Here is a 115,089-nt window from a genome sequence, read left to right as displayed (position 1 = left end):
AACATTTCTTCGCTCAACATGGGATTTCATTCGATGTGAAGCAGGTCATTGGATTAACCAATGAGGACCCTGTTTCGACCGAATATAGACCACTGAAACAAATAATTGAGAGACTTAACCGCACCTTTAAGGGCAATTATCGCTCCACTCATGGATTCGGCTCTGAACATGGTTCCATTTCATACGTCACCTTATTTACGGCCTACTTTAACTTTTTGCGTCCGCATGCCGCCTTAGAAGGAAAAGTGCCCGTAGTGAATCCAGAACTCAAGGGGCTTCCAACAATGCCAGCACGTTGGACAAAGCTCATTGGATTAGCACAACAATGGATAGTAGAGCAAAGACAAGCCTAACTTTTTGTTTAGCTGAGCCCTTAAGCTAATTCAGCAATCGGCGGAGCGAACTCTTGACAAACCGAACTTGCCAATGGTTTAAAATGGAAACAACCAAGGGCTTATTTGGTATGCCTTCTTTTGTTCCCTTCGCCCTTGTTAAACAATCCTCAAACCATTGGCGTGTTTGTCAAGAGCGATTGCGGCGCATCTCCATCCAGTAAATAGGAGAGAAACTAACCCTTTAGGTAGTTTTCATAAATCTTTTGACACTACCCACTTAGTCCCGCTTCTTTGAGATTCCCATACAGTACTTCTCCATCAAGAATTAACGTCGTGGGAATTGATGCTTCCTCAGCTTGGATGTTTAAATCATCTAAAGTGGGTGGCCTATTTGGGGATTTCGGTAAAACACTAATACTTCCATTCGTCTCAAGGATTGCATACTGAACTTCCTGCAGTGAAAAATATCCTTGTTGCCTAACTAAACTTTGCAATTGATTTATATCGAGTTTGGCCTTTTTTAGCGTTTCATATTTTATAAAACCATTATGAATAACGATATTAGGTTCACCTTCAAGTGCTTTTCTCGTCTTTTTGAATTTCTGAGTGATAATCTCGACTCCATAAATTAAACCACCCCAAACAATCGTGCTGAATACGATTTCCACCCAGGTTGTTTCATGGTCATAAACGGCATTGCCAATTAATTCACCTAGGATAAGAGCGGAAATAAAATCAAACGGTGTGATTTGTGATAGTTGAGTTTTCCCAAGCGCCTTTACTAATATAAATAGCATGAAAAAACCTAGTATTAATTCTGATGCAACAGTTAAATAATGTGTCATATCAAATAACTCCTATTCAAATAGTAGGGGATTTTCTTATTATTAATGCTCAACGTCATCGAGAAAAGGAAGGTTAACGTAATAATACATGGCCCCCATGAGGATACTCCCCCCAATAAGATTGCCAATGGTAACAGGGATGAGATTATGAATCACTCCTGCAAAAGAGATCGTTCCAGGATGGTTTAGGACAAGTGCGATTGCGAACGTACACATATTGGCAATACTGTGCTCATATCCAGAGATAAAGAAGCAAAAAACAAATAATATCATGACGAATAGCTTGGCACCATTCTCTTTCATTCCCATAGGAATAAAGAAAGCTAGACAAACAAGCCAGTTACAAAGAATAGCTCTAAAGAAAAGTTCCATTGTTGGGACATGCATTTTTTTCTCAACTACACTTAATAAAAAACTATTTACAGAAGTCTCCGCAAATAATCCTGTCACATAAATTAATAAAGAAAATGCTGTTGCACCTAGAATATTTCCTATATAACTTAACCCCCAAAGTGTCCAAACATGTTTCCAACTCATCTTTTTCCTTAGTGCTGTGTAGGTGAAATAAAAGGTATTACCTGTAAATAAATCCCCCCCACCATAGGCAATTAGGATAATAGCTGCTCCGAATGTAAAAGCTGCCATTGGATACGCAACAGGGGAATGCTCATTGTAAAAATATCCACCTGTTTTAAAAGCAACAATTACTCCAAACCCGATGAACATGCTTGCAAGCATACTACGCAAGAGATAACGAAGGATGCTTTGTTTATATGTTTTCACTTTTTTTAATGCAAGCTTTTCAACTTCTAAAAGTGGGTAATTTTCCATCAGTTCCTCCTGAATATCAAACTGCTCCAATAACAGTTATTATTTCTAATTTTTGCGTGACTATGTACTATCATAACATTCTTGAAGTTTCTGTATAACATAAAAAAGAGAAGCTCAAGGATAATTTCCCTGAGCCTCTCTTTGTTTAAGACCGTAATTGTTGCTCAGCCATTTGGATGAGGCGTTTAGTCATTTCTCCTCCAACAGAGCCGTTTGCGCGTGCGGTTGTATCTGCACCAAGTTGAACTCCAAACTCATTGGCAATTTCTTCTTTCATCTGATTCAGTGCATTTTCTGACCCAGGTACCAATAGCTTGTTTCTACTCAAGGCTATCCACTCCCAGCACAAGTTTTGAGCATGATTCATGCTCAAATTTAGTTTGAGATGAGATGTTAGAAAATATACTACAATGACAGAACATTTTCTATCTGGGAAGAATAACTGGGTAAAAGAATGGTTGCAGTTGTTCCTTTATTAGGTTCACTGTTGTAGGTAATATCTCCGCCATGTTGCTCAATGATCTTAAAGCTAACGGTTAATCCTAGACCTGTTCCATTTTCTTTTGAACTATAAAAAGGCTCACCCAGACGTTTTTTCATTTGCTCAGGTATTCCTTCTCCATTATCAACCACACGGATAACTGTCATCCCATCTAAATTTACATCAAGAAAAACGTCGACTGTACCACCGTTTCTTGACGCTTCAATAGCATTTTTAATGATATTGATGAGCAATTGTTTGATTTGATTTTCTTCACAATTGATGGCGGGAGTGTGAACTTTATAAAAATTAATAGTTACATTCACCATCTTCGCTTGCGTTTCTAATAAGGAAATAACATGTTCAATGGTATTACTAACATCAGTTTTTGAAAATTTTACTTTTTGTGGCTTTGCTAAAAGTAAAAGTTCACTAACAATATCATTAATTCTTTCTAGTTCACTGAGCATAATTTCGTAATATCTGTCGTTTTTTCGGTCAGCTGGACGGATATATTGAACAAAGCCCTTAAGTGAAGTAAGTGGGTTTCGTATTTCATGAGCAACACTAGCGGCTAGTTCTCCGATAACAGATAGTTTTTCTGAACGTACTAATCTTTCTTCAGCCAGCTTTTTTTCTGTAATATCTCGTCCAATAACTACTAGTCCTTTTCTTGAGCCATCTTCATAAAACAATGGATGTTTAATGGTGTCAAATGTTTTCGTGCCTCCATTTGGAAGAGGGATAACTTCTTCGCATCTAGTAACGGTTCGGCTTTCCCAGGCAACGCGGTCAGAATATTCTTCACAATATATGAGAGCATCACGGTAAAACTCACTATATTCAGCTAACTCTGTGTCTGTTTTTCCTTTATAATCAACATGTTCTAATTGAAAAAGTTCAAGTCCAAAGCTATTGGTTTTTAACCAACGTCCTTCTCCATCTTTAAAACATACAAAGTCTACCATTGAGTTAATCAATGTAGATAATTGCTGTTCTTCTTTTTCTACCGTTTTTAATTTAGGGCTTTTCTTAACGATTAAAAAGAAAAAGAACAAATTAAAAATAACGAATAGAATATCTTTTAAAAGGTGTGAAAACTTATTAGAAGTAACACCACCAGTTATATAAATAGAAGCTAAAATATAAATCAAACAAAAAAAGATATAGACAATAACCAAATTTTTTTTCAATGAGTGTTCTCCTGTTCATCCTACATACAAAAATAGTAAAAAAGTACTAATATAATTTCAAGATAACTCTATCAGTAAAAGTACCATGTTTTTTAAAAAAAAGGAAGAGGAATAAATAGAATCGAACTACAGATAATTTTGTTCCTACACGGTGTTAGTTTGTAACTTCAATACTCATTAAGACGACTAATAAGGGTAAAAGGATTACAAATGAGGTGTATACATGAAAAAAATCTTGGTGTTCATATTGGCCATTTTTATCTTAGATGGGTGTAGTGCTGAAAGAGAAGTAGAACCGGTAGTATCATCGGGTAGAGAGGAGGAAAATATGGATACAGTACAGGGAGACGTGGTATCAAAACTTATAGAAGCTAGTCCTCTAGAGTTTCAATACCGTGTGAAAAATGAAACAGGCAAGGAAATTACTCTTGATTTTACTTCTTCTCAAAGGTTTGATTATTCAATAGTGAACTCAAATGGGGAAGAAGTGTTCTTATTTTCTAGTGTCAGCTCCTTCCTACAAGTGATAGGAAAAGAGGTACTCTCTCCAGGGGAACAACTATCTTATGACATTTACGTAAAAGATGTTGAATTAAGTAGAGGGAAATATACGTTAAATGCTTGGATGACACCAAGGACAGGAAATGTCTATAGCTCGTCAATTCAATTCACAATTGAGTAAATATCCTTGTTTGTAAAATGCCTAACCTATAGGGTGGTTAGGCATTTTCTGTTGTAGCCGCTAGGATTGGATGAAGAAAATGGTATAATAGGTTGGGAAAGAATATTAAAGGCTCACGAGGAGGTTGAAGAGCTAGTGCGATTTACAAAAAGTATTCCTAATATGTTTACATTAGGAAATTTATTTTGCGGCTTTTTATCCATCGGTTTTGCTGCAGAAGGTGAATATAATAATGCGGCCATTTTAATACTGATTGGTATGATGTTGGATAGCATGGATGGGCGCTTGGCGAGGATGCTTAAGGCAGATAGTTCACTCGGAAAAGAGTTAGATTCACTAGCAGATATCGTTACGTTTGGAGTCGCTCCATCATTTTTAGTGTATTATACATACTTAAATCAACTTGGTAAGTTAGGGATTATGGTTGCTGGTTTATTCCCTCTGTTTGGTGCTTATCGGCTAGCCAGATTTAATATAAGTAGCACGAAATCTAGCTTGAACTATTTTATTGGTGTACCAATCACCGCAGCAGGTGGGATATTGGCCTTATTAACGCTATTTGGTAATTTTATACCGAATGTAATAACAACCGTTGTATTTACTGGATTATGTTTCTTAATGGTAAGCAGGATTAGAATTCCAAGTTTTAAGGAAATTCCTTTACCAAAATATGGGACGATTGTTACACTCTTTATCGGGTGTTTGTTATTTGTAATCTATAAAGGTACATATAAACAATTTCCATATTTAATCTACATAGCAACTCCACTTTACATTGCCTATTTAGCCTATCGCTTTGTAAAAAAGAAAAATAGCAAAGAAGAACTGGAGTAAAAAAACCCCTTCAACAATTTGAAGGGGTTTTTATTTCTTTAGTTTACTTAAAGAAAACTTTATCAATATTATATTTAGCCTGCAATGTATTGATAATATATGTTTCATAAATTTCTCTTTCCATCGCATCTTCAACAGTGATAACAGCAATTTTGTATACTTCATCTCGATGTTTCTTGATAGGAGAAACTTGGTCTTCAAAATGCTTTTTCACTCTTGGGCGAAGCTTCCGTGCCTTACCAACAAACATTAAATCATCGCTTGCATTAAAGAAAAGGATGATTCCGCCTTTATCTCTTGGAATTTTGTGATAATCGGTAAAACCATATTCGCTGCTTATTACTGCTTCAACTGGCTCTCCAACTTGTCGTTTCCTAGTAATTACGACATCTGGGTTAGGGATTTCAATTTTTATCATATGTATTCACTTCCTATTCTTCCATTGATACTACCATTATTATAGGTAAAAATCTACTTTGTAATCCTTGTGAGTAATATCACTAAAAAATCAAAAAAAGAAAATATGAACGTTTTGTGAATTGCTCAAATCCTATTCCTCAAGTTAAGTGATCCATTCTTTTACGGGCAAAGACGAAGTAAATGGTAATTTAGTATTAGGAAAAAAGTATATTATAATGATTAATTTATTTTTGTCAAATTAGCTATGTTAGGAAATGTAACATTAATTAAGGCGAATTTTTTAACTATTGAACCAACTATTGATGAGTACTAACCTGTTATGGATAATATTTCTATAAAATATCTTTGTAATAGATGAGACTGTAGGAGGAGTACTTGATGAAGATGATTGATAGTTATATCTTAACAAGTGAAACACTGTATATGAAACCTGAAATTGATTCAAACGATCATGTACGTACAATGGTTCAGGAAGGAAAGGAATCCTTTTTGGTTTCGAAATCTCCTAAGAGAATATTAGAGGAAACCATGAAATACTATGGATTTACTTTAGAAGGGGCGATAAATGGAGCCAAAGCAGTATTAGGTAACTATCACATGGTCCCAATTGTTATTAGTGCACCACTAAACATGTACTGGTTTCCAACTCAATCTCCTGCTAGTGACCACTGTATATGGATGTCGCTAGTACATATAGAAGACATTGTAAAATTTGATTATTTAAATTCAATTGTTTATTTTAAAGTCGGGAATTCAATCATTATTAATAAGAAAGCATCTAGATTAATAAACAAACAACAGCAAACGGCGATCTTGAAAGTAAGAACGGAACAGCGGCTTGCCAAGACGAATGCCCATTTTATGCGATAATAATAACGGAGTTTAAAGGCAGAAAATCCATTTGTGAATAAAAGAAAAAACACCGGTATATGTAGATATTTGCCGGTGTTTTGGTGAAGTGTATTAGTCAAAGACGATGGTTTTGTTTCCAAACGGAATGATTCTATGGCTATTATGCCATTTTACCGCCTTTAATAGTACCTTCCTTTCAACTTGACTTCCAATTTTCTTTAAGTCAGACAGTTCGTGATGATGTTTGACACGTTCGATATCTTGTTCAATAATTGGTCCTTCGTCTAGATCATCAGTTACATAATGGGCTGTTGCACCAATTAATTTAACTCCTCTTTCATAAGCACGCTTATAAGGATTCGCTCCGACAAAGGCAGGTAGGAAAGAGTGGTGAATATTAATTATTTGGCATGGATAATGCTCGATAAATGAGGGAGACAAAATTTGCATGTATCTTGCTAAAACAATGGTATCTATTTCATACTCTTTTAAGAGTTCCAATTGCTTCTTTTCAACTTCTTCTTTTGTTTCACGAGTAATTGGTAAATAGTAAAAAGGAATGTTAACATTCTCAACATATTCTTTTAAATCCTCATGGTTTCCAATAACTAATTTAATATCGCCTAGCAAATCCCCACGTTGCCATTCTAGTAATAATTCGAGGAGACAGTGATTCTCCTTTGAAACAAAAATGGCTAAGTTTTGTGATTCATTTCCATAATTAAAGGAATACTTCATGTCAAATATTTCGGATAGAAGTTGGAATGATTTTTCTATAGATGATTTTTTATGTTCTAAATCTGAACATTCGAATTCGATCCGTAAGAAAAAATGACCGGCTTCTGGGTCAGTTGAATGTTGGTTTGAATCGATAATATTGCAGTCATGGTTAAATAATGTAGTTGAAACCTTCGAAACGATGCCTGGTCTATCAGGGCAACTGATAAGTAGGATTCCACGATTGTTTCTTTTTTCTTTTATGTCGTGTTGCAAGGTAATCCCCCTCGTTGTAATTATATTGTCCAATCATACTACAGACAAAGGTAGTTTTGTACATAAATATTTTTGTTATGTGAAGTTTGTTAATTTTCAGAACACAGGAATAATCCTAGAAGTAAAACTAGGATTATTTTTATTCCTCTATTTTAGAAGGAGTTTTTTTTGTAGCTCTTATTTTGCTGTAAATATAATAAAAGATGAGAACAAGGAGGAATACTCCTCCAATTATATATTCATTAATAGAGGAGGATAAAAAACCGGCAGGAATAAGTGCTAAAACGAAAAAGTAAATAAAGTTACCAAATAGAGTTCCGAAAAAAAAGCTAGAAAACTTAATGGAACTGACCCCGGCTAAAATATTCACCAAACTAGTGGGGACAAAAGGAAATATTCTAGCCTCAAAAACATAAAGGAATCCTTTATTTTCAACTTTTTCGACTAGCTTTTCATCTACCTTGCTAAGAAGCCAGCTTTGAAATAAATTGCGAACAAGAAAGAAGATAATGATGGCAGCAAAAATACTTGTTAACCAGCTCCATAAAAAACCTAATATAAAGCCAAAAAAGGTGATATTAATGGTTATTACTACTAGTAGTGGGATGAGCGTGAACGTGTTTTGAATAAGCATGAAAAATGTTGAAAACAGCAAAATACTAATTCGATTGTTTCCAACAAATGTTTTTATCTTCTGTAAGTCACCCTCAACGATTGCTTCAAACAGTGCAGTATTTTTTAGGAAAATAAAAATTGCTAAAATAATTAAAACAAAAACCACATTTCTCCAACTTAAAAATAGCCCGTTTATAGATCGATTTTTCATATAAGTTTCATTAAGTGGGTGACACAATAATCAACCACTGCTTCCCCTTTATCTAGAGTATTTTCGCCTTGTTTATCTTATTAACTCTACGCCAATAGTGTACCACAAAGAGGGTGTCAGACACCCTAAAAAGACAAAATGGGCATTTTTGTCCGTGTGGAATGGACAGTGTAATGAAATTCTATTGTAAAATAATCTTACAAGATAAATCTAAATATTTAAAAAATTAAAAATAATCCTTTTCAATTGTGACAACTCTTATTATAATTAAAAAATAATATACTAAAGGGGGAATTTATTTGGAAGATTTCGTAAATTGGTTGAATGGGATTATATGGAGTCCAGCACTTATTTATTTATGCTTAGGAGTAGGATTGTATTTTTCACTTGCAACTAGATTTTTACAGGTTCGCCATATGGGTGATATTGGAAAGTTGATGTTCCAAAAGCATTCATCAGAAAATGGTATTACTTCATTTCAGGCTTTATCTTTAGCGCTATCTGGACGTGTAGGTACAGGTAATATCGCAGGTGTTGCTACAGCAATTGCTTACGGTGGACCTGGTGCTGTTTTTTGGATGTGGTTAATTGCGTTTTTAGGAGCTGGATCTGCGTTTGTTGAGGCTGCACTTGGTCAAGTGTACAAAGTAAAACAAAACGGTCAATATCGTGGGGGACCTGCTTTCTATATTGAAAAAGGTTTGAAAATGAAATGGTATGCCGTTTTATTCGCATTTGTTACGGTACTTGCAACGGGTGCTTTGCTTCCAGGTGTTCAAGCCAATAGCATCGCCGCGGGTATGGACAACGCTTTTGGTATTAGTCCTGCAATTACAGGAACAATTGTTGTTTTCGTCTTAGCTGTTATCATCTTTGGTGGAGTAAAGCGTATTGCACGTACAGCTGAGATTATCGTACCATTTATGGCAGTTGGGTATATTATTGTAGCATTAGCAATTATTGTATTAAATATTTCTGAGTTACCAGGAGTTATTTCATTAATTTTCTCAAGTGCTTTTGGCCAAGATGCTGCTTTTGGTGGAATACTTGGATCTGCTATTGCTTGGGGAGTAAAGCGTGGGATATATTCAAACGAAGCGGGTCAAGGTACAGCACCGCATGCGGCCTCAGCAGCAGAAGTTTCGCATCCAGCGAAGCAAGGGATTGTTCAAGCTTTCTCGGTGTATATCGATACATTATTCGTTTGTTCAGCAACAGCGTTTATGATTTTAATTACAGGTATGTACAATGTTACTCCTGAAGGGGCCGACCCAATTCGTACAAATTTAGAAGGAGTAGAACCAGGTCCTGAATATACTCAAGCTGCGGTTGAGTCTGTAATGCCAGGATTTGGTGGTCCATTTGTTGCAATTGCTTTATTGTTCTTTGCATTCACAACAATCATGGCGTACTACTATATGGCTGAAACAAATCTTGCTTACATAAATGGCAAGAAGAGCCGTAAATGGATGGACTATATATTACGTGTAGTGTTCCTATTTATGGTGTTCTACGGCAGTGTAAAGACAGCGGGTCTTGCTTGGACGCTAGGTGATATTGGGGTAGGAAGTATGGCGTGGCTTAACATTATTGCGATTGTACTCCTAACGAAGCCAGCATTGAAACTTCTTCGTGACTATGAAGAACAAAAGAAAGCTGGAAAAGACCCTGTATTCGACCCAGTTAAAGTCGGAATTGAAAATGCAGATTTCTGGGAAAAGGATTATGTGTATCTTGGAGATCACGAGGATACTAGAAAAGAATTTGAAAATAGTAAAACAATAAGTAAATAGGTTGTTCTTAAAGCTCATATTCGATTTGGGAGAGTTCATTTCACCAAATCAATATGAGCTTATTTATTTGCGAACTGTCCACCTGAGGAGGACAAAAAGGGGGAAGTGTCCACGAAGGGTGTCTGACGCCTACCTGGTGTGGTATACTTTTCGAAAAGGGCTAGAAGGGGAACGGGAATGGTAAGCAAGGAAAAGAAGCTCTACGAAGTAGATTTATATAAACCGATTCAAAAGTTTTTTTCTAAGCTTGGATATGAGGTACAGGGAGAAGTTCACCATTGCGATGTCGTGGCTCTAAAGAATGATGAGTTAATCGTTGTAGAATTGAAATTATCATTAACAGTTGACCTCCTTATGCAAGCGACTAAAAGGCAGAAGCTAACGGATCAAGTGTATATTGCAATTCCAAAACCAAAATATAAGATGAACTCTAAAAAATGGCATGATCTTTGTCACTTATTAAAAAGGCTAGAATTAGGGTTGATTGTTGTCTCTTTTTTAAAAAGCGGCCCCAAAATGGAAATCTGTTTTTCTCCACAACCATTTAACAAACAGCGAAATAAGAACTATCATGTAAGAAAACGGAAAAAGTTGATTGAGGAAATGATGGGAAGAAACGTTAATTACAATGTGGGTGGTAGTTCGAAAACAAAAATTATGACCGCATACAAGGAGAACTGTATACAAATTGCAAGTTTGTTAGAAAGAAACGGCCCGATGACTCCAAGGGCACTCCGACAACAAGGGACGGGTGAGAAGACATTATCGATTCTTTCAAAAAATTATTATGGCTGGTTTGAAAAAGTAAACAGAGGTGTATATACCATTTCTGATGTAGGAAAAAAAGAGTTGGGAAATTTCCCTGAAGTTGTTAATCATTTCCTAGTTGCTGAAGCTAAACATAATGAAAAACACTAGCTTCGAGCTAGTGTTTTTCACATTATGATGATTTTTGTTGGTCCTCTAAATGGATGAGGGAACCTTTTTTTATCCAATATTGAAAGCTATCAAGTGGAAATACACCTCTGCAACTAGAGTTTTCCATTTGAATCACGACACCATCTCTTGTTAGCTCTACAATTTTCAGTGTGTCAGATTTGCTGATATTTGGGATGAAACTTTTTGTCATTTCAAATGACATATTGTTCATTAAATCCATTGCTCATACTCCTTAATGGTAACTTTCTTTCCTTTTAATTTGTCCAAAATTAGATATTATATCCATAATTTAGTAAAGAATTTTTAAAAGAAGGTCAAATTTGAACAAACCGGTTTCAGTCAGTAAAATAAGAGTATAGACTGATACTGGAATTAGGAGAAAAAATATGAATAAGACTTATGTTACCGTTGTCTCTTTCCTGTCAATTGGAGCATTTCTGTTGCTGCTTTTGGGTTTTTCATGGACCATTCACAACCAAATGAGTAAACAAGAATCAATGGTAAGGGAACAAACACAAGTAGAGGAAATTGTAAACGAAAAGCAAGGGAAAACCATTGTTGCACTTGGCGATTCTCTAACAAGGGGTACAGGTGATGAAGAAGGAAAAGGATATATTGGTTATTTAGTTGAAGAATTAGAAGAAAAAACGGATGAAAAACTTACTCTTCATAATTATGGTGTGAAAGGGTACCGTTCAGAACAACTTCTAACTCAAGTAAAAGGGGAAACGATACAAAATCAAATCAGACATGCAGATGTTATTTTAATGACAATCGGGGGTAATGATTTGTTTCAAGGCGGACAAACCCTTGTTAGTCCGAAGCAAGACGAAATATCGGTTATAAAAGACCGATATGTAAAAAACCTGAAAGAGACCATTGATATTATTAAATCACTAAATGAAGATGCCGTCATTTTTCTTGTGGGCTTATACAATCCCTTTATTGACCTTGAGGAGGCTGTAACGACAACGGCAATTGTAAGAGATTGGAATTATTCAACCAATCAGCTTCTTGACCAATATCCGAATTCAGTTTTTGTACCAACCTTTGACTTATTTCAGCTCAAGGTGAATGACTACTTGTTTTCAGACAAGTTCCACCCAAATAGCAAAGGGTATCATTTAATTGCCGAAAGAGTTGCTTCACTAATAACATGGTAGGAGTTTTATAATGACGGAGATAACTTTATCTATTAAAGGATTACGAAAAAGAATAGGGAAAAGAGAAATTATAAAAGGACTAGACTTTGAGCTTAAAAGTGGTGAAGTATTTGGGTTTTTAGGACCTAACGGAGCAGGAAAGACAACAACCATTCGAATGTTAGTGGGCTTAATTCGTCCTACAGCAGGAAGCATATATGTTTGTGGATATGATGTAAAAAAGGATTTTGTTAAAGCTATGAGTCATTTAGGATGTATAGTAGAAAACCCGGAGCTTTATCCGTATTTAACTGGAATGGAAAATCTTCAACATTTTTCTCGTATGATACCAAACTTCGAATCCAAACATTTAGATTATGTGGTTAAATTAGTTAGACTTCAAGACAGAATTAATGATCCTGTTAAAACCTATTCACTCGGAATGAGACAAAGATTAGGAATTGCTCAGGCACTTCTAGGAAAGCCCAAGGTGTTAATTTTGGACGAGCCCACCAACGGATTAGATCCAATGGGAATACGTGAAATGAGAGAATTCATCCGGTTTTTAGCAGAAAAAGAAGGCTTAACTGTACTTGTATCAAGTCACTTACTCAGTGAAATACAATTAATGTGTGATAGGGTGGCTGTTATCTCCAAAGGAAGAGTAATTAAAGTGGATACGGTTAGCAATTTATTAAATCTTCAAGAACAATTAGTTTGGAAAGTGACTCCGTTTGAAAAGGGAATAAGCCTTCTGCAGACGGTTACATCGGTAAGTCTGGATGAAGAGAACCACTTAGTAACGCCGTTATCAGAAAAATCCTCTACGTGGAATCAAATGCTAGTAGAAAATGGAGTAGAGGTCCACGAAATCCAAAGGAAAGTGCCTACTCTTGAAGACCTATTCCTCGAATTAACAGGAGGAGAATCCGTTGAATAAGCTTATTTTTAATGAAATGCTAAAGATTATCCGGAAGAGAAAACTGGTTGTTGTTGTAGCAATTATGGCTGTTTTAATTAGTCTTTTTACATATGCACAGTTTAGGGAGGTTCAAAGGCAAATCGAAAAACTAGGAGATGTTGATTGGAGAACCACTTTACAGCAACAAATTGTTGATACACAAAACCGATTAACGAGTAGTGGTATATCGGATGAATGGAAAGCTCAGTTACAAATTCGTGTTCAGCAGCAACAATACTACCTAGATAATGATATTAATCCAGCAGAACCTGGTGCTCCTACATTTGTTCGCAGTTTTGCTCAAGAATCGATTACCCTCTTTGTTCCTTTATTAATTATGATTATTGCGGCAGACATTGTATCTTCAGAGAGGAGCGCGGGTACGGTAAAACTTTTATTAACGAGGCCGGTAAAAAGATGGAAGATTCTACTGAGCAAGTATGTTGCATTACTATTGTCCATTTCAATTATTGTAGTGCTTATGGGAGTACTAGCGTATCTGATCTCAGGAGTGGTGTTTGGATTTGGAGGTTGGGGGGCCCCAATTCTAACAGGTTTTACTAGCGTAGGAGGAGAACTTAATACTTCAAATGTTCAATTAATAGATCAGTGGCAGTATATTTTAATGGAGTTTGGCTTAGTCTGGTTCGTAGCTATTGTTGTCGGTACCATTAGTTTTATGTTGTCCGTTTTATTAAAAAGTACATCAGCTAGCATGGGAGTCATGCTTGCTGCTTTAATTGCGGGATTAATTTTGAGCAATCTTGTATCCTCCTGGCAGTCAGCGAAATATTTATTTATGATAAATCTTGATTTAACAGGATATTTAGCAGGAAGCTCTCCACCAGTACCGGGAATGACCCTTTTATTTTCTATTGGAGTATTAGTTGTTTGGGCAGTTGCTGCGTTACTTGTCTCTTTTACTGTCTTTGTACGACAAGATGTATATTAAAAAAGTACCACTTTTGTGGTACTTTTTTATATAACAGCAGAAATTTCAGCCTCCGTTAGTGGGAGAATCACTTCAAAAGTTGTTCCGATACCAACTTGGCTAGATATATGTATTTTTCCTTTGTGATTTTCAATTATTTTGAAGCAAGTTGTAAGACCTAAACCGGTTCCTTTTTCCTTGGTCGTGTAAAATGGTTGTCCGATCTTTTCAAGCGTTTCTTTTGGGATACCACATTCAGTATCAGAAAAATAAATCGATACATACTGGTTGTCATTTACAAGACTTACATGCACTTTTCCACCATTTTGCATAGCTTCAATCGCATTTTTAATGATATTTATAAACACTTGTTTAATCTGGTTTTCTTCCCCATACACCCAGATAGGCTTCTCATCTTTCTTCAGCATTATTTCAATACTATTCATATTTGCTTTTGTGCTGATAAGTGCAATTACATAGTCTAAAGTTTTAATGATGTCAAACTTTTTAAGATTGACTACTTGTGGCTTAGATAGAAGTAGCATCTCGCTTAATACAAGTTCAATCCTCTCAATCTCTGAAAATATCACATCGATATACTCTTTTTGAAGATGTCGTTGTTCTTTCAGTAACTGAATAAATCCAGAAATGGAGGTAAGCGGATTTCTTACTTCATGCGCGATAGCCGCAGACATATTTGCTACCACACTTAGCTTGTCAGAGTGTATGGCTAAGTCCTCGTTTAATTGAAGCAGTTTTAACTCTGAAAGCTTCCATTCGGTAATATCCGTTAATGTTCCAACCGTAGAAATTAGTTTTCCGTTATCGGTAAAGTTAAATTTAGAATTAACTTCTATCCAAACAAAGCCTCCATCCTTTTTACGTAAACGTACTTCTTCTTGGACAATCTGAGTGGAATGCTTTATCGTATCAATTGCTTTTTGATTCATCCATTCTTGGTCTTCATGGTACACATAAAATAAAAGGGAGCGACCAATACTCTCAAGGGGTGTATAGCCAGTTACAGTCTCCCAGGCAGGATTCAACACGGTTAAACAACCCAAGTGATCCGTTTGGTAGACTACTTGATTTAAATTGTTAAATAAATTTGTATTGGTTTCTAACAGTTTTTTGTAGTTTTCTTCGCTGTTTGAAAGCTTGTTAAATAGTACTTTTGATTTGTCAAAATACGACCCAAGGCACCAAGCGGTTATTGCGAATATAAATGTGAAAGGAAGGTCAAGCCATGGATCGTAGTCATAATTCTTTGCTACATAGAAAACCAAATTCCATGTAGTCATTCCAATCAAAAACGCAATAGTTGAGATTAATCTACCTTTGTAGCGTTCAAACATTGGGCCAACTCCATCTCATAAATACTTGTGATCATTCCTGATATTACTTAATATAACCTAATTTTGTTATCCTTGGAATAGAATTTCCTTTCTTTCTAATTTAAATTTCTAAAATTCAAACTATTTATTTCGTAATATAAAATAATAACGTGAAATGATAATAAGAAGAGGGGAAGAGATCAACAAATAGATTCTTCCCAGCATTCTATTAAAACTCCTCATCTTGAGTGGAAAATGGTATATTTAGACGTCTCTCAACTGATCTTAGTCTTTGGTTCAATCGACTTAGTCGACGAGTATGTTTTTCGTCGTTTTGGTTTAGTCGGACAATTTCCTGATTTATTCTGCCAATTTCTTTATTTACTCTTGTAAATTCTTGTATTTGACGTGTTAATTCTCGATTAAGTCGTTCAATTTCTCTTGACTGAGCTTCATTTTTTCTTTCTAAAGTGGATAATTTTCTTTCTATTCCTTGAAGTTGAGGTGGTTGTCGATAATAGTCATGAGTGGTTGTAGATGGGACTAGATATCCATTTGTAAAATAAGTAGGGTAGTGATACATTTGAGGCAGCTCTCCTTTAAGTTAGTTGGTATAATTTATGAATAACTTAAACATTTGACCGGGTAATAGCCTAGTGTAGATTTTTGTCACTCTTTACATTATTTCTCGGGAAAGCGCAAGACTTGACATTTAATGCGAAATCTGTGTCGGAAAATGTATTATGAAGACAATTATTGTCAGAAAATTATAAAAGGTAATTCGTGCAATCTGTCAGTTAGTGTAATATTATTTTTCTTAAAGGGAGAATTAAGTTGCTAACAGAATGATAGCATTTGCTATATCGGTGCTAAAGTTTTATACATAATAAAGTCGAAAAAAATAATTTTATGTTAGGAAACTTCTACTGCTTTTTTTCGTATAAACAAAGTAGTATTTTTTATGAAAATGAAAATAATAAACAGTTTAATGCGGAGGATATGTAAATGAATAATCATGAAATTGATTTTAAGATTTATGGAGATGACATGCAGTTTGTAGAAGTGGAGCTTGATCCAGGAGAAACGGTAGTGGCAGAAGCAGGGAGTTTAATGATGATGGAGGACCAAATTCACATGGAGACGATCTTTGGAGATGGTTCTTCTGGGGGCGGGGGCCTGATGGGAAAATTGCTTGGAGCCGGAAAAAGAATGATTACTGGTGAAAGCTTGTTTATGACGACATTCACGAACCAAGGTAGTGGGAAAAAGCATGTTTCCTTTGCTTCTCCATACCCAGGAAAAATAGTACCCATGGACCTAAGTGAGTTAGGGGGGAAAATTATTTGTCAAAAAGATGCATTTCTGGCTGCTGCAAAAGGGGTATCAGTGGGAATTGAATTCCAGAGAAAAATTGGGGCAGGATTTTTCGGTGGAGAAGGGTTTATCATGCAGAAGCTTGAAGGTGACGGAATGGCCTTTGTTCATGCTGGAGGGACCATTTATCAAAAAACGCTTGCACCTGGTGAAGTTCTGCGTGTCGATACAGGATGTTTAGTCGCGATGACAAAGGAAGTAGATTATAATATCGAAATGGTTAAAGGTGTCAAAACAGCTTTATTTGGTGGAGAAGGGTTGTTTTTTGCCACATTACGTGGACCCGGGACCGTTTGGATTCAATCTCTACCTTTCAGCCGTTTAGCGAGTCGAGTATTTGCTGCTGCTCCACAGGCAGGTGGAAATGGAAAAGACGAAGGTAGTCTATTGGGTGGCGTATTTAGAATGTTGGATGGAGATTAAAAAGAGACTTTTTTTACATGAGCTGCTACTGCAGCTTATTTTTTTTACTAATTGTCCACTGTCCGCCTGAGATGGACAAAAAAAGGAAAGTGTCCACGAAGGGTGTCTGTCACCGTTATTATCACCGTCATGATGTAATCGTTATTATTCTTTCGTAAATGAAGTTGTTGCGGTATAATATGTGATGTGATTAGGTATAAGCCTAGTTAGTAGGCAGATAGATACAAAGTTGAAAGAGAGTGTTCATAATGGGCCGTAAGTGGAACAATATTAAGGAAAAGAAGGCATCTAAGGATGCAAATACGAGTAGGGTCTACTCCAAATTTGCGTTAGAAATTTATGTAGCAGCAAAACAAGGTGAGCCGGATCCAGAATCAAACCAGGCACTTAAATTCGTGTTAGAACGAGCGAAAACGTATAACGTACCAAGAGTTATTATTGATCGTGCGATTGATAAGGCTAAGGGTGGAGCAGAAGAAAATTATGATGAGCTTCGTTACGAAGGCTTTGGACCTAGTGGATCAATGATCATTGTTGATGCACTTACCAATAACGTGAACCGTACAGCTTCTACCGTTCGCGCTGCTTTTGGCAAAAACGGTGGTAACATGGGAGTAAGTGGATCTGTTGCTTATATGTTTGATAATACTGCTGTATTTGGTATTGAGGGAAAAACGTCGGACGAGGTTCTTGAGTTATTAATGGAAGCAGATCTTGATGTTCGTGACATTATTGAAGAAGAGGATACTGTGATTGTTTATGCGGAACCCGATCAGTTCCACGCTGTACAGGTTGCTTTTAAAGATGCTGGAATTACAGAATTTACAGTTGCTGAGCTAACGATGCTCGCACAAAATGATATTAGCTTAGACCCAGAAGCTCAAGCGCAATTTGAAAAATTAATTGATGCATTAGAAGATTTAGAAGATGTACAACGTGTGTATCATAACGTTGATTTAGGAGAGTAAAAAAGAAACAGGTCTTTTTAATCTGGCACCCATGTCAAGGACACATGAAAAAAAGAGTTATGAAGCTAAAAGATGATTCCTATATTGAATAGGGGTCATCTTTTCTAAATTCCATTGATATCGATAATTGTTATAGTAAACCATGTAATGATTTATTTTCGCCTTCAGTTCATCTAATGTTTTACAAGACTGGTAGTCTACCTCATCCTTTAAATGCCCAAAGACTCGATTAATGCCTTTCTATGCGATAGCCAGCCGCTGATGAAACCAGTTAATTTACTCATTCATTTTCCTCCTCAATTGGATAATAACCACCTAGATAATTATATGATATGAACCTATTTCTAACAATTTTTTACTTCGTATAAATAATTTGTATTGTTTAGAAACATAATATGTCTGGATAAAAAATGGGTAAAGTAGTGAGATTTATGAAGAATCAGACACTTATTGAATTTATCAAGTTTTCAATTGTCGGAGCAATTAATACGATGGTTGATTTTGGTGTGTTTAGTTTGTTGTTTACAAATGGTTGTCCTATTTTATTGTCTCAAACTATCTCATATGGATGTGGAATGCTAAATAGTTATTTAATGAATCGTTCATGGACCTTTAAGGAGAATAAAAGAAATGAGTACTCTGAGTCCTTAAAGTATGTAGTAGCAAATGTAGCTACCTTAATTTTAGTGTCAGTGTTGATTCTTTTCTTTATCAACCTGTTTCATCTTCCAGTTTTATTAGCAAAGGTCATATGCACAGGTATTGGGATGGTATTTAACTTTATGAGTAGTAAGTTCTGGGTGTTTCAAAGGATCGAGAGAAGTAGGGGGTACGAGTGATTTGAAATAAATAGATGGAATATTGTCATTTCGAAAAAAAAGACAAAGCCAGGATCCACCCATACTTTGTCTCTCAATCGCATATTAATTTCCCCAGAGTTTCCACCAATTGCGCTTTTTTTCAGTTTTTGCTGCGGCGGCTTCACGGAAAGCTGAAACTAAATCTTGAAACCCTTCTTCGCGTTGATGAATGTGACTAGTAAATTCTTGGAGTTCGTGAATCGATTCTCGCAGCTGCTGTTGATCTTCATGCAAAGAAAAGGCAACTGTTCGAACATCATTTTTGACATCTGCTACGGTTTGAGACACTGCTGATAGAAGTTGGTCATTTTCTGCTTGAACGGTTTGATTCATATGCTCAATTTTTTGCTCAATGTTTTCGGAAGTTGCTTTCGAATGTTTCGCAATCGTTTCCGATAAGGTTCCGAATGTTTCAGAGGTATATTTCGAATTTGATTGAATTGCTTCAGTCAGAACTTGCATGTCAGCCTTTCGCTTATCATTTGATCTTTGAATAGATTTTGAAAGATCAATGACGGTTTGTAATGATGCATTTGCTAACTCGTGTTTGATTTCATCCATAAGGATGGAACGTTGCTCTAATATTTCCCGTCTAACTTCGTGAATCATGCCTTCTTTTAAAGTTTGCAGGCTAGCTTGAATATCAGTTAATTGTAATGAGTACTCGTTTGTTTTTTCCGTCTCGGCTACGTCTGTTGTAGCCAACACCATTTCGAATGATTCAGAGACAGATTCTGAAGGTGATTGTAAGTGCTTCTCTAGCAGGGTTCGAATCATTCCCTTGCCCACATTTTGAGCTCTCATAGCAGAAATTTTTTCTAATAGTTTAATTTCAACACTTGTATAATAACGCGCACCTTGCTTTGTACGCGGAATGACTAATAGTCCACTTAAATCTTTTTCCCACTGTCTAATCGTTCCAGAAGGAATTCCAAGTAGTTTTGAAACCTCTTGAATAGAATATGCTCTTGTAATTTCTTGATTTATCATAGTGACGTTCCTTTCTTATAATAATTTAGTGGTGTGCTAATATTAACAATTATTCTCTATGAAACTAGTTAGATTCCTGCCATAAGACAAAAGCTATCAAAACTAGTGTTCTTTCCCCAAAAGCTGAGGGAAAGTTTGGTTATTTGCGATTCGAGAGTCGAAATTAATAAAAAAACTCGAATGAAGAAGGTAGAAACTGTAAGTGTCAATCGCTAAACTAAAGGGAGAGTCAGAGAAAACAGGGAGGGTAAGGGATGAGAGCAATCGTATTACGTGAACTAGGAGGACCAGAGCAATTTCGACTAGAAAAAGTGGTGAAGCCCATACCGAATACTCATGAAGTGCTCGTAAAGTTAAAGGCTTCAGCATTGAACCGTCGTGATATTTATGTTCGAATGGGGCAATATCCATGTATTAAGATACCGGCAATACCAGGAGCAGATGGGGCTGGCGTGTTAGAAGATGGGTCTGAAGTTATTATCAATCCTGCAATAAATTGGGGTAAAAATGAAAACTTTTATTCGAAGGGATTTCATATTATCGGTGTTCCTTCAGATGGTACCTTTGCTGATTACATAAAAGTGCCTAAAGAAAATATATTTCAAAAGCCCACTTATCTTAGCTGGGAGGAAGCTGCAGCGCTTCCATTAGGAGGATTAACAGCCTACCGTGCGTTATTTACAAGAGGAAGACTACAAAAAGGGGAAACGGTATTAATTCCTGGGATTGGTGGTGGAGTTGCAACCTTTCTTCTACAAATGGCTACGGCTGTAAAAGCAAAGGTATTTGTTACGTCTAGTAGCGACGAGAAGATTAAAAAAGCGATAAGCATGGGAGCTTCGGGTGGTGTAAATTATAAGGAAGAAGGATGGGAGCAACTATTAAAGGAACAAATGAAAGGGTCGGCAGATCTCATTGTTGATAGTGTGGGAGGCTCTAGTTTTTCGAAATTAATTAATTTAGCTAGTAACGGGGGGAGAATTGTTAGTTTCGGAGCTACGGCTGGCCCAATTCCACAAATCGTCATGCCAAAAATATTTTTTAAGCACTTGGATATACTTGGTTCCACCATGGGTTCTCCAAAAGATTTTGCAAACATGCTGAAACTGTATGAAGAGCATCAATTACGCCCGGCTATAGATTCGGTTTATTCTTTAGAAGAGGTGCAACAAGCCCAAGATCGAATAGAGAAAGGATTTAATTTTGGAAAAGTTGTGCTGAAAATATCCAGCGAGTGATAACTATATGGCATAAAAAACACGGTCATTTTAACAGAATGACGGTGTTTTTTTATTTTTTTTTAAAAAACTCTTCTATTTTTTGGATATATAAAATATAATTCAACTGTACCATCTGTATTACGATTAATAGTACACTAGGTACAGATTGGAGGATGACCATGTTTGAGCTAGATATAAGAAGTCGAAAGCCAATATATGAGCAGCTGGTTGACAAGTTAAAAGAGCTTATCATTAGTGAAGTCATGAAAGCAGATGAACAGCTACCATCTGTTCGTGTAATGGCGCAGCAACTGACGATTAACCCGAATACGATCCAGAAAGCCTATAGAGAGCTTGAGATTCAAGGGTATATTTATTCAATCAAAGGAAAGGGGAGCTTTGTGAGTCCAGATACTCCAAAGCAAAACAGTGAAAAAATGAAGACAATTAAATCTGATCTAATAAAACTTTTGTCAGAAGCTATGTATCTTGGAATCACTAGTGATCAACTAGTCGAAATCATAAAGGAAGTGGAATCTACAATAGGGGGAGGGAGTAAGAGTGATTCAATTTAGTAAGGTAAGTAAGTCATTTGAGGGAACTGATGCGGTTGAAAATATAAACCTCCACATTCAAAAGGGTTCCATATATGGGTTGCTTGGAACAAATGGTGCGGGGAAAACTACTCTATTAAAGCTCTTAGCTGGAATTTATGTGCCTGATAACGGTTCTGTATTAGTTGATGAAAGCAAAGTATTTGAAAATAGTTACATAAAACAGCGTGTTTTCTTTATTCCTGACCAACCATTCTTCTTTTCACAATACACATTAGCTGATATGGGGAAATTTTATAAGAACATCTACGATAACTGGAATCAAGAAAGATATGTATTACTTGTGGATGCGTTTAAGATCGATGAAAAAAGAAAACTTCATAAATTCTCAAAAGGTGTCCAAAGACAGGCAGCGTTTATTCTAGCCTTGTCAACTATGCCTGAAATCCTTCTATTAGACGAGCCTATGGATGGACTGGATCCAGTTGTTCGGAAAAATATTAAAAGCTTAATTATTGAAGATGTAGCCTCAAGAGAAATGACGGTTCTTATCTCGTCCCATAATTTGCGTGAGGTTGAAGATATTTGTGATTATATAGGCATTTTGCATAAAGGAGAACTATTGATTGAGAAGGAACTTGATGACCTAAAGTCTGACACACATAAAATTCAAGTAGCATTCAAGGAAAATGTTCCGGAAAATCTATTTACCGATTTCAATCTTTTGCATCAAGAAAAAAGAGGGAGTGTCCTTATCTGTATTGTTAAAGGAAAAGAAGAGGAAATAGTAGGTAAAGTCATGGAATATCAACCTGTAATTCTCGATATTCTCCCATTAACATTAGAAGAAATCTTTATTTATGAAATGGAGGGTGTCGGATATGCCATCAAGAACATCTTTACTTAACACAGAGATATCAAAATTAATACTTAGAAGCTCAGGCTGGGTATCTATTATTTATTTTCTTGTTTTGTTGTTTGCTATTCCATTTGAAATATTAATGAGCACTACAAATGAGCGTTTGATGTTTGAACCCGCGAATGTGTTTCAATACAATCTGGAGCTTCAATATATTTTACTAATAGCTGTGCCAGTTTTATTGCCATTGTTCTTGTTTCATTTTATGCAGTCAAAACAAAGCTCAGATCTTATTCATAGTTTGCCAGTAAATAGACAAAAGTTATTCCATCAATACACCCTATCTGGTTGGTTTATGATAAACATACCTGTAGTCATTATTGCAGTGATTGTTTTCGTTCAGCGTAGTGTGCTGGATCTACAATCTATTTTAGTCATTGACTCTATTTTTTATTGGTTAGGGATGACAATTCTTTTTAATACCATCATATATATTAGTACAGTGTTTATCGGTATGGTCACAGGTATTTCTATTGTACAAGGTATTCTATCGTATGTTTTTCTGCTTTTACCAGTTGGATTATTTATATTAGGTGCATTTAACCTAAAGTTTTTTATGTTTGGTTTTCCAGATAGTTATCATCTTAACGGAAAAATACTATATTTATCTCCACTTACCATGTTAGAAGGAATACAAAAGATTTCAAATGAATTACCTTTATGGATTTATGCTGGTATATCTGTATTATTGTATTTCCTTAGTTTAGTACTTTATAAGAAGAGGAAACCGGAATCTGTATCACAAGCCGTTATTTTTCCAATATTAAAACCAATATTGAAATTAGGTATGACTGTTTGCTGTGCATTATTGGCGGCTGCCTACTTCGGTGACTATCGTGTGGTATCCGAAGGATGGCTATTCTTCGGATATCTATTTGGATCCTTTTTTGGTTATGTACTAGCTGAAATTCTACTTCATAAAACATGGAGAGTATTTGGTCATCTTAAAGGTTATTATCTATACTATGGAGGTATTCTGATAGTAATTATTGCTATTTTTCAGTTTGATCTAACTAACTATGAGAATCGAATTCCAGAGATAGAGGATATTCAAAGGGTGCATTTAAGCGATGGTCCGTATCTTTACTTGAATCCTGAGCAAAGTGGCTATTCAAAAGATACCTTCTATCTAAATGAAAACACTAACATTCAATTAGTTCACGATTTGCATAAGCAGATACTTTTCAATAAAGAAAGTAAAAGAGCATTAGGTGAACCATACGAAACCGCCTTTTTTGTGTATGAGTTAAAGAACGGAAAAAAATTGGTTCGTGAATACGAAATAAACAAAGAGGATTATTTGGCATACTACAAACCTATTCATGAATCAAAGGAATATAAAGAGGTAACCTATCCAGTGTTCAATTTAACAATGGATGAAATTAACATGATAACTATTGAGTCAATGGGTTATAAAAATGATCGTGCCGTAATTTCTGAGAAAGCGGATATTAAGGAATTTCTATCAATAATAAAGGAAGATATACTAGCCTCAACGTATGAAGAGATGTATAGCTCCAAGTCTTTTCAGTCTCATATTTCCTTTTCTTTGAATAATAGTAAGGAATACTACGGATACGCAGATCTCCCTGCCTTAGATACCTACCAAAGGCTCGAAAATTGGTTAGGTGAGAAAGAACTACTTGATAATGCCTTTATATCGGAGGAAGACATCGATTATGCTGTGGTTCTTGAAAAAGAAGACCTCGAAATTAATCCTGATGGATACTCAAATCATGAAGTTTTTACTAATATGAATAATCATCCAAACGCCAAAACCTTCAAAACGAAAGGTCAAATAAAAGAACTGATGGATATTACGGAAGATGCTTATTTACCAGATAGTAAAAAAACGTACGTAGTCGCCTATAAATTTAAAAATCAACAGGACCCTTATTTAGGAACGTTTGACAAGAGCAATACACCTGCATTTGTAACTGAACAATTTAAATAATTAATTACGGGGAAAGGGAGGAGTGATCATGAATGAGCAATTATCGAAGGAAGATATGATGACGATTTGCTATAGTCATCAAAAACTTCTATTTCATATCGCCTTCGGTATCACTAGAGATTACCATTTAGCACAGGACGTAGTACAAGAAACGTATTTCAAAGCATTTCGAAAAATAGATACCGTCATTGATGATGCGAAGCTCCGCTCATGGCTATCTTCCATTGCTTCGAGAACAGCGATTGATTTTGTGAGGAAAGAAAAAAGACGAAATGAAGTACTTGAAACGGAAATTACTTACCAAGAGGTCGCATCTCATAAAAATGTAGAAGAAGAGGTGAGTTCTTTGTTATTACATAATGAAATAACAAAAGCCTTTGGTGTACTGACTGCCAATCAACAATCTGTGCTTCATCTAAAGGTAGTTGAAGGGATGAAGGAAAAAGAAATTGCTGAAACATTACATCTTAATCAAAACAATGTCAAAACCGTGTTACACAGAGCTAGGAAAAAATTATCGATGCATTTAGCAGAAAAAAACTATGCATGACATTTTTTGAACATAAAGAAGGAACGTTACTGCTCCACAGCAGTAACGTTTTTAGTTTTTCTTTCGAGGATCCGACTCTTCAGCAAATTCTGTCCCAAATGCTAGCTTCTGAGACGGTCTTAGAGGTCTTTTTTCTTCCATAGGAGTCGCTGCGCTTACTCGACCTAAAATAAATAAATGTACAAACACTTCAGAAATTCCAATCAATGTTGCTGCTATAATACTTCCCCATGCAATCTGTTCATAGCTGTGTAAAAGTATGTTTCCAAAAATCCATACAATCGCATAGACAGTGAAAAAATCGATAACAACAGCCGCTCGGTTTCCAACCCTCGGTAAGATTATTTTATCTCCTATGAAATAGGAAACTATGGTTACCAAAATGCTGAATGACAAGACTTCAGATACCCCGGCTTCAAAGAACAGGTCAAAGGCAATAGTAAATATAATCAAACAAGCAATGAACTTAAAAAGAATGATTCTAAAATTTGTGTGCATAGCTTTCACTCCTTTTTACATATTGTAAACGTAAGTTCATTTTCCATTCACCAAAGGGAAGAGAAACATGAAAAACCATATTGTCCTCTCTAAAAATACATTTGTCCATCTAATGAGGAAAAAATGCTTGATTCTTTACTCCTTTGAAGCGATAATAAATATAAATTTTATTTATCAGGGGATGTTTACATGAAGGTAGCAAAATTCGGAGGATCATCTTTAGCAAATGGAGAGCAGTTACAAAAAGTATTTCAAATCGTCATAGCTGATCCTAGTCGAAAGGTAATTGTTGTATCAGCACCAGGAAAGAGAAAATCAGATGATATCAAAGTGACAGATTTGTTGATCCATTGCGCTGAGCAAGGATTGAATGGTGAAGATACAAGTGCTACATTAGAGGAAATAATCGATCGCTACGATAGTATTGTTAAGGAACTTAATCTCTCATCAGATATTACAGAAGAGATTAGAAATACTTTACACTCTTTATTATCCGCAGATAAATCCAATCCAGACCACTATATGGAGGCTCTTAAAGCGGCTGGTGAAGACAATAATGCAAAATTAGTTGCGAAGTTCTTTCAATCAAAAGGAGTGCAGGCAAAATACATCAATCCAAAGGAAGCTGGATTGTTTGTTACTGATGAGACAGGAAATGCACAAGTATTACAGGAATCTTATGACAATCTATATAAACTACGAGAAGAAGATGGGATTTTGATCTTCCCTGGGTTTTTCGGATATACAAAGGCGGGAAATGTTGTAACTTTTTCAAGAAGTGGTTCCGATATTACAGGCTCGATCTTAGCGAATGGAATAAAAGCAGATCTGTATGAAAATTTCACGGACGTAGATGCTGTTTATTCCGTAAATCCAAATCTGGTTCAAGACCCAAAAGAAATAAAAGAACTTACTTACCGTGAAATGAGAGAACTTTCTTACGCTGGATTTTCTGTATTTCACGATGAAGCATTAATTCCAGCTTTTAGGGCAGGAATTCCAGTACAGGTAAAAAACACGAATAACCCGCTATCACCAGGGACTTTAATTGTTCATCAGCGTAGTGTTCAAAATGGTCCTGTAACAGGAATTGCAAGTGATAAAGGGTTCTGTAGTATTTATGTTGGAAAATATTTAATGAACAGAGAAATCGGTTTTGGAAGTAGATTATTAAGAATATTAGAAGAACATGGAATGTCCTACGAGCATACTCCGTCAGGAATTGATGATATTTCTGTTATTTTACGTCAGGATCAAATGGATTACGAAACAGAACAACGTATTGTAAACCTAATTCTCACTGAATTGCATGCAGATGAAGTGAAGGTTGAGCACGATTTGGCTTTAATCATGATTGTTGGTGAAGGCATGAGACAAAATGTTGGAACAACAGCAAAAGCTGCGAAGGCTCTTGCCGATGCTGGTGTGAATATTGAGATGATTAACCAAGGTTCATCTGAAGTAAGTATGATGTTTGGTGTCAAAGAAGCGGATGAAAAGCATGCTGTAAAAGCACTTTATAATGAGTTCTTTGTCGGTGTTCCGGTATAAGATACGAGAAGCATGAATATTCATGCTTCTGTTTTTTATGGAAACGAAAACCCCGGGCTAGGCCCGGGGTTCCAAAAAGCTTTCAGCGTGGTATTAAAAAAACTTCCTCATGGTGCTAAAATATTTTTGGTTCGCCAACCAAAATACCAGCACGGAGGAAGTCCCATGTCTAAAGACAATAATAGTTTAGCACACACTACCTGGAATTGTAAGTATCACATCGTCTTTGTTTATTAATAATAATTTTGTTTTAGTCAAAAATAAAGGAAATATGATAATAAAATCAAGCAAATCGAAATTAAAAAGAAAACTCCACCATTAGTATAAAAAAAACTCCTTTGCTCAAAACAGTGGAGTTTTTACTTTACTATATCTAACCAATAATAATTCGTTCTTTAGGATAATGAAACTTTTCTTTAACTGGGTTTCCACGAATGATAAATAGGAAAGAGAAGATACCTATACGGCCAATAAACATGACCAAAATTATGACTAGCTTACTTGCGACACTTAATTCGGAAGTAATCCCCATAGATAATCCAGTGGTTCCAAATGCAGAACAGACTTCAAAAAGGATTGGCATAAGACCTATCGATGGTTCTAGCACGGCAATGGTGATCACAGCTGCTGAACAAATCATTATAGCTGTTGTTATTACAATATAGGATTTAAGAATGTCTTCCTGCAGTATTTCTTTTTTAAATACTTTAATTGTATCTTTTCCCTTGGCATAGCTGAAGATACTAAGCATCATAATTGCTAATGAAGTGGTTCGTATTCCTCCCCCAACACTGCTTGGGGATGCTCCAATAAACATAAGTATACATAAAATGAGTAACGTTGGTGTAGTGAATTCATTCACGTTCATTGTTGATAGTCCACCACTACGAGACGATACGGATTGGAAGAACGCATAGAAGAAAGATTCATGCCAAGATTTCCCTGCAAAAAATGCGTTATATTCAAAAAGGATGATGAGTATGGTTCCAATCACTACTAATAGTATAAAAGTGGTTGATGTTATTTTCGTAAATAAGCTGAAACGGAAAAGGGTATCTTCTTTCCTAAATAAGAAATGCCTAACTTCAATTAATACAGGAAATCCTATAGCCCCTAACACAATTAAAATGATATTGACTAGTTGAACAAAGTAATCACCTGCATAAGGATGAAGGGATTTACCGGTAATATCAAAGCCGCCATTGGTTGTTGCACTAACACTCATAAAAAATCCGTGTAATAATGCTTCAGGCCAGTCAGGGTAGTAACGCAGTAAATAAGCACCTAAAACCAATGAACCGATAATTTCAATTAATATAATAAGGAAAAGTATCTGTCTCATAAGCTGTACAAGTCCTGATAAGGTCGATTGATTTTGGTCTGTCATGATTAATTTTCTTTCTCTGAGTCCAATTTTTTTTCCCATTACCAACCAAATGAATGTTCCCAGAGTCATAATCCCAATTCCACCAAATTGGAGGATGAAAGTTAATATAAACATACCTGTAGTACTAAACTTCTCTGCAATAGTTATTGTTGATAATCCAGTGACACTTACCGCACTTGCCGCAGTAAATAAAGCATCAACAAAAGAGAGCTCTTCACCTGGTTTTAGTGCAACAGGGATTAGTAAAAGAAGAGTAGAAATACCTACCGCAATGATATAAAACAACACAATAATTTGAACAGATGAAAGCTTTTCCATAAAGATTTTCGAACTAATTTTCATAATAAACCTCTTTAAAAATATTCTAAACATATTGTTGTTCCCATAAGTTCCAATTATACAAAAGATAATGGTAATCGGGAAGTAGTTTATTCAATTGCTCAAACAGTCATCTAGTATTATTTTAACAGAGTGAATGAGGAAACAATTGAAAATAAATAATAATTTGTAACTTTATCCAATTTTAATCGTATAGAAATAGGTGCTATATAAAAGATGGAAAGAAGGGTGAAAATGACTCAATATGCTCTAGAAGTTAACAACCTTACAAAGAAAATAGGGAAAAAACTGATTGTTGAAAACGTAACTTTCCAAATTGAAAAAGGGGAAATCTTTGGTTTACTTGGTCCAAACGGAGCTGGAAAAACAACGATCATTCGAATGATCGTTCACTTAATTAATCGTACAGAAGGAAAAGTAGTCATAAATGGACATGATCTAGATCAATCATTTAAAGATGCAATGGGTGAAATAGGGGCCATTGTAGAAAATCCAGAATTCTATAAATATATGAGTGGAATGAAAAACCTAAAGCATTATATGAGAATGGCTACTAGAGAGGTTTCAACTGAAAGGCTTGATGAGGTAATTCGCTTGGTCGGTCTTGAACAAGCGATCCACCAGAAAGTAAGAACATATTCCCTTGGAATGAGACAAAGACTCGGAGTTGCTCAGGCTTTATTACATAGTCCAAGCATCCTCATTCTTGATGAACCGACAAACGGACTTGATCCACAAGGTATAAGGGAATTTCGTGATTATTTAAGATTATTAGTGAATCAAGGGATATCTGTATTGGTCTCTTCCCACTTGCTTTCAGAAATGGAACTGATGTGTGATCGTTTTGCGATAATAGAAAAAGGCAAATTAACACATATATCCCGAATGAATGAATCTAATAATATGAGCCATCAAACAAAACAACAGGTAATGTTTGAGGTAAACAACACAGAACAAGCCTTTAATTTATTAGTAAATCAAAATTTGGGTGAAGAAAGAAAGGTAGAGAGAGGATATTTATATGCATCTATGGATCGGGAGACAGTTGCTAGGGCAAATCAGTTGTTTGTCTCCAACGACTTACAAGTGTATGAAATTTCTTATATAAAAACATCACTTGAAGATCGCTTCCTTGAGATTACAAATAAAGAAAAGAAGGAGGAATCGATGTGATCGGACTTATTCAAAATGAAATGATAAAAATCTTTGAGAAACGGGCAAGTTGGATTTATATTGCTATACTAGTAGTTGCGATGGTGATTGGTGGATTTATTTATCAAAGAGTAAATGGAGAAGTAGATGAAAACTGGCGTGAAAATTTAGAAGCACAGAATGCTCAGTATAAACAAGAAATCGAGCAAATTCCTGCCGACCAAGATCCCACATGGCTAAAAGACCAAATCAAACAAAATGAAAGATTTCTCGAAGAAAACATAAATCCAACTGCAAAAACCAATTGGCATTTTATGAACGATGTAGTTATAGGTGTAACAACACTGGTGACCTTGTTTTCTGTGATTGTTGCTAGTGCGATTGTCGCTGCTGAGTTTTCAGATGGCACCATTAAACAGCTATTAATAAGGCCGCATAAAAGATGGAAAATCTTATTGTCAAAGTATGTGGCAGTAATAATTAACGCATTGATTTTAATGGCAGCATTATTTATCTCAGGTTTCATTGTAGGAATATTATTTTTTGGGTTTGGAGATTTTCATACACCATTTTTCGAATATACCTTAGACGGGCAAAAAGAGGCCGTACTTGGTACACAGTTTCTCTTAAAAACAGTCTATTTTCTTCCTAGCTTGCTTATGATTACTACAATCTCCTTTATGCTATCCACTCTCTTTAAAAGTCAGGCTGTAGCAGTAGGCATAGGAATTTTTGTTCTATTTGTCTCATCTACATTAGGAGGGCTTATTATCATGCTAGCTGAGGAGTATACGTGGGCAAAGTTTCTTATTTTTCCTCATCTGGACTTAACTGTGTTTGCCTTCCAAGATAAGATTTTGCAAAATATTACCTTAGCTGGTTCCCTATCAATTCTTTCAGTATATTATATTGTGTTTATGATTGCGACGTTTGTTTATTTTCAAAAACGTGATGTGAGTATATAAAACAAGGAGAGAGGTAGAAATAGCTACCTCTTTTCTTTTTGTGATAAAGTAGGTGTAGCATTTCTTAACGAAAGTGAGTGTTAGAGAAAAATGACAAACAAATTATATTATGAAAATGTGTATCAATCCACTTTTGTAGCAACTGTTACGAAAAGTGAAGAAGATTATATTGTTCTAAGTGAGACTGCCTTTTATCCTACTGGTGGAGGACAGCCATGCGATACGGGAACGATTAACGGAAAAATAGTTTCGAATGTGGAAGAAGTAAATGGGGAAATTCGTCATTATATAAATGATTCCATTCCTGTTGGTTCGAAAGTAGAGGGAATTATCGATTGGGAAAGAAGATTTGATCATATGCAGCAGCATGCAGGACAGCATATACTCACAGCCGCATTTGTAGAATTATACGGTTATGAGACAACTAGTTTTCATCTTGGGTCAGAAAAAGTCACAATCGATCTCAATGTAGAGAATATCTCTTCTCAAGAGTTGGAAAAAGTCGAGCAATTAACAAATCAGATCATTCTTGAACAAAGAAAAATTGAGACAGTATGGGTTTCAAAAGAGGAAGTAAATCAATATCCTCTACGGAAAACACTTTCAGTTGAAGAAAATATTCGCTTGGTGATCATTCCTGAATTTGATTATAACGGTTGTGGAGGTACACATCCACAAAATACAGGTGAAGTTCAAGCCCTATCTATCTTGGGTACTGAGCGGCAAAAGAAAAAGACAAGAATTGAGTTTGTTTGTGGACACCGTGTTCGAAAGCAAATACATGATAAAACAACTGTTATCTCAAAGTTAACAAGTCTCTTACACGCTCCTCAAAATGAACTAGAGACTAATGCTATTCGACTTATTGATAGAAATAAAACACTTGAAAAAGAAATTAAGTCTTTACAGGATACCATTTTTCAATATGAAGCTCTGGAGTTATTAAAAGATACAATAAAAGTAGGAAACCATAGAGTCGTTCAAACTACATTTAAAGATAAGGGCCTCCAAGAACTACAAACCATTGCCCGATATGTGTTGGCTAACGATCCTGAAGTCAATGTACTTTTCGTTTCAGAAATTAATGGGAAACTACAATTTGTTTGCCAAAGAGAACAGGCCGCTATAAATATGAAATACCTTGCTCAATCAATATTACCAGTGATCAATGGAAAGGGTGGAGGAAATGAAAAAAAGGCACAAGGAGGTGGAGAGGCTAAAACGATAACTTCTGATGCTCTACTTACAATGCTTTTGCACCAATTAAAGTAAATATTTCCAGGTGAAATTTAAGAATACGATAATATTATTATGTAAACTAAAAAACGTGAGGGATTAGCTTTGAATGAAGATTTACTCCAAAAAGCAGAAGAGTTTCTCAATCTTTGCTATTTAGAACTAGAAAAAGATTCTGTTACCTTGTTAGCAAGAGTGGAAGAAGTAAAAAGTTCGATTCGTAAGACGGGAACATATGAACATACATATGAAGAACTTTCTCATGGGGCAAAGATGGCATGGAGAAATAGTAATAAATGTATAGGACGTTTGTTTTGGGAATCTTTGATTGTTAAAGATTATCGACATTTACATGAAGCAGATGAGATCATTCATGCACTTTTCGAACATATCAAATTTGCGACAAACAATGGTCATATTAGACCTACTATATCTATTTTTAAACAAGAGACAAAGGAACATTCTGTTCGGATTTGGAACCACCAGCTTGTACGATATGCTGGATATGATTCACAGCACGGATTGATTGGAGATCCTCATTCTATTCCATTTACAAAGGTGTGTGAAGAGCTTGGGTGGGAGGGGAAGCATACAAATTATGACCTTTTACCTCTAGTGGTTCAAGTAAATAATGAAAAACCAAATTGGTGTACTATTCCTCCGAGCCTCGTTCTTGAGGTCAATCTTTCACATCCGGAATATGAGTGGTTTGAAGAACTAGGATTAAAATGGTATGGTGTACCGATGATCGCTGACATGCTTCTTGAAATTGGTGGAATTCATTACACGGCTGCCCCATTTAATGGTTGGTATATGGGAACGGAAATAGGGGCTAGAAATTTAGCGGATGAAGACAGATATAATGTGTTGCCTATAGTTGCTGATTATATGAAATTGGATATGTCTAGAAATAATAGTCTTTGGAAGGATCGAGCGCTACTTGAAGTAAACCGAGCGGTGCTATATTCCTATAAAAAAGCTGGAGTTAGTATTGTTGACCATCACACCGCAGCGGCTCAGTTTAAGTTGTTTGAAGAAAAAGAGAAAGAAAAAAGACGAAAATTAACAGGCAATTGGACTTGGTTAATACCCCCTGTTTCTCCCGCATTAACCCATATTTTTCACCAACAATATGACAACAGCACTCAATTGCCAAATTATTTTTATCAAGTAGCTCCTTATGAAAAGAAATAGATTTTGTCTATTTCTTTTCGTTTTAAATAAAACGCTTCCATTACAAAAGGACTATTGTTAATATAGGTATAAAGTATATCCTATAAATGGGGGAGCAATCATGAATATCACTGTTCGAAAAAAAATTATAGGTAGTTTTGTAATTGTTTTAATTATGTTAGTAGTTGTAGCAAGTGCTGGAATTTTTCAACTTTATTCAGTAAACAATACGTATCAATCATTCTTAAAAGAAGAAGTAGGTCAAAAGTTAGAAGTGAAAAATCTTCAAGAACAAATGATTAGAAAATCAGCAGCCGTTAGGAGCTTCCTACTCACAGGAGAAGCTGATTATCTTACAGAATACAATGAGGCAGTAAAAAGCTTTGATAACTCTATGAAAAAGTTAAAAACAACCATCACTGATAAGGAGTTATTAACTACATTAACTGCTCTTGAGGAAATGTCAAAAAATGATTCGAAGTTTGCTCAAGACCAAATACAAATGAAAAAAGACAACGATGAACTAGGGTATTTAATCCTAGCAAAATCAACTGCACAAACGTTAGGCATGCAGTTTAATGCAAAAGTAAATGAACTTCTATCTATTCAGGAAAAACATTTAGAACATGCGAGTGGTTTGACTACAAAAAAAATAGATGGAATCGTTACAATAATGATTGTTATAAGTGCTGCTGCGATTCTTGTGGCATTAGCACTAGCGATGATTATTAGCCTACAGATTGCAAAACCAATTGTTCATGCATCTAAGGCCATTGAGAAGGTAGCGAGTGGGGATCTTTCTATTGATGAAATTCAAGTGAAAAATAAAGATGAAATTGGAGCCATGATACAGTCTGTGAACTTAATGGTTTCAGGACTAAGAGAAGTAGTAGTGCAAGTGAGAGATTCATCAGCTCAAGTTGCAGCGAGTAGTGAACAACTAAGTACAAGTGCGCAGGATAGTACTCAAGCAAGTGAAACAATTTCTCATATTGTTGAACAAAACTCAGAGGGTATGGATATGCAACTGCAACATTTAACCCAAATTCACTCATTAATTGAAGAGATGTCTAGCAATATAAACTTAATTACAAAAAGTAGTGAAAAAATGCTCGTCACAGCCGATAACACGTTTAATGTTACTGATCAAGGAGCATTATCTATCGAAAAAGTTGTTAACCAAATGAACCTTATCAATGATGGAGTGTTAATGACGTTCTCCAATGTCCAGAACTTGACGGTGTTGATTGTCCTAAAACTGACGGATTCACTGTCCAAAAATGAAAGGGAAGCAGTTCACATGCTTCCCTAATGATTTACAAATCAACTTGATACGTCTCATTTTTCTTAAGGTAGAACCTAACATCATTTCGACCCGTAAGGATATACCAGTCTCTGCCCAATTCCAAGCGGCAGGAAAGAGTCTTCCCACTTCCCAGATGTAGATCAAACCATTCACCACATCTCATCTTATAACCAGAATTGTCTCCCCAAAACACGACCCAACAATCCAACTCTTCATTGTAATTCATTTCTTTCCAGCGACTTTTCATGAAAGCTCACCCTGTATGACTTGCTTGATCATATGGTCGTCAATGATCCTTCGGCCATTTTGTGAGCCATAGAGTAGACTATGTGTGCAGAGTTTATTTATCAGCCTTGCGGCACCACCAGAAAACCGATGGATTTCGTCGAGCGCCCCGTCAGAGAAAATTGGTTGATCAACTCCAGCATAACGAAGATGCCTAGAAACATATTCCTCAACCTGGGCACGATCGAGATGTCCTAACTGGAATTGGATATCGATTCTTTGGCGTATCGCTGCGTAGGATTGGAGTCGAAGACGATCCCACAATTCACTTTGACCGACGAGAATGAGTGCCATCGGACTTTGCGAATCCATTTTGAAGTTCAGTAAGAAACGAACCTCTTCAAGCATTTCCCGGTCCAGAAGATGGGCTTCGTCCACTACCACCACAGGTTGTAGCCCTCGTATGCCTTTCATTAATTCAATCTCACGATGAAGCTGCCGTTTTGCATCTCCTCGATAAAACTTCGCTTCGGAGCCTAACTGTTCCAAAAGACCTTTGTAAAAATGACGAGGTGTTAATTTAGAGTCGGACAGGTAAAGGATATGGAATTTCCCTTTATCCAATTTGTCCACAAACTTACGGATGGTCGTGGTCTTTCCAGTACCACTATCCCCACTCAAAACGGCAAAAAGCTGTCTTTCAGCTGTGTACTTCAGCCTTCCAAGGATTTCTTGCATCATGGAGGAATCATACAATTGATCAGTCGGAAGATCTCTGGCGAAAGGGGTGTTATCCATTTCATAGAAGGCTTCAAACACGAGAATCATCCTCCTTCCAAACGGCACGGAAGGTCACGGCAGGTTTCTGTTCAGTTTGACGTTTTTGGTTCTTTCGTTCAGCTGCCTTTAATAGTCTTGAAGATTCTACATCCTGCACCTGTAGGTGCTCAGGTAATGCAGGACGCTTCCCAGCTCTTTCCCCTATGACAAGCTTTTTGGCCTTCCAAGGAGTATGATCCTCGAACTCAATGGTCAGCTCCTTGATATTCGCAGGGTCATAAACAACCTCAACCTGTCGTCCAATGAATGCCAGGCCCACCTCATATTTTTGATCCATGAAGCTGATACATCCTGATTTATCGACTTTTCTCGTTTCACAATGGAGAAATGCATTACTCAACGTATCCGGATCGATGAACCGAATCGCTTTCTTATCTGAACGAAATGCCGTTTCCGGGCTAATTTTCTCCCCAAGTGCAGAATGAGGCTTATTCTGATAACACTCTGTCAGCCACACTTGGAAAAGCTCATTCAGACGATCAAGTGTATTGGGTTTTTCGATGACAGCCTCACTGATGAATGAATCTATGATTCTATTGAAGCGTTCAATTTTCCCTTTTGATTCAGCTGAGTACGGCCGTGTGTAAGTAAGGCGGGTGCCTATTTTTGAGCAGGTACGCGACATCCATTTGGTTCGATATTGCTTTCCATTATCAAAATAGACAGCCTCTGGAACACCATACTTCTGGATGGCCTGACGGAAGGAATCCTCAATGATCCTTGAATCCAATGTAGGGTAGAAAGCTGCATGAAGCACAAACCTGGTTGCGTCGTCGATAAAGGCGACAAGATACACTTGTTTCTTCATTCCATTGGGACCAATCGGCAGGTAAGGGCCATACTTGATATCTGATTGCCATAGTTGGTTGCGATGTCGCTTCTGAAATCTCCTGGCAGCTACTCCTGTCTGGGAATAAAGTCGCATATGCCGTGTGCTGTAACCTTTTTCAGTGAGCTTTTCCTGGAGCGTTGACCTTTTGATCTGTCCTGGCTCAGCCAACCCTTCCCACTCGAGTATCTGTATGATTTGTGCTACGCTCCGGCTTGGCACTTCCTTACGCAGAAGGATTGCCTGTTCCAATAAATGAGGAGGGATAGCTTCAGACTTACGAGCACCTTTTCTTCCTTGTGGCTTTAGTCCCCCAAACCCATCTTCCTGAAATTGAGCCAAATATCGCCTGATGGTTCTTTCTGAAAGACCGCTGGCCTTCACTATTTGGTCTCTTAATTCCTTTACCTTCCCAGCGTCAAGCCCCTCTGCCAATAAAGGGGATATCAGCTGAAAACGCTGCACTGCCAATTCCTCTGATTTCTTATGTTCCCTCATGATACACTCTCCTCTCTGTGTCTATCACGAGTGTAAATCAGGTGTTATTGGACAATGAATGCAGAACGGGTGTGTATCCATAAATTAATATTTACGATGGGCCGGACAATTCTTGTTAGCCATCCATTGGCATCTCCTGCCAAGCGTCCTATCCTTTGAAGTGCGGTCCCTGAACATTTGGACGTGACATCCAGGGGGATATTTCCTTGGTTGGTTCTGATCATGATGGAATTCAAACAGCCTATCCAATAATCCACAAATTGATGAAACCAGCCGTACCATCTCGAAAGAGTGGAATCATCGGCGGGAACAATGTGGGTGGACGGGTTCGTAAGAACGTCTTCGATACATTCAGCCTCATAGCGTTTATAAGGAATCAATAAATCTGGAAGTTCATGATGAATGGTCTGACAATTGGTGCACTGCAATCTTCGGATGTTATATGTCTTACTCTGACCTGTATGATCCTTGGCTTTTCGATTCTTTGTACCTCTAACCAACATGTCTTTCCCGCAGCATGGGGAAGGAATCCTCCCCGCACCCCTAACTAAAAACTCCAGTAAGTATGTTTTCAATCAGCTGATAATCTGATACAATAATCATATACTTTTTTTGTGGGACGTCTCCTGTATAACTGTTGGCGCAGTTATACATTATGGGGGACGTCTTTTCCTTTCCCCAAAATAAATGTCGAAATGTTTCGAATTATATACGGACATTATAATCGACTAATTCTGGACAGGCAATACCGTCAACTTTAGGAAATTTAAAGATGTCAAAAACAATGGAGTTTTGAATGCTTCACAAATTATTCGTCAGTTAGGGAGACGCTCGAATGAAATTACTTCTATCCTAAATATGATTACCACCGTTGCAGATCAAACGAATTTGCTAGCACTAAATGCAGCAATCGAAGCGGCGAGAGCAGGCGAACATGGCAAGGGTTTTGCTGTAGTTGCAGACGAAGTAAGAAAGCTCGCAGAGGAATCCAAAAAATCAGCTGATCAAATTACAAAGATGATTTCTTATATCCAATCTGAAACGGACCTAGCTGTTTCTGCAATGGAAGAACAGTCTCACAAAGTGTCTGAAGGGTTTGAATATAGTCAGGATGCAAAGAAAGCGTTTGCTCTTATTGGAGAGTCAATGGGAGATGTGATTGAAAAGGTATCAGACGTTTCATGTGCCATCGAACTACTTAGTATGCATAGTACAAATGTCGTGCAAGCAATTGGCGAGGTTAAAGAAATCGCAGAAGAAAGCGTTGCAACAACAAGAGAAGTAGCAGCCGGGACCGAAGAAAACGTTGCTACTCTCCAAGAAGTAACCGCTAGTGCTCAAGACCTATCAGGAATGGCTGAAACCTTACAAAAGTTAGTCCACCGATTTAAGATTTAAAATAGAAAAGCATCTAGTTTTAGTTATCAAGACTAAAAATAAATAAAATCAATGATAATAAGCCGTATAACATATTAGATATATCTAATATGTTATACGGCTTTTCTCTTAATTCTTTAACAGGGCTGACGAATCAAAGAGAACCTTTTTATAATTCAAGTTGAATCGTTGTTATTCTTTTCGTTTCATCAATCCATAAATAGACGTTTTTACACTTATGAGCTAAATATCTTATAGCTAAATTTTTTATTAATGACTCTTCAAGATTCCAGTCATATAGTTGAAGAGTAATTAGGGAATTATTAGAGGTTTCCTGCAAAAAGTTTAGAACAACATAAAAATTATCATCTTCAAACTTTTCAATAAATTGAGGATGCAATTTATAAACTTTTTGTGGCCGCCACTCATAGGATAAGTCATTATTAATTGATCCATAAAGGCTCTTAACTATTGGGTTTAACTTACACGAACGTATTTCAGCTATTGATTCTTTGTTTGGTTTAGTGAGCATTATTTCAACGGGTTTATTATGTTCTAACACAACTTTTCTGCTATTAAAATGTGCAACAATTTCTCTTAATGTTTTTTTTGTGATTTTTCTATGAGGTAGAGACAATGAAGTCATGCTGTTTTCGTCTTGGGCGCTTAATAACACAAAAAACTGAGTCAGTATAGAAAATTCCTTGACAAGTGTTTCTTCATTATCAAGTGCCCTGATTTTAAAATCAGAAATTTCTTCCGAAATATTGGACGGTATTGTTTCATTTTCTTCCAAGGCGCTTAACCATTTCAAAGGTAACAACTCCAGTCCCTATAATTTAAATTTATTTAACCTCGAAGTATGACCATCCGTTTGCCCATGCTCCATACACACCATTTTTAACAGTGGTAAATGTACCTCCAAGTCGGGCACGATATGCACCGTCAGAGAGAGTAGTAGATCCTTCATTTCTAATAGTAGAACTTGGTGTATTAATTCGATAATTGAAAGGTAAAGTTTTATGGGGCTCCCAACCTCCATTAAGGAAGCCATGGTCTTTTTGAATTTCTACAGTTACATTACTATAAGAAATTACATCACCACCAACCTGAATTGTCCAAGGGCAATATACGTTATTGCTAATAGAATAACAAGAGACTGTACCACGAGCAAAGTCTAACCCGAAAGTTGAAACCCCTCCACCAGTACCAGTTTTTTTATTAATTGGAGCATAGTCTGTAGTCGCAGTATTACCAACGGATGTTACTTCTGTCGAAGCTGCCTGGGATTGATTTGGAAATGAAGAGAATAAGAGAATCGTAAATAGAAAGAAATACAAATATTTTTTCAAAAAAAATACACTCCTATAGTTTTTTACAATAATGAGAATTATTGGTTAATAGTATTGTACTTTAAAAAAATGCTTCTACCAATAGAATCCAAATATTTTAAATATCTAACTGCCTCAACTACCGGCAATCCTTCCTCGTCTAAAAGAATGTATCTTTTTTTATTATTATCTAGTAATACCTCTTGTACCCTCATTTTCTCACCACATCCCTCTAATAAATTATACATATTAAACTATCAATAACTAGTATTGTTTATCTATTTATTATGTACAAAAATAACAGAATGAAATGACATTCTGTACTTATTAGCCTACTAATATTGTAGTATATTTAATTCCAACTAGATGCTTTTCTATTTTATTTTATATGATATAATGAGTACGAAATAATAAACTACATACGAAGAAACCACAAGGGGAGCGTTATGCTGAGAGTGAACGTTTGTTCTGACCCTTTGAACCTGTTAGATAATTCTAGCGCAGGGATGTGGACTGACTGAATTTTTCTTGCAATCATGTCTCTCTACACTCTCCTTGAGGTTTCAGAAAAAGGGGAGATTTTTTTATGGGAAACAAACGACTAATTATGATGATTGAAGCTTCTTTTTTTGCAGCTTTTGCACTAATTCTTGACCTTCTACCATCGATCAAGCTATCGCCTAATATTTCTATTTCATTTGCGATGCTACCAATTTTAATTATTGCTTTTAGATGGGGATTCCTTGCAGCAACAGCTTCTGGCTTTTTATGGGGACTGTTACAAATTGCTATGGGTGATGCTTATATTTTAACTCCGTTACAGGGTTTCATTGAGTATTTTCTTGCCTTTGCGTTTATTGGATTTGCAGGTTTCTTTATGAAAAAAATTCAGGTTGCACTAACTGAAAATAAGAAGAAAGCCCTTCAATGGATCATAGTTGCCACATTCGTCGGAAGTGCTGCACGTTATTTTTGGCATTTTATCGCAGGATTTTTATTCTGGGGAGAAAATGCACCGGATGGGATGTCGCCACTCTTATTTTCACTAGGTGTGAACGGTGGTACCATGATTGGGGCCGCCATCTATTGTTCCATTGTTTTATTCCTTTTAGTGTCAAGTTCTCCAAGATTCCTGTTACACAAAAGGATTTCCTCAGAGAACGTAAAAAAAATATCGTAATTTAACTCTCGTCCAATGTTTTGGACGAGTTTTTTGTATGGTTTTTCCTATATGTGAGAAACTATCCAAATAACTAACATTCAAATGGAGGCTTTCATGAAAAAAACTTCATTTATCATGATCCTAGTCATTTTTACAATGTTTCCTCATCATGGGTATGGCCAGGAAATGAAAAAGGCAGCTATTATCATTGATGATTTTGGTGGTGGTGTAGGAGGTGTAAAGGATTTTTTAGAAGGTGACGTACAAATAACGGCAGCTATTATGCCATTTAATGAACTTTCAAAAAAGCATGCAGAATGGGCATATGAAAATGGTTTAGAGATCATGGTACATTTGCCCATGCAGCCAAAAAAGGGAAAGGCCTCTTGGTTAGGACCAAAGCCAATCACCAATGACTTATCAAAAGAAGAAGTAAGAAAGAGAGTCATTGATGCGATCGATAGTGTTCCTCATGCTATGGGCTTAAATAATCATATGGGCTCCCTCGTCGTTGAGAATGAGGAGATTGTCCGAGTGATTGTTGAAGTGGCAAAAGAAAAACAGTTATACATTGTTGATAGTGCAACAAGTCCAAAGTCAAAATTCGAGGAAATTACTGAGGAATTGAATGTACCTTTTATTAAAAGGGATGTCTTTCTTGATGATATCTGTTCGGTAAATCAAGTGAAAAAACAAATGCTTATTCTTGCAAGGATTGCGGAGAGTAGGGGAACCGCTGTTGCGATTGGACATGTTGGTACATCGGGCAAGGTATGTTCATTAGGTGTTACTGAGTCAATGCCTGAATTTAAGCAAAAGCATATAAAGGTCGTTCCTGTATCCGAGTTGTTATCAGACTCCATTCGATCAAAGTATTTTCATCTATATTAAAAATGGCTGTCCAGTGGGAGAGATTCTCCCTTACATCGGACAGCCTTGTTTTTTATTGATACATGCTTGGTACTTGATTTTGTTCGACATTCACATCGTCTGAAGTATATAAAAGAATGGATACGGAACCACCTCTCACTTTGGAACGAATCAAGATAGGATGTTTATAATTATTCATAAAAACAAAGTCAGGACCGTACCAACTTACTGTTGCATCGCGACCTGGAGGAACATAAGGAACGCGTTTGGAATGGGAATATCGTTTTACGATTTTTAACCCTGCTCGATCCACAGCATTAAAGAGTGTAGAAGATACTTGGCAAATGCCTCCGCCGACCCCCTCGGAAAGCTCACCTCGAACAATAATAGGAGCTGGCATATATCCGCGTTCTTTTGTCCGTTGACCAACCACCTCATTAAACGAAAAAGTCTGACCTGGAAATAGGACGAAGTTATTGATCGCCTCGGACGATTTTCGTATATTGTTTGTTCTTGAGGTATTGTAGCTATTGAAATATGTGACATAATACCCGATGGCTTGTTGGCGTATTCTTGACAATAACTCACTATCTACCTCAGGATAAATCGGTTTTTTAGGGACTTTAAGCGTTTTGGCACCTTTACTATAAAAATAGGAGTGATATAGGGTATGAAAGGATCTCTTATTCAGTTGATATCCCAGCTGCTCTGGCTGTAAATTTCCATAATCATCAAGATAAGCATTTTTCGGCTCTATGTATACTTGTTGGGAAAGTTCAGCAGTTAATATATCAAGATGATGCAAGTCCATATGCGGAGTATTAGGAAGAGGAAAAACTAGTTCTTCTCGATCTACAGTCATTATGGGTTGATCATTATCAATCAATGTGAGTACATCGTGATCGGTTGGTTGTTGAATAAGCATGAGAATAGATAAAAGTCCAGTTAATTTCAATCGTATCATCCTTCCGCTAAGGTACCATGAGTATTATTCCAAGTTCACGATTACCTTATACGGGGTTTGAGAAATGAAAAAAGACTGGGAATTCCCAGTCTATCGTTTAAGCTTTTTCAGTTGTTTCTTGCTTTTGTTTAGGCCAGCTCTCTACCCCTTTTAAACCAGGAATACTATCTTCGAAAAACACAGGGTCAAGACCTTGCTTGCGTTGTTCAAGGTAATTATCAAGTGTTTTAAAAGCAATATTTCCTAGTAAACCAATGGCAATTAAGTTTGTAGTGGCCATAATGGCCATTGCTAAGTCAGCTAGGTCCCAAACAATTTGTAAGCTAGCAACGGCCCCAAAGATAACCATCCCAACGGCTAAAATTCGGAAAATAAGAAGCGTTGCCTTACTTTTATGAATAAATTCAATATTTGCTTCTCCATAGTAGTAGTTCCCAATAATTGAAGAAAATGCAAACATGAAAATGGCAATGGTTAAAAAGAGACTAGCCCAACTTCCAAAATGTTCGCCTAAAGATGCTTGCGTTAATTCAATACCTTGAAGGCCTGTGGTGTAGGAGTCTGATAGTAAAATAATAAACGCCGTCGCAGTACATACTACGAGGGTATCAAAAAACACTCCAAGTGCCTGTACAAAACCTTGCTTGGCAGGGTGAGATACGACCGCAGTTGCAGCAGCATTTGGTGCACTACCCATACCCGCTTCGTTTGAGAATAAACCTCTTTTCACACCCATCATTATAGCCGAACCAACGCCACCACCAACTGCTTGGTCAATGCCAAATGCATTTTTGAAAATAAGTGAGATAACGCCAGGTAATTCTTGTATATTAGTAATGATGACGTACAGAGCTAATAATATATAAAAGAAAGCCATGATTGGTACAATGACTGATGAAAATCTAGCAACCCGTTGAACTCCACCGAAAATAATAATAGCTGTTACAATAGCTAAAACGATACCTACAAGTAGATTATCAGTCCCAAAAGAACTTTTAAAGGATGCAGAGATCACATTACTTTGTACCGCAATGAAAGTTAGTCCAAAAGAAAATATGATACCAAAAGCAAATACTTTACTTAATCCAACCGATCCCAGTTGTTTTCTCATATAATAAGCTGGACCGCCTTTAAATCCAGTCCCATCTTTAACTTTGAATATTTGGGCAAGAGTACTTTCTACAAAAGCACTCGCACCTCCTAAAATCGCAACGATCCACATCCAAAAGACAGCACCAGGACCACCAACAGCTATTGCCATTGCGACTCCAGCAATATTACCCATGCCGATTCTTGTAGCAGCGCCTATAAAAAATGCTTGCAATGAAGAGACACCTTTTTTATTAGAAGGCCCAGTATTTTTATCTTTTAATACGTGAAACATTTCTCCAACCTTTACGATTTGGACAAATCGCATTCTAACAGTAAAATATAAACCAAGGCCTAGTAGCAAGCCAATTAAAATATATGACCAAAAAATATTATTTGCTTGTCCAACTATTGTTTGAATCCATTCCATTATACTTCCTCCTGATGTCGAAATTTGTACTTTTGCACATTAGTTGAATTATCTAGAAAATCAATTCATCTGTCAATCCTAATTTCGTTGAAGTAGATTAAAACGTAAAAAAGACGTTCTAAAAGAACGCCTTTACTGTGAATTTTCTACTATTTCTAGAACCTTCACTTGAATTTTTGATACTCTTAGTTCATCCAACTCTATAGCGGTAAATTGAACTCCATTAAATGTGAAATGTGGCTGTTCATTTTGGTCAGGGAATCTACCTAGTTCCCCAATGAAAAAACCACTTAATGTTTCGTACTGATCTAAAGGGAGACCTAATTTTAACACATCCTCCACGTCATCCAAACTGGTTGTTCCTAGGATGTGATATTCATTGTCGCTAATTTTTTCAATTTCAATTTCTTCTTCTTCATGCTCATCATATTCATCAAAAATATTTCCGACGATTTCTTCAAGAAGGTCCTCAACAGTTACAATACCGTCAGTTCCACCATATTCATCTAAAACGATGGCCATATGAGTTTTGTTTTTCTGGAGTTCCTTAAACACATCGTCTGTTCTCATTGATCCAATAACGTAAAAAGGAGGACGGATGATGTTTTTCATTTCAAAAGGACGATTATCTTCGTGCTCCATAAATTCAATTAAGTCTTTCACATGAAAGATACCTATTATGGTGTCCATATCTTCCCCGTATACAGGGAATCTCGTATACTTTTCTTCATTAACGATACGAACGACATCTTTAATGGTTGCTTCAGCAGGAATGCCAACTATATTTGTTCGGTGAGTCATGATATCTGTCACGTACGTATTATCAAAAGCAAATATATTGTTGATCATTACGCTTTCTGTTTCTTGAATGGTTCCTCTTTCCTTGCCGATATCGAGCATTAGTTTGATTTCTTCTTCTGTTGCATCCTCATCTTCTGCATTTGGGTCAACACCAAAAAGACGAACGACAATATTTGTTGATCCAGTGAGTAATTTTACAAACGGCGCAGAAACCTTTGACAAGGTAGTCAATGGAATAACTGCTATCATTGAAATGGCTTCCGCTTTTTTCATGGCCAAACGTTTTGGAACTAATTCCCCAAATACGAGAGTAAAGTAAGACAAAATGATCGTAATTACAAAAACAGAAACGGTACCAAGCATTCTTTCTGATAAGGGTACTCCTAAAGCAAGTAGCAGTTGAGTAAAGTCGCTAGCAAAGTTCTCAGCTGCAAACGCACTCGCTAGGAAGCCAGCTAATGTGATGCCAATTTGTATCGTTGCCAAAAAACGACTTGGTTCACTTAATAACTGGTGGAGCATCTTAGCCTTCTTATGTCCTTCATCAGCCATCACTTTAATTTTATTATCATTTAGGGAAATGAGTGCAATTTCTGAAGCGGCAAAAAAGGCATTTAATAAAATTAATACAACTAATATGACTAGTTCAATGGTCAAAACAAAATCATCCTCTTAAAAAATTTTCAACTTCTATGTATTAAGTATTCTTCTTAAGCGCGTATAAAATACTGCTCCATTCTAATATATGAAATGAAAAAAAAACTGTAAAGAAAAATACTATTATTTACTAAGAAAACATCAACTTTATTTCGAAATTGAGATTTTTGACAATAAAAAGGTGAAAACATTGTCTTATTTTGCTGTTTTTTCATATATAAGATAGACTCTCGGAATAACTAAGTCATTTTTATGGGATTTGTAAAAAAATAACTGGAAATTAGCTTCGATTCGATGAAAATTCCTTTTTTTCATTTCCTTTTTCAAAAAAATGCATACCAAATAAGCCTTGCTTATAAAATTTTTAAAAATGATTAAGCAGACTTTTTAAAAATGACATTTTCGAGATTCAGCTTTTCTTTTTTAACGTCGTACCAAGCATCAATATGTTGGCACATCATAATGGCATAAGTCCGAATGTACCACATTTTCGTGGAACGATGACGACCTAATTCTAAATGATAATCAACCTTTTCACGTTTGTTCGACCGTTCTACAGATGTACGACGCTTATAAGTTAGCTTCCACTTTTCAGACGTTCTCGGAGTCTTAGTAAACAACCGAAGGTTGTCCTTCCGGAATGTATGAAATGTTCGACCGTATTTAGCTTTAGAACAGGGATTCTCACAAGTAATTTTTGTGCCGCATGCGAGTGGACATCTCCATTTCTGCCGGTTTTTGGATTTATCAAAACCATTGGGCTTCATTTTTAACCCTGCAGAACAAATTGGTGTCCCTTCGGGAGATATTTGTATATCGCTTTCAGTGCTGAAATTTTTCTTGGTTCGAACATTCAGATCAATGAAAGGCTCGATATTATAATGATCTAGCAATTCATAAATAGGTTCCGCATCATGAGCAGCATCCAAGAGAATCTTACCAATTGTGCCCAAGGTAGTGCGTTGCGAAAATTCAATAGAACTGGCAACAAGACTGACAGAATCATGCCGGGAAGCTGGTTGAAGTCTTGGATACAAGGGTAGGTCGTATCGACTGTCGCTAGTGGATAACATGTAGAGATGGTATCCGTTGAAGTAGCGTTCCCGTGAACTGTCCCACCCTGAGTCGATGTCAGGTTGGGAATAATGACGAGGATGGTTACAATTCGTTAGTCCTTGGGCACTGCATTCACAAGTACGCTTGCTTCTTGGAAATCTAGCCGTTTCAATCGGGGTACCGTCTCCGACAACCCCTAGAGCGTCCAAGTCTCCGAGTAAGCCTAGGTTCGCTGATACATGGAGAAATTGAGATTGAAATAATTCAAATAATCGATCGCTTGGCAGCACTTTTTTCTTAGCATCATAACGAAAAAAACGATCGATTAACTTTCTAACTATACCTGGACTTGATGGGGACGCTTTTTCGCCTTTCTTGGGTTTCTTCTTTTTCTTTTTTTGGCGTTTCGGTTTGATATTGGGTTTTATATTAGCGTTATCCCTTCCCCATAAACGGTGGAAAAAATCGTAGAAAGTCCCTATACCAGGAACTTTCCCCGGTTCAAAGCCACTCATGATGGCATAGAAAGGCACTCGATACAATTCATCAACCCATTCAGTAATACTGAGAGTTGGTTTAGCCAAAAGAAGCAAAAGGTAAGAGCGCATCATAGAAGACGGATCACGAGGCTCCGGACCTTTATTCGAATAAGAGCTCCGAAGCCACGAGGTAATCTGAGAAAGGTCAGTGATCCATAACTTGTAAATAATGGGCCAATCATTATTTACAATAGTAAGGACGTTACCAGAGTAATGCTTTCTTAATTGTTCTAAAACGAAGTTTTGGTAATCTTCATGACTAACGACAGTTGGCTTCACCTCAACACCCCAATTCACGGTTTATAAGGAAATAAATCCCTTCGCCGGCGATTATTGTGGTGTTTTCAAAAAGTCAAGTATTTTCGACAAAAAAATCAACAAAATTTCACTGAGGAATTTCCAATTCTTCTTATAAAACGTGAAACATCCCCCTACTAAAAGTAGGAGGAATCAAATAAAAATGGTACAAGAAAATCCTTGTACCATCTAACTCGGCGAATGCCGAGAGTCTATTAAGAAGTAAGGAGGTGAAAAAATAAAATGGTGAAAATATTTTTGGATCCAGGTCATGGTGGAACAGATCCTGGAGCGACTGGTAATGGACTTCAAGAAAAAAATATAACACTAAGTATAGCTTCTACCATTCGTAATTTTCTTATCAATGAATACGAAAATGTTGAAGTACAGATGAGTCGAACGGGGGACCAAACCGTGAGTTTAATTTCCCGAACAAATACAGCAAACACCTGGGGAGCTGACTTCTTCCTCTCGATACACGTAAATGCAGGTGGGGGAACTGGTTTTGAGAGTTATGTTTATCCAGATGCAGGCGCCCCTACAACTACGTACCGTCAAGCTATACATGAGGAAGTTCTTAAAGTAGCAAACTTCTCTAACAGAGGACAAAAGCAAGCTGATTTTCATGTACTAAGGGAAACCAATATGGATGCAGTCCTTACAGAAAATGGATTTATTGATAACAATTCTGATGCTGAGAAGTTAAGAAGTCCGGCTTTTATTACAAGCTTGGCAAGGGGGCATACGAACGGATTGGCTAGGGCGTTTAATTTAAGAAGAAAAACGACACCTGATCCATCGACTGGACAAAGAGTTTATCGAGTACAAATAGGAGCATTTCGAAATAGAGAAAATGCGGAAAGGCTAGCTGAAAGAGCAGTTGCGAAAGGTTTCGAGACCTATGTATACCAAGAGGATGGGTTATTTAAAGTCCAAATAGGCGCATTCGCAGATAGAAAACGAGCTGAAGAGTTAGCAAATAGGGCAGAAAGAGAAGGCTTTGATGCATTTGTTCATCAAGGATAACCGAAAGCACTTCTAAATGGAGTGCTTTTCTTTTTATGGACAAGTTTGGTGGTCAAGTGAACAACGGTTTTCGCATAGAATGTATTTTTTATGAGTATACATAGAAGAAAAAGTTGAATTTGTTGCTGTAAGGGAGGGGAATCGGTGAATAATGAGGTCGTGCAATACTACGTTGTGAACGAGGACTTAAACCTGGCTCCGGGGAAACTAGCCTCACAAATTGCCCATGCTGCTACTATATCCACCATAAATATGGTCAGCTCCAAGCAAGCTAGGTTTCCTGATTACTTTGAATACTATGTAGAATGGTACCAGTCAGGTATGAAAAAAATGATATTAAGGGGCAGTGAAAACGAGCTAGAAACGTTGGTGGAAAGCGGTTTTTATGCGGTTCATGAAAAAGGAGTCACTGAAGTGCTAAATGGAAAGTTATCGGTAGTTGCCTTACCACCAATGCCTAGACTGTTAAGTAAAAGATTCGTAAGCCAGTTTAAACGGTATTAATATAAACGGACGGATTTCTTAAAAACAAAACTGCTCACTTGATAAACAGGTCAGCAGTTTTTTTATTTAAGTGGGGAAATTGTGAAAAGATCCTCCTGGATAAGAAGGATTACAAGAAAGTTTGTGGAATAGTATACAGAATATTGAGACAATGTGAAATAACTCCTTCTCTTTCTGTATATATTTAATAGTAAGAATAGAATAAGGAGGAGAAAAATATGGGAAAGATACTGAATACATGGTCATTTTTCATGGTTTTACTTTCTGGAGGCCTCGTATTTGTTCTCTCTACTAATATACTTACTTCTTACTTTATCCAGTGGGTTGGTGTTCATCCGTTAAAAATGATTTATTATTTTACAATGATTGTATTCTTCGTCGGTATCATTGGTTTTTCAGGTGTTACCAATTGGAAAGGGGCGATAAGAAGTGTTATTACCGTGGGCCTAGCTGCATTTATTATCGTTTTCTTGGCCTATATCATTTATGTTGGCAATTTACCTGAGTAAAAAGGAGGGGACAACAATTGCGTGACGTTGAATTAAAGGCGATTTTTGACCATCACATTGCACAAAAATATTTGACTAGATCAGGCATTTCCCATGCGATTGCTGTCGCTTATCATTCCTTTCACTTAGCAAAGAAACACTCAGTACCCGTTGATTTAGCAGCAAAAGCTGGGTTGCTGCATGATATTGGACACTTCACCTGGTATAAAAATGGGAAGTGGGATTATGAAATGTATAAAAAATATGATATCCATCCTATAAAAGGGGCTGAACGCGCTCATAAATTATTAATCCGCCTAGGTGAAAACCCCGCGTCAGCAAAGGTCATTTCTCATGCCATTCTTTTTCATACCGATTCATTCTTACCAACTAATACAATCGTTAGAACTCCCTTGCAAGAAATCGTAAAAAAGGCGGATGAGATGGATGAGGAAGAAGGGGGATTGCATCATTATCGAACCATTTCAAATGAGAGGGCAAGAAAAAGTTTAGAAAGATTAGATCACATGATTGATATCGAGTTAAATGGGGGATAAACCACTTTTCTACTACAGAAAAGTGGTTTTTTTTGTTGGAAATGGAGTATGACATCAACTGTTACAAAATCGCCACAAATCAAAAAACGTTGATATATCAACGTTTGTAAGGGTTGAGATTCCGAGTGAATGCCGAAAAATAGACCTCTAAGGGAATTTTCCGAGGCTGATAGGGAAATCCCCCGATACGTTGAAATGAGATCAAGACATAAAATGAGGATAACTTAAATGTTGATTTTTCAAGGAGGAGCTAAAAAATGCAAGGAGAACTTTCAGCAAATAAAAAAGCAACACATTCAATTGAACGCGCGTTTGCTTCTAAGTTTGCCAAATCTATGTTTATAAGTGTGTGCGGACTAGCAATTTTATCATTTATCGGAACGAGAATGTTTACTCATATCGATTTAAACCTATACGGATACATGGTTGGCACGATTGTTTTTTTAGGGGGATTCTTTTATCGATTTATTGCTTGGGGAGAACGTCCACCTACAAAAATCTTTATTAAAAAGGGATTAAAACTTCTGTTTAGAAAGTCAACCCCTAAAACGACTACAGAACACTTAGTCACCTACCGTTTTATCTGGAATCGCGGGCTCTATCGCTGGACTCAACATATTTTAATGGGTTGGGGTTGTGTAATAGCAGCATTCGTTACCTTCCCACTAGTGTTTGGATGGATGTACTTTACAATGGAAGAGAACGGATATTATACGGTCGTTGGAATGGGAATTGACATCATGACTATTAAAGCAGACGGTGTTTTAGGCTACCTTTTCTATAACGCTTTAAACATTTCTGCAGTTATGGTAATCACTGGTGTTTGCATGATAATTTACAGACGATTGAAGAACATGCAAGCACGTGCGGAACAGACGGTGGTTTACGACTTTTTGCCATTATATTTACTACTTTTTGTTAGTATCACTGGGATTGCATTGACGTTTATCAATATGTTTTTACACGGCTGGGGTCACTCGGTCATGTCATTAATTCATCAATATTCCGTGATTGTTACCTTAATATATTTACCATTTGGAAAGTTAGCACATATTCCTTTCCGTCCTGTAAGTATTTTTGCTAGAAACTACCGTGAGCATTATGCTGAGCAGTCAATGAAGCATTGTAAGGTCTGTAGTGAGGAATTTGTATCTACTGAACAATCAAATGATGTCGTCCATGTACTAGGCGTGAACCATATGGAATTTAAAAAGGAAGACTTCCATCTTGCGGAATTATGTCTTCCATGTCGGAGAAAGTACCGTATCGCTCAGTTCTCTGGCTTCCCTACACATGAAGTGAAAGTTAAGGAGGCAAACCAGAATGCAAAGGGATAAATTTTTTAAAGAAGTAAAGAACTTACATCATCCAAACGAGAAACTAGTAAAAACTCATTGTAGTTATTGTGGAATGCAATGTGGGATGAATTTACGAGTGAATACAAAAACAAACAAAATTATTGGTGTAGAGCCACGATATGAATGGCCTGTAACAGTTGGGAAAATGTGCCCGAAAGGTGTAACAGCTTACCAACAAACGAATCATGATGACCGGATTCTACGACCGTTAATTCGTGATAATCAAGCGTTAAAAGGAACAAAAGAAGGTTTCCGTGAGGCAAGTTGGGAAGAAGCATACACGTTAATCGTAAAGAAATTCCAAGAATTACAGAAGAATTATGGAAAAGATAGTCTTTCAGTTTTTAGCGGAGTATCAATGACAAATGAGAAATGCTATTTAACTGGAAAGTTTGCTCGTGTCGCACTAGGCACAAGATATATTGATTATAATGGCCGCTTCTGTATGTCAAGTGCAGCTGGTGGATTTATGAGATCACTAGGTGTCGATAGAGGCTCAACGATACCTTGGACAGATATACATGAAACAGATTGCTTGCTTATAGCTGGAAGTAATACAGCTGAATGTCATCCAACCTCTATGTTCCGCATTTGGAATGTACAAGAAAGAGGAGGGTACATCATCGTGGTTGACCCACGTGAAACACCCATTGCAAGAAGAGCGGATCTTCATTTGGATCTTCGTCCAGGTACAGACCTTGCCCTTGCAAATGGAATTCTCCATCAATTAATCGAAATGGGCCATATTGATGAACATTTTGTGAACAATCACACAAATGGATTTGAAGAGACAAAGGAATTAGTAAGAGAGTTTACCCCAGAATATACAAGCGAACTTACTGGTGTTGCTCCAGAGAAGATTATTAGAGCAGCTGAGATATATGGAAAAGCTCCAAATGCTGTAGTTATGTTTGCTCGTGGAATTGAGCAACAGCATAAAGGTGTTGACAATGTGTCTGCGTATACCAATTTAGCGCTCGTAACGGGCAAGATTGGTCGTCCAAAATCAGGCGTAGCCACTTTTACTGGTCAAGGCAATGGGCAAGGAGGACGTGAGCACGGGCAAAAGGCGGATGCACTTCCTGGTTATCGTAAGATTGCCAATCCAGATCATGTTCGAGAAGTAAGTAAAGTATGGGGAATCAAGCCGGAAGAGATGCCGCAAGCTGGTGTATCAGCATATGAGATGTTTGAGCTGATGACAGATAAAACGATTAGAGGTCTTTACTTACTATGCTCAAACCCAGCAGTTAGTGCTCCTAATCTTAACTATGTGCGAAACGCTTTAAAAAATCTCGATTTTATGGTTGTTGCAGATTTTTACCTTTCTGAATCAGCTGAATTTGCCGATGTTATTCTTCCAACAACCACTTGGTCGGAGGATGAGGGAACGGTCACCAATCTCGAAGGTCGAATCATTAAGATTAATAAAGCCCAAGAGCCTGTTGGTGAATCTAAACCAGATTGGGAAATTCAAGTTGAGCTTGCTGAAAGACTTGGAAGAGGTCAATACTTCAGCCATTTAAAAACAGCAAAAGATGTCGGAGACGAATTCCGCTTAGCCTCTAAAGGTGGTTATGCAGATTATTATGGAGCCACATGGGAAAAGATCGAGAAGCAAGATGGGGTGTTTTGGCCTTGTAAAGATGAGGCTGATAAGGGAACACCACATATGTTCTTAGACAAAAAGTTTTATCATCCAGATGGAAAAGCCAAGATTTGTGCACTTCCATACCGACCACCAGCGGAAGAGCCATGTGAAGAATATCCATTACGTTTAACAACTGGACGGGTGGTGTACCATTACCTATCTGGAAATCAAACGAGACGAATTCAATTTTTACGGGATATGTGTCCAGAACCTTATGTTGAGGTACATCCTGATACTGCTTCTAAATATGACATTCAACATGAAGAGGTCGTCCGACTGTTCACTCGACGTGGAACCGCTGATTATAAAGTGAAAATAACTGAAGCTATTCGAAAAGATACGGTGTTCGTACCATATCACTTTGGTCACGATCAATCTATTAATCTCCTTACTATTGCTGCACTGGATCCGATGTCAATAATGCCTGAGTTTAAGGCTTGTGCCGCACAAATAGAAAAACTAGAAATAAAGAAGGTGCAATAAATGAAGAAGAGGCTCTATCTAGAATTAGAAAACTGTATCGGCTGTCGTTCTTGTCTGGCTGCCTGTACGCAGTGCGGAGGACATGAAGAGAAAAACAGAAACTATGTATATGATGTGAATCCTCTTGTAAACCGTCAGACGATGCCTCTCATGTGCCTTCATTGTGTCAATCCGGCATGTGCAAGAAGCTGTCCCGCTCAAGCGATCCAGATTCATGAGACGGGTGCTGTATTGTCTGCATTGGTTGAAAAGTGTATTGGTTGTCAAAACTGTACGATTGCTTGTCCATATGGAATTCCCAAATTTGATACGGAACAAAATCTTATGTACAAATGCGATTTGTGTATTGACCGGACAAAGGATGGTATACCTCCTATGTGTGCAAGTGTATGTCCATCAAATACATTGCAGTGGCTAACGGATGATGAAATAGAAGCAAAGCAAAAGCAGTTCAATTTAGATAATGGTAAATGGGTTACAAGTATGCCGTATCTTGAAGGCGAAACAAATGTACGAGTGAATCTCCCTGGTATTTTACAGGGAGTAACCAAGTTATTTTAGGAGGGATTATCATGACACATAAAAATAATAAAATCCCCTTTAATGAAGATAATTATACCCACAATATCAATCGGAACAATGAAAGAAAGCTAGACCGTAGAGGATTTATGAAGACTTTGGTTGGAGCAGCTGGTGTATTTGCTGTATCATCTCTTCCGTGGGGAGGGGTGGCAGCTAAGGAGTTGTTGGGACTAGGAAACAAGGAATATCCTCACAAAAAGATTGTTGATATAAAAAGTATTCCTGTTGGTCATTCCGTGGATTTTAAGTTCCCAGGTGAACATGACGATGCCATACTAATTCGATTAACCGAAACAAAATATGTTGCTTATCAAAATGCATGTACTCACCTTCGTTGTCCAGTATTTTGGGAAAAGGAAAAAGGGGAAATGCTTTGCCCTTGCCATCATGGGAAGTTTGATGTGGAAACAGGAGCACCAACTGCCGGTCCTCCTCGTAGACCATTACCTGAAATTGAAGTGAAAATAGAGAAAGACGCAGTATATGCAGTGAAGGTGAAACGTTATGAAGTGTAATTTCAATTTTGCTGCCCTATTAGTCATTCTTATGTTAAATATTGTATTTACACAAAAAATGGTGCACCAGTATTATTTTGAGAACTATGTAACTGCCATTATTTATTGTTTCTTAAATCTAATCTTATTCCCTATTGCTATTTTTATTTACAAACAAGATCAAAAGAAGGCGTGATTACCAATGAATTCTGAAACCTACTTAGACTTCTGTTTTGTAAGAGAGCATGTTGGAGAATTCTCTAATCTCATTGATCAATTGTTAACTGAATTGTTTAAAGGAATGCGTGTGAATTGGTATCTGGATGAAAAAGTAGCTGATGGAGCAGATGTCGTTGTTGCAGAGATCAAAGGAATGACTCGATTTCAGTCAGAGGAAGAAGTCATAGAGCATATCGAGACACACGCACAAGATGAGTTCTGGTGTTATCTCCAAGGTTTTAAAATGTTTGTTTATCCTAATGGGAAAGGATGTGGGAGCAGCTGTGCAGGGCATTAATATGGAGGATCTAAAAATCTTTGTCAATCAAACGGTTGAACTTTCTATCCAAGATTATGCTGGAGAAGAACAGGCAGCACCATTTATAAGAAAATCATTAGTTAAAGTGGGAATATGCCCTGACGAAACACATGTGAGAATCTACTTTGATGACAAAAATTTCTTTGCTATTCCTAGAACTTCTCAAGTCACGGTTAGTGAAAAGGAATGGGTAGCGTTTGATGAAGCTAGTAAACTATATTATGTAATTAGAAAGGTTTGATAAACATGAGTAAAGGTAGAATCACTCATTGGAATCCGGAAGATGAACAGTTCTGGAAAAAAGAAGGTAAAAGACACGCCAAAAGAAACTTATTAATCTCCGTTCCATCGTTAATGATGGCATTTGTTGTATGGCAAATATGGTCGGTTGTGGCAGTACGCTTAAATGATGTAGGATTTAATTTCACCCCTGAACAGCTGTTTACTCTTGCTGCTATGCCTGGACTAGTGGGTGCAACTCTCAGATTTGTTTATACGTTCGCAGTAGGTAAGTTTGGAGGAAGAAACTGGACCGTATTTTCTACGGCTATACTAGCTATACCCGCAGTTGGTATTGGATTTGCTGTACAAAATCCTGACACACCATATACCACAATGCTCATCCTTGCTGCTTTATGTGGACTTGGTGGTGGTAACTTCTCCTCTTCTTCAGCGAATATGAGTTTCTTTTTCCCGAAAAAAGAAAAAGGAACTGCACTTGGTATTAACGGTGGACTAGGAAATATGGGTGTATCAGTTGTTCAATTCGTGACTCCTCTCATTATTGCATCTGGAACATTCGCTTTAATAGGTGGAAGTCAAACATTGCCAACTGGGGAAAGTGTTTGGATTCAAAATGCAGCTTTCATTTGGGTCATTCCGATTGCGATTTTAACGGTTGCTGCTTGGTTTGGGATGGATAATATTCCAACGGCAACTCAATCAGTAAAGGATCAATTTATTATCGTTAAGCGTAAGCACACTTGGATTATGACGGTTTTATATGTTGCTACTTTCGGTTCCTTTATCGGGTATTCTGCAGCATTTCCTTTACTACTAAAATCTCAATTTCCAGAACATGTTGGTTTAGCATTTCTAGGAGCATTTTTAGCAGCAGCCGCAAGACCTGTTGGTGGCTGGATTTCCGATAAATTAGGTGGAGCTCTTGTCACTGCTTGGGTTCTTGTAGTTATGGCAATTGGGGCTTCAGGAGTTATCTACTTTACAAACGATAAAATGTTTACAGGATTCCTAGCATCGTTCCTTATTCTATTTATTGCTGCTGGTTTAGGTTCTGGTTCGACATTCCAGATGATTCCAGATATCTTTCCTGTAAAAGAAGCAGCTCCAGTACTAGGATTTACTGCTGCATTTGCAGCCTATGGTTCATTCTTTATACCAAAACTTTTCGGTTGGTCAGTTAATCAGTTTGGAACACCAGTAAATGCGTTTTATTTCTTTATCGCGTTTTATGTGATATCCATTGCATTAAACTGGTTCTACTATCAACGTTCTTCTGTAAGCACAACACCTTCGAAAAATGTAGCATAATCAAGGCATATGCCCCATCGTTTGTTTTCATACAATGATGGGGTATGTGTCTATCTATATTTATAGGTTAGGGGGAAGTACCTAATGAAAAATTCACCGACGAAAAATCAAATTAGCTCATACATTATCCAATCACAAGAAGAAGAAATTAAACGTATTGCACTTGAGCTTCATGAAGGTGTTGGGCAAACCCTCTATAGTATGTATACTGGGCTTCAATTTATTGAACAGACCTTAAACAGTTCAAATCTGAAATCATATGTGAATGAAATGAGTGAATTACTTGAAAAAACAATACAGGAAGTTCGACTTTTGTCAGTAGAGCTTCATCCTCCTACGTTAACAACACTTGGGTTAGTACCAGCAATGAAAAGCTATTTACGGATGTTTACGTCAACCTACGGAATATTAGTCGACCTCGATATTGAGGGAGAGGAGCCGAATTTGGCAGAACCGCATAAAATATCCCTTTTTCGAGTATGTCAAGAGGCGTTAGGGAATGTAGCAAAATATGCGGACACGCATTTTGTGCAGCTCGATTTCTCATTTGGAGAAGAAAAATTAAAAATGACAATAAAGGACAATGGAAAAGGTTTTAATGTTGAAAATGAAATGCAGCGTTCAAGTGGATTAGCTGCAATGCAAGAGCGTATAAATTTAATTGGGGGCCAATGCGTGATAACTTCTGAAATAGGGGTAGGGACTACAATTGATGTTCTTTTACCGCTATAATAAAAGGATATAAGGATGATCCTTTTAAGAAGTCATGGGGGGGGGCTTACCTTGATTAAAATAATTTTATGTGATGATCATGCTGTCGTTAGAATGGGATTAAAAATGCTTTTAAGCAACCATCGAGAAATGGAAGTGGTAGGAGAGGCATCTGAGGGAAACGAAGGGATTCAGTTAGCCCAAGAGCTAAAGCCAGATGTTGTCGTAATGGACTTAAGCATGCCACACGGCAAGGATGGGCTATCAGCGACATCAGAGCTAAAAAAGCTTCTGCCAAACGTACAAATCCTTATTTTAACGATGCATGATGATGAAGAGTATTTATTTCGGGCGATTCAAGCGGGTGCTTCAGGATGTATTTTGAAAAGCGCACCACATGATGAATTGTTAGGAGCCATAAAAATGGTTGCAAAAGGTGATGCGTACTTACATCCATCGGCCACGAAAAGGCTAATGGAAGAGTATATCGACAGCGCAAAACAAGGGAATCATGATACATTTAGTCTTCTTTCTGATAGAGAAAGAGAAGTATTAACTTTAATTGCAAAGGGTTATGCCAATAAAGAAATTGCAGAAAAATTGACCATTTCTGTTAAAACAGTTGAAACACATAAAGGAAATCTTATGGAAAAGCTCCAGATGAAAACTAGACCTGAACTAGTTGCATTTGCACTTAAAAAAGGCTTGCTAGGCTATGGAATGTAAAGGATGTATTCAATGGATATGGATAACTTGTACAATCAGACATACATGAAACAGGCTTGCGAACAGCTTCAAGAAACGATTGAATGTGACTTTGTTGGTTTAGCTTTTCAAGAGAGCAAAGGACCGAATATTGGCTGGAAATTTGCTTCCGGGAATAGCAATGATAAATATGAAAGAATCACCTTAAGGTATGGGAAAGGAATTGCCGGTAGGGTGCTATCTACCGGAAGACCCATGGAGATAAAATATTTTCCACAGAATATACTAGGAAAAGCTTTAGAGTATCCTATCCTGTTAGCAGAAAAACTGATTTATGCTTATGCTTTACCTATACTAATCAATGGCATACCTAAAGGTGTATTGCTTGTAGGATTTAGGTCGGAAACATGCATCAGTGACGATGAAAAAAAGTTAGTTGAAAAAGCTGCAAACGATCTTATAAAATTTCTAACAATGGAAAAGTTGTGAAAGAATTCTAGAGGGAGGCTATAGAGTTGAAGGATCAATCGAGGATCATCACCGAAAATCATCACTCACCTAATCCTCTTAATGAACTATCTGAAGAACTACAAAAATCTGTTCAAGAATTAACGGATTTCAAATTTGCACTAGACTCCTCATCTATCGTAGCAATTACAGATGCTAAAGGTCGTATTACGTATGTAAATGATAAGTTTTCTCTAATTTCTAAGTACTCTAGGGAAGAACTGATCGGTTCAGATCATCGAATTATTAATTCAGGCTTTCATCCGAAGTCCTTCTTTAAAGACCTATGGAAAACCATATCATCTGGTGAAGTATGGAATGGAGAAATAAAAAATCGTGCAAAAGATGGTACATATTATTGGGTAGACACGACCATTGTTCCATTTCTAGGTGCAAATGGAAAGCCGTATCAGTATTTAGCAATCCGTCATGAGGTCACAGAAAGAAAAAAAGTAGAAGAAGAGTTACAAAGTATGATGACAAAGATCATCGAGGTACAAGAAGACGAAAGAAAAAGGCTCTCAAGAAATCTTCATGATGGGATCGGGCAAAATCTGTATAGTCATTTAATTTCAATAAATATTTTACAATCGCAACTAGAGCACCCCTTACTTGATATACTTCAAAAAGAAGCAACCGAACTTATTGAAGAAGTCAGAAAAATATCCCAAGAATTAAGACCGTCTGTGCTCGATGACCTTGGTCTATTACCTGCCATTCGTTCCTATTTAACTCGTTTTTCAGAGAATTACCAGATTGATGTTCAATTTGATTGCTTTTTACAACAGCGGCTTTCATCGAATAAGGAAATTACTATTTATCGTATTCTTCAGGAAGCATTGATCAATATTCAAAAATATGCAAATGCGGAGCAAGTTTCCATTATTATTCGGGAGATAGAGCAAGAGGTTCGAGTGATTATTGAAGATAATGGACAAGGATTTGATCCTTCAAACGTTACTAGGGGAGTTGGATTATTTAGTATGGAGGAACGTGCCCGTGCGGTAAAAGGGGAAGTTCATATTCATTCCTCTCCTGGTAAAGGGACAAAGATTGTTTTAGAAATTCCATTATAAAAAGATTGACAAAATTAAGGAAAATAACATAAAATTAGTATATAAATTTTATAATATCTCCTAAAGGGGAGTAGCTTTTACAGCAGAGTCGTCACTTCAGAGGAAACTCTCGGCTTTGTTGGCAACACATATTTCTGTTGTTAGCAAGACCTTTACCAAATGGTAAAGGTCTTTATTTATGGTCTTTACCTCCAAGGTAAGGTCCATTTTTATTTTATTGATAATAGGATAAGGATAAGGGTAACTAAAAAATATTGAGGGGATTGGAAAACGATGATTTTGAGAAAGTATATGTCATTATTAGGAATTGGATCAGCTACGATAGACTTAAAGCTGGATCATACAAAGTTTCAACCAGGGGAGTGTGTCACTGGACATTTTCATATTCAAGGAGGAACGATTGAGCAGCAGTTAAAAAGAATTGAATGTGATTTAGTGATGAAGAATGAAGAGGAAAACCAAGAGGTAATCATTGAGAGCTCAACGATTTATACTACACAAATGATTGAATCTCAAGAACAAAATCAATTAAATTTCAGATTTACCTTACCAGATAAACTTGAAAAATCTTCTTCAACGATCAAGTATCGATTTAAAACTAAGATGATATTTGATGCAGGAGTAAAAAGTGAGGATCAAGATCTAATTCATATCCAGTAAGAGCTTTAGGAAGGGGAATCGAGTATGAAAAAAGCTTGGAGAAGAGTAGCATTTGTGGTCAAATTTTGGAGATTCTTACCCTTCATTAGAGAGTTTTATTTTTCACGAGATATATCATTCAAACATAAGGCCTGGCCAATAGCACTTATTATTGGTTATCTCTTATTGCCAATGGATGTGATTCCAGATATATTTGCCATTTTTGGGTTTACGGATGATTTATTATTCACAACCTTCATCCTACAAAGACTAGTCAAAACGGCTCCTCCATGGTTACAAGAAAAATACAATCTAAATGATAAAAAAATCATCTAAAACAAATTCCCCAGCTACAACTGGGGAATTTACCATTTATCGAAACCAACCCTTCCGTTTAAACCAAATATACATACCTCCCCCAATGATAAGCATAATGAAAAGTATAAGAAAGTATCCGTATTCCCACCTGAGTTCTGGCATATGTTCAAAATTCATTCCATATATCCCTGCGATAAAGGTAAGTGGCATGAAAATAGTTGTAATAACTGTAAGTACCTTCATTACTCGATTGGTTTGGTGGGAGTTATATGAAATATAGCTATCGCGTATATCAGCAGTGATTTCCCGGTTTGCATCAATCATTTCAGATAGTTTCAGCAAGTGATCATATATATCTGCAAAATACTCTTTTTTCCCTTGAATGGTTTCTAGTCTGTGCGAGTTTAACATTCGGTAAAGAAGATCTCGCATGGGAATAATCGTATGTCGTAGGCTTAATAAATCGTGTCTTGTCTCAAACAACTGATCAAGCAGTTTCTCCATTGATAAATGATTCGAATTGTCTTCTATGTCATTTAAAGTATCTTCAATCTCATATAAAAAGGAGAAATAATTGTCAACAATCTTATCGAGCACATAGTAGAACACTAAATAAGGATTCCAGTCCTTGATCTTGCGTGAATGAATTAATTGCTCCCAAACCTGATCAATCTCTGGTGACGGTAAATGGTGATAGGTAACTATAAATTGCTTTTCAACAAAAAAATTAATTTCTTCCTTTTCTAGGCTTCCCTCACCTAAGCGATGGGTAACATAAAAGGTATGCTGATCATAATAGTCCAGCTTAGGTCGCTGAAGCTTATTAACACAATCTTCAATAGCGAGGGGATGAAATTGCAAAGGGTCCTGTAAATAAATCGTTTCTTCCTCACTTGGCTGATTGAAATCAATCCAATACCAAATCCATTCGTTAGGATTAAAATGACGGAAACTAATATCTTTTATGGTAAAATCTTTTGTAATGCCAATCATACGAATCATAGGAATCTCCTGTTACAATAAGTATCTATAGAGTTTGGCAATTTTTCTTTAATAAGGCGGAGTGGACGAATGAAAAATTATGTTAATGTTATGGAGGAAATTGTAATCGCCTTAGTCACCATGTGTATGGTTGGACCTGATTATCAAACATTTTGTAAATGTGATAAATGTAGAAATGATGTTATCGCACTTAGTTTAAACAACCTCCCTAGTCACTATGTAACAACAGAGGAAGGTAGAAAAATGGTATATGAAACACTTAACACAATAGAGAATCGAAAATGGATTAATAAAAAAATTATCTCAGCCATTCACGTTGTTGGAAAGTATCCGAAACACTAAACACACAATTGTTGAAGATCGCTAAAACGGAGGAAGAGATGCTTTTCCTAAAGGAATCACTTGCAGAGTAAGGAAGCGCACGGATAAATTGCGCTTCTTTTTTGTTATAAGAAGGGTTTTAAAATTACTCCTTTGTTTTTAAGCGTGGAAGAGATTATTTTTGCCATTTCAACGGCTTTGTTCCCGTCACCATGTAAGCAAATAGAGTCTGCCTGTAGTGGAATCTCACTCCCTGTAATGGTTTTTACCCTCTTTTCAAGAACAAGCTGAAGCACTTGATGTATGGATGTATTTTCGTCGCTAATGACGGCACCTTCCATATGCCTTGGAGCAAGTGTACCGTTTTCCAAGTATGCTCGGTCGGCAAACACCTCATTCACGGTTTTAAGACCCAATTTTCTTCCTGCTTCAATTAATTTACTTCCGCTTAATCCATACAAGTATAAGTCAGGATTCACCCGGTAGACAGCTTCTACAACAGCCTCAGAGAGTGTCGCATCCTCAGCGCATAAATTATATAAGGCCCCATGAGGTTTTACATGTCGTAATACACCACCCTCGGATTTGACAAATGCATCTAATGCACCGATTTGATATATAACATCATGATAGGCATCCTTTGGAGAGATTTGTATATTTCTCCGACCAAATCCTCTTAAATCAGCTAAGCCTGGGTGCGCTCCTATAGATACCCCATTCGTTAAGGATAATAAAACAGCTTCTCTCATAGTAATTGGGTCGCCTGCATGAAAACCGCAAGCGATATTAGCCGAAGTGATATATTTCATCATTTCTTGGTCATTTCCAAGCTTATATACACCAAAGCTTTCGCCTAAATCACAATTCAGATCAACTTCCATGTTGAATCACTCCTTTTAATCCTTCTTTAATGATGGTCTTTTGAACCCGCATAAGATGATTCATCCTACCATATAATTTTTGGGATTCTTGTAAGGTGATCTCTTCAAAACTTACCATTTCTCCTGGTTTTTTTTGTGCTAGGTAAGGGAGGTCTGCGGATGCGATTTGTGCTATTTTCGGGTACCCTCCAGTTGTTTGTCTATCAGATAGAAGGATGATAGGTTGCCCGTTTGGAGGAACTTGAACAGATCCGTGTGCCACTCCTTCAGTAATAAGCTCCTTCTTTGTTTGTAATTGAAGAGGAGGTCCATTTAGTCGGATTCCCATTCGATTTGAATCTTTATTGATTTGATAGTCAGACGAGATAAACGCTTGGTGACTACTGTTAGTAAATAGGTCGAATTGCTTTCCTTTTGTAAATCGTACTTTTCTATTTTCCGTCACATGATTATGTAATTCAGGGGAGAGCTTCCATTGGATACGATGTAATAAATAACTTGATGGAATCAATAATCGATCTTTAGCTTTTAAGGGTCTCCCATATTGTCCTCCGATTTTTGACCTGATATCTGTACTTCTACTCCCGAATTTGGAAGGTGAATGGATACCTCCACTTACAGCAAGATACGCCCGACTACCGTTTCGAATAGTAGAAAATGAGAGAATATCTCCATTTGAAACCTGAAGAGTTCTTCCGTTATCTATTTTAATACCATTTAAAGTAGGGGATAGGTCTGCACCACATATTGAAATGACTGCTGAACATTGAAACAGTAGAGTAGGACCAATAAGGGTGATTTCAATCGTTGCTTCGTTTTCTTCATTGCCCACAAGCCAATTAGCAAGACGATGAGAGTAGAGGTCTAGCGCTCCTGAAGTGCCAAACCCCTTGGCTTGATAGTGGAACCGACCTAGATCTTGAATGGTTGTGAGGAGACCAGGCTTAAGGACAGTTATACTCATGTGATACCTCCAGTTGGTCATACTGCTTAGCTGTTATCGGATAAAAACGGATCATATCTCCTGGAGCAAATAATGTAGGCTCCTTCTTTTCAGGATCATAAATTCGAATCGGAGTCTGACCAATAATTTGCCAACCCCCAGGACTATCGGTCGGGTAAATTCCCGTTTGTTCACCAGCAATTCCAACAGAGCCAGCTTTCACTAGTGTTCTTGGATTTTCTTTTCTCGGCGTAGCGATTGCTTTAGATAGCCCACTTAAAAAAGGGAATCCTGGAGAAAAGCCGAGAAAGCTAACTTGATAGATTTGCTTTGTATGAAAATGTATGACTTCTTCCTCGGTTAGGTGGTGAACTTGCGCAACCTCTGTTAAATCCAAAGAAAAAGGAGGTTCATAGCATACTGGGATAAGAAAACAATTTCCATGTCCAGTGTCGGTTTTAATACCTTTTCTCAGTAATTCTTGAATAATCATTTTCATGTGCTGATATGGATAATCTGATTTTATGAAAGAAGGTTCATAATGAAGCGTTAAGCTTGTGTACGCAGGAACTAAAGCGATCATTCCTGGTACTGTCTGTTTTAAGAGTAAATGATACGCGGAGTGGACGAATTCATTTGCGCTATCACTTAACCCTGTTGCATGGAATTCGATCATTAGTGCCATATCACCTAAAGGAGTAATTGAAAAATCCATCGAATCACCTATTCTTTTCGTCATTACTTTTATTGTAGTAGAAAAATAGGAAAAAAAACATAAAAAAGTGTTTAGCTTGTTAGGCTAAACACTTTTTGCGATTACCTTAAAACATTGAAGTAACGGGCTTCCGGATGTGAAAATACCATGGCTGTAACAGAAGCTTCAGGCTCCATCATAAAACCTTCTGTTAATTGAATGCCTATTTCCTCAGGCTTCAGAAGCGAGAATAGCCTTGCTTGATCTTCAAGATCTGGACAAGCTGGGTATCCAAAGGAAAAACGTTGACCTGTATATTTAGCCGAGAATCGATCTTTCATCGTCATACTAACCGGATCTGGGAATCCCCATTGGTCACGCATGAGGCGATGAATAAACTCTGCAAATCCTTCAGCAGTTTCTAACGCTAAAGCTTGAAGAGCGTGGTTTTCCAAGAACTTACCAGCCTTTTTTAATTCTTCAGCAGCCTGACGAATCCCTGTGCCAGCAGTTACTGCAAAGAAACCGACATAATCCATTTCACCAGAGTCAACAGATTTAACATAATCTGCTAAGCACAAATGTGGTTCTGATTCCTGACGAGGGAATGTAAAGGTTTCAATAATTTCTGAATAATTTTCAGGATTATAGATATAAATACTCTCATCTTTTGATTGAGCAGGATAAAATTGATAAACTGCTTGGGGTTTAATCCAACCCTTTTGCTTGGCTTCTGCTTTAAGCTCATCAACTACATTTTTTACTTTCCAAGCTTTTTCATCTTGAGCTGCTAATAGTTTTTCGATTGTTCCTTTAACCCCTAAATGATGACCAATAAGCATTTGTTCATTAATATATGGCTCAATATGGGCAAGGGAATATTGTCGTAAAATATGTCTTTTAACGTCCTTTGGAACTTGAATGATAAAATCTTGTTTGGTTTTTGAGCGAACCTTAACGGCAGTAGCTGTCGCTGTTGAAGAACTAGTATCAGTGATTGTACTAGCTAAACGCTCTTGTTTTTCTGCATGTTCGATCTCTAACTTTTTCAGCTCTTCTTCATCTTGAAGCTGGTTGGCAAGACTTAAACCATTCATTGCATCTTTAGCGTACAATACTAAACCATCGTACTCTTTAGAAATTTTTGTGTCAGTGAATTTTCTTGATAATGCTGCACCACCAACTAAAATCGGAATATCTATTCCTGCTTGTTTCATGTCCTGAGCAGTTAGAACCATTTGTTGAGCGGACTTTACTAATAACCCTGATAATCCAACAATGTCGGGATTTTCCTTTTTAATGGATTCGATTAATGTAGTTGGGGTAACTTTTATACCTAAATCAACCACATCATATCCGTTATTGCTTAATATAATATCCACCAAGTTTTTACCGATATCATGAACATCGCCTTTTACAGTAGCAAGAATTACTTTTCCTTTTGATGAAGAGGTATCTCCTGCTTCCATATGTGGTTCTAAGAAGGAAACGGAGGCTTTCATTACTTCTGCACTTTGGAGTACCTCTGCTACGATCAATTGATTGTCATTGAATAGACGACCTACTTCTTTCATACCATCCATTAATGGACCGTTAATGATGTCAAGTGGGGTAGGGTAGGTGGATAAAGCTAGTTCTAAGTCAGGGATTAACCCTTCTTTTGTACCCTCAACAATATAGTAAGCGAGTCGCTCCTCTAATGTCATATCAGGTAGTGTGCTCTTAGCTTCTTTTTTCTTTTCTCGGTAAAAATCTGTGAAAACAGCTAATGTTTCATCGTTAGTATGGAAAAGAAGATCTTCTGCCAATTTTACTTCCTCAGGTGGAATACTTGCAAAACGTTCGAGTTTTTCTGTATTTACGATCGCGTAATCCAATCCAGCAACCGTACAGTGATACAGGAATACAGAGTTCAACACTTCACGTCCGACAGGTGGAAGACCGAAGGATACATTACTGATCCCCAATATTGTTTGAGTTTCAGGCATCGTCTCTTTAATCATTCGGATTCCGTCAACGGTTGCTTTTGCAGATCCAATATATTGTTCATCTCCAGTACCAACAGGGAAGACAAGTGGATCAAAAATTATATCCTGAGGAGGAACACCATATTTATTCACTAGTAGATCATAAGATCTTTTCGCTACCTCTAGTTTTTTCTCGGCAGTGACACCCATTCCTTTTTCATCAATGGTCCCGACAACAATTGCAGCACCGTATTTGTGAATGAGCTTAGAAACCGATTCAAATTTTTCTTCTCCATCTTCAAGGTTAATGGAGTTGATAATAGCCTTTCCTTGAGAATAACTAAGTGCCTTCTCTAGAACGTTATCATCCGTTGAATCGATAACTAAAGGAACCTTTACCTTTTTAACAACTTCCTGAATAAAGTTCTCCATATCAACGATTTCGTCTCGGTCGGGATCTGCCAAGCAGATGTCGATAACGTGAGCACCGTTTTTCACTTGAGCACGTGCAATTTCTGAAGCTTCCTCAATCTTTCCTTCGCTAATCAATCTTTTAAACTTTCTTGACCCGATAACATTTGTTCGTTCCCCAACCATGATTGGTCGTAAAGTTGGATCATCGTATACAAATGGCTCAATGCCTGAAACCATGTGGGCATGGTTCTCAATTCGTTGGCGAGGCTTGTATTTCTTCATCTCATCAGAAATAGCTTTAATATGTTCAGGCGTTGTTCCACAGCAACCACCAACAATATTAATCCAGCCTTCAGCAGCAAAGTTACCAAGCTTTTTTGCTAGCAAATCAGGTGTTTCATGATAATGACCTTCTTCATCAGGTAAACCAGCGTTAGGATAACAACTGATTGCAGAGTTTGATAGGGAGGAAAGGGAACGAATATGATCCTGCATGAACTCTGGTCCTGTTGCACAATTTAGTCCAACTGCTATAGGGTTCATATGTTGAATGGAAATATAAAAGGCTTCAATGGATTGACCAGCAAGCGTTGTTCCCATCGGTTCTATCGTCCCAGAAATCATAATAGGGAGTTTTTTGTTTCGAAGGTCAAAGGCTCTCTGTATTCCTAAAAATCCAGCTTTTACATTTAACAAGTCCTGACTAGTTTCTAGAAGTAGTAAATCAACATCCCCATCAAGAAGACCGAGTACCTGCTCCTCATATGTTTCAACTAAAGCAGAAAAGGTTGTTCCGCCTGTTACACTTAATGTTTTGGTTGTAGGACCAAGGGAACCTGCGACAAAGCGTGGCCACTCAGGTGTAGAAATTTGATCCTTTGCTTTTTTGGCTAGCTTGGCAGCGACCACATTTATTTCATACGCTTTAGAACCTAAATCGTATTCATCCAATACTAGACTAGTTGCACCGAATGTATTGGTTTCTATAATATCGGCTCCTGCACGTAGGTACTCTAGGTGAATTTTTTCAATCACATTTGGAGCGGTGAGGTTCAAAATTTCATTACAACCCTCATACTCCTCTCCACCAAAATCCTTAGCTGTTAATGCTTCTTGTTGGAGCATCGTACCCATAGCACCATCCATGATGAGAATTCGTTTATTTAGTTGTTCATTTAACGATGCTGTTTGCATTCAGCTTCCTCCTTAACACTTGGCTGTTTATCGTATTTGTATAGGTAGCGAGCTGTGCGGTCATTTCATAGCGCATAAAAGGAGTAATTAAATAAATTCCATTAAACAATTCAGAAGCTGCGTCAATCAATGACTTAGTAATTGAAATTCCTTCCTTAGCTGACTGAATAGGATCATCTTTTAAAGAAGCCATTAGCTCTCTAATAGAATCAGAAATTTTTATTCCAGGTACCTCGTTATGAAGAAACTCCGCATTTTTACTCGAAGTTAGTGGCATTAACCCAATGTAAATAGGTTGAGAAATATGCCTAGTTGCATTGTAAATCTCTATCAGTTTTCCCTCTGAATACACTGGTTGAGTGATGAAGTAATCTGCTCCGTACTTTGCTTTCTTTTCCAGTCGTAAAACAGCTTTATCAATATATTTTACATTTGGATTAAATGCGGCAGCAACTGAAAATACACCTTTTTCCCCTAAATCCTTGCCAGTAGGGGACAGACCTTCATTAAACTGCTTAATCATGCTAATGAGTTCAAATGAAGATACGTCATATACAGATGACGCACCCGGAAAATCACCGACACGGGCAGGGTCGCCTGTAATAGCTAATATATCATGTAATCCTAGGGTATGAAGGCCCATAAGATGAGATTGAAGACCAATAATATTTCGATCACGACAAGTAATGTGAACAAGTGGTCGTAAGCCAATATTAGTTTTTGTCAATTGAGCCAAGCTAGTATTACAGATTCTTGGAGATGCTAGGGAATTATCAGCTAATGTAATAGCATCAACACCAGCTTCCTTAAGTGCTTGTGCTCCTTCAAAAAATTTCTTTGTGTTCAGCTTACGAGGTGGGTCCAATTCTACAATGACGGATGATCTTTCTTTAACAATATCCTGGAGAGGACGTTCTGTACGCTTTGGTTGTACAGGTTTCACTTGAACCACTTCTTTTTTTACTTCCACTTGCTTTTCCGTCACCGGTAAAGTCCCTTTTAGCTCTGAAGCAAAGGCCGCAATATGGGCTGGAGTCGTACCACAGCATCCTCCTAAAAGACGAACACCTTGAGCTCTGAATTCCAGTGCGCTTTTTCGGAAATAATCTGCATCTCCTTCATAATGGAATTTTCCATCAGTATACGTAGGAAGACTAGCATTTGGGTAAGCGGATAAAAGTGCTGTTTTAGGTAATTCAACTTGTTCCAAGCTTTCAAGCATATGATGGGGACCAAGTCGACAGTTCACACCCACTACATCCGCACCAAGACTCTCTAAACGTAAGAGGGCTTCATTAATGGGCATTCGGTTTTGCATAATACCAGGGACCTGCATGGAAACTTGAGCAATTATAGGTAAATTTGTTTCCTTTCTTGCATATGGAAGGACCGCTTCCATTTCATCAAAGTCGTAGTAGGTTTCAAGTAACAGACCATCAATGTCTTCGTCCAATAGGTAATGTAACTGCTGTGAGAAGCTTTGGACAATTTCCTCTATAGAGAAGGAGTTCGGGCGGATTCCGCGGTTCCCACCAATCGTACCTACAACAAAGCTCTCATTTGTAATGGCTTGTTTTGCAATTTTTACAGCAGCTCGATTAATTTTATCAACAGAATCTTCCAGTCCATATCTTTGCAGTTTTAAGGAGTTGGCAGCATAGGTATTTGTTTGAATAACATCCGCTCCTGCACGCAGGTAGGCTTTATGAATGTTTAAAATATCATCCGGATGCGACAAGTTTAACTCTTCAAAACAACTGTCCGTTCCATAAGAGTAGAGAAGGGTACCCATTGCACCATCACCAATGACAATGTCTTTTTTCAGTTTATTTAAGAGGTTCATCTTACTATCTCTCCTTGATTTTTGGCTGCTATTGTTTCAAGTGCCGCAGAAAAATCCTTGATGATATCATCTGGATGTTCCAATCCAACAGAAAGGCGAAGGAGACTTTGACTGATTCCTCTTTTTAAGCGTTGCTCAATCGGCATTGCCGCATGTGACATTTTCGCTGGGTAAGAGAGGATCGATTCAACAGCGCCTAAACTAACAGCAAATACGGGAATCTCTGTTAATTCAACGAATTGTTTTACGGCTTCTTCACTTTCAAGTTCAAACGAAAGAACGGCTCCGGCACCTTCTGATTGTTCTTTTTGTATTTCGTACTGTGGATGGTCAGTAAGTCCAGGGTAGTAAACTTTTTTCACAGAAGGATGGTTCTGTAGGAAGTTGGCTATTTGTAAGGCAGATTTTATGGAAAAATTCATCCTAACCGATAGTGTCTTAATTCCTCGTAAAACTAACCAAGCATCTTGAACACCTAAAACAGCGCCAAAAGAATTTTGCAAAAATCCAATCTGTTTAGCAAGGTCAGAATCGTTTACAACAATCGCACCAGCAACTACATCACTATGTCCAGAAAGAAACTTCGTGGCACTATGAAGCACCACATCCGCACCAAGAAGTAATGGCTTTTGTAGAGCAGGTGTTAAAAATGTATTGTCAACAAAGGTTAAAGCTCCAACACTTTTCGCAATGTCACTGATGGCTCGAATATCTGTCACCTTTAAAAGGGGATTGGAAGGTGTTTCTACATAAAAAACCTTCGTATTCGGACGAATCGCTTGTTTTACGGCTGTAAGATCTGTCATATCAACAAAAGTGTGCTCAATTCCAAAACGTGAAAGGACTTCCGTTACCATTCTGTATGTCCCACCATACACGTCTTCCGTAATCACTACATGGTCTCCTTGAGAGAGAAGAAGAAAAGCAGTCGAAATGGCTGCCATACCTGATGAAAAGGCATATCCGTTTGTACCTTCTTCAAGGTTAGCAATGACTGTTTCAAATGCTTCACGAGTTGGATTCGCGCTTCGACCATAGTCGTATTTTCCAAACTCATCGACGCTGTGCTGATGAAAGGTGGATGCATGTTGAATAGGAACGGATACAGCACCGTTAGTAGGATCATATTTATGTTCATTATGAAGTAGTTTTGTTTCAAATGAAAAATTGTGTTCTATTGTCATTTTTTATGCCTCCGAACTTAAACGAGTAAGAGCTTGGTCAATATCTTTAATTAAATCCTCCACGTCCTCGATTCCGACAGAGAAACGAAGCAGGCGATTACAAACGCCAATTGAAAAACGAACTTCTTCCGGAATATCCGCATGTGTCTGTGTAGCTGGGTATGTAATGAAGCTTTCTACACCCCCAAGACTTTCAGCAAACGTAATAAGGTTGAGATTTTGTAAGAATGAATTAACCCACTCTTCTTTTTTAATTCGGAAGGAAAGCATTCCGCCACGGCCAGGGTAAAGAACATCTACCACGTTTTCATGAGTCTTTAAAAAGCTTGCAAGCTCTCTTGCATTTGTTTCATGCTGTTTCATTCTAAGCGCTAAAGTCTTCATCCCACGAATAAGGAGCCAAGAGTCAAACGGACTTAAAACTGCTCCAATAGAGTTGTGGTGGAATCCAAGCTGTTCACAAACTTCTTTTCCTTTTCCAACGATCAAGCCAGCTAGCACATCATTATGCCCACCTAAGTATTTGGTAGCGCTATGAATGACAATGTCAGCTCCAAGCTCGATCGGTCTTTGAAGTAATGGAGTATAAAATGTATTGTCGACAATTAATAAAATATTATATTTTTTCGCTAGCTCAGCAACCGCTTGAATATCCGTTTCTTCCATCAATGGATTGGTTGGTGTTTCAATGAAGATAGCTTTTGTTTTCTCAGTAATGGCTTGTTCGATAATGCTTACGTCATGAGTTTGTACATACGTACTCGTAAGTCCCCATTTTTTAAAGCCTTGTTCTAAGATTCGATAGGTTCCACCGTATAAGTCCCTTGATACGATCCATTCATCACCAGATTCAAAGATTGCAAGAATCGTAGTGATAGCAGCCATTCCAGAACTACAGGCAAATCCTTGATCACCGCCTTCTAAATCAGCAATTGCCGCCTCTACAAGTTTTCTTGTTGGATTGCCTGTGCGAATATAATCAAAGCCTGTTGATTGGCCAATTCCTTCGTGTCGATAAGCTGTCGAAAAGTAAACAGGTGGATTTACTGTTCCCGTTTGAGTTTCACTTCTGTTCCCGATCTGCGCTACCTTAGTTTCATTTTTGTACATTCTAGTCTCTCCCAACATCCTAATAATAAAAAAAAGTCTTCTCTCTAAGAAGAAGACTTTGTTATCAACATGAGCCATTCTTCTTATCTTCCAAGTAAAATACTTGCTGGAATTAGCACCTTTTCAAAAAATTGATGGTTGCTGAGGCTTCATAGGGCCAGACCCTCGACCTCTCTTGATAAGAAATCAAAACATTTAATTTTTTCTAACTTTACTACAGTAAATTGCTAAGTGTCAATCTTTTTTACAAATTTACGACAATATTCTTCGCAATTTCCTAAAATTTACTATATGAATATTCAGAACATTTAATATATAATGGGTTTGAGAACAAAAAGTGGAGGGAAATTCATGCAAACGAAAAGCAGATGTCATCATCGGTATATGTTGAATGAAGACACCTTTTTTGTTACCGAAGATGGAATTGAATTATTTATTTTAGGTGAGAGTCTTCAAGGTTATTTTGTAGGTGGTCACGTGGATTTTCCTCTTGAAATGAGAGAAATAAATGAATCAGCTCAAAAGGAGAAACGACTCTCCAGTCAACCCCCGCAACAACTGTACTTAAATATGATCAATCAGTTATAGACGGGGAAACCCCGTCTTCTTTATTTTGTACAATACATAAAACCACCAGCTTATAGAAGCCGGTGGTTGTGTCCTACGATTTAATTGTCGGTTTTAAGTTTCTTTTCTCAATTTCCTTCTTCAAAAACTTCGCCCATTCTTTATTTTCACCTGACTTCAATGCATTCCGATACGAGACAACTAACATTTCATTACTCATAATCTTCATTTAAAAGCCTCCTTAAAATGGACTGAATTTTCTAGCTTTTTATAATTGTATCGGGTTTCAATCCATTTGAAAACCCAAAACTCCATATTTTTTGCCATAAAATTATTAATATTCTGTTACAGGATTTTCACGTAATGATTTTTTTCATGATAAAATATGGTAAATAGTTTGTATGATGGGGGAGAAGGATGGATACGATCACACTTTTTGTTTATGGAACTTTACGCAAACATGAAACGAATCACGGATTAATCAGGGAAGCTACGTGCATAGCTGAACAGGCATGGGTTAATGGTGAGCTTTTTGATACAGGTAACGGTTATCCTACTCTAGAACTAAATAATTCCGGTAAGGTGCATGGTGAGTTATATGAAGTTAGTAAAAATCTTTTACCTCTCCTTGACGCATTGGAGGATTTTGAAGAGGGGAGAGAGTCTAATTTGTATGACAGAACAAATGTTACTGTTCATACGGATAAAGGCACTAAAGGTGCGCTTGTGTATGTGAATGTGGATGAATCCAGCAAGAACGAAAAAATCACACATGGAGATTGGAAATTACATAGATTCATGGAAAATCCTCCTGAACAAGTATACTACTTTGCGTATGGATCATGTATGGATGATGAGCGATTCCGAAAGGCGGGCGTGGATCACTGTTTTAAAAACCTCGTCGGTGCTGCCGTTTTAAAGGGATACTCTATGAAATACCTTTTCAGAGTAAGTGATGGAGGAAGAGCAGATATTGTGGAAGATGGTGGTGAAACCGAGGGATTAGTTTACTTAACTCCATATGAAGGGGTTGATTATTTATTTGTGAGAGAGGGGTTTTATGGAGGATGGTATCGCCCTACCTTTGTGGATGTGGACATCGATGGGGAAACGTTAAAGGATGTTTTGACATTCCATGTTTATAACAAAATGCCCGAATTGTCACCACCAGACCATTATTCTACTGAAATTCTTAGAGGGGCAAAAGGAAGATTGAGTGATAGTTATTATCAATATTTACTAACGGAACTTGATCGTCTAAAAAAGTCGAGCCATAGTTAATTTTTTATTGTACATCGGTTTAATACGAGTATCCATTGTGGTAAACACTTACTATCACCAACTTAAGAAAGTGGGTCAGAACATGAGTGGAAATAGAGACAATGGCTATTATGAGCTGGTGTATAATAATCGACAATACAACTATTTAGAGTTTATTAGGTTAGATACCATATGTGAAATCAGTTATATCACTTTAAAAAATATAATAACAGGCGAATTTTTCACCTTTGAAGAAAACCAAGTCCGAAAAGTGACAAAAAGGAATTTTCGAATTAGATCTTTTAGGAAGCAGTTTTTAGAAAAAGTTGCTAAGTAGTTACTTACTTTCTATAATAAGATAGATAATGTAAAAGGAGTGACTGTAGTGATTCATCTAAAATGGTCTGAGTCAGAAACAATAAAAAAGGTAACTTGTGTTCACACAAAAGCTGAAAAATATATCGTCGACAATAAATTAACAACAGGAAACGTGTACGAAGTAAAAAATGAAACAGAAGAATTTTACTTTATAATAGATAATAGTGGGAAAGTTGGCGGCTATTACAAAGATTATTTCAAAGAAGCTTAACATCGGACTACATAATACTGTTAGCATGGTAGCTAACAGTATTTTCTTTTATTTGTCATTTTTTAAATAATAGGGTGGATGTTATGAGGTTATTATTCATAGGGCTTGGTGGCTCCATTGGAAGTGTGTTGAGATATAGTATTTACTACAATATGCTAGCCATCAATGGCGGCTGGTTACCATTTTTAGGAACACTGCTTGCCAATTTGTTAGGAGCATTTGCACTTGGCTGGTTTACTTCAAGACTGCTGCTATCAAAGAAACTCCCTGAAGATTTAGCAGCTGCTATTGGGACGGGGTTAATTGGTTCTTTTACGACTTTCTCTACCTTAAGTGTAGAGCTTAGCTCGCTTTTACAGGAGGGACAATATCTACTAGCCATATGTTATGTATTTATTAGTATGATAGGTGGCCTGGTCTGTGCATTCGGCGGCTTCCGAGTCGGGCAGAGAAGGGTGGTTGTTCAATGAATTACATTCTAATTGCTGTAGGTGGGTTTATAGGAGCAAATGCTAGATATATAATTGGTTTACTTGCGAAAAAGTACATAAACGTTTCCATACCTATCGGCACGCTGTTTATAAATGCAATAGGTTCATTACTTTTAGGTTTGTTGGTAGGTAAAGGGATAAGAGGAGACGTATACTCCTTTTTAGGGGTTGGATTTATGGGTGCTTTTACTACATTTTCTACATTCAAACTTGAACTGGTACAGCTTTGGCAATCAAAAGAACATAAAGCATTCGTCGTATATTTGATATTGAGCTACGGTTTAGGGATGGTCCTAGCTTCAATTGGATTTATGCTCGCATAAAAAAGGTCTGCTCTAATTAGAGCAGACCTTTTAGCTATGCTTTTTCTGTGTTAGCTGTAAGTGATGGTGCAGGTGTTTGATATAATTTTTTTCCTATTAGTGTTTGAATAATAAGGAAAGTCCCCCCAACTGCCCAATAGAGCGGTAAAGCAGCAGGTGCATTAAGTGAGAACATGACAATCATAATTGGAGAAAGGAGACCCATGAACTTCATTTGTTTTTGTTGATCTCCACTTATGTTAGACATAGACACTTTGAATTGTAGATAGTATACAATACCAGCAATTGCAGTAATCCAAATATCCGACTCACCTAAGTTGAACCATAAAAATGAGTGGGTGGCAATTTCATGAGAACCCCGAATCGCGTAGTAGAACCCCATCAAAATTGGCATTTGAATGAGCATGGGTAGACAACCCATCGCTAACGGATTTACTCCGTGTTTTTGGTATAAACCCATCATTTCTTGCTGCAGCTTTTGTTGCTCTTTGCTATCTTTTGTATTCTTTATTTTTGCTTGGATCGTATCTAATTCAGGCTTGAGTGCCTCCATTTTCTCTTTCATCTGCTGCTGACTTTTGTACTGCTTAAGCATAAGTGGCATAAGTAGAAGTCGGACAATTAATGTAAGAAATATAATGGATAAACCGAAGCTGCCGTTAAAAATCATTGCAATGGCATGAATGGCGGTTGAAAAGGTGTTTACAAATACTGTTTGAAAAAATTCACTCATGTATCTTTCCTCCATATCTCTTTGTTTTATCTGGATGAAGGAGGAAAGAAACTATCTGTATCATCACTGCCTGCTACTTTTCGTCTAATGTACCGACATATCCAGACGAGAGCAGGGTGTTGATGGTGAACATTTGCCCGATTATAGAAAATTTGATTCTTCTCCGAGCTAAGATCTGTCGAGGAACAGACAGTGTCAAGAAAGTGATACTCTATATTCCAGATCCAAATCAATCGAAGGATTAAGCTGATCACGACAGATGCATAAATGGTATAAAGTGTTGAAAAATTTGTTAAGTCAAAGAGAATCTCATCCATCGAAATCACCTCACTTCTTTTGAATGTTCTCCTTATAAGTATAGTAAATCATAAACTCATACGCAAATTCGAAGATAATAAGGATTTATTTTGACAATTTACCTAAAATCGTGACATTTAAAGGTAGTTTCGCTATGATAAGTTAAAATGCATTTTTGAAGTTAAGGAGAATTTAGTAATGAAACGTGACTATCCAGACGATAGCTTGACCTTACATACGGATTTGTACCAAATCAATATGGCAGAAACTTATTGGGAGGATGGGATACACAACAAGAAAGCAGTATTTGACTTATATTTTAGAAATTTGCCTTTTGGAAATGGCTATGCTATTTTTGCAGGCTTAGAAAAAGTCATTGATTACATAAGAGGATTTCGTTTTTCAGATAGCGATATTGAATATTTAAGAGAAGTTGCTCATTATAAGGAAGACTTTCTTGATTATTTAAAAACGTTAACCTTTACAGGGAATATTCGTTCCATGGTCGAAGGGGAAATTGCTTTTGGAAATGAGCCGTTATTAAGAGTGGAAGCTCCATTAGCAGAGGCTCAGCTAATTGAAACGGCACTTCTTAATATTATAAATTATCAAACGTTAATTGCAACGAAGGCGTCGAGGATTAAACAAGTGATCGGTGATGGAGTGGGAATGGAGTTTGGTACTAGAAGGGCTCAAGAAATGGATGCGGCTATTTGGGGTACAAGAGCAGCTTATATTGGAGGTTTCCAGGCTACCTCTAATGTTCGTGCAGGAAAGATGTTTGGCATACCAGTAGCTGGCACCCATGCTCACTCTTTGGTCCAAGCATATAAAGATGAGTATATTGCTTTTCATAAATACGCTCGTAGACATAAGGACTGTGTGTTTTTAGTAGATACATACGACACACTACGATCAGGTGTACCAAATGCGATAAAGGTTGCTAAGGAACTTGGTGATAAAATTAATTTTCTTGGTATTCGTCTCGATAGTGGAGACCTTGCGTATCTCTCAAAAAAAGCTCGTGAAATGCTTGATAATGCTGGTTTCTCGGAGACAAAAATTATTGCCTCAAACGATCTTGATGAGTACACCATCATTAACTTAAAAGCTCAGGGAGCTATGATTGATACGTGGGGAGTAGGTACAAAGTTAATCACTGCATATGACCAAGCCGCATTAGGTGCTGTTTATAAGCTCGTGGCCATTGAGGGTGAGAATGGAGAGCTTGTTGATACAATTAAAATTAGTGGTAATCCTGAAAAGGTATCTACCCCTGGTCTAAAGAGGGTATACCGGATTATTAATAATGAAAACCATAAATCTGAAGGCGATTATATTACGATGGATGAGGAACATCCGGAAGCAGAGTCTAGAATTAAAATGTTTCATCCCGTTCACACCTATATTAGTAAATTCATTACGAATTTCACAGCAAAGGACCTTCACGAGGATATCTTTATTAACGGAGAGCAAGTATATGAGGTACCAAGTTTGGTTGAAATGCAAAATTATGCAAAAGAAAATCTCAAACTGCTTTGGGAGGAGTATACAAGAGCGCTAAACCCAGAGGAATACCCAGTGGACTTGAGTCAAAAATGTTGGGATAACAAAATGAGAAATATAGCAGAGGTTAAGGCGAATATTAAATCTCAAAATATAAGATAAGGAGGAGAAGAGTTGAGAAATATTCAAAGTCTTATAATAAATGAGTTACATGTGAAGCCTTCTATTGACGCTCGCCAAGAGGTGAACGAACGCATTGCTTTTTTAAAGGCATACGTGAAGAAAACAACCGCAAAAGGTTTAGTATTAGGGATTAGTGGGGGACAAGACAGCACGCTAGCTGGTAGGCTATCTCAATTAGCGGTGGAAGAATTAAGGCAAGAAGGCTATGAATGTAAGTTTATTGCTGTCCGTTTACCATACGGTATTCAGCAAGATGAAGATGATGCTCAAAGCTCCCTTAAGTTTATACAGCCGGATGAGGAATTCGTTTTTAATATTAAGGAAGCAGTAGATGCAGTAAAGTTTGAATATGATCAAAAAACAGCAGGAGAACCGTTACGTGATTATCATAAGGGGAACGTAAAAGCGAGAATGCGAATGATTGCCCAATATGCAATCGGAGGGCAGGAAGGCTTACTGGTTGTTGGAACTGACCACGCAGCTGAAGCTGTTACAGGATTCTTTACAAAATATGGTGATGGGGGAGCAGATTTGCTGCCACTATCTGGACTCTCAAAGAGACAAGGACGCGAGCTACTAAAAGAACTCGGTGCAAGTGAACGTCTTTATTTAAAAGTCCCAACAGCTGATTTATTAGATCAAAAGCCAGGTCAAGCAGATGAAATGGAACTAGGAATTACATATGAAGAACTAGATGATTTTCTTGAAGGAAAAGAAGTGGCGAATGAGGTAGCAGAAAAAATTGAACAGAGATTTCTCATAACAGAACATAAACGTCGCCCGCCAACAACGATGTTTGATGATTGGTGGAAATAAACAAACGGGGAGCAAATCTAATTGCTCCCCATTTTTATTATGCATATTTTACTGAAGCAGTTAAAAGTTCAAGAGCCTTTTGGGCTTCTTCATCACTTGGTGGTTGAATACCTTTTAATGGATACTCCATCCCAAGAGCTTCCCATTTATATACTCCAAGTTCATGATATGGAAGAACTTCGACCTTTTTAACATTCGAAAGTGTACCAATAAAATCCCCAAGTTTTTTTAGATCGTCAAGATCATTTGAAATGGTTGGTACAAGAACATGTCGTATCCATACAGCAACTTGATGAGCGGATAAGAATTGAGCAAATTCAAGTATATGTTCATTTGCCATTCCGGTTAAGGAAATATGCTTCTTTCTGTCAATATGTTTGATATCAAGTAGAATTAAGTCAGTGTATTTTAATAATTCTTTAAGATTTACTTGAAAGTGTTCCGCGTGTGAGAAACAACCGCCCGAAGAATCAATAGTTGTGTGAATCCCTAGCTTTTTACATTCTTTAAAGAGTTCTATTAAAAATGGAATTTGTAGAAGCGGTTCACCACCGCTAACAGTAATTCCACCACCTGATGACTCGATGAAAGGTAAGTATGTTTTTAAATCATCGATGATTTCGGAAACAGACATCTGTTTTCCAGTTCCGATTTCCCAAGTATCCGCATTATGACAAAATTGGCAACGAAGCAAGCAGCCTTGTGTAAATACGACATAGCGAATTCCAGGTCCGTCTACTGTTCCAAATGTTTCGATTGAATGAATGTTTCCGTTCATGATGAAAAACTCCTCTCATTTATCAGGTAGGGAGATGTTTGCAATCTCCCTACATCATTTTTTTATAGTGAACCATGGAATGTTCTGTTTATAACATCCATTTGTTGTTCTCTTGTTAACTTAATAAAGTTAACTGCGTAACCAGATACACGAATCGTTAATTGTGGATATTCTTCTGGGTGCTCCATAGCATCAAGCAATGTTTCACGATTAAATACGTTTACGTTTAAGTGATGTCCTTGCTTAATTGAATAACCATCAAGAATACTTACAAGATTCAGTTCACGGCTGTCGTCATCTTTCCCTAAGGCTTTTGGTACAATTGAGAAAGTATTTGAAATACCGTCTAATGAGTAAGCATAAGGAAGCTTAGCAACAGATGCAAGAGAAGCTAGAGTTCCTTTTGTATCACGACCATGCATCGGGTTTGCACCAGGAGCAAATGGCTCACCAGCGCGACGACCATCAGGTGTGTTACCTGTTTTCTTACCATACACCACGTTAGAAGTGATTGTTAAAATAGACATAGTAGTCATAGAGTTTCTATATGTTTCGTGTTTTTTAAGCTTTTTCATGAAACGCTCAACTAAATCAACAGCGATGCTGTCCACGCGATCATCATTGTTTCCGTATTTAGGGAAGTCGCCTTCTATTTCAAAGTCAACAGCAATACCGTTTTCGTCACGAACGGGACGAACTTGAGCGTATTTTATCGCACTTAATGAGTCAGCAACAACACTTAGTCCAGCAATACCTGTTGCCATAGTACGAAGAATGTTTGTATCGTGAAGAGCCATCTCAATTCTTTCATAGCTATACTTATCATGCATATAGTGGATGATGTTTAGTGTATTAATGTAAAGACCAGCTAACCAATCTATGGTAGAATCAAATTTCGCCATTACTTCTTCATAGTCTAGTACTTCAGAAGTGATAGGGGAGAACTCTGGAGCTACTTGAAGTTTATGTTTTTCGTCTTTACCACCATTGATCGCATATAGCAGTGCTTTTGCAAGGTTTGCACGAGCACCGAAGAACTGCATTTGCTTACCAATTTCCATTGCTGATACACAGCATGCAATTCCGTAATCATCGCCCCATTCTGGGCGCATAATATCGTCATTTTCATATTGAATTGAACTTGTTTCGATTGACATTTTCGCACAGAACTTTTTGAAGCCTTCAGGAAGGCGAGTAGACCAAAGTACTGTTAAGTTTGGTTCTGGTGCCGGTCCTAGATTAGTAAGAGTATGCAAGAAACGGAAAGAGTTTTTCGTTACTAATGCACGTCCGTCATTTGCTACACCACCGATTGACTCCGTTACCCACGTTGGGTCTCCACTAAATAGTTCGTTATAGTCAGGAGTACGAGCAAATTTTACAAGACGTAGCTTCATAACGAAGTGATCAACCAATTCTTGTGCCTCTTGCTCTGTAAGTACACCGTTTTCTAAATCTCTTTCAATATAAATATCTAAGAAAGTTGAAACGCGCCCTAGACTCATTGCAGCTCCGTTTTGTTCTTTAATTGCTGCCAAGTATCCAAAGTATAGCCATTGGAAAGCTTCTGTAGCTGTAGTAGCTGGTCTAGAAATATCAAATCCGTAGCTTGCAGCTAATTTTTTTAATTCGTTAAGGGCACGAACCTGCTCTGACAATTCTTCACGAAGCTGAATAACAGATTCCTTCATAACTGAAGTAGTACCAGCTAGATCCTTTTTCTTTTCTTGAATTAAGAAGTCTACACCATATAAAGCAATACGTCGGTAGTCACCGATAATACGGCCACGTCCGTATGCATCCGGTAAACCTGTAATGATACCAACCTTACGTGCCATTTTCATTTCATCGGTGTAAGCATCGAATACACCTTGGTTATGTGTTTTACGATAGTCAGTAAAGATTTTTTCAACATCCTTATTTAACTCAAAACCATAAGATTCACATGATTGTTGTGCCATACGAATTCCGCCAAATGGCTGTAGGGAGCGTTTGAACGGTTTGTCAGTTTGGACACCCACTACTTTTTCTAAATCTTGATTTAAGTAGCCTGCGCCATGAGAAACAATGGTAGATACGATTTCGGTATCCATATCAAGGACGCCACCGTTTTCTCTTTCTTGTTTTGTTAAATCCATTACTTGATCCCATAATTTTGTTGTTGCCTCAGTAGGGCCTGCAAGGAAGGAATCATTTCCTTCGTACGTTTTAAAGTTTCTTAGTATAAAGTCTCTAACGTTTACTTCTTTACTCCAAGTGCCTTCTGAAAAACCTTTCCACTGTTCCATTTGAGTCCACCTCTTAGTAAATGTTTATATAACAGATGATACAAATACATCATACTTGAAGTATAACAGATAATTAGTGAAATACATCACATAATCTAGGTGACATTTTGACAATGTTATGAACATTAGGTTTTTCAGAGGTTTGTTATGTGATGGAATAGTAAAAAAAGAAAACTGTACTATAATGATTTGATGAAAAATAAAATCTGTTATACAAAAAGTTATTTTTAATATCACTATTGTAACGTGAGAAATCTCTTCGTGGTCAATTAGGTTATGTAGATATTTTGACAGTTTGGTGGAACATAAAAAACGACTGTGCGTTTTACACACAATCGTCAACAAGTGTTAATTTACAACGATATAGGCTGTCATTGGTCCGTTTGAATCTGAATCATGGTGGGTTAAGCAAACCAATCGATAGACACCCTTCTTTTGAAACTGAAGATCTAGTTCAGTTTCTTCTCCTTGAAGAATTTTACCGCTAATGTCTGTGCCTTCAATAATAAATGGATGATTAGCACCGTTTATTCCCATAATCTTTAATTTTACCTTCTCACCCTTTTGTAGAAAGATGGTCCCCGGGTCAAAGCGATAGGCTTCAATTTCTTTTCCATCTTTAGTAGTCGCTTCAAACTCGCCAGTGACTAAATGAATTTCTCTCGTAGAATCATTTACTGATGTTTGAACGACTGCCTCGCTTCCCATGTTTAAATAAATCCAAAGGGAGGCGGAGAAAACCAAACCTAACAAAAGAAGTGAAAATATTAGAGAACGTTTTTTGACTACTAGAAACTGCATCGTACCCCTCCAAAAAATTTATTTCTACTAATTTATATGCATCAAGGTAATGGAAACTTGTCTATACTTTTTCTATGAATGTAAATTTACGACCTAAGTATCGGTTTTTCGTTATAAAGCACGAAATATTACCTAGTTTTTCAATTTCGTAACAAATGCATAATTTATACGCTTACATGCTAAATTTTTTGGTACAATCGAAAAAGACTGATTTCAAACAAGGTGTGTGCATACAGTGTTTAAAAAACTATCTTTTATTTTTCTAACTATCCTTGCATTAAGTTCAAATCAAGTGTTTGCTGACGAAATGGACGAGCTGTCCATTATAAGCGATTCGGTAATATTAATGGACTCACAATCCAATGCGGTCCTTTACTCAAAAAACGAGCATGAACGTATGTATCCTGCTAGTTTAACAAAAATTGCAACTGCCATTTACGCAATTCAATCTGCAAAAGTAGATGAAATAGTAAAAGTAAATAATGAGGCTATTGAAGTTGAGGGAACAAAAGTATATTTAAATGAGGGAGAAGAAGTTACACTAAAGAAATTAATTCAAGGGATGCTTATTAATTCAGGAAATGATGCAGCTGCAGCTATTGCCCTTCATATTGACGGCAGTATGGACACATACGAAAAACACATCAATGAATTTCTAAGAAATGAGGTTGGTGTTAAGGATACTCATTTCACGAACCCGCATGGACTTTTTGATGAAAACCACTATACAACAGCGTATGATTTAGGGCTAATCACGAATTACGCACTAAAGAATGAAACATTTAAAGAAATTTTCGGAACAAAAGATTTGGAATGGGATGGTCAATCATGGGATACAACCTTACTAACACATCATTTACTACTGAAGGGAGAAATTCCATTCGAAGGTATTACAGGTGGTAAGACGGGTTTTGTGAATGAATCAAGGCAAACGTTAGCAACAACTGCTTCTAATGGTCAACTTGGATTAACAGTCATTGGTTTAGGGGCAACGTATAAACGTGATATATATAATGATACAATTAATTTGCTAAGCTTTGGATTTTCTAACTTTAAAACTTCAACAATTCCTGTGAATACAACTTTTGAAAATGAGAAGGATAAGTTTGTTGTGACAGATCCGTTATATATAACAGAGCCTCTTACTGATTCTACTGTAGTAGATGTAACAAAAGAGGGAGACTTAACCGTATATGATTCCTCGAACAACAAGATTCAAACGATCTCTTTAGCAAAATATAAAATCAAAACTTCTCCAAAGACTGCTTCTATCATAGGAGAAACCAAACCAAGTGATAAATCTACACCTATTATGATGAAAGCCATATCAATTGGATTAGGATTTGCGTTAATTGGAGCATTCTTAGGAATGTGGAGAAACCGTATTTTGAATGGATGAAACAATGAGGAAACAATTTTAAAAAAGTTGTCTTATAGAGCGGATAAAAACCATCTAAATATTAAAAATTAACAGTGGAGGTGTTTTCATTATGTCAAATCGAAAAAAAGATCCTTCTACTGTTGGATTAAGTTCTCCGCAAGTTGAAGGACAAGGCACAACAGAAAATGAAATGGCTGGGACAAAAAAAGATAGTGCAAGACGAAAAACAAAAAGACATTAAAAGAGAGCCAATTGGCTCTCTTTTAGTTTTATTTATACATTTCTGCTACTTGTTTTTGGATCTCACTATTTTCTAGATATTCATCATAAGTCATTTGCTTATCAACGATACCATTTGGAGTAATTTCAATAATTCTGTTGGCAATCGTTTGAATGAACTGATGGTCATGTGATGCAAACATAAGTGAGCCTTTAAAGTTAATTAAACCATTATTAACTGCAGTAATTGATTCTAAGTCTAAGTGGTTTGTTGGCTCATCCAATAGAAGGACATTCGCACCACTTAGCATCATTTTGGATAGCATACAGCGGACCTTTTCTCCTCCGGAAAGAACGCTAGCCTTCTTTAGTACTTCTTCTCCAGAAAACAACATTCTTCCTAAGAAGCCACGAAGGAAGCTTTCGCTTTGATCAGCAGGGGAGAACTGTCGTAACCAATCTACAAGGTTTAACTCACTACCTTCAAAGTAAGAAGTGTTGTCTTTTGGGAAATACGCCTGAGAGGTAGTAACACCCCATTTAAACGTCCCACTGTCAGCTTCCATTTCACCTGTCAAAATCTTGAATAAGGTTGTTTTAGCAAGTTCATTTGCTCCAACAAGTGCAATTTTATCTTCCTTATTCATTACGAAGCTAACATTGTTTAAAACTTTTTCTCCGTCGATTGTTTTTGTTATTCCTTCCACACGTAACAGGTCGTTTCCAATTTCTCTTTCAGGAGTAAAACCAACATACGGGTATTTTCTAGATGATGGACGAATGTCATCCAAAGAAATTTTATCAAGTAATTTTTTTCTTGATGTTGCTTGCTTTGATTTAGATGCGTTAGCGCTAAATCTCGCGATAAAAGCTTGAAGTTCTTTTATTTTTTCTTCTTTTTTCTTATTTTGGTCCTGAGCCATTCTCTGTGCTAACTGGCTTGACTCATACCAGAAATCGTAGTTTCCAACGTAGATTTGGATTTTTGAAAAGTCTAGGTCCGCAATATGCGTACATACTTTATTAAGGAAATGTCTATCATGGGATACAACAATAACGGTATTTTCAAAGTTGATTAGAAATTCTTCTAACCATTGGATTGCTTTTATGTCTAAGTGGTTCGTCGGCTCATCAAGTAGAAGAACATCTGGCTTACCAAATAGAGCTTGTGCAAGAAGTACCTTTACTTTATCAGAACCTGAAATATCTGCCATCTTTTTTGTGTGAAGGTCTTCAGTGATTCCAAGCCCTTTTAATAAAATGGCAGCTTCTGATTCGGCTTCCCAACCGTTTAGCTCCGCGAATTCTCCTTCAAGCTCAGCAGCTTTCATTCCGTCTTCATCTGTGAAGTCCGCTTTCATATAAATTGCGTCTTTTTCTTGCATGACTTCATATAGACGCTTATGTCCCATGATTACTACTTTCATTACTTCTTCTTCTTCGAATTCATAGTGGTTTTGCTTTAATACGGCCAATCGTTCACCAGGTCCAAGGGAAACTTGACCGGTTTGTGACTCTATTTCACCAGATAGGATTTTTAAAAATGTTGATTTTCCTGCACCATTTGCCCCAATTAATCCGTAGCAATTACCAGGTGTGAATTTGATATTTACATCTTCAAATAGTTTACGGTCACCATATCGAAGGCTTACGTCTGTTACTGTAATCATTTCTTTTCCTCCAAACAAAATAAACAATAATTTTCATTATAACACTTTTTACTGGTTGTTCGCATGAATTTCTATATCATCAGCATTGCCAAAAAAATCAACCTTAAATAAAAGTTTTATTTTCATAGAAAAAAATGATGAAATTTCATATTTTTTTCATATTTATCATGTACAATAAAGCTAATCAGATCGGAAAAGGAGTCTTTAATATGGCTAAAAAACAATTAATAGACTTAGTTAATCGGTTAAAGGGGTCAGGAATTAAGGTAAGTTTTTCAAAACCTCGCCCAAAATCAATTCTCCTTCTACAGCAACAAGCAAAATTATCTTCTTCAACAAATTAATAAAACGAGCGGCTATTGACGCCGCTCGTTTTATTGTATTTCCTTCATTATTTTATTAAAGACATCTTCTCGTTTAAAATCTTCACCCATAGGGAATTTCTTAATAAATCTATTGTTTTCATCTACTAGAAAAACGAAAGTAGAGTGGACATAGAAACCATCACCTGGATCTCTATATTGAAACTGAAAGGTATTGGCTAAACGTTCAATATCCTTTTGATCTTCCTTAATATTATTGGGGTCACTAGTTAAGAATATCCAGTTTCCATCGTCTTTAATTTCAAAATGGGACATGTGACTTTTCATCACTTCCGGTGTGTCTCTATAGGAATCAATACTAACCGTCAGAAATTGAATCTTATCTCCAAATACGCCTTCCTCTTCAAGATCCTTTTTTAATTGATTCATTTTCAATGTTGTGGTGGGACAAATATCAGGACAATGCGTATACATGAATTCAACAAGTTTTATTTTTTTCTCTGTTTTACTAAAATCAAAGCTTTCATTGTTCATTGTCGTTAAAACAATATCATCAGGAATGGTTGCATTGGCATCACGAATTAAAAAAAAGGATATACCAGCAGTAATACCAACAATGACTATAATGGAACAAATCATATATATTTTCTTCATGAACATACCTCCTCTATTTAAGATAATGAATCTTGAAGGAAAATCCTATGGACATATTGTGAACATATTAAATTGATCCATATAGGACATTCATCTATACCGATGACATACTGTCTGAATACACTAGGAGTGAAAAGGCTATAGAGGAGGGTGAAAAAATATGAGTGGAAGTTATGGAGGCGGCTTCGCTTTAATCGTTGTCCTGTTTATCTTGCTAATCGTTGTTGGAGCAGGTTTCTTCGGTGGAGGCTACAACTACTAATATTTATTTATAAAAAAAGCGAGAGGGAAGACCCTCTCGCTTTTTTGTGGTGATTAATTCATTCCAATCCATACACTCTTAACTTCAGTATAGTTGTTAAGTGCATAAGAGCCCATTTCACGACCAAGACCAGATTGCTTATAACCACCAAACGGGGAAGCGGCATCAAATGCGTTATAGCAGTTCACCCAAACCGTTCCAGCTCGTAAATTGTTGGCTACGTAGTGTGCTTGAGCTACATCACGAGTCCATAGCCCAGCAGCTAAGCCGTATTCACTTTGATTTGCACGAGCAATAAGCTCATCTAAGTCTTCATACGGAAGAGCAGAAATAACAGGACCAAATATTTCTTCTTTAGCGATTGTCATTTGGTCACTAACATTGGCGAAGATCGTTGGTGAAACAAAGTATCCTTGTTCAAATGGATTATTTCCACCAACTAATAGCTCGGCTCCTTCGTCAATTCCTTTTTCAATATACCCAAGAACGCGTTTTTGTTGTGTGCTTGAAACAAGAGGTCCGATATCTGTGTCAGAGTGTAGACCTGCTCCTTGCTTAATGTTCTTCGCATGACTTACCATATCAGCAACAACATTATCAAATTGCTTTTTCTGAATGAAGACACGAGAACCCGCACAGCACACTTGACCTTGGTTAAACATAACCCCATTTAGTGCTCCAGGAATTGCCTTTGAAAGATCAGCATCTGGCAGCAGGATGTTTGGCGATTTTCCGCCAAGTTCTAGGGTTACTCTCTTTAAGGTTTTGGCTGCTCTCTCCATAATCATTTTCCCAATTTCAGTTGAACCGGTGAAAGCGATTTTATCAACTTGTGGATGGTCAACAAGCGGTTGACCTGCTTTTTCACCGAATCCAGGAATGATATTGACAACACCAGGAGGGAAGCCTGCCTCTTGAATTAACTCAGCTAAGTATAGGGCAGAAAGTGGTGTTTGCTCAGCAGGCTTTAGTACGACTGTACATCCTGTTGCTAGTGCAGCACCTAGCTTCCACATGGCCATTAAAAGAGGGAAGTTCCAAGGAATAATTTGTCCAACCACCCCGACTGCTTCGTGTCTTGTATAGTTAAAGTACGGTCCATTAACCGGAATTGTTTGCCCGACAATTTTCGTGGCCCAGCCCGCATAATATCGCATATGTTCAACAGCTAAAGGAATATCAGCATTCGTAGTTTCTCTAATTGGTTTACCGTTGTCCAATGTTTCAAGTTGCGCTAGTTCAGCTGCATTTTCTTCCATTAGGTCAGCAAGCTTATACATTAATCTACTTCTTTGGGCGCTACCCATTTTTGACCAAGGACCTTCATCGAAAGCTTTTCTAGCAGCCTTCACAGCGAGGTCTACATCTACTTCGTTGGCCTCAAAAACAGTTGCTAGCACTTCGCCAGTAGCTGGGTTATAGGTTTCGAAAGTCTTTTGAGCTTTACTTTCGACGAATTCTCCATTAATAAAAAGCTTCTTTTTACCAGATAGGAATTTCTCTACTTTTTCATGCAATTGAACAGTTAATTGACTCATTGTTTCCCTCCCGCTATTAAATGGTTTAGAATTTCCAAACTATGACAACGCTTACATGGTTAATACTATCATTTTATAAAACTATTTTTCAATCATAAATATAGTAAATATTCCGATAGTGTTTGACACGATTTTTCGACAAAAAAATAAATAATCGCCTAAAATAGACGATTACGATTAGTCAATATTACAATATTCAATCGGACAGTTCTCACAATCTATTTCCTTTTTTAAATAACTTAGGTCATGGACAGTAATTATTTTTTTGTTAATAGAAATAATATGTTTCTTTCTTAATTCAGTCAGCATTCTACTAATACTTTCTCTTGCTGTGCCACAGAAATTCGCTAGATCTTGATTGGTTAATGGAACCGATATTTCAATTCCATTTTCTCTTAATACACCATAACTATTACATAACCTAATAATGGTTGAATAGAGTGCTCCTTTTTTTCCATTTAACACTAAATCACGAAACTTAGTAGTGGTTTTTCTTATATGATCATTCATCCATCGAAGGAATTCAATAGCTAACTGGCTATTTTTAAAAAAGGCATGTTCAAGTTCAGTAATATTGATGGCTGCAACTTCACCATTTTCTATTATTTTGGCATTAAATATATACCTTGGATCCACAGTAAATAAGGTTAGTTCTCCTACAATATCATAATGCTTACAAAGTCTTAAGCTCAGCTCATTGCCTTCAGCGTTCATTTTTGAAATTTGAACCTTACCTGATAAAATAATATACATTTCTCTTGCTTCTTGTCCTTCTTTAAACAGATAGCTTCCTTTTTTTATAGGTACAATTCGTTCAGCCGATTTTAATAATTCGCCAAGTTCGTAGGATAATTCTTCTTTATATTTTTGAATCACCATCGGTATCCTCCTTTAAGCGTTGGCCATATATTTTTATTTAAAAGAATGTTATGTAACTGGTCAATATAGTTTACTTAAAAATGAGTTAACGTTTTGTGACAGAAATCACATTTAACTTAATAATTTCTTATAATAGTGATATTTGTAACAGCAGTGAAAGGGGAGTTTTACATATTCAAATAGTGTAAACCCTAGCTTTCAATAGTTTAATGATGAAATACGGGTAATGTAACCGTTTCACAAATAGTCACGAAGCGTTCAATAGTTTTTCTATTAACAAAAGTGAGAATGAGGGGTAAAATGACAGTAAATATTGTGATTTTTTTCACATTTTGAAAAGAGAAAGGATCCTGAACATGTATAATGAGCTTACACCTATTGAGGAAGCGGCATTAAACGCTAAGAAAAAAAGAGATACGTGGATGTCATCTAAACTCCATTACTTTATTAAAGCAATGCTTGCTGGAGTCTATATTGGTTTCGGAATCATGGTATCGTATAAAACGGGAGAATTTTTCTTTGATGCCGGGTCTCCATCTGCGATGCTGTTGGTAGCGATTTTCTTTGGGACTGCTCTCGTAATGATTATTTACGGTGGGGCGGAGTTGTTTACTAGTAACGCAATGACAATGACCATCGGAACGTTAAGAAAGGAAACTACCTGGTATGAGACGTTGCAAATCTGGCTGGCTTGTTACTTTGGCAATTTAGCTGGAGCATTGTTTTTTTCTCTTCTGATTATGCTATCGGGCTTATTTTTATCACCAGACAAATCGGAACTTTTGATGGACGTTGCAAGTTATAAGATGCACGGACATACATTAGAAATCTTTTTTCGTGCCATCCTTTGTAACTGGCTGGTATGTTTAGCTATTTGGTTACCAATGCATGTAAAAGGTGACGTAGCAAAACTCCTATTAACCCTCTTACTTGTATTTGGTTTTGTTATCTCTGGCTATGAACACAGCATTGCAAATATGGCGCTATTTGGAATTGCTCTAATGGTTCCACATCCAGAAACGATTACCATTTGGTCAGCAATCCATAACATCATACCTGTAACCCTTGGAAATTTAATTGGAGGAAGTATTTTTGTCGGAGCTTTATATGTGTACCTAAATAAAAAGCCTGTTGTTAAAGAAAAGAAAGTACTAGAAAATGAAGTTTCTTTCTCCGTCTCAGAGAAGAGAGTAGCTAAATTGTAAGGATTTATCGGATGAAAAATCTCCTTGATATCGTTCAAGGAGGTTTTTTTTGATGATGAAGAGGTTACTAATTAGTGAAAATGCCCATACAGGACAACTTTGCCTCACATATACTGCCGATAGATGTCATGGGAGGTGGAAGTAATGAGCGCAGAAGCTGGATTCGGCTACGGCGGTGGATTTGCTTTGATCGTCGTTTTGTTCATCCTATTGATTATTGTGGGAGCAGCATATGTGGGATGGGGATATTAATTAGTTTTTAATAATAAAAGGGGTTGAAAGGTATGGGCTATAACTACGGATATGGTTATGGTGGATGTGGGTATGGATACGGAGGATTTGTGTTAATTGTCGTATTATTTATCTTATTAATCATTGTAGGCGCTTCGTGGTTATAAGAAGAAATAAACAACCTGCTTGAAGGGGCAGGTTGTTTATTTTTGGATACACAGGAAAAAATACTTTTAAAATATAATAATTTGTACATACTAAATAAAAAGAACGAAAGAATCTCTAGAATGGGGGCAATTGCTATGTTCTTTAACAGAAAAGCTCAAGAAGAAAAACCGGAAGATATTTTAATGGATATTGAAGTGTATACATGTGCTGATAACGATTGTATTGGTTGGATGAGAAAAGAGTTTGCAAGCTCCGATTTAAAATGTCCATTGTGTGGACACGACACAACAATGGAAGTTAGAGAGTTGCCTAAAATCAATTAGTGATTAGAAGCAAGGCGTTGCCTTGCTTCTTTAGTGTGTATCTGTATTGTAGTAGTGGTCATTAAATGCTTGTTCAGCAGCAGCTTCAGAAGCAAATAGGGCATCGTCATCTTCGATTACATGAAAGGTCTCATTTAAAAATAAAGCGACTCCACCGGGATTATGAGGATGTTGTACAATTTCAGCCGCTCTTATATTAGATACAGTCGGAGTATGTGGGTTATTATAAATCACGAACACCTCATCACCTACTTTGACCTCTTTTGGATTGACCATTTCCATCTCATCATTACCTCCTTTTAGTTAATGAACATATATATATCGTTCTCATCAAAATCAAGTGTTATTCTTCCAAAAGGGATGGGAACGTTCACATAACTATCACAGTTAGGGAGAGTATCGCTTTTTTCAGGTGATATAATAAGAGTGTAAAGAAAAACAAATAAAAAAAGAAAGGAGTTAACATTTTAGGAGACTCAACCATATAGTGTTCGTTCCGTAAGTAAGTATATGAGAACGAGTAAACTATAAAGTCCACGCATAATTTGTGAAGCGGTGAAAAGAGAGGAAAATGTAAAGTCCCTACAATTTAATCACTACTTATTTAGTAAAAAGTTTCTTAGTAGGTAGCAAAGACTTGATGCTGAAATTCTCATTTTAAGTATTGTAGCTATATTGTGTTATGAAAATATAGTTACGAGAAGATAAAAAGGGGGTAGAAGCCAACGCCTTGGGTTAAAAAGTAGACCAAAAACGGAAAATTTGGCCATGGAAATTACAACTTCCTTTATAGAATTCTAATAAAGCTTCCATTATGTGAATGAAAGATAAAATTAAAACTTAATAAGGCTGTTTGTTATTCGAAAGGAATACCTTCTCACTTCTCGTAGTAAGTGAGACCATCCAACGTAATCCTAAAACGGAACAAACACACATCAGCATAGTATTAAAAGAGCTTAACCTTGTTATTTGGAGTAGGAAAATAACTAAACCGGAAGCAAAGCTGATGAAAAATGGTTGGGTCCCCTAAGATGTTGACTTTCTCTCTAGTATAGCTAGAGAGTTTTTATTTAATCTAAAAAGCACAGATTACGTAATCTGTGCCCGTTTTATTATTGATAGCTTGCTTCTAGTTCATCAATTAATGTACCTACGTAGCTTACGGCCTTCTCAATAGGGGAAGGTGTTGACATATCAATTCCAGCCTGTTTTAGTAACTCTAATGGACGCATCGTCCCCCCAGCTTTTAACACCTCTAGCCATCGCTCAACAGCCGGTTGACCTTCTTCCTTTATTAACTGAGCCATAGCAGTTGAAGCGGTTAAGCCAGCGGAATATGTGTATGGATATAGTCCCATATAGTAATGTGGTTGTCTCATCCATGTAAGACTTGCTCCTTCATCAATTTCCACTGTATCTCCCCAGAAGTCAGTTAGCACATTTGCTTTTTGCTCGCAAAGTATTTTTGCTGTTAATGGCACCCCTTCCTCAGCTAAACGATAAACTCTTCTTTGGAATTCTCCCTCCAATAGATGTGTAACAAAGTTATGATAATACGTTCCTAATAATTGTAATAGCACCCAGCGCTTCATTTGAACATCATTCGTTTGAGAGAGCAAGTAGTCACCTAAAAGCATCTCATTCATTGTTGATGGGGCTTCAATAAAATACATGGATGGGCGAGTATTCATCATGCGTTGATTTTTGTTTGCCAAATAAAAGTGTCCTGCGTGTCCAAGCTCATGGGCAAGGACAAAAGCACCTCTCATGGTGTCTGTCCATGTTATAAGAATATACGGGTGGGAGCCGTAAGGGCTAGAACAGAATGCACCGGTGGATTTCCCAACATTATCAGCTAAGTCAACCCATCTTTCCGTTAATCCTTTTTTCATAATGCTACTATACTCAGGTCCCATTACTTTTAATGCTTCTAAGATTACTTCGCTTGCTTCCTCATAGGTCGTAGATGGATTAAAAGATGGATCTAAAGGTGCCTTTAAATCACAGAATCTCATCGTTTCAAGCCCAAGAACACGTTTTTTTAACTGAGCAAACCTTCTCATATGCGGAGCAAGCTCTTTTTGAATAACATTCAATTGATTCTCATAGGTAACTTTCTCAACTTTTTGTGGATGCAAAAGCATATCTGTTACAGAGTCATAGCCTCGTAATTTAGACAAAGCGACTTGTTTTTTTACTTCTGTTGCATACACAGCAGCGTACGTATTTTTGTACTTGCTTAATGTAGATACAAATGATTCATAGGCATTTCCTCTCACTATTGGATCTGGTGAAAATTCATATCGGTCTTCGAATAAAGCGAAGCTATTTGGTAACTCATTTCCTTTGTCATCTAAAAACGAAGAAAAAGTCATATCGGCAGATTTACTTGTTTGATAAATTTGGTAAGGTGCTCCATGAACTTCTCCAAGAGCAGCAAGTACTTGTTCAGTTTCAGGGGATAAACGGTATTTTTTTGTCTCTAGTAAATCAGCTAGCATATTCTTAAAAGGAAGGAGATTAGGTTGTTCTTGTACGAATTGTGAAAGTGTCTCTTCGTCAAGTTTTAATAATTCTGAATCAATAAAAGATAATGATGAGTTTATTTTGGAAAGTAGCGATGAAACCTTTCCAATATTCGCCTGGTTGATTGGATTTGTTCCATCTTCTGATTGTTTTAAAGAAGCAAAAGTAGAAATTTTTATTAACTTATGGGTTAGCTTTTCACGTTGTTCTAAACATTGAAGTAACGTAGCGGAGTTTTCGGTTACTTTTCCTTTATAAGCATCAAATAGACTTAGATCATTTTCCACCAATTTGAGATGGTCTTGCCAAGTATCTTCTGAGTCAAACAAATCACTTAAGTCCCATGTTAAATGCTCGGGTACCTCTTTACGTAAATACCTTTTTGAAGATGTTTTCTCCATTTTCCTTCCCCCTAACTATGTATTTCGTATTCCTAAGTATATACAGTGTTAGTATACATGATTTTAAAGGATTTTTCTAAATATTTTAATAAATCAATACAAAAAAACGGTGAGATTATCTAACCTCACCGTGCTTAGTTTACATTTTATTCTTCCATTTTTTTTGAAAGGCATCTGTCACATTCTAAGAAGTACGATTCAGCCTGTTCATGTACCTGTTGACCACACTCGGGACAAACCTTTTTGGGTAATGTTCGGAAAAACTCAACTGGACTTATTAACATTTTTACTCCTCCTTATATAATACAGAATAATTAATTACCTCTTGTTATAGTACAGTATACACGAGGATGTTAAAAATGTGTAGACTCTTTTCTTGAAAAAATCAAAATTTTTTTTAAATAAGTGAAATGTACTGATTTATCATTTTTGGTGGGAAAACAAAAGAAAATAATTGTGACAAAAAACAAAACTTTTTCTTTTATATACGGTATCTATCCATTAAAATCAAGTAGATATAAATTGTTTCTGAAAAGGAGGCATTTCTTTTTATGGAAGAAATTATTGGATCGTACAATCCTATTTTAATTTTTTCTGCATTTATTTTAACGATAATGGCTTCCTATACTTCAATGAACCTTGTTGCAATGCTTCATACCTCCGAAAGAAATAGGAGGTTTTTATTGATTGCCGGTACCTTATCAATGGGTGTTGGTATTTGGTTAATGAATTTCATCGGAATGCTTACTATAGATGGAGCGGAGTCCTTTCATTATCGTATTCCACTTATTTTGCTATCACTAATTGTCGGTATCATCTTTGTAGGTCTTGCGTTTTATACTGTAACAAAACATCACTTTCATAAAACTAGTCTGTTATTAGGAAGTATTTTTATGACATGTGCAGTTTTATTCGTTCATTTGGTTGGGATGCTAGGACTAGAAATCGTATTTTCTTATGATCCAATTATCCTTATCGTTGCTCTTGTTTTGATGTGTGCATCTTTTTGGTTCGTTTTTTGGATGTTGTTTTTCGCTAAAAACTTTTCGGTTAGTCATCGTATTTGGATGAAGCCTTTAGCAGCTTTAGTATTAACGATAGCTATAGTGGAAGGACATTTCTTACTTGTAAAATCAGCTGAAATTATAAGATTTAAAATTACGGATCCGATAGGGAATATATCCGATGAACGGTTATTTATTTATTTTGTTCTTTTCTTATCTATTGTCATTTTAATAGGATTAATTTCGTCTTCCGCTTTTATCAGTAGAAAGTTGGCTATTACAGACACAAATCTTAAAGATATTACAGCCGCATTAGACGAATCTTCCATTGTTGCTATTACAGATCCAAAAGGGAAAATTACCTTTGTTAATGACAAATTTGTTGAAATCTCTAAGTATCAAAGAGAAGAGCTTCTCGGTATGGATCATCGGATATTAAATTCGGGCTACCATCCACGTAGTTATTTCCAACAACTTTGGAAAGAGATTAGCTCAGGAAGAGTTTGGAAAGGAGAAATCCGAAATAAAGCGAAGGATGGAAGCTTCTATTGGGTCGATACGACCATTGTTCCGTTTCTAGGAAAAAACGGCAAACCGTATCAATATGTTGCGATTCGTCATGATATAACCAATAGAAAATTAGCAGAAGAGAAATTAAAAGAGTCGTTAAAAGAAGTTAATGATATAAATTTTGCTTTAGATCAATCCTCCATTGTTGCTTTTACAGATGAAAAGGGAAAAATTACAAAGGTGAATGATAAGTTTTGTGAGATATCTAAATACTCACGTGAAGAGCTTATTGGGGTAGATCACAAAATCTTAAACTCGGGGTTCCATTCCAAAGCTTACTTTAAAGAGTTGTGGAGCACAATTGGGAACGGACATGTTTGGAAAGGTGAAATTAGAAACAAAGCAAAGGATGGAACATATTATTGGGTTGATACAACCATCATCCCCTTTATGAATGAAAAAGGGAAACCATACCAATACCTTGCAATAAGAAATGATATTACTGAAAGAAAGAAAACAGAAGAAACACTTCATCGTCAAGATAAGCTAGCTGCTGTTGGTCAGCTCGCTGCCGGGGTGGCCCATGAAATAAGAAACCCTCTTACTTCTATGAAGGGATATGGAGAGTTTCTATTAGAGGATGAGACCGATCCACAAAGAAGAGAATTTATTGAGATTATTCTTGATGAGATTGGCCGTGTAAATACGATTGTTGAGGATTTTATGGTTCTTGCCAAGCCTAAGGTAGTAGAACTTGAAGAAAAAAATATTGTCAAAATAATAAACAATGTACTCTCACTATTAGAATTCGAAGCACGAAAAAAGAATGTGAAAATGAGTTTTGAAGCAAATGAAGATATCATTCAAATTGAGTGTGATGAAGATAGACTGAAACAGGTGTTTCTAAACTTTGTAAAGAACGGTATTGAAGCTATGCCGAATGGTGGGGAATTAACCGTTAAAGTAAGTGTCGAGGATAACCAAGTACAAATCTCAATTCAAGATACGGGGGTTGGGATACCAGAGGATAAGCTCAAAAAGATTGGTGAACCGTTCTATACAACCAAAAAGGAAGGAAACGGCCTAGGGTTAATGGTTAGCTTTAAAATCATTGAAAGCCACCAAGGGAAAGTATATATAGAAAGTGAAATAAACAAAGGCACCACCTTTAATATCATATTACCGGCAAAAACTGCTTAAGCTTAGACCCCAGTCATTTTTAGACTGGGGTTTTTTCGTTATTATTTTTGTTCATTTTTTTCTTTTTGTACAAAAAATCGATGAACGGGTTTTGCAACTTTGCTAAAGTTCGTCTCTATTTTTTCTGCCAAGTGTGAGGCTCTCTCATAAATGGCCGTCTTTAAATAATCGAGTTGTCTTTGGATTTTCTCCGAAATGGCTTCTTGATGGTCTAACCTTTCCATAACTGTTTGATGAAATACCTCTTGTAACCCCATTTTTTCTGAAATCTCTTCATACATATTTTCATGCACTTGTAGTTGTTTAGTTAATTCAACTGTTTGTTGCTCGTGTGATGACAGTGTTGAGTTAAGCTCGAGTAAACGTTGATCTTGTAAAGATAGTTGATCCACCATCGCTTCATGCATTAGCCCTTCTTTTGTAATTTCATTAAGGACAAGTTCATTTTCTTTTTCAAGCTTACCCAGTCTCTCAAGGATTATTTGATTGGTTTGACTTTGTTCTATCATTATTGATGCAATCTCGCGTAAAGATTGTTCTGATCGGCTGATTTCTTGTAGTAACTCATTAAATTTAATCTGCTGAGAGGAGGTGGTTTCACTAAGTGTACTATGAAATAATTCAATGGATTGTGATAAAGTTGAGTTAGTCATTTTTTGACTTTGCAGGACGTCTTCAAAGTAGGAGTACCGGAATATGGTCTGATTGGAATTTGGTTCTCCATGGTTGGATAGTATTAACGGATTTTCATTATTTAACGGCATCAAATCTCTCCTTTATGGAATTAAAAGTAAATAGGTGGAATCCTTTATTTATGTTATGATAAGTTGCGGTTATTTGTTTATCGGCGTTCTGCAAAATTGTGAAGTTAAAATGTCTTTAAAATAAGGGGGCATTTTGTGGATTTATTCTCTTTAGATTCTACTGTTGAAACAAATGATATTAAGTTAACAGTTAACTCGGAGATATTGATGTTTTGGATTCATTTTTCTTCTTTTCACTTGCATTGGCGTGGGTATGAGGTGGAAGAAAACGAGGATATGGATGATGTAGAGAGGGAGCATCTTCACCATGAGTTACAGTTCTTTGATTTTCTATACCACAAGTTTTTAATGTATGTTCCGGAACCTGACGGAGGAGGAGCACAGTTGGCTGCGATATCCCTTCCGCTACAGGTGGTTGAAAAAGTCTTTTATGAACTAGATGATTTTATTCAGTATTGTCAAGTTCATGGAGAGAACGAATTATTAACAATAGCTAAGAATTATAAATCCATTTTCACTACATTGTTTCAGGACATTAACCCAAATACATTTCATTAAACCTGAGTCATTACCAGAACTGTTTTTAAGATCTGGTTTTTTTTTTCAAAAATAGTGGAACAAGTTTTATAATTTAGAAAAAGAAATGAGGGAGGCTGCTTTTAAATAAAATAGGTGCAAAAAATCAAATACCTGTACACGTGGATGGAGCTAGATTGTTTAATGCAGCCGCAGCTTTGGGTGCTTCTGTAACAGATTTTACGCAATACTGTGATACGGTACAAGTATGTTTATCAAAAGGGCTTGGCGCACCTGTTGGTTCTATTTTGGCTGGAAATAGAGAATTTATTGCTAAAGCAAGAAAGTGGAGAAAAAGATTAGGTGGAGGATTACGTCAGGCTGGAATGATTGCGGCACCAGCGTATGTAGCCTTAACAACTCCTCGTTGCAAACATATCAGCAGTAACATCAAAATAAACATCACCTGAGATAGCCTTTACAAGGTTATCTTTTTTATGTCATTTTTCCTTGTTTATGCCATTTTTATTCTCGATTTTTCCCATCTATGTTTTGTCTCGAAAAAAGAAACAATACATATGTAACACTTATTTACTAAAAGGAGGGGTTTACATTGAACAAGCGTCTACTTTCTGTAGGTTTTTCTTTAATGTTGCTTACTGCTTGTAACAACAATGCAGCTGAAGATACTAATAACCGCACAACGGGTACTTCGGATGTAGGATTTACAAGTGACCAAGCATCAAGATATACAACAAACAGAACTCAACGAGTGAATAATACTGATATGAATCCTCTAGTTCGGTTAGGTCGAGGAGATCATCAATATCATATGGACTCCGATTACCGAGGCGGAAGAGAGATTGGCCGTACAGATGTGGGAACTAACCCGTCCCCAACCGATGATTATCGGTATGTGAAAAAAGGTCGAGGAGAGAACCGAGGCTTTGGAGCAGCTGGAATGAACGGGTCATCAAACGAACAAGGCAAATCTAAATCACTAGCACATAACGGTGACATATTAAAAATTAAAACAGGCGTTATCACAATTGACCCTAATGCTTATAGTACTGGTACACCAAGTGGGAAATATCCACATAGCCAGATTATTAAGCAAGGTCAATGGAAGATTGTTACTGGCCAAGCTGGACAGCAACAACCAACACAACAACAGCCGCAGGCGACACAGCCACAACAAGCTCCAACACAAAATCAAAACCAAGCAGCTCCTGCTGACCAAGCACCAGCACCAAAAACTACACCTGCTGCTGGGTCCATTAGCTCAATTGAGTCGCGAGTAATTGAGTTAACAAATGCTGAACGTAAAAAAGCTGGTTTACCTACGCTTCAAGCTGATACTAAACTTAGTAACGTAGCTCGTGAGAAATCACGTGATATGCAACAAAAAGGGTATTTTTCACATACGAGTCCAACTTACGGCTCTCCATTTGACATGATGCGTGATTTTGGAATTACGTATCAGAGTGCTGGAGAGAACATTGCAAAAGGACAGAGAACTCCTGAGGAAGTTGTCCAGGCATGGATGAATAGTGAAGGACATCGTAAAAACATTTTGAGTGGTAACTATTCACATATTGGCGTTGGTTATGTAGAAGCTGGTAACCACTGGACCCAAATGTTTATAAAGAAGTAGTAAGAATGCTCCCATCATGGGGGTATTTTTTAGGTAAATAAACAAAATGGAATAATTATGGTCATAATGCAAAAGTTAGGAATGGAGCTTTTTTGAATGAGGTGGCTAGTTTGTTCAAATCTTCAACTGTTTTTGAGCGAAGAATGTTCGTATTTGCATTAATAGTAATAGCTATTTATTTACTACCTTTATTTGTTCTAGGAGAAAATGCGCATATACGAGTTCATGATAACTTGGATTCCAATCTTGCTTGGTATAAAGTCCTTTCCCGTAGTGGGGAACTATTTGGAGAGATTGATGCTGTAATCCCACAAGTTATAAATGGACTGCCTAGAAATGCCTTTGGAACCGAATTTAGTGGAATCGTTTGGCTTCATCATTTTCTTCCAACGATGACGGCGTATGCTATTAGCCAGGCGATCACACGTATTTTTGCATTTCTTGGTATGTACTTATTGCTTCGAGATTACTATGTGCCAAAAAGTTCTGATACGGTGATTCGTATAGGTGTTGCATTAGCCTTTGCGTTAACCCCTTTTTGGCCATCAGGGATGTTAAGTACACTTGGTATGCCATTGGCATTATGGGCATTCCTTAATGTTCGAAGTGGAAAGAAAACTTGGAAAAACGTCATCATTTTTACTTTCTTACCATTCTATTCTAGCTTTGTATTAGGTTTTTTCTTCTTTATGGTAGCGATGGGGATCTTTTGGTTTTACGAGCTTTTGACGAGAAAAAAGCTTCAAATACGATTTTTTCTTTCTATCATGTATATGACAGTGGTTTTTTTACTTGTAGAATATCGTCTAGTTAGCTCCTTCCTCGTTGCTGGTGAACCAAACAGTCGAGATGAGTATATTCATGCCACTCTTCCATTATGGCGCGTGATTCGCTTAACTTTTAAGAATTTCATCCTAGGACATACACATGTGATGACCGTTCATGGTTTAGTCATCCTTCCAATACTCTTTATTGCTCTTTTTTTAGTATTAATAAACAAGAGTTGGAAAGAGCATAAAGTGTATCTTACCTTATTCGTTTTAAACTTTTTCTTATCCCTTTGGTATGCATTTTGGTTTTATGAAGGCTGGGCTCCAATCGTAGAAAGATTTCATTTTTTGAATACCTTTAATTTCGCGAGGTTTCACTTTCTTAGACCGCTTATTATTTATATCAATTTCGCACAAGCTTTGTTCATTATTAAGTCCTACATTCAAAAAAACGGATATATTCGCTACATCCTTGTTGCACAGATCATGCTGTTATTTGCCTTTAATGAAGAAATCATTAATCATCGAAAGCCAACCGTAAAACAATTTTACGCAACAGAACAATTTGAGAACATAAAAGCGTATATAGAAAGACCGGTAAACGAGTATCGTGTGGTAAGTATTGGCCTTCATCCAGCAATTGCACAGTATAACGGTTTCTACACACTGGATACGTATAATAACTTTTATCCTTTAACTTATAAGCATCAATTTCGAACCATTATTGAAAAGGAATTAAGTAAGAATAAAAAAATTAAAAGGTATTTCGATGAATGGGGAGGAAGATGCTATATTTTTACAGCCCAAATGGGAAAGCATTATATGGTAAAAAAGAATTCTTCTAAAACTTTAAAAAATTTGCAGCTTCAGACATCCAAAATTAAGGAGTTAGGTGGAGAATACGTATTTTCAGCATTGCCTATTAAAAATGCGGATGAAAACAAATTGCAGCTTGAAAAAATATTTCAATCGGACAGCTCTGCTTGGACCATTTATTTATACAAATTATATTAAACAGCTAGGAGGACCATATTTTGAACTCAACAAACGTAACAATTGTTGTACCTTGTTACAATGAAGAAGAAATCTTACACAAAACCTTTTCTGATTTATCCAACTTGTTGACTAGTATGATTGATGATGGGCTAGTTTCTCCAAAGAGTAAGATACTGTTTGTAGATGACGGCAGTAAAGACCAAACATGGAAACTAATATATAAAGAAACGTTAAAGAACGGAATGATTAAGGGAATCAAACTGTCTAGAAATGTAGGTCATCAAAATGCTTTATTAGCCGGTATTCACATAGCAACAGAGTCATCGGACGCTATTATTACGATTGATGCAGATTTACAGGACGATATATATGTTATGCGAGAATTTATTGAGAATTATCAGTTGGGATATGATGTGATCTATGGTGTAAGGGAGAAGCGTGATTCTGATACATTCTTTAAAAGATTTACAGCTGAATCATTCTATAAGTTAATGAACAAAATGGGAGTAGAGCTTATATATAACCATGCGGACTATCGTTTATTGAGTAAGCGTGCAGCAGAGTACCTACAAGGATTTGAGGAAGTGAATATGTTTTTACGGGGAATTATTCCTCTCCTTGGATTTCAATCTACAAAGGTTTTTTATGAAAGAAAAGAACGAACAGCAGGTGAAAGTAAATATCCTTTACGAAAAATGCTATCGTTTGCATTTAATGGTATTACTTCCTTTTCAGTTACTCCGATTCGGTTAGTTCTCGTTGGAGGTTTAGTTTCTTTTTTTATCAGTCTTTTCTTTGCACTTTATTTTCTAGGTTTAAAATTTTTTGGAAATACAGAGCTTGGCTGGACTTCCCTTATCACCTCTATTTGGCTGATTGGTGGTCTTCAATTAATCGCAATTGGGTTAATAGGGGAATATATCGGAAAAATATATAAAGAGTCCAAACGCCGTCCAAAATACATCGTTGATATTGATATGTTCAAGCTGCCAATCGGACGAAACTTTGCACTTGATGAGGGGCAAGAGTTGTTCAAGGATGATGCTATACCCATTCAAAGCTTATCTGAATATAACAATTAAACCTATTTTTTTGTATCCATAAAAGCTATAATATGAGCTCGGGAAAAACTCAGTGTGTAAGCTCTGAGTTTTTACTATTAATATAGGGGAAGACAATGATGGCAACGTATTTACAACTTTGGCAAAAAGCACTACAAATAGAGATTTCATATTTGAAAAAGTACGGTAGCACAAGGTATCGCCTTACTCATGGCTACGCGATTAACGAGAGGGAACCTTTTATTTATTATTTTAATACGGCATCAACTACAACGAGTATTCCAATTGGGTCTAAAGTAACATTATGGTGGGGAGAGCGAAAAATAGCTGGTCGAGTTTTATCATCAGAAGGGAAAAGTATGATGATAGAACTTGAACAATATATCGGAGCTGTCTTAAGTGAACTCATGCTCCAATATGATCCATGGGAACTTTTAGACGAATTAATTAATCGACTTCAAGACATTCGTTCAAGCAAGAAGAAAAGGGCAAGGATTCAAAAAATGATGGAGCCAAGTATGGTACCGCTGCATCCGATTGAAAAAATAAAAACGAATGTACATGAGCTTGTGCTCAGGTCAAAATATAATCCGATTACCTTTGTTTGGGGTCCTCCTGGAACTGGAAAAACCTATACACTTGCAAGGGTTGTTGCCAATAAATATTTAAAAGGGAAAAAGGTGCTTGTGTTATCTCAGAGTAACCAAGCTGTGGATGTGTTAATGTTAGAGCTCCTGCGATTTGTTGACAAACAAAATAAGCTCCAGGTTGGAGAGCTTCTTCGATATGGATCACAAGTAAGTGAAATATTACAGGATACTCCTTTAACTATTGATTATTTATTAAAAAAACATCACCCTGAACTTTCAGAGCAAAGAGAAGAAATGAGAACGGAGAGGCATTTACTAAAAAAAGATTTAGTAGGTTCTTTCTCTGCAAGAGACTCTCAAACACTTTTAGAAGTAGAAAAAAAGTTAGTTCAGGTTCTAGATAAAATTCGTACGAAAGAAATGATGTTTGTAAAAGATGCGGAGGTAATTGGTACTACGCTCGCAAAAGCTGCCTCAGACCCCGCTATTTATGAAAAGGAATATGATCTGGTTATTATAGACGAGGTAAGTATGGCATATATCCCGCAAGTTGCATTCGCAGTTTCTCTAGGGAAAAGAAGCATTGTTTGCGGTGACTTTAAACAGCTACCACCCATTGCACATGCCAATCACCTGCTAGTAAATGAATGGTTAAAAGAGGATGTGTTTCATAAGTCTGGAGTTGTAAACGGGTTGAAAGAGGGGGCGTTGCATCCTCATTTATTTTTATTATCGGAACAAAGGAGAATGCATCCAGATATCTCAGCATTCACAAACCAATTTGTTTATTTGGGTCTTGTAAAAGATTACAAAAGTATGTACACCATAAGAGAGCCAATCGCAAATAGAGCTCCATTTCCAAAGATGGCATCGATTTTATTAGACACGAGTCATATGGGGGAGTACTGTATGCGTTCCACTTCTGGGTCGCGATTTAATTTGTTACAGGTTTTGCTCTCATTTCAGGTCATTCATGAATTATATATGGGTGGTTCTAAAAATATAGGGTATACGACTCCTTACCGTGCTCAAGCAGAACTAATGGATACACTGTTGCAAGATTTATACAATCAGCAGCTTCAGAAGGGGGAGATTCTATCTGCAACGGTACACAAATTTCAAGGAAGTGAAAGGGAAGTAATGGTTCTTGATACGGTTGATTCCTTTCCTGAAAGTAGACCGAGCATGTTATTAACCGGGAAAGAGAGTGAGAGGTTAATTAATGTAGCAGTGACAAGGACAAAGGGTAAATTTGTTCATCTTGCTAACCGAAATTACATAAAACAGAAGGTATACCGAGATAAAACGTTTCGAAAGTTAGTAGAATTTCAGGAAAGTAACAATCAGCTTATTACTTCGGCACAAATAGGTACCTGGATAAAAAATCAACATGATCATATAACCTGGATGCATGCGAAAAAACTCGAGAAATTGATAAGCGATGTAAAGTCAGCCAAATCTGAAATTCTCGTTTCTCTTCCAAAAGGAAAAGAATTATCAAATGAGTGGATCCGGCATCTACAAGGCTCTTCCGTTAAGCTTATTATTAGATAAGAAGAGAAACAACCACCATTTCCTTTTGTCATGATTGATAAGAAGATACTTTGGGTTGGAGTACCTTATGACGCTACCAATGGAACATTGCCACCATTTATATCTATCCGAGTCTATTCAGAAAGGCTTTGCACCTATTTTTTATCACAGTTATAGGAATAAAAAAAGAAAAGACCCCCGTAGGAGTCTTTTCTGCGTATTGCGGCGACGAGACTACACGCCACATTCGTGTATTCCAATAAAGGAGCGTCTCTCGACTTATGCAATTCAGCTCATCGCTTCATAACTATAGCACGTCTTAACATTTAGTACAAGAAAAATTTATTTATTTGCAATCAGATGCAAAATAATGCACAATAAAATAAATACCTTTAAATTGAGATATTTTAATTAAAGATAAGGGAGTGCTAATAATGGAGCAGTTATTACCTTTAAAAGGACATCATCATGTATCCGCCATAACAGCGAATGCAAAGGGAAATTATGAATTTTATACAAAAACCCTAGGTTTACGACTTGTGAAAAAAACCGTAAACCAAGATGATACGTCTGTCTATCATTTATTTTATGCAGATGAACGAGGGAATCCAGGCACCGATCTGACGTTTTTTGAAATACCTAACGCAGGTCAAACAAGATACGGTACAAATAGTATCTCAACTACTTCTCTACGTGTTCCATCAGATTCTGCGATTCAGTATTGGAAGGTAAGATTTGATTCCTTAGGTATTGAATACGAAGAACAAAACGTATACAAAAGATTATCTCTTGCATTTAAGGATTTCGAAGGGCAAAGATTGATGCTTGTATCAGATGAGAATAATCAAGGTGTTAAAGGGGGAAAACCTTGGGAGAAAAGCCCAGTTCCCGTTGAACATGCGATTATAGGATTGGGCCCTGTGATGTTGACCGTAGCAAAGCTTGAATCTACTGCTCTGATTCTATCTCGGGTTTTAGGATTTAAAGAAGTAGGAACCTATATGCTTCAAGATAAGAAAGTGACAGTATTTGAAACCGGGTTAGGAGGATCTGGAGCCGAAGTACATGTCCTTGAAGAGTCAGACCTTCCAGTGGAAAGACCAGGACGCGGAAGTGTACACCACGTAGCATTCCGAGTGGAAAATGAAGAACAATTGCGAAAGTGGGTTCAGTATTTAAAAGAGTTGCGAATTGCTAGCTCAGGATTTGTTGAAAGATACTACTTTAAGTCTTTATATTTTCGAGAGGCTAATGGAATCCTATTTGAATTAGCAACGGATGGTCCAGGTTTTGAGGGGGATGAATCATTTGAGAATCTTGGTGAACGTCTCGCTCTTCCTCCATATTTTGAAGCACAAAGAAGTAGTATTGAAGCTAAGTTAAAGCCTTTAGATACAAAAGAATAAAAGTGTTAAAAGATGTCCATAAAAAAGGGGCATCTTTTTTGATAGACAATGTTGTTTATACTGATATAATTATGTTAGCAAATGCTAGCAGATTGATAAAAAAGTACTAGGAGGAAGGTTGTAGGGATGGGAGAAGAGAAAAGAGTCCAGCTTAATGTACGAGTGACAAAAGAAACATTAGAAAAACTCGATGAAATTGTAGAGTATTATCAGCAACATACAAAAATCGGTAGAGTATATAAAGGTGATGTGCTTACTGATATTATTGATAAATCTTATGAGGTAATGAACAAGCAAAAGAAAAATATTAGAAAAATATAAAAAACTTCGAGTCGTGAACTCGAAGTTTTTATATTGAATTAAAAAATCATATTAAGAACAAAATAGCAAAGTGCTGCAATAGTTGCTGAAATAGGTAAGGTAATCACCCAAGTAATTAACATTCTTTGAGCTGTACCCCATTTTACACCCTTCAGACGGTGAGAAGCACCCACTCCTAGAATAGAAGACGAAATAACATGTGTAGTACTTACTGGTAGGTGAATATAAGTAGCACCAAAAATGATCATTGCTCCAGTTAAGTCAGCTGCTACTCCATTAACAGGTCTAATTTTCATGATTTTTCCACCAACTGTCTTGATGATTTTCCAACCACCAACACTTGTTCCTAATCCCATGGCTAACGCACAGGAAAATTGAACCCAGAAAGGGATATCTGTAGAAGTAGTAAACCCGTTGGCAATCAATGCCATCGTAATAATCCCCATCGCTTTTTGAGCGTCATTTGTTCCATGTGTATAAGCTTGAAGAGCAGCTGTGAAAATCTGAAAAGTACGAAAGTTTCTATTCGTCTTCGTTAGGTTATTGTGTTTAAATATCACCTTAAATAGGCTATAAACGATAAATCCAGCTACAAATGCAATAATAGGAGAAAAAAGTAATGCCTGCAAGATTTTTAAGAATCCAGTATAATTCAGCGAAGTGAAACCTGCAGCTGCAATGGCTGCACCCGCAATTGATCCAATAATGGCATGTGATGAGCTACTCGGAATTCCATAGTACCAAGTTAATAAGTTCCAGAAAATCGCTGCAATTAAAGCAGCTAATATGACAAGCTCACCGTTTTGTAATGTAAAGGGATCGACAATATCCTTTGTTATCGTTTTTGCAACCCCGGTGAATGTCATCGCACCTACAAAGTTCATGACCGCAGCGAGGATGATTGCATGCCTTGGCTTTAACGCTTTTGTTGAAACTGATGTGGCAATTGCATTTGCTGTATCATGGAATCCATTAATAAAGTCAAACGCCAGTGCACCGATTACTATCAAAATGGTTATCACAAATAATGCATCCATATTAAAACGTCCCCTTATGCATTTTTCATGATGATGGTTTCAAGTGTGTTTGCCACGCCTTGACAGCTATCAGCAATCTCTTCAAGTTCTTCGTAAATTTCTTTGTATTGAATCACACGAATTGGATCTTTTTCTACTGAAAATAAATGCTTGATTGACTGACGAAGGATTCCATCACATTTTGACTCATAGTCTTTAATTTTGATCGCATGTTCACGAATCGATGGAAGCTTTTTTGTTGAAAGCAGTTCAACCGATTGCTGAATTTCAATCGCACAGTTTCTGATAGCCTCTACAAACTTCACCATAAATTCGTCAGCTTGAGTGATATTGTACATTTCAAACATAGCTGCACAATGCTCAATTCCATCGATTACATCATCCATACTCATAGCTAAAGCAAGGATATCTTCGCGCTCAATTGGAGTAATAAAAGCGTTATTTAATTCTTTTATTACTTCGTGTACATATGTATCTCCTTTAGTTTCATAATCCTTTAATGTTTCGGAGAATATTTTTAGATCGCTCACATTTTTTAACTTGTAATCAGCGAAATAATCTGCACCTTCTTTAAGGTTTTGTGCAATGCTGCTTAACAAAGTATTAAATTTGTCTTTCTTCTTGAAAACCATTATGTAACCTCCAGTTATATATCACTTCATCCAAACGAGATTAATTTTATACGAAAACTATTAAATAGGAAAGAATTTTGTCGAAAAAATATATGTTTTTTCACAATTCGTTCATTTTTTCTACAATATCAAGTTTGCTGAGCTGAATAATTGATTTTTATACCCTCGTATTCTTTGTAATTAGTCTCTCTAAAAACACAAAAAAAAACACATCTTAGATGCTAAGAGCTGTGTTGGGTGGAAGAACGGAAAAGACTTTGTAGAATCCAGTGTTTTTTCTTTCTTCGGGGTTTTATATTTATAGGTTGTTCAGAAGGAGTAACAAGGGTTGAAGGAGATACTTGCTGAGCTTCTAATTCACGAATTCTTTCTTCAAGTTTTTCGAGGGTAGCTTGCATTTCTTCCATTTCTCTTCGATGTTGGAGTATCTGATATTCCACGACCTGGTCCGCCTTTGACTGTACAATGGACTCTAGACATTTAATACGATTAAGAAGAACCGAATCATCATCATCCATGGATGTATGAACAGTGCCTCTTCGTAAATAGTCTTTACCAGCTGAAATCTCAGTGTAAACGAGTAAAGCTTCGTTTTGTTGCTCTTTATAGGTTATTAAAAGGTCAACGTCTTCTTGCCGGTAAGTGAAATGACCCATCTCATTTTTCTCTAAGTTAAGTTTTAATTGTTTTACCCAACGTTTTACGGTACTTGAAGAAACACCTAATTGTTTTGCAACCGAACTCGTATTCATATTCTCAACTCCTTTATAGTAATGTTCGTCTTTAAAAATTGAATTCCTATCTCGGCGACAAAACTTCTTTTAATTCGTCAAAAGAAGTGCAATTTTTTAAAACAAAAAGCAGAAGGTCACGGCCTTCTGCTTCACTTATTTTCGTCTATTTGCATATTCTTCAACCATTTCCTTGGTTACAAGTTTTCGAGGTGGAAGATTTTCAATTTTTTTAGAAAGTTTGTTCATTTCAATTGTAATAGAGTTAATGTTGTCGGTAGTGAAGGGAAGGCCTCTTTCGAAAAGAGATAATGCTTCCTCTATGTAGAATTCCCGTTCCCGGTCAAGATTTGCGTAATGGGTTAAAATAGCGTTTAATTTTTTCGCATGATCAGATAATGCTTTATGTACACTCACAGAAATTCGCCCCTTTTGTTATTAAAAATGGTGCCTGCAAAGCAGACACCAACTCCCTCCGTCCGTACATGGTTAAGTGTCCCGCAACAAGCGAATGTTCGGAGGGAGCAACATAATCATAGCATCTTTTTTGAAAGGAAGCAAAGGTCAATAACAGGATAAAAAGCCATAGGATTTAAAACAATATGAATTAATGGTATGGTTAATTGATTAGTCGGTTATTTGGAGGGTGAAAAATGCTATTACAAAAAATACATGATGAAAGTATTGTACATACAAAAATGAAGATCCATCAAGATATTGAGTCATTTTTTGAGCAACAGGAAGAGAGGCCTACCTTTGAGGAGTATTTACGTGCAAGAGGTCATTATTTGGATCAAATATGGGTAAATGTTTGGCTTACAAGAGTGTCTAACCAGGTTCCCCGAGTAGATAAGAGAGATTTTTTACAGGACCGTGGGATTGAAACAGAGGGAATGGCTAGAAAAATGATTGACCACCTGTTCCGAACAGAGGTCAGAGATTATGAACCATTTAAAGTAACAGACTGGCTAGAGGAGACGTACGCTCAGGAATACGAAAAATGGGATGATTTGTACAATCATACGATGGAGCAAGTACAAAAAAGAGAAGAAGTGACTCAGAAATTAATAAAAAAGGAATCAGTTCTAGAAGCGATAAAGGAAAAGGCTTCGGATGTATTTTTAAGCGGCTATCAAAGTATTTATTTGTATATAAGATATTTAATTGGTTTACAAATGAAAGCAGACCTTCAATCTAAGCCTAGATATAAAAGGCTCGATACATATGCGCTTGAAGAGAAGCTTGAAATAGAAGGCAACTTTGATGAGCTTCATGAACAGTCCCTTTCTTATTTTTTAGATGAGCTAACAGGGGATATCCAGAAAACAAATTATGATGGCAGGTTTTATTATGAATATGAAACCTACGGAGACTTATACAGTGCCTTTGTTTGGAAAAATCTTATATCTCTTGCTCCATCAAAAGTAATGACTAATCTTGATGATGAAACGAAAAATGATTATATCCAGTTAACCGGGCAAGCACTTTCGAAATCAAAGATGAAGGAGCTTGTGGAAGAAGAGCTTGAGTCTCTATTTTCTAAAATGGTTTCTGAATTAGAAAATGAATATATTGATCACTTGTTACAAGCAGTGGATACACCTTATGATCTTGATTTTCATAGCAAATTATATGAAGAACAAAAAGCAGAAAGAGAGAAACGGAAAGCCGAAGAGGAGGCTGAACGACAAAGAAAGATTGAAGAAGAAGAACGGATGATGGACGATATATTTGGTAGGGAATATGGAGTGATCTATGATCCAAATGTTGAATATGTCATCCATGTAGGAGAAACAAATACAGGTAAAACACATCATGCTCTTGAAAGAATGAAAAGAGCAACAAGCGGACTCTACCTTGGACCACTTAGACTTCTTGCACTTGAGGTTTACGATAAATTAAATGCGGAAGGCATACCTTGTTCATTAAAAACAGGAGAAGAAGAGAAATTGACTCCAGGAGCAAGCCACATTGCTTCAACCGTTGAAATGTTCCATGAAAAAGATCGATATGATTGTATTGTCATTGATGAAGCTCAAATGATTACTGATAAGGATAGAGGATTTTCATGGTTTAAGGCGATTACGAAGGCAAGGGCTCGGGAAGTTCATATCATAGGCAGCAGAAATTCAAAAAATATGATTTTGCAATTACTAGGAGAATCAAAAACGGAAATTCATGAATATAAACGAGACATCCCACTTGAGGTGGAGGGTAATGAATTTTCCATCAAACATGTACGAAAGGGAGATGCATTAATTTGTTTTTCTCGACGAAGAGTGTTAGAAACGGCATCAAGACTTCAAAATGATCGTCATTCAGTCAGTGTGATTTATGGTAGCATGCCTCCTGAGACAAGAAAGAAACAAATTCAACAGTTCATTGAAGGAAAGTCAAAGGTCATCGTATCAACGGATGCAATTGGGATGGGTCTTAATTTACCAATACGTCGAATTGTATTTTTAGAAAATGAGAAATTTGATGGCACAAGAAGAAGGCTTTTAACTTCACAGGAAATTAAGCAAATTGCAGGGAGGGCAGGCAGAAAAGGTATTTATGATGTTGGTAAAGTGGCATTTACTAAGGATATCCGGCTTATGAGAAGGAAACTAGAACAAGAAGATGAACCTGTTCATACTTTTGCGATTGCACCTACAAGCGGTGTGTTAGAAAGGTTTCAAACGTATTATCGTGACCTTGGTACATTTTTTGAATTATGGGATCGCTTTAAAAATCCAAGGGGGACGGAAAAGGCAAGCTTAGCTGAAGAGCGGGAGCTTTACGAAATCGTAAAGGGAACTGAAATTGAAGCACGTCTTTCTTTACAGGATTTATATGGATTTTTACATCTTCCGTTTGCTTCAAGGGAGCAAGCTTTAATTCAGCAATGGTATGAGACCATTTTTGCAATCATTAATAACGAAGACCTGCCAGAGCCAATTATTAAAAAGCGAACTTTGGAGGACCTCGAGTTATCGTATAAGAAATTAGGATTACATTTATTGTTTTTATATCGCTTAGATCGGAGAACGGAGGCAATTTATTGGGAAAGAGTAAGGGATGAGTTGAGTGACGAGGTCCATGAAAAGCTTCAAACAGATGTTGGTTCTTTTGCAAAAAGATGCCGTAGTTGTGGACGTCATTTGCCCTGGAATTATGATTTTCCAATTTGTGACCAATGCCATGCAGCACGCTATAAACGGTCATAGTGATTATTTTGTATAACGATTCGCGTAGCTGGAGGCAACAAAGGAGTCAGGTTTGATCTTAGGTTCAAAACCCATGGATTCGATTCTTGTGACCATTTCTTCTACGTATTCACGGGTTTTGTTTCGCTGTCCTGAACCGATATCAATATGTCCTTCCATTGTAAATGAGGCACCATGGTATATATGGGGGAGAACGATATCGATAAGACGATTTTTATGCGCTTCGGTAAAAAGGGAGACAATTCTTTCGGTAAGAGTCGTTTCATAGGAAATCCGCTCATGGAGCTGTTTCATTTCCCTAGGTTCTACAACCTTTCGAATACAGGCCCAGGCACCTTTACCGATGTTTTGAATAACAACTCCACTAATAAAAAGGGTACGATTATGATGAACCTGAGAGTCTGTTCCAACCATTAGTCGGTAGTTTCCACTGGGGTGAAGCTGCATAAACGTAATTATTCTTTCAAATATATCTTCAAATGACATGTGATTTTCTTGAAGGTTTTGAAACAGAAATATGTCCTTTTGATTGTGAGACAAACCGCCACCTACTTTCGCATGCTCTTAGAAAAGTATATGGCTTATACTCGAGGAAGTTGTCATCTTTCTTTTTCTATAAATATTTAGGATAAAAATGGTCAAGGTTCCTATGAAGGGGTCCTTGGCTTTTTTTGTTAAAATAAGCGATATAAAGGGAATGGGGGACATTTATGATCGGTAAAAAAATAGCCATTGTTACAGGTGCATCAAGTGGTTTTGGCATGCTAACAAGTATTGAGCTAGCTAAGCAGAATTATTATGTAGTTGCGACAATGAGGAATGTAGATAAAAGGTTTGCTTTACTAGAGAGGGTAGGAGAAGCAAAGGTTGCAAAACTTGTAGAGGTCTTTTCTTTGGATGTAACAAATGATCATTCTTTACTAGTATTTAAAGAGAAACTTAGAGAGCTTGGACGAGTAGATGTGTTGGTCAATAATGCAGGTTATGCTGGCGCTGGGTTTTCTGAAGAGATACCGATCAATGAGTATCGACAGCAGTTTGAAACGAATGTGTTCGGAGCAATTTCTGTCACACAATTATGTCTTCCTTATATGCGAGATCAGAGGAACGGGAAAATTATTAATGTTAGCAGCATTAGTGGAAGAGTTGGTTTTCCTGGGTTATCACCCTATGTAGCTAGCAAGCATGCATTAGAGGGCTGGAGCGAGAGCTTAAGGCTCGAGGTAGGTCCTTTTGGTATTGATGTGGTGTTAGTAGAACCCGGTTCTTTTCAGACGAGTATTTGGTCGTCTGGAAAGCAGATAACAGATAAATCACTGCAGTCACATTCACCCTACTTTTCTTATATGGAAAAACTATCGTTACATCATGAAAAAGGTGAAGCCTCATATGGCGACCCATTAGAGGTGGCTAAACTCATTACAGAAATCTCTCAACAATCCTCGACTAAGCTAAGGTACCCAATTGGGAAAGGGGTAAAGTTTACTTTGTTCATAAAAAGCTGTTTTCCATGGAGGCTATGGGAGCGTATGGTAATGAAAAAAATAGAGTAGATTTACATAGATTGAATTTCTGTAACATATATTAGTAGGACTGAAACGATTCATAAAGGAGCAGAGATATTGTACCAGAATAAAATTAAAGTGATCGTCTTAAGTCTACTATTTACAGGGGTTTTACCTGCTCTCACTGCTACTGCTCCTCATGTAAAAGCAAATACTCAAGGCTCTGTTCTTAGTCAGCAATTGGATTCATTTATTAATGAAGAGCCACTATTAACCGGAGCGATAGTAGGTGTTAGTATTAGAAACCAACAAACAGGTGAAGTAATATATGATCATCTGGGATCAACAAGACTTCGGCCTGCTTCCAATTTAAAGTTAATCACAGCGGCTAGTGCCTTAGAAGTACTGGGAGAAAACTATACCTTCTCTACTAAACTTTTTGTAAATGGAAGGATTGAAAAAGGAGTGCTAAAGGGTGATGTAATTATACAGGGGGGTGGGGACCCTACCCTACAGCAATCTGATTTACAAGCTTTTGCTCAAAGCCTCAAAGAGATCGGAATAAAAAGTATTGGTGGACAGATCCTTGGAGACGATACAAGGTATGATGACATTCGTTATTCCATTGATATGCCATGGAGTGATGAAGAAGCCTATTATGGCGCAGAAATATCTGCATTAACTTTATCGCCTGATCAGGATTATGATGCGGGTACAGTAG

At 37.0% G+C, this 115,089-nt stretch carries 121 protein-coding genes, 4 pseudogenes and 2 riboswitches (2 of these 127 only partly in view); of the genes and pseudogenes, 73 read left to right on the top strand and 52 right to left on the bottom strand.

The genetic code is table 11. The features are described from left to right. Positions 1-353: the 3' portion of a DDE-type integrase/transposase/recombinase gene (locus MKX65_RS14470; protein ID WP_340903366.1), read on the top strand. The gene continues 1,087 nt to the left of window position 1, outside the view; only the last 353 of its 1,440 coding nucleotides appear in the window; the start codon falls outside the window, past its left edge; the stop codon is at positions 351-353. A gap of 260 nt (positions 354-613) precedes the next feature. Here MKX65_RS14470 and MKX65_RS14465 read toward each other — a convergent pair. The 4 genes and pseudogenes from MKX65_RS14465 to MKX65_RS14450 all read right to left on the bottom strand — a co-directional run. Continuing rightward, positions 614-1,180: pseudogene (locus MKX65_RS14465) on the bottom strand (DUF421 domain-containing protein); the annotation flags it as partial. 42 nt (positions 1,181-1,222) lie between these two features. Then, entirely contained in the window at positions 1,223-2,011 is a 789-nt protein-coding gene (locus MKX65_RS14460) for a formate/nitrite transporter family protein (protein WP_340904175.1), read from the bottom strand. Positions 2,012-2,156: 145 nt separating this feature from the next. Next, the gene (locus tag MKX65_RS14455; RefSeq protein ID WP_119708747.1) at positions 2,157-2,339 is read right to left on the bottom strand and encodes an alpha/beta-type small acid-soluble spore protein; all 183 of its coding nucleotides are present in this window, start codon (positions 2,337-2,339) and stop codon (positions 2,157-2,159) included. Between the two features lie 77 nt (positions 2,340-2,416). Continuing rightward, positions 2,417-3,685 carry an ATP-binding protein gene (locus MKX65_RS14450; RefSeq protein ID WP_340904174.1) on the bottom strand — a complete coding sequence of 423 codons (1,269 nt, stop codon included), beginning with the start codon at positions 3,683-3,685 and terminating at the stop codon, positions 2,417-2,419. A 223-nt stretch (positions 3,686-3,908) separates the two neighbouring features. Here MKX65_RS14450 and MKX65_RS14445 point away from each other — a divergent pair, with 223 nt between their 5' ends. Together MKX65_RS14445 and pssA are read left to right on the top strand one after the other, a co-directional pair. Next, positions 3,909-4,367: a BsuPI-related putative proteinase inhibitor gene (locus MKX65_RS14445; protein WP_160548639.1), complete on the top strand. Its 459-nt coding sequence runs from the start codon at positions 3,909-3,911 to the stop codon at positions 4,365-4,367. A 135-nt stretch (positions 4,368-4,502) separates the two neighbouring features. Continuing rightward, positions 4,503-5,201: a CDP-diacylglycerol--serine O-phosphatidyltransferase gene (gene pssA / locus MKX65_RS14440; RefSeq protein ID WP_340904173.1), complete on the top strand. Its 699-nt coding sequence runs from the start codon at positions 4,503-4,505 to the stop codon at positions 5,199-5,201. Between the two features lie 43 nt (positions 5,202-5,244). Here the strand turns inward: pssA and MKX65_RS14435 are convergent, their stop codons facing one another. After that, positions 5,245-5,619: a nucleotide excision repair endonuclease gene (locus MKX65_RS14435; RefSeq protein WP_160548640.1), complete on the bottom strand. Its 375-nt coding sequence runs from the start codon at positions 5,617-5,619 to the stop codon at positions 5,245-5,247. 380 nt (positions 5,620-5,999) lie between these two features. Here MKX65_RS14435 and MKX65_RS14430 point away from each other — a divergent pair, with 380 nt between their 5' ends. Then, the gene (locus MKX65_RS14430) at positions 6,000-6,491 is read left to right on the top strand and encodes a competence protein ComK (protein ID WP_340904171.1); all 492 of its coding nucleotides are present in this window, start codon (positions 6,000-6,002) and stop codon (positions 6,489-6,491) included. A gap of 93 nt (positions 6,492-6,584) precedes the next feature. On the opposite strand, the gene purU is transcribed toward MKX65_RS14430, so the two are convergent. Next, positions 6,585-7,472: a formyltetrahydrofolate deformylase gene (gene purU, locus MKX65_RS14425; RefSeq protein ID WP_445677953.1), complete on the bottom strand. Its 888-nt coding sequence runs from the start codon at positions 7,470-7,472 to the stop codon at positions 6,585-6,587. 133 nt (positions 7,473-7,605) lie between these two features. Then, on the bottom strand, positions 7,606-8,292 hold the full coding sequence (locus tag MKX65_RS14420; protein ID WP_340904168.1) for a TVP38/TMEM64 family protein: 687 nt from the start codon (positions 8,290-8,292) through the stop codon (positions 7,606-7,608). A 299-nt stretch (positions 8,293-8,591) separates the two neighbouring features. On the opposite strand from MKX65_RS14420, the gene MKX65_RS14415 reads away from it, so the two are divergent. Continuing rightward, the gene (locus MKX65_RS14415) at positions 8,592-10,085 is read left to right on the top strand and encodes an amino acid carrier protein (protein ID WP_160548644.1); all 1,494 of its coding nucleotides are present in this window, start codon (positions 8,592-8,594) and stop codon (positions 10,083-10,085) included. Positions 10,086-10,262: 177 nt separating this feature from the next. Next, positions 10,263-11,003: a DUF2161 domain-containing phosphodiesterase gene (locus MKX65_RS14410; RefSeq protein ID WP_160548645.1), complete on the top strand. Its 741-nt coding sequence runs from the start codon at positions 10,263-10,265 to the stop codon at positions 11,001-11,003. Positions 11,004-11,025: 22 nt separating this feature from the next. Here the strand turns inward: MKX65_RS14410 and MKX65_RS14405 are convergent, their stop codons facing one another. Then, entirely contained in the window at positions 11,026-11,244 is a 219-nt protein-coding gene (locus tag MKX65_RS14405) for a hypothetical protein (protein ID WP_160548646.1), read from the bottom strand. Between the two features lie 166 nt (positions 11,245-11,410). Between MKX65_RS14405 and MKX65_RS14400 the strand changes: the two genes are divergently transcribed. The 3 genes from MKX65_RS14400 to MKX65_RS14390 are packed head-to-tail and all read left to right on the top strand — an operon-like array spanning position 11,411 to position 14,079. Beyond that, a complete protein-coding gene (locus MKX65_RS14400; RefSeq protein WP_160548647.1) occupies positions 11,411-12,187 on the top strand; it encodes an SGNH/GDSL hydrolase family protein in 777 nt (258 codons plus the stop codon). Positions 12,188-12,197: 10 nt separating this feature from the next. Further along, positions 12,198-13,106, top strand: a complete 909-nt coding sequence (locus tag MKX65_RS14395; RefSeq protein WP_160548648.1) for an ABC transporter ATP-binding protein — start codon at positions 12,198-12,200, stop codon at positions 13,104-13,106. Continuing rightward, positions 13,099-14,079: an ABC transporter permease gene (locus MKX65_RS14390; RefSeq protein WP_340904164.1), complete on the top strand. Its 981-nt coding sequence runs from the start codon at positions 13,099-13,101 to the stop codon at positions 14,077-14,079. The genes MKX65_RS14395 and MKX65_RS14390 overlap by 8 nt, the downstream gene beginning before the upstream one ends. A gap of 26 nt (positions 14,080-14,105) precedes the next feature. Here MKX65_RS14390 and MKX65_RS14385 read toward each other — a convergent pair whose 3' ends face one another. Together MKX65_RS14385 and MKX65_RS14380 are read right to left on the bottom strand one after the other, a co-directional pair. Beyond that, positions 14,106-15,413 carry an ATP-binding protein gene (locus MKX65_RS14385; protein ID WP_340904163.1) on the bottom strand — a complete coding sequence of 436 codons (1,308 nt, stop codon included), beginning with the start codon at positions 15,411-15,413 and terminating at the stop codon, positions 14,106-14,108. A 208-nt stretch (positions 15,414-15,621) separates the two neighbouring features. Beyond that, complete coding sequence (locus tag MKX65_RS14380; protein WP_340904162.1) at positions 15,622-15,975, bottom strand: coiled-coil domain-containing protein; 354 nt, start codon at positions 15,973-15,975, stop codon at positions 15,622-15,624. A 422-nt stretch (positions 15,976-16,397) separates the two neighbouring features. Here MKX65_RS14380 and MKX65_RS14375 point away from each other — a divergent pair, with 422 nt between their 5' ends. Beyond that, positions 16,398-17,189: a TIGR00266 family protein gene (locus MKX65_RS14375; protein WP_340904161.1), complete on the top strand. Its 792-nt coding sequence runs from the start codon at positions 16,398-16,400 to the stop codon at positions 17,187-17,189. A gap of 248 nt (positions 17,190-17,437) precedes the next feature. Further along, positions 17,438-18,157 carry a YebC/PmpR family DNA-binding transcriptional regulator gene (locus MKX65_RS14370; RefSeq protein ID WP_119708731.1) on the top strand — a complete coding sequence of 240 codons (720 nt, stop codon included), beginning with the start codon at positions 17,438-17,440 and terminating at the stop codon, positions 18,155-18,157. Between the two features lie 57 nt (positions 18,158-18,214). On the opposite strand, the pseudogene MKX65_RS14365 reads toward MKX65_RS14370, so the two are convergent. After that, positions 18,215-18,379: pseudogene (locus tag MKX65_RS14365) on the bottom strand (IS3 family transposase); the annotation flags it as partial. A 209-nt stretch (positions 18,380-18,588) separates the two neighbouring features. Here MKX65_RS14365 and MKX65_RS14360 point away from each other — a divergent pair. After that, entirely contained in the window at positions 18,589-18,996 is a 408-nt protein-coding gene (locus MKX65_RS14360; RefSeq protein WP_160547003.1) for a GtrA family protein, read from the top strand. 84 nt (positions 18,997-19,080) lie between these two features. Here MKX65_RS14360 and MKX65_RS14355 read toward each other — a convergent pair whose 3' ends face one another. After that, positions 19,081-20,007 carry a MerR family transcriptional regulator gene (locus MKX65_RS14355; RefSeq protein ID WP_340904158.1) on the bottom strand — a complete coding sequence of 309 codons (927 nt, stop codon included), beginning with the start codon at positions 20,005-20,007 and terminating at the stop codon, positions 19,081-19,083. 254 nt (positions 20,008-20,261) lie between these two features. Here MKX65_RS14355 and MKX65_RS14350 point away from each other — a divergent pair, with 254 nt between their 5' ends. The 5 genes from MKX65_RS14350 to MKX65_RS14330 all read left to right on the top strand — a co-directional run bounded on the left by MKX65_RS14350 (position 20,262) and on the right by MKX65_RS14330 (position 25,204). Beyond that, positions 20,262-21,245: a zinc-binding dehydrogenase gene (locus MKX65_RS14350; protein ID WP_340904156.1), complete on the top strand. Its 984-nt coding sequence runs from the start codon at positions 20,262-20,264 to the stop codon at positions 21,243-21,245. Positions 21,246-21,406: 161 nt separating this feature from the next. After that, positions 21,407-21,802: a GntR family transcriptional regulator gene (locus MKX65_RS14345; RefSeq protein WP_160547006.1), complete on the top strand. Its 396-nt coding sequence runs from the start codon at positions 21,407-21,409 to the stop codon at positions 21,800-21,802. Further along, on the top strand, positions 21,789-22,688 hold the full coding sequence (locus MKX65_RS14340; protein ID WP_340904155.1) for an ABC transporter ATP-binding protein: 900 nt from the start codon (positions 21,789-21,791) through the stop codon (positions 22,686-22,688). Before MKX65_RS14345 ends, MKX65_RS14340 begins: the two co-directional genes overlap by 14 nt. Continuing rightward, positions 22,663-24,654, top strand: coding sequence for a DUF6449 domain-containing protein (locus tag MKX65_RS14335; protein ID WP_340904153.1), 1,992 nt, complete (start codon positions 22,663-22,665; stop codon positions 24,652-24,654). Before MKX65_RS14340 ends, MKX65_RS14335 begins: the two co-directional genes overlap by 26 nt. A 28-nt stretch (positions 24,655-24,682) precedes the next feature. Then, complete coding sequence (locus MKX65_RS14330; RefSeq protein ID WP_340904152.1) at positions 24,683-25,204, top strand: RNA polymerase sigma factor; 522 nt, start codon at positions 24,683-24,685, stop codon at positions 25,202-25,204. Positions 25,205-25,255: 51 nt separating this feature from the next. On the opposite strand, the gene MKX65_RS14325 is transcribed toward MKX65_RS14330, so the two are convergent. Beyond that, the gene (locus tag MKX65_RS14325) at positions 25,256-25,702 is read right to left on the bottom strand and encodes a YndM family protein (protein ID WP_340904150.1); all 447 of its coding nucleotides are present in this window, start codon (positions 25,700-25,702) and stop codon (positions 25,256-25,258) included. 189 nt (positions 25,703-25,891) lie between these two features. On the opposite strand from MKX65_RS14325, the gene MKX65_RS14320 reads away from it, so the two are divergent. Further along, entirely contained in the window at positions 25,892-27,253 is a 1,362-nt protein-coding gene (locus MKX65_RS14320; RefSeq protein WP_340904148.1) for an aspartate kinase, read from the top strand. Between the two features lie 165 nt (positions 27,254-27,418). Next, a pseudogene (locus MKX65_RS27125) lies at positions 27,419-27,481 on the top strand (IS200/IS605 family transposase); the annotation flags it as partial. Between the two features lie 145 nt (positions 27,482-27,626). On the opposite strand, the gene MKX65_RS14315 reads toward MKX65_RS27125, so the two are convergent. Beyond that, positions 27,627-28,982: a TrkH family potassium uptake protein gene (locus MKX65_RS14315; RefSeq protein WP_160547011.1), complete on the bottom strand. Its 1,356-nt coding sequence runs from the start codon at positions 28,980-28,982 to the stop codon at positions 27,627-27,629. Positions 28,983-29,213: 231 nt separating this feature from the next. Between MKX65_RS14315 and MKX65_RS14310 the strand changes: the two genes are divergently transcribed. The 5 genes from MKX65_RS14310 (at position 29,214) to MKX65_RS14290 (ending at position 34,817) form a co-directional block, all read left to right on the top strand. Beyond that, on the top strand, positions 29,214-30,152 hold the full coding sequence (locus MKX65_RS14310; RefSeq protein ID WP_340904147.1) for an ABC transporter ATP-binding protein: 939 nt from the start codon (positions 29,214-29,216) through the stop codon (positions 30,150-30,152). Continuing rightward, positions 30,149-31,096, top strand: a complete 948-nt coding sequence (locus MKX65_RS14305; protein WP_340904146.1) for an ABC transporter permease subunit — start codon at positions 30,149-30,151, stop codon at positions 31,094-31,096. Before MKX65_RS14310 ends, MKX65_RS14305 begins: the two co-directional genes overlap by 4 nt. A gap of 90 nt (positions 31,097-31,186) precedes the next feature. Continuing rightward, the gene (locus tag MKX65_RS14300) at positions 31,187-32,368 is read left to right on the top strand and encodes an alanyl-tRNA editing protein (protein WP_340904145.1); all 1,182 of its coding nucleotides are present in this window, start codon (positions 31,187-31,189) and stop codon (positions 32,366-32,368) included. Between the two features lie 69 nt (positions 32,369-32,437). Further along, complete coding sequence (locus MKX65_RS14295; protein ID WP_160547014.1) at positions 32,438-33,526, top strand: nitric oxide synthase oxygenase; 1,089 nt, start codon at positions 32,438-32,440, stop codon at positions 33,524-33,526. Positions 33,527-33,626: 100 nt separating this feature from the next. Next, on the top strand, positions 33,627-34,817 hold the full coding sequence (locus MKX65_RS14290; RefSeq protein WP_340904143.1) for a methyl-accepting chemotaxis protein: 1,191 nt from the start codon (positions 33,627-33,629) through the stop codon (positions 34,815-34,817). A 4-nt stretch (positions 34,818-34,821) separates the two neighbouring features. Here the strand turns inward: MKX65_RS14290 and MKX65_RS14285 are convergent, their stop codons facing one another. From MKX65_RS14285 to MKX65_RS14270, 4 genes are read right to left on the bottom strand one after another with little or no spacing between them, the layout of a single operon-like run. Further along, positions 34,822-35,058, bottom strand: a complete 237-nt coding sequence (locus tag MKX65_RS14285; protein ID WP_340902974.1) for a DUF5348 domain-containing protein — start codon at positions 35,056-35,058, stop codon at positions 34,822-34,824. Next, positions 35,055-35,855, bottom strand: coding sequence for an AAA family ATPase (locus tag MKX65_RS14280; RefSeq protein ID WP_197197386.1), 801 nt, complete (start codon positions 35,853-35,855; stop codon positions 35,055-35,057). The genes MKX65_RS14285 and MKX65_RS14280 overlap by 4 nt, the downstream gene beginning before the upstream one ends. Then, on the bottom strand, positions 35,848-37,203 hold the full coding sequence (locus MKX65_RS14275) for a DDE-type integrase/transposase/recombinase (protein ID WP_160549917.1): 1,356 nt from the start codon (positions 37,201-37,203) through the stop codon (positions 35,848-35,850). The genes MKX65_RS14280 and MKX65_RS14275 overlap by 8 nt, the downstream gene beginning before the upstream one ends. Positions 37,204-37,247: 44 nt before the next feature. Next, complete coding sequence (locus MKX65_RS14270; protein WP_340902976.1) at positions 37,248-37,778, bottom strand: DUF6431 domain-containing protein; 531 nt, start codon at positions 37,776-37,778, stop codon at positions 37,248-37,250. A 217-nt stretch (positions 37,779-37,995) separates the two neighbouring features. On the opposite strand from MKX65_RS14270, the gene MKX65_RS14265 reads away from it, so the two are divergent. Beyond that, a complete protein-coding gene (locus MKX65_RS14265; protein ID WP_340904141.1) occupies positions 37,996-38,601 on the top strand; it encodes a methyl-accepting chemotaxis protein in 606 nt (201 codons plus the stop codon). A gap of 148 nt (positions 38,602-38,749) precedes the next feature. Here the strand turns inward: MKX65_RS14265 and MKX65_RS14260 are convergent, their stop codons facing one another. Genes MKX65_RS14260 through MKX65_RS14250 form a run of 3 tightly spaced genes read right to left on the bottom strand, consistent with a single transcriptional unit; the run spans position 38,750 to position 40,126 of the window. Then, positions 38,750-39,394 (bottom strand): hypothetical protein, encoded by a 645-nt coding sequence (locus tag MKX65_RS14260; protein WP_160547016.1) that lies wholly within the window; start codon positions 39,392-39,394, stop codon positions 38,750-38,752. A 31-nt stretch (positions 39,395-39,425) separates the two neighbouring features. Then, the gene (locus tag MKX65_RS14255) at positions 39,426-39,932 is read right to left on the bottom strand and encodes a hypothetical protein (protein ID WP_340904140.1); all 507 of its coding nucleotides are present in this window, start codon (positions 39,930-39,932) and stop codon (positions 39,426-39,428) included. A gap of 38 nt (positions 39,933-39,970) precedes the next feature. Further along, entirely contained in the window at positions 39,971-40,126 is a 156-nt protein-coding gene (locus MKX65_RS14250) for a hypothetical protein (RefSeq protein ID WP_377058900.1), read from the bottom strand. A 210-nt stretch (positions 40,127-40,336) separates the two neighbouring features. After that, a riboswitch (TPP riboswitch) is annotated at positions 40,337-40,435 on the top strand. A gap of 62 nt (positions 40,436-40,497) precedes the next feature. Here MKX65_RS14250 and thiT point away from each other — a divergent pair. Further along, positions 40,498-41,091, top strand: a complete 594-nt coding sequence (gene thiT / locus MKX65_RS14245; protein ID WP_160547017.1) for an energy-coupled thiamine transporter ThiT — start codon at positions 40,498-40,500, stop codon at positions 41,089-41,091. Between the two features lie 96 nt (positions 41,092-41,187). Further along, complete coding sequence (locus MKX65_RS14240; RefSeq protein ID WP_340904139.1) at positions 41,188-41,964, top strand: divergent polysaccharide deacetylase family protein; 777 nt, start codon at positions 41,188-41,190, stop codon at positions 41,962-41,964. A gap of 52 nt (positions 41,965-42,016) precedes the next feature. On the opposite strand, the gene MKX65_RS14235 is transcribed toward MKX65_RS14240, so the two are convergent. From MKX65_RS14235 to MKX65_RS14220, 4 genes are all read right to left on the bottom strand, one after another. Continuing rightward, on the bottom strand, positions 42,017-42,907 hold the full coding sequence (locus tag MKX65_RS14235) for a VanW family protein (protein ID WP_160547018.1): 891 nt from the start codon (positions 42,905-42,907) through the stop codon (positions 42,017-42,019). A 97-nt stretch (positions 42,908-43,004) separates the two neighbouring features. Continuing rightward, positions 43,005-44,426 carry an amino acid carrier protein gene (locus MKX65_RS14230; RefSeq protein ID WP_160547019.1) on the bottom strand — a complete coding sequence of 474 codons (1,422 nt, stop codon included), beginning with the start codon at positions 44,424-44,426 and terminating at the stop codon, positions 43,005-43,007. Positions 44,427-44,558: 132 nt separating this feature from the next. Then, a complete protein-coding gene (locus tag MKX65_RS14225; RefSeq protein ID WP_160547020.1) occupies positions 44,559-45,884 on the bottom strand; it encodes a CNNM domain-containing protein in 1,326 nt (441 codons plus the stop codon). 374 nt (positions 45,885-46,258) lie between these two features. Continuing rightward, the gene (locus MKX65_RS14220; RefSeq protein WP_340902990.1) at positions 46,259-47,758 is read right to left on the bottom strand and encodes a transposase; all 1,500 of its coding nucleotides are present in this window, start codon (positions 47,756-47,758) and stop codon (positions 46,259-46,261) included. A 261-nt stretch (positions 47,759-48,019) separates the two neighbouring features. Between MKX65_RS14220 and MKX65_RS14215 the strand changes: the two genes are divergently transcribed. The 18 genes from MKX65_RS14215 (at position 48,020) to MKX65_RS14130 (ending at position 60,982) form a co-directional block, all read left to right on the top strand. Continuing rightward, positions 48,020-48,802, top strand: coding sequence for an N-acetylmuramoyl-L-alanine amidase (locus tag MKX65_RS14215; protein WP_160547021.1), 783 nt, complete (start codon positions 48,020-48,022; stop codon positions 48,800-48,802). 144 nt (positions 48,803-48,946) lie between these two features. Beyond that, positions 48,947-49,306, top strand: coding sequence for an aminoacyl-tRNA hydrolase (locus MKX65_RS14210; RefSeq protein WP_340904135.1), 360 nt, complete (start codon positions 48,947-48,949; stop codon positions 49,304-49,306). Positions 49,307-49,524: 218 nt separating this feature from the next. After that, a complete protein-coding gene (locus tag MKX65_RS14205; protein WP_160547022.1) occupies positions 49,525-49,815 on the top strand; it encodes a hypothetical protein in 291 nt (96 codons plus the stop codon). 17 nt (positions 49,816-49,832) lie between these two features. Then, positions 49,833-50,351 (top strand): HD domain-containing protein, encoded by a 519-nt coding sequence (locus MKX65_RS14200; protein ID WP_160547023.1) that lies wholly within the window; start codon positions 49,833-49,835, stop codon positions 50,349-50,351. Positions 50,352-50,608: 257 nt separating this feature from the next. Next, the gene (locus MKX65_RS14195) at positions 50,609-51,688 is read left to right on the top strand and encodes a hypothetical protein (protein WP_160547024.1); all 1,080 of its coding nucleotides are present in this window, start codon (positions 50,609-50,611) and stop codon (positions 51,686-51,688) included. Beyond that, positions 51,675-53,843: a molybdopterin oxidoreductase family protein gene (locus MKX65_RS14190; RefSeq protein WP_340904133.1), complete on the top strand. Its 2,169-nt coding sequence runs from the start codon at positions 51,675-51,677 to the stop codon at positions 53,841-53,843. The genes MKX65_RS14195 and MKX65_RS14190 overlap by 14 nt, the downstream gene beginning before the upstream one ends. Continuing rightward, positions 53,844-54,404 carry a 4Fe-4S dicluster domain-containing protein gene (locus MKX65_RS14185; protein WP_066048124.1) on the top strand — a complete coding sequence of 187 codons (561 nt, stop codon included), beginning with the start codon at positions 53,844-53,846 and terminating at the stop codon, positions 54,402-54,404. Positions 54,405-54,415: 11 nt separating this feature from the next. Beyond that, positions 54,416-54,940 carry a QcrA and Rieske domain-containing protein gene (locus MKX65_RS14180; RefSeq protein ID WP_160547026.1) on the top strand — a complete coding sequence of 175 codons (525 nt, stop codon included), beginning with the start codon at positions 54,416-54,418 and terminating at the stop codon, positions 54,938-54,940. Further along, positions 54,930-55,115, top strand: a complete 186-nt coding sequence (locus MKX65_RS14175) for a hypothetical protein (RefSeq protein WP_340904129.1) — start codon at positions 54,930-54,932, stop codon at positions 55,113-55,115. The genes MKX65_RS14180 and MKX65_RS14175 overlap by 11 nt, the downstream gene beginning before the upstream one ends. 6 nt (positions 55,116-55,121) lie before the next feature. Continuing rightward, complete coding sequence (locus tag MKX65_RS14170; RefSeq protein WP_160547027.1) at positions 55,122-55,436, top strand: hypothetical protein; 315 nt, start codon at positions 55,122-55,124, stop codon at positions 55,434-55,436. 1 nt (position 55,437) lies between these two features. Next, entirely contained in the window at positions 55,438-55,698 is a 261-nt protein-coding gene (locus MKX65_RS14165) for a hypothetical protein (protein ID WP_340904127.1), read from the top strand. A 5-nt stretch (positions 55,699-55,703) separates the two neighbouring features. Beyond that, a complete protein-coding gene (locus tag MKX65_RS14160; protein WP_160547028.1) occupies positions 55,704-57,008 on the top strand; it encodes a NarK family nitrate/nitrite MFS transporter in 1,305 nt (434 codons plus the stop codon). Positions 57,009-57,092: 84 nt separating this feature from the next. Next, a complete protein-coding gene (locus MKX65_RS14155; protein ID WP_160547029.1) occupies positions 57,093-57,740 on the top strand; it encodes an ATP-binding protein in 648 nt (215 codons plus the stop codon). 51 nt (positions 57,741-57,791) lie between these two features. Continuing rightward, complete coding sequence (locus tag MKX65_RS14150) at positions 57,792-58,445, top strand: response regulator (RefSeq protein WP_160547030.1); 654 nt, start codon at positions 57,792-57,794, stop codon at positions 58,443-58,445. Positions 58,446-58,448: 3 nt separating this feature from the next. Beyond that, complete coding sequence (locus MKX65_RS14145; protein ID WP_340904124.1) at positions 58,449-58,913, top strand: GAF domain-containing protein; 465 nt, start codon at positions 58,449-58,451, stop codon at positions 58,911-58,913. 26 nt (positions 58,914-58,939) lie between these two features. After that, the gene (locus MKX65_RS14140) at positions 58,940-60,007 is read left to right on the top strand and encodes a PAS domain-containing protein (RefSeq protein WP_160547032.1); all 1,068 of its coding nucleotides are present in this window, start codon (positions 58,940-58,942) and stop codon (positions 60,005-60,007) included. A 273-nt stretch (positions 60,008-60,280) separates the two neighbouring features. Continuing rightward, positions 60,281-60,667, top strand: coding sequence for a sporulation protein (locus MKX65_RS14135; protein ID WP_119708694.1), 387 nt, complete (start codon positions 60,281-60,283; stop codon positions 60,665-60,667). 24 nt (positions 60,668-60,691) lie between these two features. Then, complete coding sequence (locus tag MKX65_RS14130; protein ID WP_160547033.1) at positions 60,692-60,982, top strand: DUF1232 domain-containing protein; 291 nt, start codon at positions 60,692-60,694, stop codon at positions 60,980-60,982. 36 nt (positions 60,983-61,018) lie between these two features. Here MKX65_RS14130 and corA read toward each other — a convergent pair whose 3' ends face one another. After that, positions 61,019-61,966, bottom strand: coding sequence for a magnesium/cobalt transporter CorA (gene corA / locus MKX65_RS14125; protein ID WP_160547034.1), 948 nt, complete (start codon positions 61,964-61,966; stop codon positions 61,019-61,021). 69 nt (positions 61,967-62,035) lie between these two features. On the opposite strand from corA, the gene MKX65_RS14120 reads away from it, so the two are divergent. Beyond that, positions 62,036-62,308 carry a late competence development ComFB family protein gene (locus tag MKX65_RS14120; protein WP_340904120.1) on the top strand — a complete coding sequence of 91 codons (273 nt, stop codon included), beginning with the start codon at positions 62,036-62,038 and terminating at the stop codon, positions 62,306-62,308. Between the two features lie 104 nt (positions 62,309-62,412). Here MKX65_RS14120 and MKX65_RS14115 read toward each other — a convergent pair whose 3' ends face one another. From MKX65_RS14115 to MKX65_RS14085, 7 genes are all read right to left on the bottom strand, one after another. Beyond that, the gene (locus tag MKX65_RS14115; RefSeq protein ID WP_160547035.1) at positions 62,413-63,168 is read right to left on the bottom strand and encodes a 5-oxoprolinase subunit PxpA; all 756 of its coding nucleotides are present in this window, start codon (positions 63,166-63,168) and stop codon (positions 62,413-62,415) included. Then, positions 63,158-64,132 (bottom strand): 5-oxoprolinase/urea amidolyase family protein, encoded by a 975-nt coding sequence (locus MKX65_RS14110; RefSeq protein ID WP_160547036.1) that lies wholly within the window; start codon positions 64,130-64,132, stop codon positions 63,158-63,160. The genes MKX65_RS14115 and MKX65_RS14110 overlap by 11 nt, the downstream gene beginning before the upstream one ends. Next, on the bottom strand, positions 64,113-64,826 hold the full coding sequence (gene pxpB / locus MKX65_RS14105; protein WP_160547037.1) for a 5-oxoprolinase subunit PxpB: 714 nt from the start codon (positions 64,824-64,826) through the stop codon (positions 64,113-64,115). Before pxpB ends, MKX65_RS14110 begins: the two co-directional genes overlap by 20 nt. Before the next feature lie 101 nt (positions 64,827-64,927). Then, a complete protein-coding gene (gene metH / locus MKX65_RS14100; RefSeq protein ID WP_160547038.1) occupies positions 64,928-68,380 on the bottom strand; it encodes a methionine synthase in 3,453 nt (1,150 codons plus the stop codon). Continuing rightward, on the bottom strand, positions 68,358-70,223 hold the full coding sequence (locus tag MKX65_RS14095; RefSeq protein WP_160547039.1) for a bifunctional homocysteine S-methyltransferase/methylenetetrahydrofolate reductase: 1,866 nt from the start codon (positions 70,221-70,223) through the stop codon (positions 68,358-68,360). The genes metH and MKX65_RS14095 overlap by 23 nt, the downstream gene beginning before the upstream one ends. Continuing rightward, positions 70,220-71,407: a cystathionine beta-lyase gene (metC, locus tag MKX65_RS14090; RefSeq protein WP_160547040.1), complete on the bottom strand. Its 1,188-nt coding sequence runs from the start codon at positions 71,405-71,407 to the stop codon at positions 70,220-70,222. The genes MKX65_RS14095 and metC overlap by 4 nt, the downstream gene beginning before the upstream one ends. A 3-nt stretch (positions 71,408-71,410) precedes the next feature. Further along, positions 71,411-72,517, bottom strand: a complete 1,107-nt coding sequence (locus MKX65_RS14085; protein ID WP_160547041.1) for a methionine biosynthesis PLP-dependent protein — start codon at positions 72,515-72,517, stop codon at positions 71,411-71,413. Between the two features lie 80 nt (positions 72,518-72,597). Beyond that, positions 72,598-72,702: riboswitch (SAM riboswitch) on the bottom strand. Positions 72,703-72,868: 166 nt separating this feature from the next. On the opposite strand from MKX65_RS14085, the gene MKX65_RS14080 reads away from it, so the two are divergent. Then, positions 72,869-73,105 (top strand): hypothetical protein, encoded by a 237-nt coding sequence (locus tag MKX65_RS14080; RefSeq protein ID WP_160547042.1) that lies wholly within the window; start codon positions 72,869-72,871, stop codon positions 73,103-73,105. A gap of 73 nt (positions 73,106-73,178) precedes the next feature. Here MKX65_RS14080 and sda read toward each other — a convergent pair whose 3' ends face one another. After that, positions 73,179-73,313, bottom strand: a complete 135-nt coding sequence (gene sda, locus MKX65_RS14075; protein ID WP_160547043.1) for a sporulation histidine kinase inhibitor Sda — start codon at positions 73,311-73,313, stop codon at positions 73,179-73,181. Between the two features lie 188 nt (positions 73,314-73,501). On the opposite strand from sda, the gene MKX65_RS14070 reads away from it, so the two are divergent. From MKX65_RS14070 to crcB (MKX65_RS14055), 4 genes are all read left to right on the top strand, one after another. Beyond that, a complete protein-coding gene (locus MKX65_RS14070; protein WP_160547044.1) occupies positions 73,502-74,365 on the top strand; it encodes a gamma-glutamylcyclotransferase in 864 nt (287 codons plus the stop codon). A 364-nt stretch (positions 74,366-74,729) separates the two neighbouring features. Further along, the gene (locus tag MKX65_RS14065) at positions 74,730-74,933 is read left to right on the top strand and encodes a DUF6501 family protein (protein ID WP_340904115.1); all 204 of its coding nucleotides are present in this window, start codon (positions 74,730-74,732) and stop codon (positions 74,931-74,933) included. Positions 74,934-75,016: 83 nt separating this feature from the next. Next, positions 75,017-75,403, top strand: a complete 387-nt coding sequence (crcB, locus tag MKX65_RS14060) for a fluoride efflux transporter CrcB (RefSeq protein WP_160547045.1) — start codon at positions 75,017-75,019, stop codon at positions 75,401-75,403. Further along, positions 75,400-75,747 carry a fluoride efflux transporter CrcB gene (crcB, locus tag MKX65_RS14055; RefSeq protein ID WP_160547046.1) on the top strand — a complete coding sequence of 116 codons (348 nt, stop codon included), beginning with the start codon at positions 75,400-75,402 and terminating at the stop codon, positions 75,745-75,747. The genes crcB (MKX65_RS14060) and crcB (MKX65_RS14055) overlap by 4 nt, the downstream gene beginning before the upstream one ends. Positions 75,748-75,781: 34 nt before the next feature. Here crcB (MKX65_RS14055) and yidC read toward each other — a convergent pair whose 3' ends face one another. Both yidC and MKX65_RS14045 read right to left on the bottom strand, forming a co-directional pair. Continuing rightward, entirely contained in the window at positions 75,782-76,480 is a 699-nt protein-coding gene (yidC, locus tag MKX65_RS14050; protein WP_340904112.1) for a membrane protein insertase YidC, read from the bottom strand. A 26-nt stretch (positions 76,481-76,506) separates the two neighbouring features. Further along, a complete protein-coding gene (locus MKX65_RS14045) occupies positions 76,507-76,797 on the bottom strand; it encodes a hypothetical protein (RefSeq protein WP_160547048.1) in 291 nt (96 codons plus the stop codon). Positions 76,798-76,975: 178 nt separating this feature from the next. Here MKX65_RS14045 and MKX65_RS14040 point away from each other — a divergent pair, with 178 nt between their 5' ends. After that, on the top strand, positions 76,976-78,445 hold the full coding sequence (locus MKX65_RS14040; protein WP_160547049.1) for a nicotinate phosphoribosyltransferase: 1,470 nt from the start codon (positions 76,976-76,978) through the stop codon (positions 78,443-78,445). A gap of 12 nt (positions 78,446-78,457) precedes the next feature. Beyond that, positions 78,458-79,282, top strand: a complete 825-nt coding sequence (gene nadE / locus MKX65_RS14035) for an ammonia-dependent NAD(+) synthetase (RefSeq protein WP_160547050.1) — start codon at positions 78,458-78,460, stop codon at positions 79,280-79,282. 37 nt (positions 79,283-79,319) lie between these two features. Here the strand turns inward: nadE and pflA are convergent, their stop codons facing one another. From pflA to MKX65_RS14020, 3 genes are all read right to left on the bottom strand, one after another. Further along, a complete protein-coding gene (pflA, locus tag MKX65_RS14030; RefSeq protein WP_160547051.1) occupies positions 79,320-80,060 on the bottom strand; it encodes a pyruvate formate-lyase-activating protein in 741 nt (246 codons plus the stop codon). 62 nt (positions 80,061-80,122) lie between these two features. Next, positions 80,123-82,348 (bottom strand): formate C-acetyltransferase, encoded by a 2,226-nt coding sequence (gene pflB / locus MKX65_RS14025; protein ID WP_340904106.1) that lies wholly within the window; start codon positions 82,346-82,348, stop codon positions 80,123-80,125. Between the two features lie 348 nt (positions 82,349-82,696). Then, on the bottom strand, positions 82,697-83,149 hold the full coding sequence (locus MKX65_RS14020) for a cupredoxin domain-containing protein (RefSeq protein WP_160547053.1): 453 nt from the start codon (positions 83,147-83,149) through the stop codon (positions 82,697-82,699). A 235-nt stretch (positions 83,150-83,384) separates the two neighbouring features. Between MKX65_RS14020 and MKX65_RS14015 the strand changes: the two genes are divergently transcribed. Further along, the gene (locus MKX65_RS14015) at positions 83,385-84,548 is read left to right on the top strand and encodes a D-alanyl-D-alanine carboxypeptidase family protein (RefSeq protein ID WP_340904104.1); all 1,164 of its coding nucleotides are present in this window, start codon (positions 83,385-83,387) and stop codon (positions 84,546-84,548) included. A 91-nt stretch (positions 84,549-84,639) separates the two neighbouring features. After that, positions 84,640-84,771, top strand: coding sequence for a YuzL family protein (locus MKX65_RS14010; protein WP_119708670.1), 132 nt, complete (start codon positions 84,640-84,642; stop codon positions 84,769-84,771). Positions 84,772-84,799: 28 nt separating this feature from the next. Here the strand turns inward: MKX65_RS14010 and MKX65_RS14005 are convergent, their stop codons facing one another. After that, positions 84,800-86,419: an ABC-F family ATP-binding cassette domain-containing protein gene (locus tag MKX65_RS14005; RefSeq protein ID WP_160547054.1), complete on the bottom strand. Its 1,620-nt coding sequence runs from the start codon at positions 86,417-86,419 to the stop codon at positions 84,800-84,802. A 209-nt stretch (positions 86,420-86,628) separates the two neighbouring features. Between MKX65_RS14005 and MKX65_RS14000 the strand changes: the two genes are divergently transcribed. Next, on the top strand, positions 86,629-86,763 hold the full coding sequence (locus MKX65_RS14000; protein WP_340904102.1) for a hypothetical protein: 135 nt from the start codon (positions 86,629-86,631) through the stop codon (positions 86,761-86,763). 30 nt (positions 86,764-86,793) lie between these two features. On the opposite strand, the gene MKX65_RS13995 is transcribed toward MKX65_RS14000, so the two are convergent. After that, complete coding sequence (locus tag MKX65_RS13995; RefSeq protein ID WP_160547055.1) at positions 86,794-87,396, bottom strand: SCO family protein; 603 nt, start codon at positions 87,394-87,396, stop codon at positions 86,794-86,796. Between the two features lie 160 nt (positions 87,397-87,556). On the opposite strand from MKX65_RS13995, the gene MKX65_RS13990 reads away from it, so the two are divergent. Beyond that, positions 87,557-87,658, top strand: coding sequence for a YjcZ family sporulation protein (locus MKX65_RS13990; protein ID WP_340904101.1), 102 nt, complete (start codon positions 87,557-87,559; stop codon positions 87,656-87,658). Positions 87,659-87,711: 53 nt separating this feature from the next. Here the strand turns inward: MKX65_RS13990 and MKX65_RS13985 are convergent, their stop codons facing one another. Beyond that, positions 87,712-89,196 carry an aldehyde dehydrogenase family protein gene (locus MKX65_RS13985; protein WP_340904100.1) on the bottom strand — a complete coding sequence of 495 codons (1,485 nt, stop codon included), beginning with the start codon at positions 89,194-89,196 and terminating at the stop codon, positions 87,712-87,714. A gap of 177 nt (positions 89,197-89,373) precedes the next feature. Continuing rightward, positions 89,374-90,075: a helix-turn-helix domain-containing protein gene (locus MKX65_RS13980; protein ID WP_160547058.1), complete on the bottom strand. Its 702-nt coding sequence runs from the start codon at positions 90,073-90,075 to the stop codon at positions 89,374-89,376. 356 nt (positions 90,076-90,431) lie between these two features. Here MKX65_RS13980 and MKX65_RS13975 point away from each other — a divergent pair, with 356 nt between their 5' ends. From MKX65_RS13975 to MKX65_RS13960, 4 genes are all read left to right on the top strand, one after another. Next, positions 90,432-91,280, top strand: a complete 849-nt coding sequence (locus MKX65_RS13975) for a formate/nitrite transporter family protein (protein ID WP_160547059.1) — start codon at positions 90,432-90,434, stop codon at positions 91,278-91,280. 144 nt (positions 91,281-91,424) lie between these two features. Then, positions 91,425-91,532: a YjcZ family sporulation protein gene (locus MKX65_RS13970; RefSeq protein WP_084361915.1), complete on the top strand. Its 108-nt coding sequence runs from the start codon at positions 91,425-91,427 to the stop codon at positions 91,530-91,532. Positions 91,533-91,564: 32 nt separating this feature from the next. Then, positions 91,565-91,678, top strand: a complete 114-nt coding sequence (locus MKX65_RS13965) for a YjcZ family sporulation protein (RefSeq protein ID WP_119708663.1) — start codon at positions 91,565-91,567, stop codon at positions 91,676-91,678. 135 nt (positions 91,679-91,813) lie between these two features. Then, positions 91,814-92,002 carry a cold-inducible protein YdjO-related protein gene (locus MKX65_RS13960; RefSeq protein WP_160547060.1) on the top strand — a complete coding sequence of 63 codons (189 nt, stop codon included), beginning with the start codon at positions 91,814-91,816 and terminating at the stop codon, positions 92,000-92,002. Positions 92,003-92,032: 30 nt separating this feature from the next. Here the strand turns inward: MKX65_RS13960 and MKX65_RS13955 are convergent, their stop codons facing one another. The 3 genes from MKX65_RS13955 to yhfH form a co-directional block, all read right to left on the bottom strand. Continuing rightward, complete coding sequence (locus tag MKX65_RS13955; RefSeq protein ID WP_340904094.1) at positions 92,033-92,284, bottom strand: transcriptional regulator SplA domain-containing protein; 252 nt, start codon at positions 92,282-92,284, stop codon at positions 92,033-92,035. Between the two features lie 830 nt (positions 92,285-93,114). Then, positions 93,115-94,929 carry an oligoendopeptidase F gene (pepF, locus tag MKX65_RS13950; RefSeq protein WP_340904092.1) on the bottom strand — a complete coding sequence of 605 codons (1,815 nt, stop codon included), beginning with the start codon at positions 94,927-94,929 and terminating at the stop codon, positions 93,115-93,117. Between the two features lie 146 nt (positions 94,930-95,075). After that, on the bottom strand, positions 95,076-95,213 hold the full coding sequence (gene yhfH / locus MKX65_RS13945; protein ID WP_160547063.1) for a protein YhfH: 138 nt from the start codon (positions 95,211-95,213) through the stop codon (positions 95,076-95,078). 267 nt (positions 95,214-95,480) lie between these two features. Here yhfH and MKX65_RS13940 point away from each other — a divergent pair, with 267 nt between their 5' ends. Continuing rightward, positions 95,481-97,643, top strand: a complete 2,163-nt coding sequence (locus tag MKX65_RS13940; RefSeq protein WP_340904089.1) for a PAS domain S-box protein — start codon at positions 95,481-95,483, stop codon at positions 97,641-97,643. A 41-nt stretch (positions 97,644-97,684) separates the two neighbouring features. On the opposite strand, the gene MKX65_RS13935 is transcribed toward MKX65_RS13940, so the two are convergent. Further along, on the bottom strand, positions 97,685-98,407 hold the full coding sequence (locus MKX65_RS13935; RefSeq protein WP_160547065.1) for a hypothetical protein: 723 nt from the start codon (positions 98,405-98,407) through the stop codon (positions 97,685-97,687). 135 nt (positions 98,408-98,542) lie between these two features. Between MKX65_RS13935 and MKX65_RS13930 the strand changes: the two genes are divergently transcribed. The 8 genes and pseudogenes from MKX65_RS13930 (at position 98,543) to MKX65_RS13895 (ending at position 107,254) form a co-directional block, all read left to right on the top strand. Beyond that, complete coding sequence (locus MKX65_RS13930) at positions 98,543-98,965, top strand: hypothetical protein (protein WP_160547066.1); 423 nt, start codon at positions 98,543-98,545, stop codon at positions 98,963-98,965. Positions 98,966-99,084: 119 nt separating this feature from the next. Continuing rightward, positions 99,085-99,351: pseudogene (locus MKX65_RS13925) on the top strand (beta-eliminating lyase-related protein); the annotation flags it as partial. A 533-nt stretch (positions 99,352-99,884) separates the two neighbouring features. Continuing rightward, positions 99,885-100,577 carry a CAP domain-containing protein gene (locus MKX65_RS13920; protein WP_160547099.1) on the top strand — a complete coding sequence of 231 codons (693 nt, stop codon included), beginning with the start codon at positions 99,885-99,887 and terminating at the stop codon, positions 100,575-100,577. Positions 100,578-100,720: 143 nt separating this feature from the next. Next, positions 100,721-102,361 (top strand): DUF6044 family protein, encoded by a 1,641-nt coding sequence (locus MKX65_RS13915; RefSeq protein WP_160547100.1) that lies wholly within the window; start codon positions 100,721-100,723, stop codon positions 102,359-102,361. A 20-nt stretch (positions 102,362-102,381) separates the two neighbouring features. After that, positions 102,382-103,425 carry a glycosyltransferase family 2 protein gene (locus MKX65_RS13910; protein WP_160547067.1) on the top strand — a complete coding sequence of 348 codons (1,044 nt, stop codon included), beginning with the start codon at positions 102,382-102,384 and terminating at the stop codon, positions 103,423-103,425. A 95-nt stretch (positions 103,426-103,520) separates the two neighbouring features. Continuing rightward, on the top strand, positions 103,521-105,548 hold the full coding sequence (locus MKX65_RS13905) for an AAA domain-containing protein (protein WP_340904084.1): 2,028 nt from the start codon (positions 103,521-103,523) through the stop codon (positions 105,546-105,548). A gap of 413 nt (positions 105,549-105,961) precedes the next feature. Then, complete coding sequence (locus tag MKX65_RS13900; RefSeq protein WP_160547068.1) at positions 105,962-106,933, top strand: VOC family protein; 972 nt, start codon at positions 105,962-105,964, stop codon at positions 106,931-106,933. A 126-nt stretch (positions 106,934-107,059) separates the two neighbouring features. Continuing rightward, positions 107,060-107,254, top strand: coding sequence for a hypothetical protein (locus tag MKX65_RS13895; RefSeq protein WP_160547069.1), 195 nt, complete (start codon positions 107,060-107,062; stop codon positions 107,252-107,254). A 38-nt stretch (positions 107,255-107,292) separates the two neighbouring features. Here the strand turns inward: MKX65_RS13895 and MKX65_RS13890 are convergent, their stop codons facing one another. From MKX65_RS13890 to MKX65_RS13875, 4 genes are all read right to left on the bottom strand, one after another. Beyond that, the gene (locus MKX65_RS13890) at positions 107,293-108,291 is read right to left on the bottom strand and encodes an inorganic phosphate transporter (RefSeq protein ID WP_160547070.1); all 999 of its coding nucleotides are present in this window, start codon (positions 108,289-108,291) and stop codon (positions 107,293-107,295) included. A 14-nt stretch (positions 108,292-108,305) separates the two neighbouring features. Beyond that, positions 108,306-108,923 (bottom strand): DUF47 domain-containing protein, encoded by a 618-nt coding sequence (locus MKX65_RS13885; RefSeq protein ID WP_340904078.1) that lies wholly within the window; start codon positions 108,921-108,923, stop codon positions 108,306-108,308. A gap of 221 nt (positions 108,924-109,144) precedes the next feature. After that, on the bottom strand, positions 109,145-109,675 hold the full coding sequence (locus tag MKX65_RS13880; RefSeq protein ID WP_340904076.1) for a MerR family transcriptional regulator: 531 nt from the start codon (positions 109,673-109,675) through the stop codon (positions 109,145-109,147). Between the two features lie 135 nt (positions 109,676-109,810). After that, positions 109,811-110,071, bottom strand: a complete 261-nt coding sequence (locus MKX65_RS13875; protein ID WP_340904075.1) for a DUF2533 family protein — start codon at positions 110,069-110,071, stop codon at positions 109,811-109,813. Positions 110,072-110,307: 236 nt separating this feature from the next. On the opposite strand from MKX65_RS13875, the gene MKX65_RS13870 reads away from it, so the two are divergent. After that, on the top strand, positions 110,308-112,863 hold the full coding sequence (locus tag MKX65_RS13870) for a helicase-related protein (RefSeq protein ID WP_340904074.1): 2,556 nt from the start codon (positions 110,308-110,310) through the stop codon (positions 112,861-112,863). Positions 112,864-112,866: 3 nt separating this feature from the next. Here the strand turns inward: MKX65_RS13870 and MKX65_RS13865 are convergent, their stop codons facing one another. Next, positions 112,867-113,349, bottom strand: a complete 483-nt coding sequence (locus MKX65_RS13865) for a ribonuclease H-like YkuK family protein (protein ID WP_119710614.1) — start codon at positions 113,347-113,349, stop codon at positions 112,867-112,869. A 227-nt stretch (positions 113,350-113,576) separates the two neighbouring features. Between MKX65_RS13865 and MKX65_RS13860 the strand changes: the two genes are divergently transcribed. Both MKX65_RS13860 and dacB read left to right on the top strand, forming a co-directional pair. Continuing rightward, a complete protein-coding gene (locus tag MKX65_RS13860; protein WP_340906262.1) occupies positions 113,577-114,416 on the top strand; it encodes an oxidoreductase in 840 nt (279 codons plus the stop codon). A 69-nt stretch (positions 114,417-114,485) separates the two neighbouring features. Beyond that, positions 114,486-115,089 carry the start of a D-alanyl-D-alanine carboxypeptidase/D-alanyl-D-alanine endopeptidase gene (gene dacB / locus MKX65_RS13855; protein WP_160547075.1) on the top strand. The gene runs 878 nt beyond the window's last position, so the window shows 604 of its 1,482 coding nt (coding positions 1-604); its start codon is at positions 114,486-114,488; its stop codon lies off the right edge, out of view.

This window comes from Robertmurraya sp. FSL R5-0851 (genome assembly GCF_038002965.1).
Lineage (GTDB): Bacteria > Bacillota > Bacilli > Bacillales > Cytobacillaceae > Robertmurraya_A > Robertmurraya_A beringensis.
This window is presented reverse-complemented; position numbering and strand designations above follow the sequence as displayed.

What these genes read in the sequence shown, in the direction of transcription:
- MKX65_RS14460 (WP_340904175.1), bottom strand. Translation starts at nt 2,011, where the DNA reads ATGGAAAATTACCCACTTTTAGAAGTTGAAAAGCTTGCATTAAAAAAA.
- MKX65_RS14445 (WP_160548639.1), top strand. Translation starts at nt 3,909, where the DNA reads ATGAAAAAAATCTTGGTGTTCATATTGGCCATTTTTATCTTAGATGGG.
- MKX65_RS14435 (WP_160548640.1), bottom strand. Translation starts at nt 5,619, where the DNA reads ATGATAAAAATTGAAATCCCTAACCCAGATGTCGTAATTACTAGGAAA.
- MKX65_RS14430 (WP_340904171.1), top strand. Translation starts at nt 6,000, where the DNA reads ATGAAGATGATTGATAGTTATATCTTAACAAGTGAAACACTGTATATG.
- MKX65_RS14420 (WP_340904168.1), bottom strand. Translation starts at nt 8,292, where the DNA reads ATGAAAAATCGATCTATAAACGGGCTATTTTTAAGTTGGAGAAATGTG.
- MKX65_RS14410 (WP_160548645.1), top strand. Translation starts at nt 10,263, where the DNA reads ATGGTAAGCAAGGAAAAGAAGCTCTACGAAGTAGATTTATATAAACCG.
- MKX65_RS14405 (WP_160548646.1), bottom strand. Translation starts at nt 11,244, where the DNA reads ATGGATTTAATGAACAATATGTCATTTGAAATGACAAAAAGTTTCATC.
- MKX65_RS14400 (WP_160548647.1), top strand. Translation starts at nt 11,411, where the DNA reads ATGAATAAGACTTATGTTACCGTTGTCTCTTTCCTGTCAATTGGAGCA.
- MKX65_RS14395 (WP_160548648.1), top strand. Translation starts at nt 12,198, where the DNA reads ATGACGGAGATAACTTTATCTATTAAAGGATTACGAAAAAGAATAGGG.
- MKX65_RS14385 (WP_340904163.1), bottom strand. Translation starts at nt 15,413, where the DNA reads ATGTTTGAACGCTACAAAGGTAGATTAATCTCAACTATTGCGTTTTTG.
- MKX65_RS14380 (WP_340904162.1), bottom strand. Translation starts at nt 15,975, where the DNA reads ATGTATCACTACCCTACTTATTTTACAAATGGATATCTAGTCCCATCT.
- MKX65_RS14375 (WP_340904161.1), top strand. Translation starts at nt 16,398, where the DNA reads ATGAATAATCATGAAATTGATTTTAAGATTTATGGAGATGACATGCAG.
- MKX65_RS14370 (WP_119708731.1), top strand. Translation starts at nt 17,438, where the DNA reads ATGGGCCGTAAGTGGAACAATATTAAGGAAAAGAAGGCATCTAAGGAT.
- MKX65_RS14360 (WP_160547003.1), top strand. Translation starts at nt 18,589, where the DNA reads ATGAAGAATCAGACACTTATTGAATTTATCAAGTTTTCAATTGTCGGA.
- MKX65_RS14355 (WP_340904158.1), bottom strand. Translation starts at nt 20,007, where the DNA reads ATGATAAATCAAGAAATTACAAGAGCATATTCTATTCAAGAGGTTTCA.
- MKX65_RS14350 (WP_340904156.1), top strand. Translation starts at nt 20,262, where the DNA reads ATGAGAGCAATCGTATTACGTGAACTAGGAGGACCAGAGCAATTTCGA.
- MKX65_RS14345 (WP_160547006.1), top strand. Translation starts at nt 21,407, where the DNA reads ATGTTTGAGCTAGATATAAGAAGTCGAAAGCCAATATATGAGCAGCTG.
- MKX65_RS14335 (WP_340904153.1), top strand. Translation starts at nt 22,663, where the DNA reads ATGCCATCAAGAACATCTTTACTTAACACAGAGATATCAAAATTAATA.
- MKX65_RS14330 (WP_340904152.1), top strand. Translation starts at nt 24,683, where the DNA reads ATGAATGAGCAATTATCGAAGGAAGATATGATGACGATTTGCTATAGT.
- MKX65_RS14325 (WP_340904150.1), bottom strand. Translation starts at nt 25,702, where the DNA reads ATGCACACAAATTTTAGAATCATTCTTTTTAAGTTCATTGCTTGTTTG.
- MKX65_RS14320 (WP_340904148.1), top strand. Translation starts at nt 25,892, where the DNA reads ATGAAGGTAGCAAAATTCGGAGGATCATCTTTAGCAAATGGAGAGCAG.
- MKX65_RS14315 (WP_160547011.1), bottom strand. Translation starts at nt 28,982, where the DNA reads ATGAAAATTAGTTCGAAAATCTTTATGGAAAAGCTTTCATCTGTTCAA.
- MKX65_RS14310 (WP_340904147.1), top strand. Translation starts at nt 29,214, where the DNA reads ATGACTCAATATGCTCTAGAAGTTAACAACCTTACAAAGAAAATAGGG.
- MKX65_RS14300 (WP_340904145.1), top strand. Translation starts at nt 31,187, where the DNA reads ATGACAAACAAATTATATTATGAAAATGTGTATCAATCCACTTTTGTA.
- MKX65_RS14290 (WP_340904143.1), top strand. Translation starts at nt 33,627, where the DNA reads ATGAATATCACTGTTCGAAAAAAAATTATAGGTAGTTTTGTAATTGTT.
- MKX65_RS14285 (WP_340902974.1), bottom strand. Translation starts at nt 35,058, where the DNA reads ATGAAAAGTCGCTGGAAAGAAATGAATTACAATGAAGAGTTGGATTGT.
- MKX65_RS14275 (WP_160549917.1), bottom strand. Translation starts at nt 37,203, where the DNA reads ATGAGGGAACATAAGAAATCAGAGGAATTGGCAGTGCAGCGTTTTCAG.
- MKX65_RS14250 (WP_377058900.1), bottom strand. Translation starts at nt 40,126, where the DNA reads ATGAGGGTACAAGAGGTATTACTAGATAATAATAAAAAAAGATACATT.
- thiT (WP_160547017.1), top strand. Translation starts at nt 40,498, where the DNA reads ATGGGAAACAAACGACTAATTATGATGATTGAAGCTTCTTTTTTTGCA.
- MKX65_RS14240 (WP_340904139.1), top strand. Translation starts at nt 41,188, where the DNA reads ATGAAAAAAACTTCATTTATCATGATCCTAGTCATTTTTACAATGTTT.
- MKX65_RS14235 (WP_160547018.1), bottom strand. Translation starts at nt 42,907, where the DNA reads ATGATACGATTGAAATTAACTGGACTTTTATCTATTCTCATGCTTATT.
- MKX65_RS14230 (WP_160547019.1), bottom strand. Translation starts at nt 44,426, where the DNA reads ATGGAATGGATTCAAACAATAGTTGGACAAGCAAATAATATTTTTTGG.
- MKX65_RS14215 (WP_160547021.1), top strand. Translation starts at nt 48,020, where the DNA reads ATGGTGAAAATATTTTTGGATCCAGGTCATGGTGGAACAGATCCTGGA.
- MKX65_RS14205 (WP_160547022.1), top strand. Translation starts at nt 49,525, where the DNA reads ATGGGAAAGATACTGAATACATGGTCATTTTTCATGGTTTTACTTTCT.
- MKX65_RS14195 (WP_160547024.1), top strand. Translation starts at nt 50,609, where the DNA reads ATGCAAGGAGAACTTTCAGCAAATAAAAAAGCAACACATTCAATTGAA.
- MKX65_RS14190 (WP_340904133.1), top strand. Translation starts at nt 51,675, where the DNA reads ATGCAAAGGGATAAATTTTTTAAAGAAGTAAAGAACTTACATCATCCA.
- MKX65_RS14185 (WP_066048124.1), top strand. Translation starts at nt 53,844, where the DNA reads ATGAAGAAGAGGCTCTATCTAGAATTAGAAAACTGTATCGGCTGTCGT.
- MKX65_RS14180 (WP_160547026.1), top strand. Translation starts at nt 54,416, where the DNA reads ATGACACATAAAAATAATAAAATCCCCTTTAATGAAGATAATTATACC.
- MKX65_RS14175 (WP_340904129.1), top strand. Translation starts at nt 54,930, where the DNA reads ATGAAGTGTAATTTCAATTTTGCTGCCCTATTAGTCATTCTTATGTTA.
- MKX65_RS14170 (WP_160547027.1), top strand. Translation starts at nt 55,122, where the DNA reads ATGAATTCTGAAACCTACTTAGACTTCTGTTTTGTAAGAGAGCATGTT.
- MKX65_RS14165 (WP_340904127.1), top strand. Translation starts at nt 55,438, where the DNA reads ATGGAGGATCTAAAAATCTTTGTCAATCAAACGGTTGAACTTTCTATC.
- MKX65_RS14160 (WP_160547028.1), top strand. Translation starts at nt 55,704, where the DNA reads ATGAGTAAAGGTAGAATCACTCATTGGAATCCGGAAGATGAACAGTTC.
- MKX65_RS14155 (WP_160547029.1), top strand. Translation starts at nt 57,093, where the DNA reads ATGAAAAATTCACCGACGAAAAATCAAATTAGCTCATACATTATCCAA.
- MKX65_RS14145 (WP_340904124.1), top strand. Translation starts at nt 58,449, where the DNA reads ATGTATTCAATGGATATGGATAACTTGTACAATCAGACATACATGAAA.
- MKX65_RS14135 (WP_119708694.1), top strand. Translation starts at nt 60,281, where the DNA reads ATGATTTTGAGAAAGTATATGTCATTATTAGGAATTGGATCAGCTACG.
- MKX65_RS14130 (WP_160547033.1), top strand. Translation starts at nt 60,692, where the DNA reads ATGAAAAAAGCTTGGAGAAGAGTAGCATTTGTGGTCAAATTTTGGAGA.
- corA (WP_160547034.1), bottom strand. Translation starts at nt 61,966, where the DNA reads ATGATTCGTATGATTGGCATTACAAAAGATTTTACCATAAAAGATATT.
- MKX65_RS14120 (WP_340904120.1), top strand. Translation starts at nt 62,036, where the DNA reads ATGAAAAATTATGTTAATGTTATGGAGGAAATTGTAATCGCCTTAGTC.
- MKX65_RS14115 (WP_160547035.1), bottom strand. Translation starts at nt 63,168, where the DNA reads ATGGAAGTTGATCTGAATTGTGATTTAGGCGAAAGCTTTGGTGTATAT.
- MKX65_RS14110 (WP_160547036.1), bottom strand. Translation starts at nt 64,132, where the DNA reads ATGAGTATAACTGTCCTTAAGCCTGGTCTCCTCACAACCATTCAAGAT.
- pxpB (WP_160547037.1), bottom strand. Translation starts at nt 64,826, where the DNA reads ATGGATTTTTCAATTACTCCTTTAGGTGATATGGCACTAATGATCGAA.
- metH (WP_160547038.1), bottom strand. Translation starts at nt 68,380, where the DNA reads ATGCAAACAGCATCGTTAAATGAACAACTAAATAAACGAATTCTCATC.
- MKX65_RS14095 (WP_160547039.1), bottom strand. Translation starts at nt 70,223, where the DNA reads ATGAACCTCTTAAATAAACTGAAAAAAGACATTGTCATTGGTGATGGT.
- metC (WP_160547040.1), bottom strand. Translation starts at nt 71,407, where the DNA reads ATGACAATAGAACACAATTTTTCATTTGAAACAAAACTACTTCATAAT.
- MKX65_RS14085 (WP_160547041.1), bottom strand. Translation starts at nt 72,517, where the DNA reads ATGTACAAAAATGAAACTAAGGTAGCGCAGATCGGGAACAGAAGTGAA.
- MKX65_RS14080 (WP_160547042.1), top strand. Translation starts at nt 72,869, where the DNA reads ATGCAAACGAAAAGCAGATGTCATCATCGGTATATGTTGAATGAAGAC.
- sda (WP_160547043.1), bottom strand. Translation starts at nt 73,313, where the DNA reads ATGAAGATTATGAGTAATGAAATGTTAGTTGTCTCGTATCGGAATGCA.
- MKX65_RS14070 (WP_160547044.1), top strand. Translation starts at nt 73,502, where the DNA reads ATGGATACGATCACACTTTTTGTTTATGGAACTTTACGCAAACATGAA.
- crcB (WP_160547045.1), top strand. Translation starts at nt 75,017, where the DNA reads ATGAGGTTATTATTCATAGGGCTTGGTGGCTCCATTGGAAGTGTGTTG.
- crcB (WP_160547046.1), top strand. Translation starts at nt 75,400, where the DNA reads ATGAATTACATTCTAATTGCTGTAGGTGGGTTTATAGGAGCAAATGCT.
- yidC (WP_340904112.1), bottom strand. Translation starts at nt 76,480, where the DNA reads ATGAGTGAATTTTTTCAAACAGTATTTGTAAACACCTTTTCAACCGCC.
- MKX65_RS14045 (WP_160547048.1), bottom strand. Translation starts at nt 76,797, where the DNA reads ATGGATGAGATTCTCTTTGACTTAACAAATTTTTCAACACTTTATACC.
- MKX65_RS14040 (WP_160547049.1), top strand. Translation starts at nt 76,976, where the DNA reads ATGAAACGTGACTATCCAGACGATAGCTTGACCTTACATACGGATTTG.
- pflA (WP_160547051.1), bottom strand. Translation starts at nt 80,060, where the DNA reads ATGAACGGAAACATTCATTCAATCGAAACATTTGGAACAGTAGACGGA.
- pflB (WP_340904106.1), bottom strand. Translation starts at nt 82,348, where the DNA reads ATGGAACAGTGGAAAGGTTTTTCAGAAGGCACTTGGAGTAAAGAAGTA.
- MKX65_RS14020 (WP_160547053.1), bottom strand. Translation starts at nt 83,149, where the DNA reads ATGCAGTTTCTAGTAGTCAAAAAACGTTCTCTAATATTTTCACTTCTT.
- MKX65_RS14010 (WP_119708670.1), top strand. Translation starts at nt 84,640, where the DNA reads ATGTCAAATCGAAAAAAAGATCCTTCTACTGTTGGATTAAGTTCTCCG.
- MKX65_RS14005 (WP_160547054.1), bottom strand. Translation starts at nt 86,419, where the DNA reads ATGATTACAGTAACAGACGTAAGCCTTCGATATGGTGACCGTAAACTA.
- MKX65_RS14000 (WP_340904102.1), top strand. Translation starts at nt 86,629, where the DNA reads ATGGCTAAAAAACAATTAATAGACTTAGTTAATCGGTTAAAGGGGTCA.
- MKX65_RS13995 (WP_160547055.1), bottom strand. Translation starts at nt 87,396, where the DNA reads ATGAAGAAAATATATATGATTTGTTCCATTATAGTCATTGTTGGTATT.
- MKX65_RS13990 (WP_340904101.1), top strand. Translation starts at nt 87,557, where the DNA reads ATGAGTGGAAGTTATGGAGGCGGCTTCGCTTTAATCGTTGTCCTGTTT.
- MKX65_RS13985 (WP_340904100.1), bottom strand. Translation starts at nt 89,196, where the DNA reads ATGAGTCAATTAACTGTTCAATTGCATGAAAAAGTAGAGAAATTCCTA.
- MKX65_RS13980 (WP_160547058.1), bottom strand. Translation starts at nt 90,075, where the DNA reads ATGGTGATTCAAAAATATAAAGAAGAATTATCCTACGAACTTGGCGAA.
- MKX65_RS13975 (WP_160547059.1), top strand. Translation starts at nt 90,432, where the DNA reads ATGTATAATGAGCTTACACCTATTGAGGAAGCGGCATTAAACGCTAAG.
- MKX65_RS13970 (WP_084361915.1), top strand. Translation starts at nt 91,425, where the DNA reads ATGAGCGCAGAAGCTGGATTCGGCTACGGCGGTGGATTTGCTTTGATC.
- MKX65_RS13965 (WP_119708663.1), top strand. Translation starts at nt 91,565, where the DNA reads ATGGGCTATAACTACGGATATGGTTATGGTGGATGTGGGTATGGATAC.
- MKX65_RS13960 (WP_160547060.1), top strand. Translation starts at nt 91,814, where the DNA reads ATGTTCTTTAACAGAAAAGCTCAAGAAGAAAAACCGGAAGATATTTTA.
- MKX65_RS13955 (WP_340904094.1), bottom strand. Translation starts at nt 92,284, where the DNA reads ATGGAAATGGTCAATCCAAAAGAGGTCAAAGTAGGTGATGAGGTGTTC.
- pepF (WP_340904092.1), bottom strand. Translation starts at nt 94,929, where the DNA reads ATGGAGAAAACATCTTCAAAAAGGTATTTACGTAAAGAGGTACCCGAG.
- yhfH (WP_160547063.1), bottom strand. Translation starts at nt 95,213, where the DNA reads ATGTTAATAAGTCCAGTTGAGTTTTTCCGAACATTACCCAAAAAGGTT.
- MKX65_RS13940 (WP_340904089.1), top strand. Translation starts at nt 95,481, where the DNA reads ATGGAAGAAATTATTGGATCGTACAATCCTATTTTAATTTTTTCTGCA.
- MKX65_RS13935 (WP_160547065.1), bottom strand. Translation starts at nt 98,407, where the DNA reads ATGCCGTTAAATAATGAAAATCCGTTAATACTATCCAACCATGGAGAA.
- MKX65_RS13920 (WP_160547099.1), top strand. Translation starts at nt 99,885, where the DNA reads ATGAACGGGTCATCAAACGAACAAGGCAAATCTAAATCACTAGCACAT.
- MKX65_RS13915 (WP_160547100.1), top strand. Translation starts at nt 100,721, where the DNA reads ATGTTCGTATTTGCATTAATAGTAATAGCTATTTATTTACTACCTTTA.
- MKX65_RS13905 (WP_340904084.1), top strand. Translation starts at nt 103,521, where the DNA reads ATGATGGCAACGTATTTACAACTTTGGCAAAAAGCACTACAAATAGAG.
- MKX65_RS13900 (WP_160547068.1), top strand. Translation starts at nt 105,962, where the DNA reads ATGGAGCAGTTATTACCTTTAAAAGGACATCATCATGTATCCGCCATA.
- MKX65_RS13895 (WP_160547069.1), top strand. Translation starts at nt 107,060, where the DNA reads ATGGGAGAAGAGAAAAGAGTCCAGCTTAATGTACGAGTGACAAAAGAA.
- MKX65_RS13890 (WP_160547070.1), bottom strand. Translation starts at nt 108,291, where the DNA reads ATGGATGCATTATTTGTGATAACCATTTTGATAGTAATCGGTGCACTG.
- MKX65_RS13885 (WP_340904078.1), bottom strand. Translation starts at nt 108,923, where the DNA reads ATGGTTTTCAAGAAGAAAGACAAATTTAATACTTTGTTAAGCAGCATT.
- MKX65_RS13880 (WP_340904076.1), bottom strand. Translation starts at nt 109,675, where the DNA reads ATGAATACGAGTTCGGTTGCAAAACAATTAGGTGTTTCTTCAAGTACC.
- MKX65_RS13870 (WP_340904074.1), top strand. Translation starts at nt 110,308, where the DNA reads ATGCTATTACAAAAAATACATGATGAAAGTATTGTACATACAAAAATG.
- MKX65_RS13865 (WP_119710614.1), bottom strand. Translation starts at nt 113,349, where the DNA reads ATGTCATTTGAAGATATATTTGAAAGAATAATTACGTTTATGCAGCTT.